We start from the raw sequence: 113,978 nt of genomic DNA on the forward strand, positions 1-113,978 counted from the left end.
TCCCAGCATGGGCATGACGAGCAGTCGCCCCGGACGAGTATCAGTCCCACGATCGAGCGATCACGAACCGGGGAAGATCGGACTTAACGTCCACTTAAAGGATGCTCGCATGATGCTGGCCCACCCCCGGCCGGCAAGCGACCGCGCCGATGTGCCACCACGCGTACCATGTTGGGTGGTTGGCAACATACGTCACGGTGGCTCACACACTCCCTCTGCGCCTGCCCCGGGACCTTGCCGCAACACTGGGAGGGGTGCACGACGCTGGGCGGTAAGAAACGGTCCTCTGACGGAGGACACCATGCCATCAAAGGCTTCGCTTTTCAGTTCGACGCGTCTCTTCTACAAGTTCTGACGAACCCCGGTGTCGCCGTCGAGATCGAGGGTGCACAAGATATCGGCGTTCACACCTTCCATATCCAGGTCAAACACAGAAGTGTTCCCTATAGCCTTTCGCGGATTGCGCCAGCGGTCCAGCAAATGGTGCACCAGTTCTCCGCCGACAATACCGCGAGATTCGCACTCTACGGTCATTTCCCCGACCGAACTCCGGGCGGGACACTGCGACTCAGCAGGGAAGAACTCGAAAGTGCCCTGGGAGAATTTTCCAAGGACTACAGCAATGACATCAAAGAGTGGTTCACGAAATCCTTCGAGGTAATTTTCGCTCCGGACTTCGTTTCACAATTCAGTACAGTCATTAATCACCTGAAGAGAGCACTTCGGGCCCGGAACGAAGCAGAAGCCTTTTGCTGGCATGCTGTCATTCATGGCTACCTGCGTGATGTCATCCTGAAACGGCCACCCGGAGAACGGAGAATCACACTTCGCGATCTGAGGGATCTAGTGCATCAGGCTCGTGCAGCCGTGTTCGAAGCCAGTTACGCTCAGATCTGCGGCCATGAAAAGTACTTGAGACTGCTTCGCGAGCAGTACAAAAGCGCCACCGCACATGTGCCCCCACGAGAGCGACTCCTCATCATCGAATGCGACGATCAGACTCACCCGCTGGATCTGGTTGACGTTGTGGTGTGCCTCCGTCGTCGATACTTCGCCGGCGAGTCACCGGCACCATACGTAAGCTTCCGCGGTCCTGTCGAATTGATCTCACTTAAGCATGCTCTGTGGCAGCAAAGAGAGCACTTTCATGACGGGTTTGACTATGGCGGTGCAGATTTCAGCGTCCAAAGTCTCGTTTCCCCGCCCCTCCCCGGCCATGGAATCAAGCTGGTCGATTACCCGCTACTGGCACAAATGGTCGGTCAGGTGAAAATAAATGAAGTACACGACTTCTACCTCACTGACCCATCCGAGAACCAATTCCGTGACGCCAGGGTTCGACATGTGATCGTGGAGTCACCTTCTGACCTGTGTGAAGTTTTCAAGACTGGGGGAAGCAGTGTCAAGCGCTGAGGTTGTCGGAGTCTACCCCGATCGTATTAAGATCGCCGTCACTGACATTAAGGAGCTGTCCGAGGGGGATCCGCTTAAGGTTGGCTCGTATTTGCGAGTATTCGATAGCGCCGATTGTTCCATCATTGCAATCATTGAAAACTTCTCAATCGAGCTCAAGCCGGTTTCTTCGGGAAATGGATCGGGGCCTTCGGAACACCAGCGGGTGTACATCCTGGAAGCACTTCCGCTCGGATTCCTCGACGCAGATGACAACTTTGAGAGGGGCGGAGGCAGCATTGCCATCCCTCCTAAATCGGTCGAAGTGGCCACACGCAGCGAAGTTCAAAAGGTATACGACACCGTTCCGGATGAAAAGAAGTTCCTGTTTGCTCAACTGGCACACGAACGCCACGTTGATGTCCCAGTTGACGGAGACAAGTTCTTTAACCGGCACCTCGCGATTGTTGGTTCCACTGGATCTGGAAAGTCGCATGCGATGGCTAGGATCATTCAAACTGCAACCAGCATAAGAGATTCCCGCCACGGAGACTACCGGCTCAATAACACACACATCGTAATTTTTGACATTCACTGCGAATATCAGACTGCATTTCCTGACGCGACCTTTCTCAATGTTGATCAGCTCACACTGCCCTTCTGGTTGCTGAATTCGGAGGAGCTCCAAGATCTCCTGATCGAGAGCAGGGAAGAACAATCTCACAACCAAGTCGCCGTCTTGAAGCGCGCGGTGACCGATAGTCGTCGAGCGCACTTTGATGGCGAAGAGAAGCTGAGGGAGCGAATTCACTACGACTCACCTCTAAGGTTTGATTTTGAAGACGTGCTTAGGGCGGTCCGCAACAAAAATGAGGAGATGATTGACGGGGCGCGCGGCCAAAAGCAAGGACAATTGCATGGAAAGCTGGATAATTTCATCACTCGCCTGGAGAATCGCGTTCACGATCGAAGGCTCGACTTCTTGATGGGAAAGAGAGCGCAAGAAACGACGCTTGAGGAGACATTGCGGCAATTTACCGGTTACACGAATGGATCCACATCAAATGTAACCGTAATCGACCTCAGTGGTGTCCCCTTCGAGGTTTTGAGCATCACTGTTTCGCTCATTTCACGACTCCTCTTCGACTATGCCTACTACTACAAGAAGACGCACCCTGAAATGCGAACGGATACCCCGCTTTTGGTGGTGTATGAGGAAGCTCACAAATATGTCCCAAAGGGTGGGCCAGCAAAATATAACGCCGCCCGGACCGCGATTGAAAGAATCGCTAAAGAGGGGCGCAAGTACGGCATCACGGCAGCAATTGTCAGCCAAAGGCCATCGGAAATCTCCGAGACAATCTTTTCTCAGTGCAGCAACTTTCTAGCAATGCGATTGACGAACCCCGAGGATCAGAACTATGTCAAGCGACTAATTCCTGACTCTCTCGGGCCGTTGACTCAGTCACTACCCATGCTTTCCTCAGGTGAGGCACTGCTCATCGGAGATGCCGCTGTAATGCCTTCGCTCGTATGCCTGGAGGAAGCTCTGCCGGTTCCTTCGTCAAGCGACGTGCGATACCTTCAGGAATGGGTGCGCCCTTGGCACGACGTACTGTTCCCGCCGATCGTTGCCGATTGGGAGCACTAAACACTAGGAGATGAGGAGTATCAGCGATCGTCTTCTCTACGGGCCGCAGCCGGGCCGCGCGTGCATAACAATGACTAACCGATCTTGATGTAATGAGTCCACATCAGGAAGAAGGCAGCAGCCAAGAGCGCAAATAGAGCTACCATCAGGATGGTTTGACGAACCTGGCGAATCCGCATGCTTAGCGTTGATGTGTCTCTAATTAGGAGGAAGGCTGCGGCGAACGCGACCGGGACAAGGATGACACTTAGATCTTTGGCGGTTAGTCCATGACTGGGCACCACGAACTTGTCCTTGACAAAATCAGGCGCGTCCGCAGTGATGCGCCTGACTAGCAAGCAGAAGGCAAACAGTGTGATCAGAATTGTGAGATTAAGCATCCATGATTGGATTCTGGTAAGGCGTAGCGGCGCTTCAATATAGAAGCGCTCACGCCGGCACTCCGTAGAATCTTGACGAAGATACAGCTCGAACGTGCGCTCTTCCTCGTCGACTCTGTCCTCGGTAATATCTCTCTTGTTCTCATCGCTAACCCTGGGCCATCCATTCGATGTTTTTAGAAGAACTGATGGGTCGGAAACTCGAATGCTCACGTGGTTGGTCTCCGCGTCGGCAAAAGCCACCATGTGCCATGAGTGTTGCTTGAAGAGCCTCGCCATTGACCCGTGCCGGTCCAGGTCTCGTTCGGGCCGGAAGTAGATCGCTCTCCGGTCCTCTACCGTGATGGCGAAAGATTTATTGAATGGTACCCTGCACCTCACAAAGGTCATCCATCGGTATCCGTAGGCGAAGTATGCGATAAGAAATCGATGCGCTTCAGGAGTGGGCTTTCCATTATTGTATGCCTCCACAACTGCAGTTCGAATGTAGGCCAGAAGGTTGCTAACGTCTTGCATCTCGGGTTGGCGAACATCAGCGTGCTGCCGGAATCTATCGCGCCTGCGTTTCAATTCCTCAATGAAATACGGAATTCCGATAATCGGATGTTCTGTACCGCTGAGGTAATCTGCAATGACGTAATGCCGGGCTACCTTGTTGATTTCTTCAGCTTCATGCTTCCATGATGGAAATGGACGCTCTACATTGAATGGAATGTCCAACTCTTTCGATTGCAGGTATTCCCTTTGAGGCAGGAATTCAGGATATCCCGTGCGGTCATGGTAGCCGATAAGGTCATACTTCCTCACGATGCGCTCATAGGGCTCGGACGGATGGTAAAATAGGAAGGTCAGGAAGTCGATTAGATGCACTGGCTCATGATTGGTCGGCATAAGATCAGCACCTCTAGCCAACTGAATGACATATTTGGCTGCAATTCTTGCACTTTCATCTTTAGATAGGCGATGAACCTGCTTTCCCGCCACGGTGATCCTTAGGTCAAGTAGAGGGATCTTCGGCATTTCCGTGACGGGTAGAATGAGCTCGATTTCGTTGCTACCGTCTAGGGTTAGCGAAGTCATCTCAGACAGCCTGCCTCGCATCCATTCCGCTCGATCTGAATCCTCATGCAGAACTTCTTTGAGCGACCTCACATGGATTTCTCGATGACGTTCAGACCAGAACGCGCTCGACAGTTCGATTCGCTCAATCGCTCGCAGTCGCCACAAAGGCATATCTGTTAGCAGTGCTACCGCGGCGTTATCGAATGAGTCGAATGGCTTCCCCATGACAGCTCCAGTGTTCTAGACGGATGTAATCCCTATTCCAGGTGATCATTATAGGTATGCCTTTTGTGCACCCCTTGGCGGATAGAATTCACCTTAAAGAGTTCTTCGTTCTGTGATTTTCTGACTTGCTTGCCCATGGTCACTCTCGTGCACGCGGGGTTGCCCCGGGTACGGTCGTAGTCGTGTCTGGCGTGCGTCGGGTTGGTCGCCTGTGAGCGTGCGCTGGTTGATCGCGCGCGACTAGGGGAGCTGGTACGGGCATGGCGGTTGACGCTGCTCGCACGGACGAGGGGTTCACGTCGGCTGGGGCTGCGCGGGTGTTACGTGCCGCGTGCCGGACGGCTGGGCTCGACGACAGAGGCGCGGAGCTGATCCGCTTCGGGGAGAACGCGTTGTTCCGGCTGGCCTCGGTGCCGATGGTCGTACGCATCGCGCGGGGCAAGGAGTGGATGTCCACGGCGCGCAAGGAAGTGGCTGTGGCCCGGTGGCTTGCAGTAGAGGGGTTCTCGGCCGCTCGCATCGTGGAGGATGTCGAACAGCCGCTCTTGGTGGACGGGCACCCTGTGACGTTCTGGCATCTGATCGTCGAGGGGGACCGCAAGGCTACATACGGGGAGCTGGGCGGGATCCTGCAAGACCTGCACTCGCTGACCGTTCCCGCCGGCCTCGACCTGCCGTCGTTTGATCCCTTCGGGAAGCAGGAACTGCGGATCGACAAGGCTGCGATCCCGGAGGATGACCGGGCCTTTCTGCGGAAGCGGTGGCGGGAGCTGCGGGACAAGTACGCGGAGCTGCGGTTCGAGTCGCCCAAGGGGCCGGTGCACGGGGATGCGCACGTGCAGAACCTGATGGTGGATGACCAGGGGCGGGTGGTCCTGATCGACTTCGAGGCGTTCTGCTTCGACCATCCTGAGTGGGATCTCATGGTGACGTCCGTGGAGCATCACAGTCTCGGCTGGCAGACCGATGCGCAGTACGCTGATTTCGTCGCCGCGTACGGGCGGGATCTGTACGACTGGCACGGGTACGAGACCCTGCGTGGGCTGCAAGAGTTCGGTATGACGACGTGGCTCATGCAGAACGTGCGGGAGAACGAGGAGACGGCGGCTGAGTACCGGCGGCGTATCGCCGGCCTCCGGGATGATCAGGGGCCTCGGGACTGGCGGCCCTGGTAGCTGTCAGTCGTCCTCGTCCAGGCGGGCGAACGCGTCGTTCACCTTCTCGTTGAAGGCGGCCACGGCCGGCGTCGTCGCGTGTACGCCGATCTCGCGCTGGAAGTCGGTGACGTAGCGCTGGAAGCGTGAGGACTGAAGGGAGTCGCCGCCCTCGACTGCGAGGCTCGCGGTTGTGAGGGCGGCCTCTACCTCGCCGTTGAGTAACTGGCTCTGGGCCAGCACCATGCGGCAGAAGCCGAGGGTTCGGGCGTACTTCGGGTCGGTGCTGTCCACGGCTCGTTGGGCCTGCTCGGCGGCTTCACGTCGCATCTTGAGGTCGCGGAAGCAGTGGCAGAGTTCGCCCATGAGTTCGGCTTCGTCGAAATAGGCGAGCCAGGCTGGGTCCTCGGCGGAGTCGGCGCGCTCGAAGTGTCGTGCGGCCTCGTTCATTGCACGGGTAGCTGCGATGCGGTCGCCCGCGTTGGACAGGGCGCGGGCTTCCATGGCTGCGTAGTTCGCCATGGCGCGTGGGGTGGCTCGTCCCTTGGCGCCCTCGACTGCGGCGCGGGCAAGCTGGATGGCTTGGGCGTGGTTGCCCAAGTAGTTCGCCTGGTGGCTGAGGTTGCCGAGGATGCGGGCCCCGAACATTCGGTCGTCGATGACCTGCGACAGGCGCAGCGTGGATGTGAGGTAGCGGTGGGCAAGTCGGTGGTTGCCGGTGTCGTACGCGGTCCACGCCAGTAGTTGGGAGACCTCGGCTGCGGCACCGAACAGGGCCGTTCCCACCTTCGCGCTGTAGCTCACGCTCAGCAGGGGCAGGACCTCGTAGCGGAAGTAGTGACGTAACGCCCGGTGGCCGTGGCCTCCGCCGTACTTGAAGTCGAGCTGCATGAAGGTAGCGGCGGCGTCCCTGATCGCGCGCACGTCACGCATGCCGACGCGCTGTTGCGCCGGCCGATCGGTCTCGATGCCGTCGGGGCGGGCGATCATCCATGACAGGACCGCTGAGCTGAGGTCGGCGTCCGAGACGATCAGATGGTCCGTCGTAGACGCGTCGGCGCGCTCCTGGGCGAGTCCGTCAAGCACATCTAGGGCCTCTGGGAGCGTGCTGGGGTAGCCGGTTGGCTCCGGTGAGCTTGCCCTGGTGTGGTCGAAGAAGCCGAGATCGCCGGGGGAGACTCGGCGTCCGAGCTTGGCCGAGAGAACGTCGGCCATGATCGCTGCCGTCCCGGGCTTGATGCCGGAGCCGTCGCGCCATCTCTGGATTGCGATGTGAGTTGTCCCGAGATTGATGCCGCGTTTGGCGGCGGCATCCTGCATGCGCTTGGCAAGCCCCTTGTTCGAGACCTGAGCCTCGGTCATGGCTGCGATTAAGTGCGCGTTCGGCTCCCGGTTCATGCTCCCCTGCCAACCCGAGAATGACGGCGAGTGTTCATCCTGTCACAGGAGTTTCACCCAAGGGGGTTCATTGGTGAACCCCCTTGCACCTTGCCGATGTTCACGTGAACCCCCTGGTGAACGCTGCCGGTCTTGCCCGTCTGCCCGTGTACTGGCTTGCGTGATGCAAGCGGTGCCATGAGGGGTCGTACAGGGCCCGGAGAGGGACGTGATGGAGGCAAGAAGAGCTGAACGCCTTGCCCGCGAGGTGGACGCGTTCGACCACTGGTTCGCGGCGTCGAATCCGTCGGAAGGCGGGTACTTCCTGACGGCCTCGCTGTTCGCCGAGTCACCGAACACGGCACGGGTCGCCCGTGACATGACGGCCGTGTTCCTGACGGACGCGGGCGCGGCTGAGTTCGTGGATGACGCCCGGCTGGTCGTGTCCGAACTGGTCGGCAACGTGGTGAACCACGTGGTGCCGGAACGCGGTCTCGCTCGTCCTGGTGGTGCCCGGCGTATCGACATGACGTTCAAGGTCTGGCCCAAGTGGGTGTTCATCGGCGTCGCAGATGAGGACTCCTCGCCCCCGCTCCTGCCGCTCGGAGACGCGTTCTCGCCTGGTCTGGCCGGTGAGCTGTCGGAAGCGGTTCTGCCGGACAACGGCCGTGGCCTGTTCATCGTCCAGCGCCTGGCCTCGTCGGTGTGGTGGCGTCCCGGCGACCTGGGCGGCAAGACCGTCTGGTGCCGATTCGACCGTGACGGCGCTACCACCGAGCGAAAGCCCGACTGATCTCCGGGCCGTCACCCCTGCCACTCCCACGCGATCGGGAGCGGACGACGGCCCGGCGCTGGCTGGAGGTGACCACTCCGGCCAAGAGGCGCGGTCCCTTCTCGGGGCTCTCCCATTCGCTCTGAGGAGGGGCCGCGCTTCACAACCACATACCGAGACCGGGCCACCCCCTATGCCCTGGAAAGCGGAGGGTGACCCGGTTGGGAACACGGCGGTTCCCGGTGCCTGATGGTACCGGGGCCGTCGTGCTGCGTTTCTGCCCTGGTCGAAGGAAGTTGACGATCCGTTACCTAGATCGGGGTCCAAGTGAGCAAGGCAATCGGTATTGGCGAGAACGGGCCGGACGACGGGCCCGGCGTTACGGGGGTCGATCACGGCCTTTGGGTGCGTGGTGTGGACTACATGGCGGGCTGGCGTGTGGCGCGTGCGGCTGCCGATCAGGTGAACCTGGCGCTGCGCGCGGCGGAGTTCGAGCCGTCGCAGTTATGCGCTGTCGCTTCGACGGACGACGTGGGGCACGGGGTAGTTCGTCTGGTGGGCGCGCCCGGTGCGGCCGTTCGACTCGCGGGGCTTCTGACGGGGCTTGTCGACGGTGACGGCGGTCCGCTGTGAGGGGCTTTTCCGCTGGTGAGCGGTGTGCGTGGGCACGTCGTCGGGTGGAGAGACTTTGGGCGGGAGCTGCCATGGGGCGAGTGAACAGGGGGCCTTACGCTGCTCAAGCGAATCGGGCAGGTGGTGCACCTGCCTGCGGTTGTGTCCGATTGGCCCCCTGTTCTTCGAGGCTCGCCCCATGGTGGCTGCCTAAAGTCTCGGAGGCCGGCGACCCCCAGCCACCCGCGCCCCGGCCCTCGACGCCCGGTCGTCCCTTCGACTCCTCGGGCGTGCTGTCGTGTGGGGCGTCCGGCGCTCGGCCGGGACCGGCGGCCACGCCGCACGCCCGGCCGGGGCGGCCGGGCGTCCCGGCGCGCCGCAGGCGCGCCCTTGAGGAAGTGAAGACTGTTTCGACCGATTGCCGTTCGCGGTCATGCCGGGCGGCGTCGGGTGGGTTCCTTGTCGGCGGTGATCCGGTAGGTGAGTTCGGCGCGGTCGGCTGGGATGCGGAGTTCTTCGAGGATCAGGGCCTGGTCGTCAGTGCCGCAGGTCACGCGGGACACGTGCAGGACCGGGGTCGCGTCGGGAAGGCGCAGGGCGGTGCGTTCGTCGGGCAGCGGCATGCGGGCGCGTACCGTCTCGGACCACCACAGCTTGTGCCCGGCCTTCGTCAGCAGCGCATACACCGTCGCCGGTTCGGCGTCCGGTGCCTCGGCGAGAGCGGGCACGGCCTCCGCCGTGACGAACGGGATCAGCATGCGGTGCATCGCCCGCGCTCCGGATGCCGGGTCGGCGAGCAGCCGGTCACAGCCGAACAGCGCGTCCTCCACCTTCAGTTCCAGCTGATGGGCTGTGGCTTCGGTGGCGTGCGTGCGGTAGGTGGCCGGGTCCTCGGTCTGCTGCCAGGCGGCTACGCCGTGCAGCGTGAAGTGCCCGGCCGGCGTTTTGCCGACGGAGCGGGAGATGCCCGCGGCGGGTCCGCGGTCGGAGCGTACGAAGCTGCCCTTGCCGTGCCGGACGTCGATCAGCCCTTCCGACCGCAGGGCGGCGACCGCGTTGCGGACAGTCGGGCGAGAGACCTGGTAACGCTCCATGAGCTGGGCTTCCGAGGGGAGCGGGGCGCCGGGTTCGTACTCGCCGGACAGGATCGCTTCGCGGATGGCCGCGGCCACCTGCTGGTAGAGGGCTCCGGGGCGCTGGATCTCCGACATCTGGGCATCTCCGACGGGTCGGGGTCATAGGCACGTCGCACGCGCGGCGTCACTCGTCAGCATAAGTAGTTGCGCTCTCGCCGTACAGCACTCCATAGTCATAACTCGTAAGGACAAGTGACGTCAGTATCAGTCTGGCGTTCCTGCTGGCCAGGGAGGCCGAAGAAAATGCAGTCCATTCCCGTGGACACGGCGCGACTGGGCGTACTGCGGTGCGCCATCGCTCCGGAAGTGAAGATCAGTAACTCCGAGACACAGGAGGTGAAGAAGGACCGGGACGGCAACCCCGTCTACACGGTGGCCGTGACCGTGCGGCAGGACCGGCGGCGGATCTCCGTCATCGAGATCGCCGTCAGCGGCGAACCGAAGGGCATCGACGAAGGACAGATCGTGAAGGTCACCGGCTTGGTGGCGTTCATGTGGGCCATGGGCGACCGGCACGGCGTCAGCTTCCGCGCCGACGCCATCACCCCCGTACACGCCACCCCGGCAGCGCAGGCCAAGGGCGGTGGTGCGTGATGGGACCGATCGTGCTCGCCTTCGCCCTGGCCGTTCTCGCCTGGATGCTCGTCGTCGGTGACCTGGTGCGCCGGCACCGCCCGGTCTGGCACTGGTACGTCGTCGGCTACCCCATGACCGCCTGGCGGGTGGTGTCCACCTGGCGGCGGGTCTCCGTCCTGAACGACCTTGCAGTGTCCCGGCTCCCGGCCCGGACCCTCGTCGGTCACCTGCTGGTCAAGGGGGACCCGGTACGGCCGGTCGCTCCGCGCTGCTCGTTCCCGCGCGTCACCCCGATGGGGTTGTCCGTGGTGGTGCGGCTGCACGCGGGCCAGACCCCGGCGACGTATCTGAAGGCGGCGGACGCCTTCGTCCACGCGTGGAAGGTGCACGCGGTGCGGGTCACCTCACCGGAACGCGGCCTCGTGCTGCTGACCGCCATGGCTCATGACCCGCTTCAGCGGCCCGGCTTAGCCACGGCCCCGGCCGAACTCCTCTCCGCTCTGATCGGCGCAGTGGAGACCGGTGGGGCGTGGGTGATGAACCTGCGCCTGGTCCCGCACTGGCTGATCACCGGGGCCACCCGCTCGGGCAAGTCCACGCTGCTGGCCCGGCTCATCACCCAACTCGCCACACAGCGCGTCGCCCTGGTAGGCATCGACTGCAAGGGCGGCATGGAACTCGGCCTGTTCACCACACGTCTGACCGCGCTGGCCACCTGTCGTCGTGAGGCCGTGGCCGTGCTCACCGCCCTGGTGGTCGACATGCAGGAGCGGATGAGTGCCTGCCGGTCGGCCGGGGTCCGTTCGATCTGGGAGCTCCCGGACAAGCTCCGCCCCGTGCCGGTCGTGGTGCTGGTCGACGAGATCGCGGAACTGTACCTGGCGGACGGCACTCGCGAGAGCAAGGCGGAAGCCGAGCAGTGCTCCACGCTCCTGCTGCGGCTGGCCCAGCTCGGAGCGGCCCTCGGCATTCACCTGGTCGTGGCCGGCCAACGCGTCGGATCCGACCTTGGTCCCGGCGTCACCGCGCTGCGTGCCCAGCTCGGGGGCCGTATCTGCCACCGGGTCAACGACCCTGGCACGGCGGAAATGACCCTCGGCGACCTCAACAAGGACGCGGTGGCCGTCGCCCAAGCCATCACGGCAGAGGAACGCGGGGTGGCCGTCTGCACCGGCCCGGACGGCGGATGGAGCCGTGCCCGCTCCCACCTCACCCCGACGGATGAGGCCGTGGCCACGGCCCGCAAGTACGGCGCGATGACCCCGGAATTGTCCCTCGTCACCCGCGCGCTTGCCGCGCTGGAAGGAGAGTCGAAGTGATCAGCGAAGGTACGGCGTTCACGTTCGCGGTGATCTTCGGGATCATCACCGTCCTCCTCGTCCGCTCCCGCGACGTGCGCGCCTGGGAAGCCGTCTGCGTCGGCCTGTTCGGCGTCTACCTCGGCCAGACCCCGGTGGTCTTCACCATCCACGGGCTCGTGACCTGGTTCATCAGCGGCTTCTCCCACACCTGAGCAGAGAGGACACCCCGGCCATGCCCATGCCTCGCGTGAGGTGCCCCCACTGCAAGGGGGACGGTGCCCGTAAGACCTGGACCGGACGGATCCGGCGCTGCCGCGTCTGCCGCGGTACCGGCACCATCCGCTGACCCCCCCCCGCCACCACACCCGACGACGCAGGGAGTGATCCCCATGCCCCACCTCGCACCACCCACCTACATCCCTGCCGCTGCGGCGGCCCACTCCGGAAGGCCACCACCATCACCCCGCACTACACCCAGGCTGACAGGCGCGCCGCTCTCGACCGCGCGGCGCGCCTGCGTCAGCTCCCCGAAACCGACCGTGACGCGATCCGCCTCGCACAAGATCCGCAGTTCTCCCGTTGGCTGGAGCAGATCACCGCCACGGGCGGATGCGCTCACCCCATCCACCTCTCCGGCTCCACCACCACCCTGGACCGCGCGACCGGTGAAATCCTCCACCACTACGACACCCGCAACGAACCCGGCGAACGGCTCCTCGTCCGCTGCCGCAACCGCCGCGCCACCATTTGCCCGGCCTGCTCCCGACTCCACGCCGGAGACACCTACCACCTCGTCCGCGCTGGCCTCCTCGGCGGCAAGAACGTTCCCCCAGCTGTCCGATACAGGCCTCGGCTGTTCGTCACCCTCACCGCCCCCTCCTTCGGGCCGGTCCACCGTGCTGGGGGACAGTGCCGCCCCCGCCGCGACGGCGGCACCTGCGAGCATGGACGCTCCCTCGGTTGCGGCACGCTCCACGCCCCGGATCCCCCGATTGTGGGCCAACCGCTCTGCTCCGACTGCTACGACTACACCGGCCACGTCCTCTGGCACGCGCACGCATCCAAGCTGTGGGACCGGTTCGTGATCGACGTGCGGCGGCGGCTCGCCTCCTCCGTCGGCATCGTTCAGTCCCACTTCGCCGACCACGCCCGACTCTCCTTCGCCCGCGTTGCCGAGTATCAGAAGCGGGCGGCCGTCCATGTCCATGCGGTTGTCCGCCTCGACGGACCGGCCGGATCCGCCGACGAACCCCCCGCCTGGGCCACCGTGCAACTCCTCACCGATGCCGTGCGCAAGTCTGCCCGGCGGGTCCTGGTCCGCTCGTCCTACAGCCCTGCAGTTGGTGAACAGGCCTTGCGTTGGGGTGATCAGATCGACGCCCGGCCGCTGCACACCGACAGTGACGGGCCTCGTGACGACGCTGTGGCCGCTTACGTCGCCAAGTACGTGACCAAGGGGGCGAGTGAGACCGGCGCCGGCCTCGACCATCCGCTCACCACCTGGGCTGAAGTCGAGTCGGCACCTGTCAGCGCACACGTCCGCATTCTCATGGGGACGTGTTGGCGTCTTGGCGGCCTCACCGAGTACGCGCCTCTCCGTCTTCGGGCCTGGACCCACACCCTCGGCTACCGCGGCCACATCCTCACCAAATCCCGCGCCTACTCCACCACCTACGCCGCGCTGCGCGCCGAACGCGCCCACCACGTGGGCCACAACGACGCTCCCGATGTGATCACGGAGCGCAACTGGCGTTACGTCGGCTCCGGCCACACCCCCGGCGCGGCCCTCATCGCGGCCGGAGTCGCCGAAGACCTCGCCTCCAACCGAGAAGCCGTCCGCGACGAGCGCAAGGGGGGTGAGCGCGCATGAGGGGCGGCTCGAACCGGCTCCTGACGCCTGCTCAGACTGCCGAGTTCCTGGCCGTGTCCCTGCACACCCTCTACGGCAGTTGGAGGACGTGGGGGCTGACTGGCTACCGCGTTGGCAAGCATCTCCGTTTCCGAGAAAGGGACTTGGAATCTTGGTTAAGCAAACGCGTCGTCAACTAGTGCGTATAGAATATTGGTGCTGAGTAGGTCGAGTGAAGGGGGACCCGGTCATGGGTTCGATCATCAAGCGGTGTGACTGTCCCGTCACGGCATGGGACCGGTGCCCGCATCCCTGGATAACGCGCTGGCGTGAGCCTGGCGGTCGGTCGGGGCGGCAGCGAGAGAAGTCGTTCGAGTCGGGCGCGACCGGCAAGAAGTTAGCTGCCAAGTGGGAGCGCAAGGTCGAACGCGACAAGGACACCGGGTCGTACATCGACCCCGAGCAGTCCAAGCGGACGTTCGCCGACGTCTGGGACGAGTGGCTGAACGCGGGGTCGGACGAGGACCAGTTGGCCCCATCGTCGCGCGCGCAGTACGCGAGCATCTACAAGAACCACTACGCCGAGTTCTTCGGCCCTCGTCCCATCGGTGCCATCACGGCAAGCGACGTCGCCCGGTGGGAAACGCTCCAGAAGGAGAAGGGGTACAAGCCGTACGGCATCCATACGCGGAAGGTCGTCCTGGCCTCGCTCTTCAAGTACGCCTGGACGGCCGAGATCATCCCGCGCAACCCGTGTAAGAAGGCGGAGGCGCGCAAGCGAAAGGGGCCCGCCTACCGTCCGATCGATCCGGCCGAAGTGCCGACGACCGGTGAGGTTGAGGCGATCTTCGACGAGATCCAGCCCTACTACCGCTCAGTGGTCTGGAGTATGGCGGGATGCGGTCTCCGTGTCGGTGAGGCGATGGCGCTGTGCGAGCAGAAGTGGGAGCAGGACACCGGGTTCGTGAAGGTCAACGCCCAGCTCTCCACGTTCGGCGCGAACGAGGGTGCAGGACGCGGAACGGCGATCCGGGATGAGGTGAAGTGGTCCAGGACGGGCCGCAGGGTTCCGGTCCCGGAGATCACTGATGAGGCGTGGCGCGCCCACATCGCCACGTACGGCACCTGGGGCGATGAGGGGTGGTTCTACGAGTCCGAGACGTACGCGAACCGCTTCCCGTCGCGGACGACCTTCACCGACCGGTGGAACAAGGCGACCGAGGATGCGAGGCTGAAGCATCGGGGCCTCACCCCGAAGTCCCTTCGGCACTACTTCGCATCGGTGGCCATCGCGGCCGGCGTCCCGCTCCCGGAGCTTGCGGTGTGGATGGGGCACGCCAGCAGCAAGACGACCGAGCAGGTGTACATCCATCTTCTTCCGGGTGCGGAAGAACGGATCAAGGGCGCCGTGGCGCGGGCCGTCGTCCGTGATCTCTCCGAGTCGCTCAGCCGGATCCGCTCGGCGTAGGGGTGCTGACTCAGATCCCGTCTTTCCTGAACTCTGAGGGAGATCAGGCTCCCTTTCGCCAGCGTTCGCCAGCCGAAACTTTGGGTGCGCTAGGGCGTCGGGCTTGGGACTCACTCGATGATGGAGTGTGAAAAGCTCCTCTGGTTCGGCCAGAGGCCACACGTGAGTGCGGCCGGAGCTCTGGGTGCCACCAGGGCCCCGGCCGGGCGGGTGGGCGTTGAGGTGGGGCCGGCCGATCATGTGCCGGTCGGACCCGCTTCACGCAGGCCGCGACTGTGCCGTCCGGTGCCTCTACCTGTCTGCGCCCGCTCTACCGCGCTAGCTGCGCCACGCATCCTGCAACCGCGGTTACAGCGCCGAGAACAGTAATGAGCACCTGGGCACGGGTAGCCGGGTCGAGCTGCTTACGCCGGCGGGCCCTTTTGGCCTGTTTCATGTTCACCTTCCTTCCTCCGGGAGAGCGTTTCACTGCGAACAGGCGGCACACCATCTGGCGCACCCCGGCGAAGCCTCGCGAATACGATCGGCAACTTTCACCGGGCTACTGTCAACTCGGCCGAGAACCTGTGGGTTTGACGTGAGCGGGCAACCCAACACCCGTCTCTCGGATCTGGGGCCTGACCAGCCGATCCAAGGGCGAACTCGCGAGGCTGGGCACCCAACCAACGCGTCCTCGCCGAATTCACGGGAATGGACCTCATGCTCAACCGACGCGGCTTGGTGGGCGCGGGTGCCACGCTCGCCGCGGGTTCCGCACTCGGCAGCGCCGTGTACGACTGGCTGCACGCCGATCCGGTACTTGAAGGCCGACGCCCCTGATGCCGACAACTCCCCGCACGCCCACCCTGCTGGGATCGACCGCTGCGTGGCAGTCCTCACCGGGGCGCAGGAGATCGAAAAACTGGAGGGCTCGGTGGCGTTCCGGGCCTGGGACGCGGCTTGCGGCGGCGGGCTACAGCGCAAGGCGGCGGTGGGGCAGCTCAACGAGGTGGGCGGCATGCTCGCCTACCACCACCCCGAACATCTCCAGCGGTGCCTGTGGGTCGTCGCCGCCAAGCTCGCCGACCTCGCCAGCTGAATTCCACCCCTGGCAGATCCAGGCGGCGGGTTGAAGGCACGGGCGCTCAGCACAACCTGTGCTGAGCAGGTGCTGAGTTAAGGCGCGATTGCTAGGAAAACCGCCTGGTGATTGCGCCTCTTGACTTTAACGTCGAGTTCTACACCGGCGTGGGCACCACGCTTGAGATGCCCGTCATGCTCGCGCCCGTCCCGAACGTCATCGACTTCTCGGACAAGAAGGTCCTCATCACCGACGACGTCGCCGACACGGGCAAGACCCTCAAGCTGGTCCGCGACTTCTGCCTGGACACCGTCGCCGAGGTACGCAGCGCCGTCATCTACGAGAAGTCGCACTCGCTCGTGAAGTGCGAGTACGTGTGGAAGCGGACCGACGACTGGATCAACTTTCCGTGGAGTGTTCTGCCTGTAGTGCGCAGGTCGGGGGAGCAGATCACTCCGTCCCTGGAAGCGCTCTGACCTGCGAGTATCAACGAAGGCCCCTCGGTTGATCATTGAGGGGCCTTCGCAGGCCTGCTGATGGCTGGACCTGGACCTGGGCCTGGACCTGGGCCTGACGCGGGGCCCGAACGCCGTGCCAGTGCGGCTCGCCTGAGCACGTGAGGTCTCGCCGGGCAGTGCTTCCCGGACACCGGTCGCGGTCTCGGCGACGACCTGGCTCTGCCGTGGTCGCTCTGTCGTAGAGCATGGCCCCGGCGAACCGCGCGAGGGCCACAGCCGCGGCGACACAACGCTGCGGCGGTAGCCGGCCCACCGGCCGCCCGCGGACCGGGTCGGCCGACGCCGCCGTCGTCTCCAGCGACTCACAGCCGGGGGCCGCACCGACAACCGGTCCGCCACCAGCCTTCTTGCTCCGGCCCGCAACGCATTCGGCTTCCGTGACGCCGAAAACGAACCGTGTCACGACGTACCGGGCGGGCCAGGCCATCGAATCTTCTGGATGAGGGCCGGTAGTACTTCAGTAGCAATCGCCGCCTCCCCATTCACTTCCGGAGTACAGGGGACGCCTGGGAAACCATTCCTATCATGGGGTGGATCCCGAAAAGACTCTCACTCCCGTGGCTCGATGCACGCTATTGCCAGACAAGGACCTTTCCATGAGTTCTGTTCGAAGCAATGAATGTCAGTTCTTCAAGGGCCTCACCGCGGGACTCGCTGTGGTCGCCGCTACCTGTGGAATCATCGTCATCGCCCTGACCACGCACAACAGCAGCACGCAAGCCGACGCGCCATGGGACTGCAACCGCGACGGAACGGTTTGCAGCTCCTTCTGATCCGCGAATTCGAAGCGCCCGTCACCGTCTTCGGGTGGACGGGTCTCGGTCACCATTCTCATCAATTACCCATCGGTTGTTCACCCGGGGTTAGGAATGCATATGCGCATCGCGAACGATCAGGTCGCCGTCATCACCGGAGGGGCCAGCGGCATAGGCTACGGCCTCGCCGAAGCCCTCGCCGACCGCGGAGTGCGGCTGGTCATCTCCGACATCCGCGAGGAGGGCCTCGACAAGGCGAAGGCGTCGCTGACCGCCGCCGGCGCCGAGGTCACCGCTGTGGTGGCGGACGTCAGCGACGAGGCCTCGGTGCGCGCGCTCGCCGACCGGACCATCGCCGCGTACGGGCGAGTGGACCTGGTCTGCAACAACGCCGGCGTTGTGTCCCCTCCCGCTCCGCTGTGGGAACAGGAGGCGTGGATCTGGGAGTTGATGATCGGTGTCAAAGTGCTCGGAGTCGTCCACGGCGTCCAGGCCTTCGCGCCCCTGCTCATCGAGCAGGGCACGGGCCACTTCCTCAACACCGCATCCTCGGGAGGCCTCGCTCCCCTGCCCGACCTCACGCCGTACACCACCACCATGCACGCGGTCGTGGGGCTGACCGAGACGCTCGATCAGGAGTTGAAGCGCGTGGCGCCCGCGCTGGGCGCGACCGTGCTCTGTCCGGGGCTCGTCGACACGCCCCTTGGTCAGAACTCCGCAGCGCTCGGCGCCATCGAGTTGCAGGCCGGCGCTGCCGTTTCGATGCAGAACGCCGCCGCACGCTTCGGCGGGAGACTCTCTCCGCGCGAGGTCGCGGAGTCGGCGATCGCCGCCATCGAGGCCGACCGGGTCCATGTCGCCCCCGGCGGCGACGTCCTCGAGCGAGCACAGGCGCGCGTCACAGCCCTGCTCGCCGACATCGCCGAGGGCTGACTCCGCACGTATCTCCGCACGTATCTCTGCCAACTGCCTGCAGGCTCAGTTCCCCGGATCACGACGCCTGTTGACTGTTCCCGGCGGGCTCCGGACTGCTCGAACACCCCGGAAGCAGACGGCGTCCGCGGGACACCGGCGTGCCGTGTGGCGGATGGCGGATGTGCCACAGCGTCGATTGCCAGGCCCATCCGGCCAACGCCATCCGGCCAACGCCATCCGGCCAACGCCATCCGGCCGACGCCATCCCGCCGACGTCATGCGGCCCCGGGCCGACGGCGCCCTGTCGGCCGGCTGGCTCGGTGCGTTGCGCGGCCGGTGCGGGGCCACGGGCGACCGGTCATCCGCTCGATGTGATCCCGCTCCTTCTTGAGGCGACTGAGCCTTTCCTCGGTGATGCGGAACCTGTGCACGAGGCTGCCGCTGGGGTCGACTGTGCGCTCGACCAGGCCGTTCTTGAGGAGAGCGGTCGTCTGGCGGTTGAGGGTGGAGGACGCGAGACCGAACGCCTCGACGAGTTCGGGAATCGACCTGGGGCCTGTGCCTCAAGACGACTGAGCAGGACGTAGGCGCTGCGGTCGAGCCCGGACTGCTTGCCTTCTCCGTCTTCCGTGGCCGGCATGAGCGACGCGGCGCTCGTCCGGACACGGCTCCCATCGCCGTGCACTATGCGCAGCCCTGCACTATGCGCAGCCCCGCATTGTGCGCAGCCCTGCACCAAGCGCAGCCCTTGAGCTTTGCGCCCACTACGCCCATCAGGAGCACGTCATGGAAGCACCGACCCCCGTCGCCGAGGTGAGCGGGCGCGAGCCGGATTCGCCCGAGGCGGACCGGAAGCGAGAGATCGCCAAGCGCGTCTTTCTCTTCCTCATCCCCTTCCTCATGGTCACGATGATGTACGCGACCTACATGGGCACGATGCACTCACCGAAGACCCGGGACATGCCGGTCGCCGTGGTCGGCTCGGGGGCCGTGGCCGAGTCCGTCGTCAGCGAGCTGAAGTCCGTTCAGGACGGCGCCGCCGCTCCCCGACTGGTCACCGACCGCGGGGAGGCGCTCGACCTGCTCAAGGACCGTGACGTCGCCGGTGTACTGCTGATTCCCGCGGACGGCTCCACGGAGGCGACCGTCTACACCGCCCAGGGAGCCGGTGCCTCGCAGGCGGGAACGGTCAAGCAGATCCTGGCCCCGGTGGCGGCGGGCCACGACTGGACGACCAAGACCCAGGACATCGCGCCGCTGCCTCCCGGGGACAGTGCGGGCATCGCCGTGCTGCTCGCCGCGATCGGCATGATCATGGTCGGGTACGTACCGCTGAGCGGGATGATGACGGCGGCGCCCCATCTGCTCGCCCTGCGCAGATTCCTGCCGCTGCTGGCCGGCTGGGCAGCGTTGACCAGCACCGTGACCTGGCTGATCCTGGGGCCGATCGTGGGGGCGGTCGACGGCCACTACCTGGCGTTCGTCGGGATCGGCCTGCTGGCGACGGGCGCCGTGGGCATCGGTCAGCTGCTGTTCGCCAGGTTCCTGGGCGGGCTGGCGCTGCTGCCCGGCATGCTGTTGTGGGTCGTCTTCGGCGTGCCCTCCTCCAACCTCGCCATGCCGATCCACGCGATGCCCGACTTCTTCGGCTTCCTGCACGGCGTGCTGCCGTTGCCGGCCGCGGGTGAGGCACTTCGGTCGGTCATGTACTTCGACGGCCGGGGAGTGGGCAAGCACCTGTTGACACTCGCCGTCTGGCTGGTCGCCGCCCTCGCGCTCGCCCTCCTGATGGAACGCCGCAAGGGGGCCGCCCTCGCGAACGCCCCGGAGTCCGACAACCCTGACGCCCCGCGGCCCGCGATGTCAGGCGGCCCGGTGCGCTCCAAGCGGCTCCGGTACTTCGCGGTGGCCGCCTTCCCGCTGGCCATCCTCACCGTCGTCGTCGGCATGATGAGCGCCTCCCTGCACCAGCCGGAGATTCGCGACATGCCCGTCGTGGTCGTCGGCGCTTCCCAGGAGCAGGCCGAGCAGGCGACCAAGGGTCTTCAGCAGGGCCTGGGCGACCTGGTCTTGCTGACCACCAGCACCTCCCTCGACAAGGCGACCGATCAGATCAGCGAGCGCGACGTCGTCGGCGTGTACGTGCTGCCCACCGCCAAGGGCGGCGAGGCGAAGCTCTACACCTCCTCGGCGGCGGGAGCCGGCCAGCACAACGCACTGCGGGGGATGTTCCAGCAGATCGCCCAGAGCCAGCAGACGCCGCTGGAACTGACCGACGTCAGGCCGCTGAACGCCTCCGACTCCAACGGCAGCAACAGCATGTACGCGGCCATGTCGTGGATCATGTCCGGCTTCGTGATCATGGCGGCGCTGCGCGGCGGCGCACCGGAGATCAGGCGGCTGCGTCAGCTCCTGCCGATGATGGCAGGGTGGGCGGTCGGCATGGCCGTGTGGCTGTGGGTGCTGTTCGACGTCCTGATCGGCGCGATCAACGGCCATGGCTGGGCGATGGTCGGCTTCGGAGCACTGACGATCTTCAGCATCTCGCTGTTCACCGCGGTGTTCACCCGCACCCTCGGCATCGCCGGCGTCGTTCCCGTGCTGGTGATCGCCCTGATGATCGGGGTCCCGGCGTCCGGCGGAGCCATCTCCCTGTACATGGTCCCCGAGGTCTTCCGCGACCTGAACGACGTCCTGCCCCTGCCCGCCGCGGTCGACGTGGTCCGCGCCGCGGTCTACTTCGACGGCGCCGGCATCGGCGGCCACCTGGCGACGATCGTCGGCTGGGGCGCCGTGTGCCTGTTGCTCAACGTGGGAATCGACCGGTGGCTGGCCCGCCGTGAACTCAAGTCCGGCACGGACGAGGACGGCGGCTCCAGCACTCCCGTGGCCGGCCAGAGGACCGAGGGACCTGCTCTGGCCCTGACCGGCGCCGGGGACACCGCCGAACCCTCCCGCCGCGGACGGAGGCGGACCGCGCGCACACGTTCCTGACAGGAGCCGCCGTCCGCCTCCGGGGAGCGGTCCGACGCGGTCCCGTCCCGCCGCCTGTCTTTCTCCGTGTCACGGCGTCATGGCACCTTGCGTGCCGTGACGCCGCTGCGCTCGAAGTCGTAGACGTGGTCGTTGAGGCGGAGGCCGTCGACCGCGCCGATCCACATGAAGTCGGGGCCTTTGCTCACGGCGATCGTGTAGACGGTCGGCCTGGCGTTGCGGGACGTGAACGCGGCCTTCAGGGCGGTGAAGGTGCACGGCGTGGCAAGGGTGCAGCCCGTCACGGTGCCCGTGTTGCCCGTGAGGTACCAGCCGCCGGTCCTCGTGGCGTCGAGGAACGGGCTCCAGCTGTCCGTGACCGGAGACGGGCCCGGCAGCCACACCAGGGAGGAGTACTCCTCGGTGGTGTTCAGGTTCGGGTCGATCTCGAACCTGATGTTCGGCATGTTCCGCACGCCGCCGTAGTCGACGTTCTCGTCCGTCTGGAACACGTGGAAACCGATGCGCCGCAGCCCCAGCAGTGACTTCCCGAAGAAGTCCACCTCGTTGCCGAAGTCGACTCTCTCGATCACCTGCGGGTTCAGCGGGGGATTCAACGACCTGCCCACCACCTCGATGCCGAGGCTTCCCCGCCCGTACGGCGGTCTCGCGGCGGTGCCGGTCACGCCGAACGAGCCGAACGGCCCGTTACGGAGTTCCGCGACGGGGGAGCCGATCGTGTTGCGGGTGATGATGCCCCAGTGGTCCGGGTGGTCTCGGTTGTCGTCCGTGCCGGCGGAGGCTGATCCCGGAAGGAACGCGGCGATGACGGCGACCAGCAGGGCGGCCACGAGCACCGTTCCCCGTCTCACGCCAAAGCGAGCTTTCACGCGTACTCCTAGTACTCCTGAAGGGGAGGTTGAAGAGGTGAGTCACATTATCTGACGCTCTGTAGTCGTTACGGTCCGACATGCGGCATATGTGACGCGTGGCTTGTCACTTCAGGTGACTGGACGCGAAAGGACCCCCGGCGATCCGCCGAGGGTCCTTGAGTCGGTTCCAGGGTCCTGCGTGTGGCCTGCGGGTGCTAGAACGTCCCCAGCTTCACGATCGACAGCAGGGCGATCAGCTGGATGGAGGCCGCGCCCAGCGCCTTCGGCCACGGGAGGTCGTGCGAGCGGGCGACCATCATCGTCAGGAGGGCGCCGGCCGCCACCCACGTCGCCCAGCCCAGCAGCTGGACGAACGACGCGTCGCCGCCGAAGAACATCGCGACGACCAGGCGCGGGGCGTCCGTGAGGGACATGATCAGCATGGAGAGGCCGACCGTCGGCTGCCACGCGCCGTCGCCGCCGAGCTGGCGGGCCAGCGTGTGGGTGACGACGCCCAGCACGAAGGAGCTCAGCACCATCGCCACGGCCGTGGTCAGGACGATCGGGATCGCGTTGGAGAGCGTCGCGTTGATCGCGTCCGTGCGCGCGCCGTCGAAGCCGAAGACCGCGAGCAGGCCGTAGAGGAACGTGACGATGAGGGCGGGGCCCCACATCGTGTAGTCCCGCATCTGCAGAAAGGTCTGCTGGGGGGCGAGGACGACGCCTTTCAGCAGCTCCTTCCAGTGCAGGCGCGGACCGATGGGGCCCGCGGGAGCCGAGCCCGCGTGGTACGTACCACCCTGGTTGTACTGGTCGTACTGGTTGTGGTCGTCGATCGAGAAGGCCTGGGTGTGACCCGGGTTGTTCGCGGCGTACGGGTCGTACGGGGCGCCCGCCGGACCGCCGGCGTTACCGGCGCCACCACCGGCAGGGCCGCCCGGAGCGCCGTACGGGGCGTCGCCGCCGAAGTACTCCGGCTCGTCGCCGTTCTGCCCGCCGTAGCCGCCGCCGTTCGCCTGCGGCCACTGGCCGCCGCCCGAGCCCTGGCCGCCGTACTGCGGCCGCTGCTGCGGGTACGGCTGCTGGGCCGACGGGTAGCCGTACGACGGCCCCGAGGGTCCCGCGGGTCCCGAGGGCCGCGACGGTCCCTGGGGCGCCTGCTGCCCGTACGGAGGGTGTTGCGGTCGCGCTTGCGGGGCCCGGTTGTCCCGGCCGCCGCGTCCGATCCTGAATCCAGCCACGCCTTCGAACGTACCTGTTCCCGCAGAGTGGCGTGCCCGGCCCACCGTTCGCGCACGGCTTTGCTGCCGAGCTGTGACATCCCCTAAGGGGAGTAACGGGTTTGGCGTCAGGGGTTCTTCAGGGGGTTTGGTCAGGGGCTTTCGTCAGGGGAGCGCGACGCCCCCGCGTCCGGGTGGGACACGGGGGCGTCGATACGGCCGTCAGGGTTACCCCCCACCGGCCATGTCACCGGCTGCGCGGGCCACTTCGCCGGCTGCGCGGGCGCTACTTCACCGGCTGCGGCTCCGGCTCGCTCTCGGTGTCCGTCTCGCCCGCCGGGGGCTCGTCGTCGACCGGCGTCTTGACCGACTCCAGGAGGAGCTGGGAGACGTCCACGACCTGGATGGACTCCTTGGCCTTGCCCTCGTTCTTCTTGCCGTTGACCGAGTCGGTCAGCATGACGAGGCAGAAGGGGCAGGCGGTGGAGACGATGTCCGGGTTCAGCGAAAGAGCTTCGTCGACGCGCTCGTTGTTGATGCGCTTGCCGATCCGCTCCTCCATCCACATCCGCGCGCCGCCCGCGCCGCAGCAGAAGCCGCGCTCCTTGTGGCGGTGCATCTCCTCGTTCCTGAGGCCCGGGACGTTCGCGATGATCTCGCGCGGAGGCGTGTAGATCTTGTTGTGGCGGCCCAGGTAGCAGGGGTCGTGGTAGGTGATGATGCCCTCGACCGGGGTGACCGGGATCAGCTTGCCCTCGTCCACCAGGCGCTGGAGCAGCTGGGTGTGGTGGATGACCTCGTAGTCGCCGCCGAGCTGCGGGTACTCGTTGCCGATGGTGTTGAGGCAGTGCGGGCAGGTGGCGACGATCTTCTTCGCCGACTTCGGCTTCTTCGACTCGGGCGTGACGTTGCCCTCGTCGTCCGTCTCCTCGCCGAAGGCCATGTTCAGCGCGGCGACGTTCTCCATGCCGAGCTCCTGGAACAGCGGCTCGTTGCCCAGGCGGCGGGCGGAGTCGCCGGTGCACTTCTCGTCGCCGCCCATGATCGCGAACTTGACGCCCGCGATGTGCAGGAGTTCCGCGAAGGCCTTGGTGGTCTTCTTCGCGCGGTCTTCCAGCGCGCCCGCGCAGCCGACCCAGTACAGGTACTCGACCTCGGTCAGGTCCTCGATGTCCTTGCCGACGACCGGGACCTCGAACTCGACCTCCTTGAGCCACTCCAGGCGCTGCTTCTTGGCCAGGCCCCAGGGGTTGCCCTTCTTCTCCAGGTTCTTGAGCATCGTGCCCGCCTCGGACGGGAACGCGCTCTCGATCATCACCTGGTAGCGGCGCATGTCGACGATGTGGTCGACGTGCTCGATGTCCACCGGGCACTGCTCGACGCAGGCGCCGCAGGTGGTGCAGGACCACAGGACGTCCGGGTCGATGACGCCGTTCTCTTCCGCCGTGCCGATGAGGGGCCGCTCGGCCTCCGCCAGGGCGGCGGCGGGCACCCCGGCCAGCTGCTCCTCGGACGCCTTCTCCTCGCCCTCCGCCGTCTTGCCGCCGCCGGCCAGCAGGTAGGGGGCCTTGGCGTGGGCGTGGTCCCGCAGGGACATGATCAGCAGCTTGGGGGAGAGCGGCTTGCCGGTGTTCCAGGCCGGGCACTGCGACTGGCAGCGGCCGCACTCGGTGCACGTGGAGAAGTCCAGCAGGCCCTTCCAGGAGAACTGCTCGACCTGGGAGACGCCGAAGACGTCGTCGTCGCCGGGGTCGGTGAAGTCGATCGGCTCGCCGCCGGACGTCATCGGCTGGAGGGCGCCCAGGGCGGTGGCGCCGTCCGCGTTGCGCTTGAACCAGATGTTCGGGAACGCCAGGAAACGGTGCCAGGCCACGCCCATGTTGGTGTTGAGCGAGACCACGATCATCCAGACGAACGAGGTGCCGATCTTGATCGTCGCGACCAGGTAGACCAGGTTCTGCAGCGCCGACACGCTCAGGCCCTTGAAGGCCAGGACCAGCGGGTACGAGGCGAAGTAAGACGCCTCGTAGTGGTCCACGTGGTGCAGCGCGCCCTCCAGGCCGCGCAGTGTGTAGATCGCGAGGCCGATGGTGAGGATGACGTACTCGACGAAGTAGGCCTGGCCGGCCTTGGAGCCGGCGAAGCGGGACTTGCGGCCGGCCCGCGAGGGCAGGCTCAGCAGACGGATCACCATCAGGACGGCGATGCCCAGGGTCGTCATCACGCCGATGAACTCGACGTAGAGCTCGAACGGCAGCCAGTCGCCGATGACCGGCAGCGTCCAGTCGGCCTGGAAGAGCTGGCCGAAGGCCTGGGCGAGGGTCGGCGGCAGCGTCAGGAAGCCGACCGCCACGAACCAGTGGGCGAAGCCCACGATGCCCCAGCGGTTCATCCGCGTGTGGCCGAGGAACTCCCGTACCAGCGTCACACTGCGCGCGTAGGGGTTGTCTGTCCGGGTTCCGGCCGGGACCGGCTGGCCCAGTTTGAAGTACCGGACGAACTGACCGATGGCGCGTGCGAGGAGCGCGACGCCGACCACGGTCAGGACCAGCGACACGATGATCGCGGCGAGTTGCATTTCGGGGCTCCTCGGGCCTGCGAGGGGACTTCGGTGGAGATTACTAAGCAGTAACTTATGCAGTCCGTCTGAGAGTACCCCTTATTCTGCGTCGCACTGTAGCGGGGTGCGGAGTGATCTGAGTCGCTGAGGGTTGCCTCAGGAATCCGTCGTAATTGGGCCGTGTTATTCGTACCAAATTGGTACATTTATGACTAATTTATATCCGTGCTCTACGGGATCGTCGCTGCCGCCACCGCCCTGCTCCTCTCCGCCGTCCTCGCCGCGCTGCTGCGCGTGCCCGCTCTGCGCCTCGGGCTGCTCGACCGGCGGCAGCGGCAGCGACGGGTTCCGCTGTTCGGGGGCGCCGCCGTCGTCCTCGCCACCTGTCTCGTCGCGGTCGCCGGGGACTGGACGGGCATCGCCCCGCTCGGGGACGGCATCGAGGTGCTGCTCGCCGCCGGGGGCGCCGTCGCCGCGCTCGGGCTGATCGCGGACGTGTGGCGGCTCAAGGTGCGCTTCCTCGTCCTCGGGACGGCGGTCGCGGCGGCCTTCGTGGTGCCGTACGGCGACACCGGTGTGGCCTCCGGGGTGGCGGGCGTCGGCTGGATCACCTTCGGCGCGCTGGCCTTCAGGGCGCTCGACCACGCCGACGGGGTCGCCGGGACGGTCGGGGTCGTCACCGCCTTCGGAGTGGCCGCGTGTGTCGCCGTCGAGGTGATGGACGGCCTTGTGGTGCTGCTGAGCGTGCTCGCCGCAGCGCTGACCGGGTTCCTCATGCACAACTGGCCTCCCGCGCGCGTGGCGCTCGGCGCGTGCGGGTCGCTCTTCACGGGGTTCCTGCTCGCCGCCGCGGCCGTCGTCGCGCGCGCGGGGCACGATCCGGTCGTCGGCGCGGGGGTGCTGTTCGCGCTCACCGCGGTCGCCGGGGCCGACGTCGTCCTGGTGGCGGCGTCGCGGCGACTGGCCGGACGGCCTCTGCTGCGCGGCGCGCCCGACCATCTCGCCCACCGGCTGCGGCGGCTCGGGCTCACCGCCCAGGGGGTGACCGTGCTGCTCGGCCTCGCGGCCTTCTCGGCGGTGCTCGTCGGGGTGCTGGTGCACGCGGGGTGGGTGGACGTGCGGGCGGTGTGGTGGGTGGCGGGCGTGGCACTCGTCGTGGTGATCGGGCTGCTGCGGGTCTCGGTGTACGGGCCGCCACGCGCGCGTGGCGCTCGCCGACCGCGACCGGGTTCCCGATCCGGCTCCCCGGCCGGCCCCGGGCCCGCCACCCGTTCCGGCGTCGCCACCCGTTCCGGCGTCGCCACCCGTTCCGGCACCGGCGTCCGTTCCGGCGCCGGCGTCCGTTCTTCCGTGCGGTCCGCAGGCCGCTCCGTGGGTCGGTCCGCGGGTCGGTCACCCGACCGGTCCGTGGGTCGCTCCGCCGCCCCTCCCGGCCATCGCTCCGACGCTCGGCGGGCTCCGGTGTATGCGCCTCGGCGTCAACCCGAGTCCGATGACCGTCCCCCTCGGGCCGAGGTTCGGCGGGCCGGGGGATCTGTATCATCGCAGGTCAACACGGGATTGCGTGTAAGGAACGGATAAGAGTTGAGTGGGTACGACTCAGGTCTGTTGACCGAGTGGCGAGCCTCGTGCACACTTGAGTCCGTTCCACTCAAGTCAGCTGGAGGAAGATCACCATGGCACGTGCGGTCGGCATCGACCTGGGCACAACCAACTCCGTCGTCAGCGTTCTGGAGGGCGGCGAGCCCACCGTCATCACCAACGCCGAGGGTGCCAGGACCACGCCGTCCGTCGTCGCCTTCGCGAAGAACGGTGAGGTGCTCGTCGGCGAGGTCGCCAAGCGCCAGGCGGTGACCAACGTGGACCGGACCATCCGTTCCGTGAAGCGTCACATGGGCACCGACTGGAAGATCGAGCTCGACGGGAAGCCCTTCAACCCGCAGCAGATCTCCGCGTTCATCCTGCAGAAGCTCAAGCGGGATGCCGAGGCCTACCTGGGCGAGAAGGTGACCGACGCGGTCATCACCGTCCCGGCCTACTTCAACGACTCCGAGCGTCAGGCGACGAAGGAAGCCGGCGAGATCGCCGGTCTCAACGTCCTGCGCATCGTCAACGAGCCCACCGCGGCCGCGCTCGCGTACGGCCTCGACAAGGACGACCAGACGATCCTCGTCTTCGACCTCGGCGGCGGCACCTTCGACGTGTCCCTCCTGGAGATCGGTGACGGCGTCGTCGAGGTGAAGGCCACGAACGGCGACAACCACCTCGGCGGCGACGACTGGGACCAGCGTGTCGTCGACTACCTGGTGCAGCAGTTCAAGGCCGGCCACGGCGTGGACCTCGCCAAGGACAAGATGGCGCTGCAGCGTCTGCGCGAGGCCGCCGAGAAGGCGAAGATCGAGCTGTCCTCGTCCACCGAGACCTCGATCAACCTCCCCTACATCACGGCGTCCGCCGAGGGCCCGCTGCACCTGGACGAGAAGCTCACCCGCGCCCAGTTCCAGCAGCTGACGGCCGACCTGCTGGAGCGCTGCAAGACGCCGTTCCACAACGTCATCAAGGACGCCGGCATCAACCTCTCCGAGATCGACCACGTCGTTCTCGTCGGCGGTTCGACCCGTATGCCCGCCGTCGCCGAGCTCGTCCGCGAGCTGACCGGCGGCAAGGACGCCAACAAGGGTGTGAACCCGGACGAGGTCGTCGCCATCGGCGCCTCGCTCCAGGCCGGTGTCCTCAAGGGTGAGGTCAAGGACGTCCTGCTCCTCGACGTGACCCCGCTGTCCCTCGGCATCGAGACCAAGGGCGGCATCATGACCAAGCTGATCGAGCGCAACACGACGATCCCGACGAAGCGTTCGGAGATCTTCACGACGGCCGAGGACAACCAGCCGTCGGTGCAGATCCAGGTCTACCAGGGCGAGCGCGAGATCGCGGCCTACAACAAGAAGCTCGGCATGTTCGAGCTGACCGGTCTGCCGCCGGCCCCGCGTGGCGTCCCGCAGATCGAGGTCTCCTTCGACATCGACGCCAACGGCATCATGCACGTGACCGCGAAGGACCTGGGCACGGGCAAGGAGCAGAAGATGACCGTCACCGGCGGCTCCTCGCTGCCGAAGGACGAGGTCGACCGCATGCGCCAGGAGGCCGAGCAGTATGCGGACGAGGACCACCGCCGCCGCGAGGCCGCCGAGGCCCGCAACCAGGGCGAGCAGCTCGTCTACCAGACGGAGAAGTTCCTCAAGGACAACGAGGACAAGGTCCCCGGCGAGGTCAAGACCGAGGTCGAGGCCGCCGTCGAGGAGCTGAAGGCCGCGCTCAAGGGCGAGGACACCGCGGAGATCCGCACGGCCACCGAGAAGGTCGCCGCGGTCTCCCAGAAGGTCGGCCAGGCCATGTACGCCGACGCGGGCGCCCAGGCCGCCGGTGGCGCGTCCGCCGGCGCCGAGGCCCCCAAGGCCGACGACGACGTCGTGGACGCCGAGATCGTGGACGACGAGCGTAAGGACGGTGCCGCGTGACGGAGGAGACCCCGGGCTTCGAGGAGAAGCCCGACGTCCCCTCCGGCGCCACCCCTGACGACGCCGAGCCGAAGGCCGCCCCCTCCTCCGCCTCGGCGGAGGGGGCGGCCCCGGCCGGGGACGCGAACCAGACAGCCGGTCTGGTGGCCCAGCTGGACCAGGTGCGCACCGCGCTCGGCGAGCGCACCGCGGACCTCCAGCGCCTCCAGGCCGAGTACCAGAACTACCGCCGTCGGGTCGAGCGCGACCGGATCGCGGTCAAGGAGATCGCCATCGCGAACCTCCTGACCGAGCTCCTGCCCGTGCTCGACGACATCGGCCGCGCGCGGGAACACGGCGAACTCCTCGGCGGCTTCAAGTCCGTCGCGGAGTCGCTGGAGACCGTGGCCGCCAAGATGGGCCTGCAGCAGTTCGGCAAGGAGGGCGAGCCCTTCGACCCGACGATCCACGAGGCCCTGATGCACTCGTACGCGCCCGACGTCACCGAGACGACGTGCGTGGCGATTCTGCAGCCTGGGTATCGAATCGGCGAGCGAACCATCCGCCCCGCGCGGGTGGCCGTGGCCGAACCGCAGCCCGGCGCGCAGCCCGCGAAGGCCGACGAGGCCGAGACGGCGGCGGCGGACGACAAGGAGAGCGGTGGCCCGGACGAGGGCTGAGCTTGACGCGATCGCCGCGGCGATCGTCGTGACTACGCGAGAGGAGGGACGTCGAGGGTGAGCACCAAGGACTTCATCGAGAAGGACTTCTACAAGGTCCTCGGCGTCCCCAAGGACGCCACCGAGGCCGAGATCAAGAAGGCGTACCGGAAGCTCGCCCGCGAGAACCACCCGGACGCCAACAAGGGCAACGCCAAGGCGGAGGAGCGCTTCAAGGAGATCTCCGAGGCGAACGACATCCTCGGCGACCCCAAGAAGCGCAAGGAGTACGACGAGGCACGCGCCCTCTTCGGCAACGGCGGCTTCCGCCCGGGCCCCGGAGCGGGCGGCGGCTCCTTCAACTTCGACCTGGGCGACCTCTTCGGAGGCGGCGCCCAGACCGGCGGGGCCTCCGGCGGCTTCGGCGGAGGCATCGGGGACGTCTTCGGCGGCCTGTTCAACCGCGGCGGCCCGGGCACGACCCGTACCCAGCCCCGGCGCGGCCAGGACATCGACACCGAGGTCACCCTCACCTTCACGGAGGCCATCGAGGGCGCGACGGTCCCGCTGCGCATGTCCTCGCAGGCCCCCTGCAAGGCGTGTTCCGGCACGGGCGACAAGAACGGCACGCCGCGGGTGTGCCCGACGTGCGTCGGCACCGGCCAGGTCGCGCGGGGCTCGGGCGGCGGCTTCTCCCTCACCGACCCCTGCCCCGACTGCAAGGGCCGCGGTCTGATCGCCGAGCATCCCTGCCTGGACTGCAAGGGCAGCGGGCGCGCCAAGTCCTCCAGGACCATGCAGGTCCGCATCCCGGCCGGGGTGACGGACGGGCAGCGCATCCGCCTGCGCGGCAAGGGTGCACCCGGCGAGCGAGGCGGCCCGTCCGGCGACCTCTACGTCGTCGTACACGTCGACCCCCACCCGGTGTTCGGCCGCAAGGACGACAACCTGACGGTGACCGTGCCGGTGACGTTCACGGAGGCGGCCCTCGGCGGCGAGGTCAGGGTGCCGACGCTCGGTGGACCGTCCCTGACCCTGAAACTGCCGCCCGGCACGCCCAACGGCCGCACCATGCGGGCGCGGGGCAAGGGCGCGGTCCGCAAGGACGGCACCCGCGGCGACCTGCTGGTCACCGTGGAGGTGAGTGTCCCGAAGGACCTGTCGGGGAAGGCTCGTGACGCGCTGGAGGCGTATCGCGAGGCGACCGCGGGCGAGGACCCGCGGGCGGAGCTGTTCGAGGCCGCGAAGGGAGCCTGAGAGTGATGGACGGCCGTCGGCGCAGTGACAATTTTCGTGGGCCGTATGAACTGACCGAGGAGACCCCGGTCTACGTCATCTCGGTAGCGGCCCAGCTCTCCGGCCTGCACCCGCAGACGCTGCGCCAGTACGACCGCCTGGGCCTCGTCTCCCCCGACCGCACCGCCGGCCGGGGCCGACGCTACTCGGCCCGCGACATCGAACTGCTCCGCACGGTGCAGGCGCTGTCCCAGGACGAGGGCATCAACCTGGCCGGCATCAAACGGATCATCGAGCTGGAGAACCAGGTGGCCGCCCTGCAGTCCAGGGTGGCCGAGATGGAGGCCGCGCTGGACGGTGCGGCCGCGGCGATGCAGCAGCGCGAGGCGGCGGTGCACGCGTCGTACCGACGGGACCTGGTGCCGTACCAGGAGGTACAGCAGACCAGCGCGTTGGTGGTGTGGCGTCCGAAGCGGCAGCAGCCGTCGGACTGAGGCGTACCGACTGAGGTGTACAGGTGTACATGGGAAGGGGCCCGGAGTTTCGGGCCCCTTCGCTGTTGTTCACGGGCGGTCAGTCGCCCATGCCGACGGTCGGGGTCGGGGTCGGGGGCTCCTGGCCGGGCGGCTGTTGCTGCGGTTGCCGGGTGGGGGCGGTCGGTCGGGTCGTAGGGCCCTTGGGCATGCCCAGCTGCCAGAGGTGGGAGCCGGGGATGGAGGGGGTGGGGGCCGGGGTGGTCGCCGTCTCCTTGGCTTGGCTCGGTTCCGGGCGGCGCCAGCGTTCCGGGACGGTCGAGTTCCGGCGTACGGCGTTCTCGTCGCCGGCTGCTGCCGCCGCGACGGCGCGGGCGCGCAGGGCGCTCTGGCGGGCGATCGGGGAGAAGCCGGGGGCCGCGTTGCCGGTCTCGGACGGCAGACCGCGCACGCCCATCCGGTTCAGCTCGCCCTGGACTCCCGCCTCCGGGGCGAATATCTCGCGCGGCAGCTGCCAGGAGGCCGCGCCGTCCACGTCGACGCGGTGTTCGTGGCCGTCCACGGCGAAAGTGAGGCCGTAGCCGATGTACTGGTCGTCCCTGTCGAACAGCAGGTCCCCGGAGATCTCGCCGCCCCGGTCGCGCACCTCGTGCGCGAGGTCCTGGAGGGCGGGCGGGAGCGGGTTGGTGCGGCCGAGGCTGGTGACGTAGCCGTCGCCGCGGGCCACGTGCCGCTCCTTGGTGTCCTGGTCGACGTAGGGGACCTGGAAGCGGGTGACGCCCTGGTCGTCCTGGTAGGTCTCGATCGCGCCGACGCGTGCCTCGACGAAGGACAGCCGCTGCTCGCCGTTCTCGCCGTGCCCGTACTTCTCTTGCATCGCCGGGAACTGGACCTGGTGCTGGAGCGCCGGCGGCGGCTTCGAGCCGATGATCGTGACGTGGGCCTCGCGGTTCTGGATCAGGATGATCTCCGCGTTGGCGACGGCGGTGCCGCCGGAACCCACGACGATCCACTCCCTGGCGGCGTGCGCGTCGAAGCGGCTCTCGGCGACCTCGTCGCCCAGCAGCGCCCGCCCCGGCGCGGCCTCACGCGCGCTCTCCCACTTCTGGGTCGAGTCGAGGGCGGTGAAGCAGTTGCCCATGCGGGTGGCGGCATCGGGCTCCAGGCCGGCCGTGAGGGCGTCCTTGAGTGCCGAGGACGCGGGGGAGTTCAGTGCGTCGAGCACGGTACGGGTGTCCGCGCCGCCCCGCTCGGCCTGCGTCAGCCAGGCGCGCATCGCGCCCGCACCGGCGGTCCCCTGCCCCTCCAGCTCCCGGAGCCGGTCGCCGATCAGCCGCACGGCTTCGCCGCGGCTCTCCACGGCGAAGTCGCCGCGCGGCATGCCCGGTACGACCTCCGGAGTCAGACCGGTGGCGATGCTGGGCGTGCCGTCGCAGGCCACCCAGAGGGGAGTCGCGCTCTCCTTGCCGTCGTCGCCCAACGGGCGTACTTCGGCGAGGAGTTCGCCGTTCCGGCCGAGCCGCAGCCGGGCGTGGCCGTTCACCAGGTCCCCCTGGGTGGCCAGTTGGTCCTCCCAGATGCGGACGGCGTGGATGGAGATACGGTGCCGGGGATCCTCGACCGCCGCGTACGGGTCGACGCCCATCCACTGGGCGAGATCCCGGTCCTGGTCGGCGGACTGCACGATGCCGTCGCCGGGGTCCAGGTGCCAGCGGCCCGCGCCGTCGATCAGCAGCGCGTCCGGACTGCGCCCGGTCAGGCTCGCCCCGCCGCCGATCACCACCTGGCGCAGGGGAAGCCGCCCGGCGGCCAGCTGCCCTTCCAGCGCCCGCACGGTGCGGTCGCCGACCTGCGCACGGTACTGCGCCCACTGCGCGGCAGCGGGTTCCAACTGGTCGCGGGGGAGGGGGAGGCCGTTCTGGTCGTAGCCGGGGAGGGGCATGGTGACGTCACGCCGGCCGATGAACGCCTCGACCTGCCGCTGCGCCCGCAGAGCCGCGTCGCGGGACGCCTGGAGGGCGGTGGCGTCGGCGGGGGAGAGGTGTTCTATGGGGTGGGCGAGGTCGTTGACGAGGTTCTCAGCGTCGTAGGAGAGGAATTCCGCGGATGCGAGGAGTCGTATCTGAGCTGCCCTGAATTCAGCGTTGTAGGTGTCCGGCTCCGTGATGGCGCTTGTTGGACGCATACCGCATTGGTCCAGTAGCGCGGAGAGTTCGGCACGTGACTCGGCCCTTTGCTGCTCCGGAAGTTCCGGAGCGGAGGCTCGGTCGGCAAGCCAGTTGAGTTCGCCGATGACACCACGGTCCTGGCTCGACAGCTCACGTCTGTCACCGATTTCGGCCCCTTGGTCCAACAGGCTCTCGCGCACCGGTGCCAGACCTTGGCTGGAGCGGTCGCGTACGGCGATGAGTTCCCCGATCTCATGGGCGAGGACCCGAGTCAGCTGCTCGGTCGGGAGACGGTCGGATATCTGGACGATGTAGTGGTCCGACGTCGTGTTCGCCGCAGTGCCGGCGATCACGCCCGTCTCCATGGGAATGGCGTCCACCAGGAAGTTCGCCGAACTGCCCTGTGCGTCCACCAGGACGAAGCGCAGGTCCTCCGTCTCCAGCCGGTCGAACGAACCGAACCGTTCTCCCAGGACGACGGACGCCACGGCGCTCAGTTCGCGTTCGGCCGTTGCGATCAACCGTGATTGCTGAGCCTGCATCTGTGTGTCGGTGACCGCCCCGTCCACGTGATGTTCCTCCCCCGCCTTCACCTACGAAGTCGTCGAACAGCCCTTAGGATCATGTCATGTTGACAGCACGCTCATCGTCCGAAGCGCACCTGTACATGGACCTTCACGCCTGTGAGTGCGGATCCGGCGACTTCGAGCGCCGACACCGCTTGGAACAGCACGGTGACGACATCGTGGCGGTGTACGAGGGTGTTTGTCGGCAGTGCGGGACGACCCGTCGATTCACCTTTCGCATGGCGGAGGAGAACCCGCCTCCTCCGCCCGCATTCGGCGGTCCGGAACCCTCGAAGATCATCGATCCGGGGGAATTCGCCGATGTCGCCTTCCGGATCTCAGAGTCTGCGGGAGTGGAGCTTCTCAACACGCCTGAGTCGGAGCACCACAAGCTGCGCAATCCCGTCGCCTATGCCGTCGCGGCGTTCGAAGAGATCCCCAAGTTCATTCCGCCGGGCGAGGACGCCGTTCCGGCCGCCGCTTTCACCTCCGAAGCGGGTAAGGCCCGCTATGAGCGTGAACCGCGTAAGTTCGAGCGCAAGATTCTCGAGATGAACATCAAGAGGGCCCGTGCGGTTCTGGCCGGCATCGATGAGGTCAGTGCGCCCTGAGGTGGCGCAGGAGGCCTGTGAGGGTCTCCTGGGTGGTGGCCAGGATGACGTCCGGGGTGTCGCTCTCGCGGAGGCGGATCGTTCCGTCGGGGGTGGGGGCGAGGTAGAGGCAGTTGCTCTCGGGGCCTCCGCTGAACGATGACTTCTGCCAGTCCAGTTCGGGCATACGGGCCTCCTAGAGCGTGTAGAGCAGGTGTTGGATGAGGGCCAGCGAGTCCTTCACCGAATGTGCTTCGGGGGCCAACGATACGTCGACAGGGTGTAGGGCGTTCTCCGTGAGGCGGTCGAAGAGTGCGCTGTATTGGCGAAGTTGGGCGGGTTCGCGCAGGTAGTCGGGGCCCGTCGCCCGATCGTGGATCACGGTGCCGAGCCGTGGGGTGGCGGGGATGGCGTGGACGAAGTTTCCGCTGAGAGCCGCGTAGGCCTGCGCGCTGAACGGATAGACCTGGATGGTCACGTTGGGCAGACGTGCCAACTCGATGAGCCGAACCAACTGCTCGCGCACGACTTGAACGCTGCCGAAACGCATGTGTAGTGCCGCTTCGTGGATCACGGCATGGACGGAGGGCGGGTTCCTGCGGGTGAGGATGTGTTGCCGTTCCATGCGGAACTTCAGGCCGTCCTCGATGTTCTCGAAGCCGAGTTTGGGGCTGCTGAAGATGGCCCTGGCGTAGTCGGCGGTCTGGAAGAGGCCGGGGATGAAGAGTGACTCGTGCATCCGCAGAGCCACCGCATCGGCTTCCAGTTCGGCCAGGTTGAGTGCCGCGGACCCGAGGCGTTTCTTGTACGCACCCCACCACCCCTTGCCGGTCGCCTCGGACATGGACACCAAGGCGTCGATGTAGGGCTCGTCCGTGCAACCGTAGGTCCGGCAGAGCTCCAGCAGCCGCTCGGTCAGGATCGACGTGCGGCCCAGTTCGATGTGGCTCAACTGCGCTCGGCTCATGCTGATGCGCTGGGAGGCTTCGGCCGCGTTCAATCCCGCTTGTTCGCGCAGTTGTTTGAGTTCGAAGCCGAGGCGGCGCTGGCGTTCGCTGATGGTGGTGCGTAGTCCCACGGTTACTCCTTGCTCACTCGCTCAAAGTCTGCACCGCGTGGGGTGGTTGGTCCACTAGATCAGGTGAACAGGTTGAGATGTAGAACCCATAAGCCCTACCGTAGGTGTGGGATCAGTCACGCAAAGAAACCATCCAACTTTCCCTGCCCGTAAGCCGACAGAGCACCCACACCCTGTGGGCGACGCAATCGCTGGGCATGCCAAGGAGCCCCGCCCGCCATGAACCCAGCCCGCCGTGCCGCTCACCGCCCCACTCAACTCACCTGGGACTACAGCCTGTTCGCCCCCGCTGACGTCACCTCGCCGCGCGTGTGCCGGGACTTCGTGCGTGCTGTTCTCTTCACTCACGACCGGGAGTCCCTCGTCATGCCGGCGGCCCTGTGCACCTCGGAGCTCGTCACGAACGTGCACCTGCACACCAAGGGCACCGCCATGCTCCGCATCCGGCTCGCGCCGAGCGGTCTGCGGGTCAGCGTCTTCGATGAGAGTCCTGACCCGCCCGTCGTCACTCGCCCCGCCGCCGGGGCCGTCGCCTGTTGGGGGAGGGGGCTCGCGCTCGTCGAGGAGATGGCGGATCTGTGGGGCGTCGCCGATGAGCGAGCGGGGCGGTATGCGAAGGGGGTGTGGTTCGAGCTGGGCAGGGGCGATAGACCGTTTCTTCGTCGCTCGAACGGGTGAACCGGGTTTGTTTCCCCTGGTCAGCCCAATTGCTCTGTCTACCGTCATGGCGTCGCTTGTGCCCCGAGGAACGTCAAGCCCACACTTGAGGAGGTGATGCCCCCATGACCGCTCTTGCGCACGAGAGGCCCGAGACCATGCCTGAGACCAGGATCGAGCTCGTGTCTACGCCAGAGGACGGCCCCGACCTGGACGAGGTCGTGTGGCGGGCATGGAAGGCCATGGAACTCCCCGAGGGCTACCGCGCTGAGATCATCGAGGGAGCCATCGAGGTGTCGCCCACCGGCCGCTACTCACACAGTCAGATCATCTTCCTGCTCAAGGAGATGTTGGGGGACTTCCTGAAGGGCGGCGATTTCGCCACCCGAAACGACACGAACATCATCCACGAAGGTTCGGCATGGGTACCCGATCTGTTCGTCGTCGCGAGGGACCCCGAGCGCTATGTGACGGATGACGGCATCGGCCTGACCGCCGCCGCGGTGCGGGTCGTCTTCGAAGTCGTCTCACCGGGCAAGCGCAGCCTCGACCGCGACCGTGTGAAAAAGCGCCGCGCGTACGCTCGCGCCGGCATCCCCGTTTACGTCCTCGTCGACGACTACGACGGCCAGGGCGCCGTCACCCTCTTTACCGGGCCGCAGCCCGACAAGGCCGACTGGGAGGACGTCCACCGTGTCCCCTATGGGACGGACGTGACCATTCCCGAGGGCCCCGCCAAGGGTTTCGTCATCGGCGAGGCGATCACCGGGCCCAAGCGGGGCTGAAGGTGAACCTGTTCAGCCAAGCTGTTCCGTCGTCCCGTCCGGGTGGATCAGGAGGCGGATCGCGCCGCCGTAGCGGTTGTCGGTGATCGTGGCCGGGGTGGGGGCTCCGAGTTGTTGGGCGCGTTGCTGGAGGATCGACAGGACCACGTCCTGGATGTCGCCGTAGGGCGGGGCGGTGACCGGGACGCCGTCGATCAGGCCGGCGTTGGGGGAGAAGACGTGCACCTGGGCGTCCGCCGTGGCGGGGGGCGGGGGCGGCGGCGTCGGTTCGGTCATCGGGGGTCTCGGTTCCTTCTCGCTCGGGTCCGGCTCGGGTCCGGCTCAGGCGCTCTTCGCCTCGTCCTGATCGGGGACGTCCGCGGTGACGTCCATGGCGACGTCCACGGTGCGAGCGTACGTGCCCCGGGCGAGGCGTTGCAGGCGGCCCGACTTGACCAGCGCGGACAGGACGTTACTGATCGTTTTCGACGGGTCGCCGTAGATGCCGGGCGGGAGGGCGCGCAGGACGTCGCGGGCGGAGAAAGGGCCGGGAAACGTCGACACCGCTGTTTCCACGGCGGCCCGGATGCTGGGGGCGGAGGTGTGGGCTGGGAGGGCAGTGGAGTGGCGGGCGGCACCTGCGGTGGTTCCCCCGGAAGGGGTCGTCGGGTGCGGGAGGCGTGCCCGGATGCCCTGGAGTGCGGTGCGGATCGGCTCCAGGTGGACCTCGTCGCCGTCCGAGGTCGCGGCCAGCATGGTCGCCACCTTCTCGATGTTGGCGAGGGAGGCGGCCAGTTCGCGCAGCAGCGGTTCCAGGAAGTCGCGGCGCAGGGCCGCCACCGGGTCGGTCGTGGCGAGTTCGACGGAGACCGAGCCGGTCAGGGCTCGGAGGGGGCTGGTGGTCTCTGGGGAGGTCTCGGCGAGGTCGCAGGAGCCTTCACCGTTGCCCTCCGGCGCCATCACATCCAATGCCTCCACCGCCTTGCGTACGGCGCGGAGGTTCTCCGGCAGTTCCGGGGCGATGTCGCCGCCGGGCACGCTCGCCAGCATCGTGACCAGCTGCTCCAGGCTGTCGAGCGTGGGCAGGGCGGAGCGGACCAGGGGGGCCAGCAGAGCCTGTCGTACGGCCTGGGCGGGATCCTCGTACGAGAAGGCGATCCGCTGCCCGGACTCGGCCGCTGCCATGTCCTCGCTCCTGCTTTCCGGGTGTGCGTGCGAGTGGGGATGTCTGTTGCTGTGGGGTGACTGTGCGGCGGTGTGCTCGTGCAACTGCCTCGGTATCGCGGGCAACTGCCGCTGGTAGGAGGCTAGTTGCTCCTGGCGGGCGTCGAAAGCGTCGAGGACCTGCTCCAGTTCGGGCAGGCCTCGCTCGGCGGCGTGCCGGGCGGCCGCGTCGGTGGTGCGGGAGCGCAGCCGGAGCAGTCGGCGGGAGGTGTCGCCCGAGCCGGTGCCGGAGCTCGTGCCGGTGCCGGTGCCGGTTGCGGAGGCGGGGCCGTCCGTGGGGTGGGTGGGCAGGTTGCCGTTCGGGTCGCCGAGGGCGAGGGCGCGGCGGATCCAGCGGCGGTCTTCCAGCGTGGTCGCGGCCGCGTAGCCGTAGGGCTCGGCGTGGGCGACCGCGTCCTGGAGGCATTCCGCCCACAACGGGCAGGAAGCGCACAGGTCGCGGGCGGTGCGCAGCAGGACCAGGTGCTGGTGGCGCTGTTCGGGTGAGGTGTGGGGAGAGCTGTCCGGGATGTCCGTCGACGCCTCCAGCAGCGGGTGCTGGAAGACGTCCGGTCGGCGCTGGCAGGGCAGGGCGGCGTCGGGTATGTGGGCGCCCGCCGCCGATCCTCGTACCGGCCCGCGCGCAGGGCGCGCGTGCAGCACCGTATGGCTGGCCATACGCATGTGTGTTGTCCCCCGTGGTGATCCGTGATCGGAGGGGACTCTAGAACGACCCGTCAACCAGGTGCAACGCATCTGCAAAGCATGTGCCGATCTGGCACAGTGACGAGACGAAAAGTTCACACGAGCCTCAACTGTCCGTCGGGTCAGTGGCTTTGCGCGGCCGCAGGCGGCCAAGTGCCCGGCGGGACCGGGCCGCAACCGCTTTCGCGCTGCTTCCGCGCAGCGCCAGGACGGCGATCACCCCCACGAAGCCGAGCGGTACGCCCGCTTCCGGCAGGAACATGCCGACGACGGACGCGATGACGAGGATCACATCCGCGAGGAGGACGGTGACGCCGCGGCGACCCGGGTGCTCCTTCACCATCCACGCGCCGAGGAGGGCCATGCCGGCGAGGGACCAGTAGCCGAAGGCGGCCTGGCCGGTGACGGTCGCGCTGGTGGACGCGCGGACGGAGTCCCCCACCGCGGAGAAGTAGCCCGTGAACGCGGCGGAGAGGATGGTCGAGCCGAGGCCCAGGAGGAGCTGCGTGCGGCGGCGGAGCAGCCAGACCACCGCGCCGACGAGGATCAGGGCGCAGACCGTGACGAAGCTGGAGCCGCTCTCGGAGGCTATGGCGAAGAGGGTGTAGGCGGCGGCGAGGCCGAAGACGATCCGCGGGAGGAGCTTGACCGCCCAGGGGTCGTTCTCGTCCTGGTGGAGGAGACGGCGGAGTGTCTGGGCCAGGTTCTTGGGCGGCGGGGGCGTGTCTCGCCGCGCGGTCTTGCCTCTCGTGTTCATCCCATCCCCGTGCCTGTGGCTTGTTTTCCGAGAGAGGGCTCGGGCGGGGCCACCGACTCGACGGAGGGGCCGGAGGAATCTGCTTCGAGCTTGACGGGGGTGGGTTTGAATCCCATCTGCCACACGGGCACGGCGGCCGTCGGCTTCTCGGGCTGTGCCGGGGCTTTTGCCGTGAGGGTATTGACCTCTGGGGTCGCCTCCTCCTTCGCGGGGGTGGCGACACTCTGCTTCTCCGTGGCCCGTTGCGTGCGTTCGGCTGTCACCGAGGCGAACTCCGACTCCAAGGCCGTCCTGCGTGCCGTGGGGTCCTGGTCTGGATAGGTCTTGGGGTCGACGTAGTGCGCTTTGGTCGGATCGTTGTACTGAAGCTGCGCACGGGCGGCGTCGGTGCCGACCTCGGCCCGCGTCTCCTTCGGCCACGGCTGCGGAGCCTCGTAGGCGAAGTGGATGTTGTCGAGGCCGACGTCCGTGTTGGTGTGGAGGGTGGGGAGCTCTCGGTTGTAGAGGATCGAGCGGGTGTCGGCGTACTGGGCGAAGACGGCGACGGGGCCCTTGGCCGTGGTGGCGTAGGTCTCGGAGATGGTGCCCCAGCAGTTGCGGGTCCAGTCCTCGGTGAAGCCCTTCTCGGCTCCGCCGAGTGCTTCGAGGACCTCCGGTTCCCAGAGGTACATCGAGTTCAGCCGGCGGCCTGCCTCGGTCGTCTCAAGCGTCCGCGCGGATCCTTGCTGCTGCTCGTTCTGGACGGTCGCCCAGGCTTCGGCGATGTAGCGGTTGTCGAGGAAGTTCTGGTCCCATCGGTTCGTCGGCGCGTCCGGGTGATCGATGCCGAACGACCAGAAGGCGCTGGTGGGGGCCGTTCCCTCCGGGGGCGTCACACCCTGCGGATCCTTGGTCAGAGCCTCGATGTACTCCTTGACCGGCATGCCTTTGGCCGCGGCTTCCGTCCGCAGCCGCCGTGCGATGGCCTGGCGGCCCTTCTCGGATCTGGCGTATGCGGCGCGCGCGGCCTCCTCGTTGGCCAGACGGACGGCGAGGGCCTCTATGTTCTCGGGGATCGGCCGTGTGCTCATGCTGCTCCCATTTCGACCGGACGCGGACTGAACTTCACGGAGAGGTTCGCGGCACCGTCCCAGTCCTGTTGCGCGGTTCCCACCGCGAGGGCCACGCTCAGGACGACGAGCGGGCCGGCGCCTGACGTGGGCAGCCAGTACGCCAGCCGATAGGGGTTCTGCTCCTCGATGCGGATCTCCCGGTCGGCGAACTCCTGGCCGCCGATCACGTCGGGGAAGTCCTCGGCGTCCCAGGCCCCCTCCCACGTCGGTTCTCCCAGCACCGAGCAGGCCGCCGTCAGGTAGAGCGGCCACGTGCGTGCGGCCTCCGCCAGTACGGCGGGGTTGTCGGCGGCGGTCTCGGCTCCGGCTCCCCACACCCAGTGGCTGACGCCTGCCACAGGAGCCCAGCTGCCGCCCGGCGCGTTGAGGACGAACTCTCCCCCGGTGTCGGTCCGTACCTGAAGCACCCGTTCGAAGCTGAGCGGAGTCCATCCGAACTGGGCGCACCACATGTCCAGGCCCTGGCCCGGGAGGGGTGGGCCGGACCATACGGTCGGCCAGTCCACGTCGGTCAGTCCGCGCAGTTCGGTGACCAGTTCCTGTGGGGTGCGGTCCTGGAGTCCTGAAGTGAGGCCCATGATCAGTCTCTCGTCTCGGTCGTCGGCACAGTCGTCACAGCAGCCAGCCGGGGCCGTCGTCCTCGGCGTCGGCCGGTCCGTGGCAGGCGAGGGAGATCGTCGCACTGCCCGGGCCCCAACCCGCTGCCGTACCCGCCGCCAGGTTCGCCTTGAGCACGAACAGCGGTGCTCCCGGCGTACGGAAGGACCACACCGCCAGCCGGTACGGGTCCCGGTGCTCCCCTCGCCACTCCGCGTCCCGCCAGTACCCGCGTCCGGGGGAGTCGGGGAAGCCTGCCGTGTCCCAGTCGCCGGACCAGGTGGGCACGCTCAGCACCGACTGGACGGCGGTGACGTACGCGGGCCACTTGGCGGCGGCGAGCGCCATCAGGGACTCGTTCTCCGCCGCCGCGCCCGCCCGGACCGACCACAGGGCGTGCTCGACGCGGGTCACCGGGCGGGCGGGAGCCACCGAGGCGAGGTGGAGGCGGGCACCCTGGGCCGTACGGACCCACTGGCCCGCCTCGAACCACAGCGGTTGCCAGCCGAACCCCGCGCACCAGTGCGAGCGCTTCTCCTCGTCGTCCGGCACCCCCGCCCACACCGTGGGCCAGTCCACCTCGACGAGCCGCTCCAGTTCCGCGACCAACTGGTCGGGGGTGCGGTCGGCGGTCAGGACGGGCATGGGTGGCTCCTCTGGTGCTGCTTACGGGCAGGGGGCGGGGTCAGACGCGGCCGCTGGGGCCACGCGGGTCCCGGGGCGGCGGGGCCGCTGGAGGAGTCGGGGCCACGGGGGGCGTCTGCTGCCGTGGTGCCGGCGGCGCCTCGGCCGGGGCGGGCCGGGGGCGTGGCGCCGACGGCTGCGACTGCGGCGCGGGAGCCGGGCGGGACTCGGTGGGCGGCGTGGACTGCTGCGGGGCCTGCTTGGCGCCCGAGTCGCTGACCCGGCGGCCGCGCCTGGGGGTGGGGGGCGACTGGGCCTCCTGCTCCTCCGGCGGGTGGTTCCTCGCCTCCTGGGCCTCACGTGCCCCCTCCGCCGACCGGTACGCGGTCTGCCGCTGCTCCCGCTTGGACTGGCCGAGCCAGCCTCGCTTCTGCAGTGCGGCCCGTCCCCGGCCCTTGTTGGCGAACTTGTCCACCGCCCAGGCGCCGCCGCGCAGCGTGCTGCCGGCCGCGCGGCCCGTGCCCTTGGCTGTGGTGCCCGCGACGCGGCCGCTGGCGCGGGCCGAGCCGATGGCGAGGCCCGGGGCCATGGCGGCGGCCTTGTCGAAGGTGGCGTTCGCGCCGTCCCGGATGCCGAGGGCGTCCTCGCCGCCCGCGACCTGCGGGGTGAAGTTCCCGGTGAGGAGCTTCTTCAGCATCATCACGACGGCGACGGTGACCAGCAGCAGCATCAGCAGCTGGGTACCGAGGGCGATCTGCGCGGGCAGGATCATCTGGTACAGCACGAGCAGCACGGTCAGGATGACGCCGAAGCCGGCGCGCAGCACGAAGCTGTGGATGAACGTCTCCAGCCAGCTCTTCAGCAGCTTCTGCTGGGAGGGGTGGATGCCGAGCGTGGCGACCAGCGGCAACAGCATGATCAGGATCAGTGTGACCGCGTGCCACAGGAGGGTGAGCGCGCTCAGTGCGAGGACCATCACGCCGACGATGAAGGCGGCCACGAGGGAGTAGAAGGCGATGCCCACCCGGTCGGTGGCGTTCTTGCCGGCCCAGTCGTTGAAGGCGACCGGGTAGATCGTCTTGTCCGGCACTTTCTCGCCGACGGCGATCTCCATACGGATGCTCTGCCAATCCCCGAACTTGTCTCCGTTCGGCTTGGCGTCCCCGCGTTGGTCGTCGACGTTGGTCCAGGACTGGGTGACCGCTTGGCGCACGCGGAGGTCCCCGCAGCGGGGCGTGCCTTTCTCGCCCCAATAGCAGTCGTATTTGGTGTCACTGCTGAATGTGCAGGTCCCGTCCGTGCCGGAGACCTTTCCGTTGCTGTCTTTCCTGAAGATGCAGTTCGCGCCCACATCGCCGAACTGGCCCATGGCCCAGGGGCGGAAAGCGAGGGTGTCGTACATGGCGCAGCTCGACAACCGCAGGCCCACCTCTCCGGGCAGGCCCTTGCCGTTGTTGGGCAGATCGCAGGGGCTCTGCATCTTGCCCGAGACGCCCGCGAGTACGGTCGAGCTGAGTGCGGAGTTGGCGCTGGCGATCCATTCGTCGGAGCTCTGGACGACCTTGTCGTAGTTGTTGCCGGTGAGGAAGGCCAGCACTGCGATCACGGTCAGGGCGGTCCAGGAGACTCCCGCCCACACTTCACGCATGTCGCCCTTGCGCCACTTGGTGAACACCCAGAGGCCGACCAGAAGGATCATCACCGTGAGGGCGGGCTTCAGGACGTTGTCGCGAAGAGTCGTCACCACGTTGTCGCGGCCGGTGTAGAGGCCGGAGAAGGGACTCGGGTTGGAGGCCATCTCCTTGATGGAGATGGAGAACCGGGTGAGCACCTTGGTGCCGTAGAAGACGGCGTCAGCGATCCCGTTGTTGACGTAGTCCATGACCGCGCAGGAATCGGCTCCGCTGCCCCATGTGCCGTTCTTCTCGGCGGCGTTGCCCTTGCCCTTGAAGGTCATGGACCAGTTCAGGCCTCGCATGCCGTTCAACTCGTACAGGGTGTAGCGCTGGGCTTCGTCCTTCTCCACCTTGAAGACGCCCTTGACCGTGCCCTTCTCGTCGCCGAGGTTGTCGGAGCCGCCGCCGTCCTTCCACTGCACGACGGCGGGCATGATGCCCTCGCCGTTACTGCCCGGCGAGTCCATGTGGTAGCTCTCGTCGCCGGTGAAGTTGCAGGAGAAGTCCGCGTACGCCGAACTGGGCGCGGCCAGGGTGAGGGCGATCAGCGCCAGCACCACGAAGAGGCCGGCACGGGCGGCCACACCGGCTTTCCGTATTCGACGGCTCAGTGCGTTGCGCGGATGCATCTGTATTCCTTCGGGGTACGCGTGGGCAAGGTGACGTGTTCGGTGTGCGGGTTCAGTCGCCGAAGTAGTTGCTCAGTGCACAGCCGTCGACGAGGGCCGGAGACTTCTGGAAACCGCTCGGCGCCGAGAAGTCCGGATCGCAGGTCAGGAACAGGAGCTCGGACTTCTGCAGTTCCTGGATCGCCTGGCTTCCGACCGGTATGACCGCGAAGTCCTGGCCGACCAGGAATTTGTCGTTGTTCGCCTTGGCGGCGGTCTGGAACTTCTTCATGTCCGCCACGGACAGGAGGGCGACGGGGGCGCCGGATCCGTCGCTGCACACGCCCCGCTCCTTGATGCCCCAGGACGGGTCCGCCGCCTCGTCGGCGCCCCACGCGGTCCTGTCGCCGTCGTGGTTGACGTCGTAGTCGGCGCCCGTCTTCAGGTCCAGGCAGGAGGTGTACTTGTTCACGTAGTACGCGATGGACGCCAGATCCGCAGCCTTGGGCAGGCCGCCGCCCGCGTCCTGTCCGGTGCTGCCGGAAGAACTGGCGGCCGGGCTTTCGCTCCCGCTGTTCTCGCCCTTGTCGTCGTTGCTTCCGCACCCCGTGACCGCCGTGAACGCGATGAGGGTGGCGCCGATGGTGAGTGCTTTCCTGAAGCGCATGTCGGCCTACTGGTCCAGGGGGTCGGGAAGGTAGTTGGTCAGTACGCAGCCGCTCGCCTGTGCGTCCTCCGTGACGTACCCCTGGGGAGCCTTGAAACCGGGATCGCAATTCTCCAGCAACATCCCGGCTTCGAGCAGGGTCTTGCTCGTCTGCAAGTTCGTTGGGTCGATGATGAAGTCGGCGCCGACGAAAAATCTTGCCAGGTCCGTCCAACCCTGGTCTTTCGCCAACTCCTCTGCCTGCTTGCGGTAGGTCTCCTGGAACGCCTTCATGTCGCTCGGCAGGTAGATGACCCAGCCGCCGACGTCGGACCGGGTTTCTCCGCAGAAGCCGGACTTTCTGATGCCCCAGACGTCCTTATCGGCTGCCTGGGCCGGGGTGTCGTGTTCGTCCGAGGGGCCGAGGAATCCCTCTGCGGGGGTTCCGTTCGCGCTCTGGTCGTCGGTGAGGTTGTTGCACGGCAGACCGGCGCCGGAGATGAACTCCTGCACGTCTCTCAGCGTCTTGGCGCTGGGCAGGCCCTTGGACGCGGAGTCCGAGCCTGATCCGGAGGCGGCGGAGGAGGTGGCCGAACCCTTGCCGTCCGAGCCGGAGTCGGAGTCGGAGTCGGACCCGCAGCCGGTCAACGCGGTGAGCAGGGCCAGGGAGACGATACCCGTGGTCAGGGGCTTGGTCAGGGGCTTGGACAGGGGCATGGGGACGCGGGCCTCCGGGGACGAGGTGGGTTCGGGCGAGGTCATACGGCGGCCGATTCCTGGGGGGCCGGCTGGGAAGTCGCCGGGTCCTCCTCCGCCTCCTGCAGGAAGGTCCAGTCCCAGACACTCAGTGGGGGGTTGATGCCCTGGCGGGCCGGGCGGGTGGTGCCGTTGGTGTCGGTGGCGGCGAGGATCTCCTTGAAGACCAGGTCGACGGCGACCGTGCCGACCCGCTTGTCGGCGTCGCGCTGGAGGCAGACACCCGTGCGGAGTTCCTGGAGGGCGGCGATGACCTTCGGGTCGTTCTCCGGGCGGCCCAGGAGCGGGGCCACCAGGGAGGCTTCCTGCGCCGACTTCTGCTTGAAGGCGAAGACCGTGTGGATCTGGTTGGCGCCGCCGCTGCGGGCCTCGGAGTCCTCGATCTGGACGAGGTCGATGGCCTGCTGGGTGATCAGGACGGTGACGGCGAGGTAGGAGCGGCCCTGCTTCAGGGCGCGGCGCATCAGGTCGCGGCCGGACTCGGTCGCCGTGACGACGTACGCCTCGTCGACGAAGAGCGCCTTGGGGCGCAGGCCGATCTCACCGGTCACCGGGTTCTTCTCGTAGCCGACGTCGAGCATCTGGCTGCCCAGTTCCACGACCGCCATCAGGGCCGTCGCCGCGAGACGTTCCGCCGGGTTCCAGTTGCGCGGGTCGGAGGCCGCCGGCGACTGGAAGCCGCGCAGGGTGATGACGGTGCGGCGCTTGCGCATGCTGGAGAGGGGCTGCGGGTGCTCGGCGAAGGAGAGCCGGGCGTAGGGGAGCGTCCGCAGCTCGGTGAGGAGCATCTGCGCGAGCTTGAGGTCCTTGATCGCCTCGCGGTCGCCGCTGGCCACCGCGTGGTCGTACGCCGCGACGACCTCGTCCACGACCTGCCACAACGTCGGGCGGGGGACGGCGAGTTCGGCGTCGCGGGCGGTGTAGCCCTGCTCGACGGCCTGGCGGATCGCGGAGTTGTAGCGGCCGATGACGGTCGCCATGCCCTCGATGACGGGGAGGCGGACGCGCTGGTAGTCCTCGTCGCCGAGGAAGCCGCGGAGCATGGACTCGGCGAGGAGGCGGCCGGCGGGGACGTCGCGGGCGATGACCCACGGGTCGAGGACGCCCGCCTGGCCCTTCAGCAGGTCGACGACCTCCGTCTCCGCCCAGAACTCCGGGTTCACGGGCTGGAACCGGCTCTGCGGGGTGCCGAGGAGGCCCTGCTCCGCGTCGCTCGCGAAGGCCGGGTCGTTCACCTGGGAGCCGAAGGCCAGGTAGTAGCACAGCTGGGCGAAGTCGGTCTTCGGGTCGATGACCAGGCAGCGGACGCCCGACTCCGACTCCTCGTAGAACTTCTGCAGGGCCAGGGACGACTTGCCGCCGCCGGACGCGCCGACGATGGCGAGGCCACCGCCGTCGTTGCGGGCCGGGCCCACGTGGAGGGAGTAGTGGACCGGCATCTTGCCCGCCCAGCCGACCAGGTTGCCGACCCAGCCGAGCCGCTTGCCGGACCGCTGCTCGGGGTTGTCGCCCAACTCCGTGCCGGCCGTGGGGAGTCCGGCGCCGAGCTGCTCCACCTCCTGGAGACGGAGATACGGGGCGATCGGCAGCTTGGGCGCGTCGCCCGGCAGCTGGGACTGGAGCAGGCGCCACTGCTGGCGGGTCGGGCGCAGCAGCGTGACCTTCAGGTCCTGCTTGAACTGCATCTCCAGGACACGGCGCCGGCGCTCCAGCTCCTTCACGTCGTGCGCGGAGATCGTGAAGCGGATCTGCGCCTCCATGCCCGGCATCTTGTGCTCTTCGATGTCGTCGACGAGCTCCTGGGCGCGGGTGACCTGGGTGGCCAGCTTGGTGTCGGGGCTGCGGCCGGAGTTGGCCATGTCGTTCATCTCGTCGACGAGGTTGCCGCGGATCTTGTCGGCGCGGTCCTTGAACTTCAGGTACGGGATGAGCGTGAACCGCATGTCGATCTCGACGGGGAAGTCCACGTGCTGGGCGGCGTAGCGCGCCCAGGCCGTCGACTGGCGGAAGCGGGTCTCCGCGGGCCAGTTGGCGGCCACGAGTGTCGTGGTGTAGCTGGTCTGCTGCTCGCCCGTCACCTCGTCGTACTGGTTCAGGACGATGTGCGTCTTGCGGTTCTCGCCGGAGAAGTCGACGACCAGGTCGAACTGGTTGGGGCCCCAGGCGCGCGAGCCGAGCACCGGCTCCGGCGGGACCGGCAGGTCGCCGTGGAGCGGCTTGCGGATCAGCCAGACGAGCTCCTCGCGGCTGAGCGGGGCGCCCTTGAGGCCCTCCAGGCTCTCGTGGACCTCGACGGCCGTCTGCGTCCACTCGGCGAGGACGTGCGGGGAGAGGTACTCGTCCGCGACGCCGGTCGCGGTGGCGGCGGCCTGGTCGGCGGCGCCGCGCACGCCCTGGAGGAGGCCGGGCTCGTCGTACGGCTCGTCGTCCTGGGCCAGGACGCCGGTGCCGCCGCTGGTCCGCTTCAGCGAACCCAGCTTCACCAGCAGGATGTTGCGCTCCCGCTTGGCGCCGATGCGCTCCTGGTACTCGGCCTTGCGCAGGTTGTACGCCTTGTAGTTCTCGGTGGGCTCCCAGGCGATCGCGTTCAGCTCCTCCGCCCAGGTCAGCGCGGTGATCGGCTGGTAGACCTTGCGGTAGTGGCACTCGACGTTGCGGTCGCCGCGGGCCAGGTTGAGCAGACCGCGGGCCGGGCCCTCGGCCATCGCCTGGAGCTCGCCGGCGTTCAGGTACTCGTCGATGGCGTTGGGCAGGACCATGCCCGTCCACACCGAGTCGCCGTGCACGAAGATCATGTCGTCGGCGTAGCGGTAGGGGAGACGGAGGTCCTCGCGGCGGGTGGACGCCGACGAGCCGGACTGCCTGGAGCGGGAGGAGGACGACTGCCTTGAGCCGCCCTGGCCGCCCTGACCGTTCTTCTTGCTCGACGAGGCGGCCATGATCATGGCGACCACGAAGAAGGCGGCCGCCCCGCCCAGAAGGATCAGCATGAACATGGAGGAGTCACCTGCGGTAGTCGACGTGAAGGACGTGAAGGACGTGAAGGAGGACGGGAGGGGTCAGCGGTAGGTGGAGAAGGCGCTGCCGCGGGCGGCGGCGGCCTGGCGCGCGGCGTCGTAGCGGGCCTGCCAGCGCGGCGAGCCGGGGGTGAAGATGATGACCTGCCAGTGCAGCTCTTCGGGCTCCTGGTCGGCGGCGAGGCCCTGCAGGCGCTTGGGCTGGAACCACCAGTCGGTCCACACCACGAGCTGCTGGCTCAGCGTGAGCGCCGAGGGCAGCGGCCGTCCCCAGACGAAGTAGACGGCGAACGGCGGCCCGAAGTAGAGGATCGACGTCCACATCGACATCCCGAGGAACGGCAGGAACGCCGACATCGTGAACAGCGCGATGAGCCAGATCAGCCCGAAGCCGAAGGCCGCGCCCAGTGCGGGCAGCAGCAGGCCCGGCAGCGGGATGTTGCCCCAGTTCCAGATCCGCTTGGGGCGGTTGACCAGATCGGTGTGGTCGTACGCGACCAGCGGCTCCGGCGGTGCCTCCTGGCTCATGTTTGCGAACTCCCCTGGTAGGGACGGCTACTGACGGACCGTCGGGCATGGCCCGGGCGATGGGTCAGTTGCCGCCGCCGATCTGGCTGCCGAGGCCGATCAGTACGCCGGCGAGACCGCCGGCGCCACCGATGATCAGGGCGGCGAGCGCGATCATGCCGAAGCCCTGGAAGGCCTCGCGCATGCCGTCGCCGCGCTTCATCGACATCAGCATGCGGATGCCGAGGATGAGCAGGGCGATGACGGCGACCATGGTCCCCGCGTTGCGGAGGATGGTCTCGATCTCCCCGAACATGTCGTCCAGGGTCGTACCGGCTGCCAGGTACATGGTGATTCCTCTCGGGTGGTGGAGCGGTGTCAGGTGGCGCGGGGGTCGAGGGCGGCGCGGTGCCGGTCAGGACTTGCCGGGCTGCTTGCTCTTGGGCGCCTGGGGGGTCGTCGAGGCGGACGTGGACGGGGAGGCCGGGGCGGACGGCGAGGCACTCCCCGTCGCGGCGCCGCTGTCGGTCTCGTCGCTGTCGGCCCGGCCGCCCTGCTTGTCGAGGACGCCGCCCCGGATGTCCTTGACGAACCAGCCCTGGGCCGTGTTCACGATCGTCATCCGGTACGCGCGACTGACGGCGACGCCCTTCGCGTCGCTCCAGTCGACGACCACGCGCACCTGGACCGCCTGTCCGGCGCTGTAGGCGTACGGGTCGCTGTCCTGGACGCTCGCCGGGACGAGCGCGACGACGGTGCCGACCTGTGGGTTCGTCATGCGCCCGGACAGGCCTGTGGTGGCGGTCAGGGTCGCGTCGGGTGTGATGAACCGGGACATCGCCGTCGCGTCGGAGGCGCCCCAGGCCTCGAAGTAGCCCGGCAGCACCTTCTGCTGGAGCTGCGTGGAGAGCGTGTCGTCCACGACCTCGTCGCGCTGGTCGAGCTCCGGCACGTCCGCACGCGCAGGCAGCGGCATCTGGCCGACGTTGCCGGCGACGCGCATGCCCTCGCCCGTCTTGAGGTTCTGCACGTACACCGGGACGGTGAGCGTGGTGAGCGTGCCGTCGTCCGTCCGGACCTGAACGCCGATGTACCGGCCGTGGTCGCCGTACTCGGGAAGCTTCTCGGCGGTGCCGTCCCATGTGGCGGAGACCGCCTTGCTGGTGCCCTCGCCGCTCCAGCCGCACTCGGGGTCGACGCCGGCGGAGGCGTAGCGGGCGAGGTCGGTCCGGCGGGCGGACGAGGTGTCCGGGGAGAACGTCATGCAGAGCTGCGCGTACTGCTCCGCGAAGGCCGCTGCCTGCTCGGTGGGGAACTCGGTGAGGCGGTAGCGGGTGGCGTCCGCCTCGTCCAGTCCGGCGGTGGTGGCACTGGAGGACTTGCCGACCACGAGTCCCATCACGCCGCAGGAGCCCAGTGCGAACACACACGTGGAGATCAGCAGCGTGGCGCGGAGCGCGACGTGCGTACGGCGTCCGCCGCCGGGGATGCGGCCGCCGGGCTTGGGGACGTCGAAGTCACGGGCGGGCTTCGGGGTGGCCTGGGCCGGGGCGGCGGCAGGGGCGGACGTGGAGTGGGCAGCCGTGGCGGTGCCGGCCGTGGGCGTGGGGTTGCTCGCGGCGGGAGCATGGGGCGCGGGCTGACCAGCCGCGACGGGCGTGGGCGCAGGCGCGGTGGCAGCGGCGGTGGCGGCCGTACCGCCCCTCTTGCGCTGTTCCTTCTCCGCCTTCTTCTGCTCGTAGGCAGCCTTGCGTGCCGCCCGTTCCCGCTCGCGCTTCTCCTTCTTCGACTCGCCCTGGGAGCGCGTTTCACGCGGCGGCAGCGACGGTACGGCGGCCTGGCCGGCCCGGGGCGTGTTGCGCACCCAGGCGGCGGCGACCTGTGCGCGGGCCGCGTCGGAGGGGAGCTGCTGGGGCTGCGGCTGCCGTGGGGCGGTGGGCTGCGGGGCGGGGGCCTGCTGCCCCTGGCTCTGCGCCTGCCACGCCTGTTGCTCTGGCTGCTGGGACGGACCGAAGGACCCGGGCTGCCCGGAAGGCTGGCCTCCGCCGACCGCGCCAGCAGGGCTGTTGTGGTCTGTCATCGAGTCGGTTACTCCAGCGAGTCGGTTCCCCGTCCGCCTGGGCGGGTTCACGACCGCACCGCACGACGGGCCCTGGCCCAGCCAGGTGCGCTGGCAGTGTGACAAAGACCCGTCCCGGGACCGGCGTCGTTTTCCTCGCCGGGAGACGGAGAATTCCCGGCGGGATCTCTTGGGGAATCCCGTCGGGAAAAGTGTCAGGGACACGGCGGGAAGACTCCGCGCCGAACCGGCCCGCCCTGGGCTCACAATGCGCTGGGCACGCCTGCCCGACGTGCCCGGTACCGCCCTCGGTACCGCCCCACCCCACCGCCCCACCCCACCGCCCCACCCCACCGCATCACCCCACCGCATCACCCCTGGACCCGACGGACCCGGCGAAGGACGAGAGTTGACCGACCACAACGGGAACCCGCAGCAGCCGCAGCACCCGCAGCAGCCCGACCCGCGCACCTGGGAGATCCCCCAGCAGGCCCCGCCGGTCCAGCAGGCCGCGCCGGTCCAGCAGCCTCCTGCCCCCGCCGTGGCGTCGGCCCTCCAGGCGCCGCAGGTGTTCCAGGCCGACCGTGCCTGGGTCGACGGTTACGAACCCGGCAACCCCTGGCAGGCCCGCCTGTGCGTGGAGACGCCGTACGGGACCTTCGCCTATCCCCTCACCCCGAACACGATTCCCGAACTTCTCGAGCAGATGGTCCTGGTGGCCCAGGAGCAACAGGGGCTGCCGGTCGGGTTCGACGAGGATCCCGAGCCGCAGCCGGCGGACGACGAGGCCGTCGACGAGGAGCAGCAGGGTTTGACCGCCCGCCTGCAAGGGGGCCGTGCGGCGCGGATGAGCGGCTGGAGCGTCGTCCACGACCTGTGGGAACGCGAGGATCCGACGGCGCGCATCGTGATGGGCGCGATCGTGGTGGTGGTGTTGGTGCTGGGTATCTTCCTGACCTGATCACGCGACCACCGCAGACCGACCGACAGGGGCACGGATGAACGGCACCGAAGAGACCGCGAGGGAACCGGAGTTCTACTTCGCGGACGTCTTCGTCTTCGTCTCCGACTACCTCGCCCAGTTGATCCGCCGCCGCGTCAACGGCTCCACGGCCACCTGGTGCCCGAAGTGGTGGGAGCACCCCGAGGCCGGCGCCCGCCTCTCCGCCCTCTGGCTGGCCTGGGAACACCTGCGCCAGGACCCGGCGCTCGGCATGTCCACCTGGTGGCTGCACCATGCGGATCCTCACCTGCGGGTCCTGATGGACGCCGACTCGGGCCCGTTCGCGGCCTGTTCGCCCAAGGACGGTCACACGGCCTACCCCTTCGAACCGCTGCCGGTGGATCCACGGCCGGAGTGAGCACCAGGCACACCACATCACCGGGGGTTCGGCCGCCCGCCCCTCCCTGAAACCCCGCCCGCTCTTTTCCCGAGAGGCGTCCGCTCCTTTCCCCGTCGGGAAAACCCAAGGCCTCACCTTGCCGCCGCCACCTACCGTGTGCCGGTCACCCGTCGACCGCCGTACCGGCTCAGCACAAGGAAGGCGCGGGAACGTGGAGTTGCCTGCCGAGAACAAGCGCACGGCACTGCTGCCTCTGGTCGTGCTCGGCGCTTTGCTGATTCTCGTGCTGACGGTGTTCACCGTCTTCGACGGAGACGACGGCGATGACGGCGCCGACGCGGCGCCGGCCGCCACCTCCGACGGTCGAAACGGCGCCGACGCGGGCTCGGGGTCTTCGGGATCCGCGGGTTCCGATGCGCCCAGCGGCGGTGCCACCCCCATCGTCCAGCCCTCCGAAGTGGCCGAGGCCCACGCCGTCATGGCGAAGTACATGGCCGGGCTCACCACCTACGACCACACCAGCAAGGCGGCTGCCTGGAGCTCCCCGTTGCTCGGACTCACCACCGGCGACACACAGATGAAGCAGGCGACCGTGCTGCCGTCCGGCAAGGAGTGGGCGACCTGCCAGGCCGAGCAGTGCTCGTCCAAGGGCGCGGCGGTCGTGGAGCGTGACGCGGTGATAGCCGACGACGTGGTGCGCGGCAGCGGCAGGACGATATCCAGTCTGGTGAAGGTGACCACCACGCACACCTCCGGCGGACAGTCCTCGACCGAGGAGAACGAGTGGCTGGTGACCGTCAAGGAAGACGGCGCCCAGTGGGAGGTCTCCGGCTTCGACGTCTTCGGACTCGGCAACGTCGGGTCCTCCGAAGACTCGGGGGAGTGAGCCGCCCGTGGTGGCACCCGCTGTACTCGCGGCCGCGGCGAAGGCCGCGAAGGTCGCCAAGTCCGCCAAGAAGGCGGGCCGGCTCGCGGCCGGGTCCGGAGGCGGCCAGAACGGCGACGGCGGCCAGAAGAAGGACAAGAGCTTCAAGTGGTGGATGATCATCGGCGGTGGTGGCGGGCTGGCCGCCGCGTCGGTGGTCTTTCTCGTCCTGCTGCTCATCGGCAGCATGGTCGGCGGCGTCGGCAACGGCGCGACCAACGCGGCCTGCGGCGACTACGCGGACAACGCCAACGCGGGTAACACCGGTGACGCCGCGGCCACCAACCCGATCATGCCGGCCGGCAAGATGTACATGCCGAGCGCGACCGCCCGCGCCGAGATACCGCCGAAGATGATCCTCGCCGCGATGCGCGCCGCCGCCAACTACGACGGCCTCGACTGGACGCTCATCGCCGGGCAGATGTACCAGGAGACCAAGTTCGGCCAGGACAAGTCGGCCGCACCCGGCGGCAAGAACTCCCTCGGGTACATGGGGATCCTGCAGTTCGGTCCCCCGGCCTGGACGGACTACGGTTCCGACGGCAACGACGACGGCAAGAAGGACCTCTACAACATCGACGACGCGGCCTGGGCGGCCGCCAAGTTCCTGCACGCCAAGAAGGCCGAGACGGAGCCCTTCAAGGCGCTGCAGAACTACTCCGGTTCCACGGCCTCCAACACGATCTACCCGCGGGTCGTCCTCACCCAGGCCGCCCGCTACCGCGGGGTGCTCACCGGTGACAAGGACCTCATCGAGCGCTGGTACGCGCACCTGAAGGAGACGGTCGAGAAGAACCCCGACTTCCCGACCCTCGGACAGCAGTCGGACATCCCGGAGCCGGTGGGCAACGACGCCCAGCCCACCAAGGCCCTCAGCATCCCCTCGTCCCCGGCCCGTTCCTGGTCCACGCCCCCGATGGACGACGACGGCGAGACCACCACCGCCATGGCGCCGGCCGCGTACACCACGGGGGCGGCGAGCACGACGCGCACCGCGAGCGTGACGACCGTCGCCTTCCCCGAGGCGAAGCAGCCCACCGTGGTCGGCGGCAAGGACTGGCAGTGGCCCATGAAGGAGGGCACCTACTCGCTGGGCACGCCCTACCACCAGAACGGCAGCATGTGGAGCCTCGGCTACCACACCGGCCTGGACCTCGTGGCGACGTCAGGCACCCCGATCTACGCCCCGGCCGACGGCAAGGTGGTCCACGCGGGCCCCGGCGGCTCGTACGGCAACGAGACGGAGATCCAGCACGCGGACGGCGTCATCACGCTCTACGCCCACCAGACCTCCATCAAGGTGTCCGTCGGCCAGACCGTCAAGCGCGGTCAGCAGATCGGCACAGTCGGCGCGACCGGTAACGTCACCGGACCCCACCTGCACTGGGAGGTCCGGGTACCTGGCGTCGACAACCCCTTCGTCGCCGGCCAGGACCAGGGCCCCGGCATGGTCGACCCGAAGGCCTGGATGGACGGCCGGGTCACCGCCAACCCCGACTACGGCACGGTCCCCGGCTCCGCGGAGCAGAGCAGGGACGACCAGTACGCCCAGTGCGCTCAGGGCAACGGCGGCGCGGCCGTCGCGCCCGACGGAGCCGGCGCCTCCGGCGTCATCCCCGACTCCGACGACCCGGTGATCCGCGCCGTCCTCGGCTGGGCTCAGCGCGGCATCGGCACCCCGTACGTGTATGGCGCGCCGCGACTGCAGGGCCAGAATCCCACCAGCTTCGACTGTTCGAGCTTCACGCAGTGGGCGTACTACATGGCCAGCGACGGAAAGATCGACATCGGCAGTACGACGTATTCGCAACAGCCCTACCTGAGCAAGTACAAGGTGGACCTGTCCGATGCCCAGCCCGGTGACGTGATCTTCTTCGGGCCGGAGGGCGGCGGCAGGTCGAGCCATGTGGGCCTGGTCTGGGACGCCAAGGGCCACAAGATCATCCACGCTCCGCGTCCCGGCAAGTCGGTCGAGTTCAGCACCTGGGACTACCAGGCCGAGATCACCGGCGTCTACCGCGTCCCGATCCCGCAGGGCACGAACGCGGTCGAGGGCGACGGCACGAGCAACACGACGGGCGCCTGAAGCCGGTGCCCGTCGCCACGCCAGGCACACCAGGCACACCGTATTCACCGCATGGAGCAGGGAAGTTGACGAAACCACCTACCGCCCTCGTCGCCGGGACTCTCCTGGCTCTGGGACTCGTCACCGGCTGTGGTGGAGGGGACGGGCCGACGGGTGCGGACACCACCGGCTCGGCATCCCCCAAGGCGTCGGCCGGCGCGGCGGCGGCGCTCGCCTACCCGGGCGAGCCGATCCCCGGTCTCGCCGCGAAGCCCGCCTGGAGCCTTGCCCAGAAGACCGGCGCTCACCAGTCGTGCGCCGGTGATGCCGCTCGCGCGTCCGACCAGCAGGGCCAGGACGGCGTCTGCACGGTCGGTGACGCCTTCCTCCTGGTCGAGGATCTGTCCGCGCCGGTCGCCGAGGGCGAGTCGGATCCGCAGACGGCGCGCTTCGTCGGTCACCTCTACGATGCGGCGACCGGCAAGGAGCGCAAGGCGTTCACCGTCACGTGCGCTTACGACCCGGCCGTGAGCGATGCACCCGTCCGCGACATGCAGATCCAGGTGGGCGCGTGGAGGGACGGCTCCCCGGCCGTCCTGATCCGCAGCTGCGAGAACACCGCGGCGAGCGGATTGAAGAAAGCCGCCGTCAACACCGTCTACACCATGTACGCGCCCAGCGGCGCGAAGCTGGGAAGCTCCACGTACACCGGCGAGGAGCATGCCGAACTGCCCGTCATCCGGGGTCATGTTCTCCTGCCCGGCGGGGACGACGACCGCACGCTCGCCCCGCTCGGCGGCGGCAAGAACCTGGTGCTTCCCGCGAAGCTCGCGAAGGCCGACGCCATCGGCGCCGGACAGGGCTACACGACCGAGGGCGACGGCAGGAACGAACCCGTGTCGGTGATCGACCGCAGCACGGGCAAGTCCCTGTGGACCACGACGGACCTCACACCGCCCGCGGACGTCGTCGCGCAGAGCAAGGACGGCAAAGAGGCGGATGCCGAGCTGTACCCCCTCCACGGCGACCAGGCGATCCTCGTCTGGTCGGCGAGCGGCTCCAACGACGCGGTGCTCACCACGGTCGACCTGCGTACCGGAGCTCTCCTGGCCGTCGGCCCGCACACCACGGTCAAGGAGTTCAACCAGGTCGCCGTCCCCGTTGTCTCCCCCGACGGCACGACAGCCGTCGTCAACTTCGCCGAGGAAGCGGTGGCCTGGAACACCCGGACCGGTGCAGAGCTGTGGCGGCAGGCGGCCGACGACAAGGACATCCGGCCTCTGGTCGTGACGACCGACGATGTCCTGTTCGCGGAGCTCGGATCCGACCGGGGCGCGCTGGCGATGGGGACCAAGAAGCTGCTCGGCCTGCTCCCGGAGCAGACCAGCCCTCCCACGCAGTTCTCCACCAACGGCTACACGCTCGTCCCTGCCGACAACGGTCTTTTCGCCTTCCTGGCGACCAAGGCCTGACCGCTGCCCGACGAAGCCCCCAGACAGTCTCGAAGTCCAGAGAAGTCCAGAGAAGTCCAGAGAAGTCCAGAAAGGACGGACCCGCGGGTGACCGCAGAACAGAAGAAGAAGCCCCGCGCCGAGGACGACTGGACCTTTGAGATCGTCATCGCCGTCGCGGTCGTGCTCGTCGTCGCCGCCGGCGCCTGGCTGGCGGCGAAGATCGGGGCCGGGTATGCCGACGCGCCCGCGCCGGCCTCCAATCCGCTGACGTTCCTCGTCGACGTGATCAAGGGCGACTACAGCTGGCCGGGTTCGCCCGCCAGTGCCGTCGCCGCCGGGGAGGCCGTGGTCGTCGGGATCCTCGCGCTGGCCGTGTACCGGGTGCGTGAACGCTTCCGGAACAAGCCCGAGGTGGACGGCGCCGCCAAGCACCTCGCGCAGGGCGAGGAGCTCGGCAAGCTGACCATGAAGGGCGCCGCCGCCACCGCCGAGCGCCTCGGCGTGCAGTCGAGCACGCCCGGCGTGTTCATCGGACGGTCCGTCAAGGGGCGGCAGCCGCTGTACGGGTCGTACGAGGACATGCACATCGACATCTGGGGGCCGCGGACCGGTAAGACGACCCGGCGTGCCATCCCCGCCATCCTCGACGGGCCCGGCGCCGTCCTCGTCACCTCCAACAAGCGGGACATCGTGGACGCCACCCGGGGCCCGCGCACCGCGCGCGGACCGGTGTGGGTGTTCGACCCGCAGCAGGTCGCGCAGGAGGAGCCCAGCTGGTGGTGGAACCCGCTGTCGTACGTCACCGACGTCGCCAAGGCCCGCAAGATGGCCGACCACTTCGCCAGCGGCTCGCGTGACGCCAACGCCTCCACCGACGCCTTCTTCGACCCGGCCGGCCAGGACCTCCTCGCCAACCTGCTGCTCGCCGCCGCCTGCGCCAAGGCGCCGATCACACAGATCTACACCTGGCTGTCCAACCCCAAGGACGACGCCCCCGAGCGGATCCTGCGCGGCGCCGGACACGCCATGCCGGCGGACGGGCTGGCCGGCGTTGTCAACGCCCCCGACAAGCAGCGCAGCGGCATCTACGGCGTCGCCCAGCAGATGGCGTCCTGCCTGGTCAACCCCGAGGTCAACCGGTGGGTCACACCGCCCGCCGACGAGTACGCGGGGCAGTTCGACCCGCACGCGTTCGTCCGCGGCGGCGGCACCCTGTACTCGCTCAGCCGGGAGGGGCGCGACTCCGCCGGGCCGCTCGTGACCGCGCTCACCGTCGCCGTCGTCGAGGCCGCCGAGGAGTACGCCACCACCCAGCGCGGCGGCCGTCTCCCGCTGCCCCTCGTCGGCGTCCTCGACGAGGCCGCCAACGTCTGCCGCTGGCGTTCCCTGCCCGACCTGTACTCCCACTACGGCTCGCGCGGCATCATCCTGATGACGATCCTGCAGTCCTGGGCGCAGGGCATCGAGGTGTGGGGCGAGCGCGGCATGGAGAAGCTGTGGTCCGCCGCGAACGTCCGCGTGTACGGCGGCGGCGTCTCCGACACCCGCTTCCTGGGCGATTTGAGCGAACTGGCCGGCGAGTTCGAGCTGCGCGAGTACCAGACCAGCCGGGAGTCGGAGTTCGGCGGCTGGTCCGGCGCCCGCGCGATCAGCGAGTCCACGCGCCGCGAGCGTGTCCTGCAGGTCTCCGACCTCGGCGCCATGCCCCCCGGCCGGGCCCTCGTGCTCGCCTCCGGCACCAAGCCGGTGCTGGTCGAGACGGTCCCGTGGTGGGAGGGCGCGTACGCGGCGGAGGTCCAGGCCTCGCTGAAGAAGTACGACCCCGGGGCGCGCTGAGCCGCCCCCGAACCGGTCGCGATTGCGCTGGTCACACGGGGTCACGGCCGCCGCCACGTTCGTGAACGCCTCCGTGCCGTCCGCCTCCGTGAACGAGACCAGGTAGTAGAGGGTGGTCCCGGCGGGGGCGGTGGCGTCGGTCCAGTAGGAGGTCGTCGCCGGGGACTCGGTCAGGCGGACCCAGTTGTTCGTCGCGCGGTCCCAGCGGTGCACGTGGTAGCCGTCGGCCTCGGTGAAGCGTGCCCCGAAGCAGTAAAGGTCCCCACCACGACACCGCCCGTGCGGACGGCTGAGGCGCTCAGGTCGCAGGCCGTGACCTCGGGCGCCGGGGTGGTGGGGTGGGGCCGAGGTCGGGTTCGGTGACCTCGACCGTGGCGACGGGCTCGCTCCACTCGTCGCTGCGGAAGGTCGCGACGTTGTCGTAGCGGTCCACGGCGACGACGACGAAGCGCCGGCCGGGGCGATGGTCGGCCGGCCGCTGACGACGGCGGACTCGGAGTGGTTCCAGGCGGCGTCGTGCCCGACGACCTTGTAGTCGTAGGACCGTCCGTACAGCGCGCGGGTGTCCCTCCAGGCACTGTCGGCGGTCTCCGGGTACTCGGTCCACTCGGTCCACTCGGTCCCCGAGGTCTCCTTGCGGAGGACCGAGAAGGCGACGACGTCCACCGGGGCCGTCCAGGACAGGTCGTTGGAGTCCGCGGTGGGCGTGACCGGCAGGACCGGCGCGGCGGGCGCGGTGAGGCCCGGCGTCGGGACCGGGCCGAGGGCTGCGGCGCCGGCCGACTCGTTGCCCGCCTTGTCGTAAGCGCGGAGCTGGTAGAGGTACGACTGTCCGGTCGACGGCGGGACGTCGGTGAACGTGCGGAGCGTGGTCGCCCCGATCCGGGTCCAGGCGGCATCGTTCCACGAGCGTCGGCAGACGCGGTAACCGGCGAGGTCCATCTCCTTGTTGGCGGCCCAGCGCAGGCCCGCGGCCTCGCCCCCGCCGGCGTGCGGGGCGTGGTCCCAGGCGGCGCCGGTCGGCGCCAGCGGCCTCACCTTGTCCACGGTCGCCGAAGTCCGGGGCGTGTAGCCGAACCTGACGTTCGCGGCGCCCGTCCAGTTGACGTAGTCGACGCGGAGGGTGTGCTTGCCGGACGGGACGGGCACGTTGACGGTCTGACTCGCCGTCGCCGCCCGTTCTTGTCTCCCGGGCACGTCCACGACCGCTTCCACGGCCGCTTCCGCGACGGAGCCTCCGACAGGTCTTCGCAAGGTCTTCGCATCGTCTCCATGTGTCTGCGTCCGATAAACGGAGTGTGATGTTGCTCCTTCGTTAACCGGTTCCGCTTGACGCCGATGGTCGCCGCCGCGTTGTCTTTTGAGACACCTGGGTCACCATGTCGCACCCTCGTGTGCCCGGAATCGCACCGAACGCACCTGAAGTGAGCCCCGAATGCGTCGTATCGCCATAGCCGTGGTCGCCTCCACGATGTCCCTCTCGCTCGCCGGGTGCGGGATGCTGGGAGCCTCGGAGAGCAGCGACAGCGCGACACCGACTCGGAGCAACGACATCACGGTGGGCGTGCTGATGCCGGAGACGACGAACACCCGGTACGCGGAGTTCGACTACCCCATCATCAAGAAGACGGTCGCCGAGCTCACGCAGAACAAGGGCAAGACCGAGTACGCGAACGCCGCCGGGGAAACCAAGACGCAGAACACCCAGATGCAGAAGATGATCGACGACAAGGTCGACATCATCCTCCTCGACGCCGTCGACGCGAAGGTGATCGCGCCCATGGTGCAGAAGGCCAAGGACGCGAAGATCCCCGTCATCGCCTACGACCGCCTCGCCCAGGGCCCGATCGACGCGTACGTCTCCTTCGACAACGAGCTCGTCGGCGAGGTGCAGGGCCGTAGCCTCGCGGAGGCCATCAACAACCCCAGCACCGCGGACAAGATCGTCATGGTGAACGGCTCGCCCACCGACCCGAACGCAGGCCAGTTCAAGGCGGGCGCGCTCAACGAGCTCAACGGCCGGGTGACGATCGCGAAGTCGTACGACACCGACAAGTGGAGCCCGAAGCTCGCCCAGGCCGAGATGACGAAGGCGATCGAGGCGCTCGGCAAGAACAACATCGCCGGTGTCTACTCCGCCAACGACGCCATGGCCGGCGGCATCGTCAAGGCCTTCGAGGCGGCGGGCATGAGCGACGGCGACCTGCCCCCGATCACCGGTCAGGACGCGGAGCTGCCGGCCGTGCAGCGGATCATCACCGGCGAGCAGTACATGAGCGTCTACAAGCCGTACCCGGCGATGGCCGCGGCCGCCGCCCAGGCAGCCGTCGCCAAGGTCCAGGGCCGTGAGCTCCAGTTCGAGGCCCTCACCCGCGACAAGGTCGACAGCCCCACCACCAAGGACATTCCGGCCAAGCTGCAGACCGTGGTCGCGCTGACGAAGAGCAACATCAAGACGACCGTCATCGCCGACGGCATCTACACGGTCGCCCAGATCTGCACCGCCAAGTACAAGGCCGCCTGCGACGCCCTGAAGCTGAACTGAGGTCGCCGGGCCCGATCCCCGGGCCCGATCCCCGGACCCGACCCCTGGGTCCGTTGGCCTACCAGCCCATCAGCGGCTTCATGGTGATGAGGACCCCGCCCGGCGTGAACGGCGCCGGGCTGGTGTTCATGTAGCCGGCCGCATCGCGGTCGCCCGAGACGCGCAGACCGTTCACCTTCGCGTCGCGCGGGACGTCGTACCAGAGCTCGACCTCGATCAGGTCGTGCCCGCCGATCTTCACGCTGTCGTGCTGCCGCCGTACGGCCATGGCGAAGGTGTCGGGCTGACCCGGACGGCCGGGGACGCCCGCCAGCCGCTGGCTCTTCGCCACGTACGTGTGGAACTCCGGGTCCTGGTTGTCCACCCGCAGTCGCGCCCAGCAGAACTGCCCGTCGGGCTGTCCCTCGCTGTGCGACCCGGATACCGCGTTCAGCCCGCAGCGCAGGAACAGCAGGGTGAAGGTGAGATGCCCGTCCTTGTAGGGGCGGGAGGCCGCCTGCGCGGCAGTGGAAGTGGCAGGGGCGGAGGGCGAGTTCGGGGCGGCGGACGGCTCTCCCCTCCCGCCCTCGCCCGCGCAGCCCCCTGCCCCCGCCGCCGCGCACAACGCCACCGCCCCCACGGTCAGCGCCCGTACCCGGTTCCTCGCCATACCGGGATTGTGCGGCCCCCGCCCCCGAAACGGGAGCCCCCCGGCACCGCATCCCGCGAGCCCGGCCGGACTCCCCCGTGGCCCGGCCGGGTTGGTTCCGCCTCCCCCGAGTGGGGAGCACCCGGGGGAACGCGGAAGTCAACGATGCACCGTCGCAAAGGCCCGGCACCACCGTCAGCTTGTTGCAGTGCGAGGGGAGGAGGCCGGGAGAAACTCACGCAGACGGGTGGTTTTCTACGGCCTCGGCCGGACAAGCCGTGTTGCGGACCCGGTCCGGGCCGCGCATAGTTGCGCTCCGGAAGCGGCGTGGGCGGGGGTGGATGGGCGATGGCCGGGCACGGGACGGAGGAACATCCACACGGTGCCGACCGACTGTGCGACGCCGGGGATCGCGTGTATTCCCGGGCCGTACGGCGCGGTCGGGTGGCCCGGACCGACGCCGAGCCGGTCCCGTGCCTCCTCGAACTGGCCCTCCTCCACCCCGACCCCGACGACATGGACTGGCTGGTCCCGACCTCCCCGCAGGAGGTCATGACCCGGCTGCTGCACGGACTCTACGACGAGGTCAGCGCGAGCCGGCGGCGGATGGGCGCGGCGGTCGCCGCCTTCGAGTGGTACGCGGGCCTGGGCGGTCCGGCGCGGGGCGCGACGGCCGGGGAGGGCGCGGCGATCCGGGTCCTCGACGGCTCCTCCCGGATCCAGGCCGCCCTGGACGCGGCGACCGAGGCGTGTACGACCGAGGTCCTCACGGTGCAGCCCGGCGGCATCCGGCGTGAGCACGAACTGTCGGAGGGCCTGCACCGGGCCCTGGAGCTGCGCGGCCGGGGCGTGCGCATGCGCGACCTCTACAACCACGTGGCCCGGCACGGCCAGGGCCTGCTCACCTACCTGGAGCTGATGGGCGACGCGGTGGAGGCCCGCACCCTGGACGAGGTCATCGACCGGCTGATCCTCTTCGACCGCACGGTCGCCTTCATCCCGGCGAACACCGACCGCACGATGGCCCTGGAGCTGCGCCACCCGGCCCTGATCTCCTACCTGGTGACGGTGTTCGAGCGGCTGTGGCGGCTGGCGATCCCGCTCACCGCCCCGCTCCCCGAGACCCGCATCGAGGGCATCTCCCACCGCGAGCAGTCCATCGCCGCCCTGCTGGCGGAGGGCCACCAGGACGCCGTCATCGCCGAGCGCCTGGGCATCAGCGTCCGCACCTGCCGCGCCCACATCGCCCGCCTCTCGGAGACCCTGGGCGCCGCCAGCCGCACCCAACTCGGCGTCCGCATAGCCCAGGTCGGCCTGGACCGCCCGTCGGACGCGACGGGGACGGGGGACGGGACGACGGCGGGGACGGGGGCGGGGGCGGTCAGTGTCCCGGCTCCGGCTCCTGCGCCGGCCCCTTCCCCGGCTCCTGCGCCGGCCCCTGCTCCCGCCCCCGGTGCTGTTCCCGGTCAAGGATCCCCGACTGGCCGATGAGGTAGCCGAGTTGGGCGCGGCTCTCGCTGCCGAGGGTGGCGGCGAGCTTGGCGATGTGGACGCGGGCCGTGCGGACGTTCATGCCGAGGCGGTCGGCGATGACGGCGTCGGTGTGGCCCTCGACCAGGAGCGCGGCGATGGCCTGCTGACGGGGCGTCACGCCGCCCAGGGACGGCCGTCGGACGGCCTGGGGGTACATGGGGGTGGCGAGCCGCCAGAGGCGGTCGAAGGTGGTGGTGAAGTACGTGAGGAGGGCGGGGTGGCGGACCTCCAGGGCCAGCAGGCCGTCCTCGCCGGCGGGGATGAAGGCGACCGTGCCGTCGATGGCGATGAGCCGGTCGGTGACCTCGTCCAGGGTGCGGGCCTCCGCGGCGCCGCGGAGCTGCTCGTAGCGGGACAGGACGAGCGGCTGGTGGCGCTGGGTGTGCTGGTAGAGGGTGCGGATGCGGCAGCCCCGGTCCAGCAGCGCCTGGTCGCGGGCCATGGCGACGGCCTGGGCCGTCTCAGCGCGCGGCCCGCTGTAGTGCACGTGGGGCTGGATGCAGAGCACTTCGTCGGTCGCCTCGGCCATCGCCTCGGTGATGGCCGCGTTGATCCGCTCCGTGCCGCTGAGGATCCGCAGCGAGGCGGGGTCCGTGGGGGGAGTGTGGCTGCCGGTGACGCGCATGAGCGGCTCGAAGAGCGCCGCCAGTCGTTCCTCGCGGCGGCGTTCCTCGGCGATGCGGGTGCCGGAGGCGCGCAGCAGCCGGTGCAGGGCGAGGGCCGGGGGGACGGGTTCGAGCTGGGCGAGGTCGTCGACGACCGGGTGCAGCAGGCCGAAGGAGAGCAGGCACGGGGCCGCCGTCTCGGCCGCCTCGGTCTTGACGCGTCCGTCGCGCAGGGCCTGCTCGTAGAGCTTCGCTCCCGCGGCGCACAGGTTCTCCACGCCGTGGTGGGGGTGCGGCGGCACGCTCACTGCGGTCTGCCTCCTGTCCGTGAGTCCGTGAGTCCGTGAGTCCGTGAGTCCGTGCGTTCGTGCGTTCGTGCGTTCGTGCGTTCGTGCGTTCGTGCGTCCCTGGGTCCGCCCGTAGGTCCGCCGTGAGGGCCGGCGGGAGGTCCTTCGGGCGGGTGTCAGGGTTCCTGTCTGAGGATGCCCGACTGGGCAATGAGGAAGCCGAGTTGGGCACGGCTGCCGCTGCCCAGGGCGGTGGCGAGTTTGGCGATGTGGGCACGGCAGGTGCGGACGTTCATGCCGAGCCGGCGGGCTATCGCCTCGTCGACGTGCCCCTCGACGAGGAGCTTGGCGATGGAGTGCTGGATGTCCGTGATGCCGTCCGGCGCGGTCTCGTACGGGGCGCCGGTGGCCAGGGGTACGGCGCGGCCCCACATGAACTCGAAGACCTTGATCAGGTAGCGGACGAGCCCCGGGTGCCGGAGTTCGAGGGCGACCTGCCCGTCGTCGCGGGTCGGGATGAACGCCACGGTCTCGTCGCAGATGATCAGCCGCTCCACGAGTTCGTCGATGGTGCGGTACTCGACCTTGCCGTCGGTGAACTGGGAGACGTAGGCCAGGGTCTCGGGGCTGTAGCGGGCCGTGTGCTGGTAGAGGGTCCGGATGCGGCAGCCGCGTTCGATCAGCGGCCTGTCGCGCTCAAGGCCTTGGACGAGGGTGTGCTCCAGGCGGCGGCGGCTCGGCTGGACGGTGAGCATCTCGGTCTGGCACTGGGAGGTGGCCAGATCGAGCGCCGCGTTGATCCGGTCGATGCCCTCCAGCACCGTGATCGAATGCGTGGTCGGCGTCGGCTGGGCGCTGAGGGTCATGAACGGCTCGAAAGCGTCGGCGAGGTCCACCGACAGCCGTCTGCGCTGGGTGATTTCGCGTTCGATCGGGTTCAGCAGCTGGGACAGGGCGATCGACGGGGGCACCGGGCGCAGCCAGTTCGCGTCGTCGGGGTCGGCATGAAGCAGGGCGAACTCCATCAAACACGGAGCGGGCTCCACGTCCGCACGGGCTATGCGTCCCGTCCGAAGTGCGTTCCCATAGAGACGGCGACCTTCCTCGCACAGCTCAGTCGGCGCATGAGGATGTGTCTGCTTTGTCTCATTTTTCGTCAAATCTCCACCCCCCAGGGTCCTGAACGTGCAGGAACATGATGCATCGATTGTGTGGCCATGACGTGCCCGAATGGGCCATCGTCGTAGTCGACGGGGGAGAGGTGACCTTCAAATGAGGACGAAGCCGACTATGCATAAGAGAATGCTTCGCTCGGCGCTTGCCGCCGCCTTCTCCGCCGCCCTGGCCTTCGGAGCGCTGAGCGGCCTTGCGGGGACGACGGGCGACACGGCGCGCGACAGTACGTGGAGCCCGGGTGTGGACACCGTCGTCGTGGCCGGCGACAGCACCTGGGTCGCCCCCAGCGACAGCACGTGGGTGGTGACCGCGGCGGACGCGCCGCGTGACAGCACCTGGGTCGCTCCTGGCGACAGCACCTGGGTCGCTCCCGGCGACAGCACGTGGGTCGCCGAGTCATGACCACTCCACCCGACGACCGCTCCTTCCGCCGCGAGATGGCCACCGCCTACCGCTCCGGCTGGCACTTCATCGACCTGGTCACCGCCATCCCCCACAGTGGTGACTCGTTGATGGTGACGGTCTTCGGTGAGCCGGTCGTCGTGACGCGCGACGAGGACGAGGACGTACGGGCCTACCGGTGCCTGCGCAAGCCCCGGGGAGCGCCGCAGCCCGTGCGGTGCGCCATCCGGTACGGAATGATTTTTGTGAACCTGGACCAGCGGGACCACAGGCTCGTCGAGTCCGAGGCTCCGCCCCTGAAGACCACCTCAGCCACCCCCCGCAGTGCCTGACGCGATTCCCCCGTCGTAAAAGATCGCTCAGGCGCTTCCCCCCGCAGCGGCGTCACCGTGACCTGAACACGGTGACGCCGCTGCAGTTTGCGGGGATATTTCGGGTTATGCGCCCGCTTGAGCGTTGGCCGGAAAACGACGTCGCCACGCAACAGCACGGAACCGGAATCCGGTCACCCACGTCCCCGCCCACACCCCCGGCCCGCCGCCGACCCGCCCCCAATCGGCTCCTGGCCCCGCCCCCCGGCGCGCCCCCCGGCGCGCCCCTGGCCCGCCGCCTGCCCGCCCCCGGCCCGCTTCTGGCTCGCCCTCGGCCCGCCTCCGGCCCGCTCCTGGACAGGCCCCGGCTCGTCCCTGGTTCTCCCTCGGTCCGCCACCGGCCCGTTCCTGGCCCGCCCCGGCTCCTTCCTGGCCCCTTCGGTCCGCTCCCGGTCCGGTCCTGGCCCGGCCCTGGCCTTGCCGGGGGCCGCTCCCGGCCCGGCCTCGGTCCGCTCCCGGCCCGCCCCCCGGCTCATCCCTGGCTCCCCGGCCCGCTCCTGGCCCGCCGTAGGCCCGCTCCTGGCTCGCCGCCGGCCCGCTCCTGGCTCGCCGTCGGCCCGCTCCTGGCTCGCTCCCGGCTCGCCCCTGGCCCGCCCCTGGCCCGCCCTCGGCTCGTCTCTGGCCCGCCCCCGGCTCGTCTCTGGCCCGCCCCCGGCTCGTCTCTGGCCCCCCTCGGCTCGCCGCCGGCCCGCTCCTGGCCCGCGCCCGGCTCGCCCCTGGCCCGCTCCTGGCCCGCGCCCGGCTCGCTCCTGGCCCGCCCTCGGCTCGCCCCTGGCCCCCTCGGCCCGCTGCTGGCCCGCCCCCGGCGTGTTCCTGACTCCCCCTCGGCCCGCCCCCGGCCCTCCCCGGCCCGCTCCCGGCCCGCTCCCGGTCCGCCCCCGGCGCGCCCCTGGCTCCCCCTCGGCCCGCTGTCGTCTCTGCCGTCAGTGGGTCGTCAGCGCCGCCGTCAGCGTCGTCAGCGTCGTCGTCGGCCTCGTTGTCAGCCCTGGCCCATCGCCCGGGTCAGTTCGATTTCGATCACCACGCGCGCGGGGTTCGGGCTCGGCGTGCGCCCGTACCGCTGCGCGTACCGCCGCTCCGCCTCCGCCACCTGCTCCGGCTCGGCACGGACCCGCGCGCGCCCCTCCAGCGTGGCCCAGCGCCGTCCGTCCACCTGGCACACCGCGACCCGGGCGCCGGCTGGGCCCGCCGCCAGCACGTTGCCCACCTTGGTGCTGGTCTTGTTCGTGATGACCCGAGCGAGGCGGGCCTCGGGGTCGTATGTCACTCCGACCGGAACCACGTGCGGACTGCCGTCCGGGCGTGGTGTGGTCAGCGTGCACAGATGCCGTTCGCGCCAGAAGGCGAGATACGGCGCGTCGGGGGAGCCCGGGTCCTGGGGGTATGCGGCCATGGCCTGGAAACTACTGCTTCCCGGCTCCCCATCCCCACCTTGAGCGGAATAGACTCAACTTTGTGTACGCTGACTGAGTCAGTGACGGGTAGCGCTGACGCAAGGAGGAGACAGCGAACGTGGACGCCGAGCTGACCAACCGGAGCCGGGACGCGATCAACGCGGCCGGCAGCAGGGCCGTGTCCGAGGGACACGCCGACCTCACCCCCGCCCACCTGCTGCTCGCGCTGCTCCAGGGGCAGGACAACGAGAACATCGTCGACCTTCTGGCCGCCGTGGACGCCGACCAGGCCGCCGTGCGCGCCGGGGCGGAGAAGGCCCTCGGCTCGCTGCCCAGCGTGACCGGCTCCACCGTCGCGCCCCCGCAGCCGAACCGCGAGCTGCTCGCCGTCATCGCCGACGCGCAGAGCCGGGCCCGCGATCTCGGCGACGAGTACCTGTCCACCGAGCACCTGCTCCTCGGCATCGCCGCCAAGGGCGGCCAGGCCGGTGACGTGCTCACCCAGCAGGGCGCGACCGCGAAGAAGCTGCAGGACGCCTTCCAGCAGGCCCGCGGCGGGCGCCGGGTGACCAGCGCCGACCCCGAGGGCCAGTACAAGGCCCTGGAGAAGTTCGGCACGGACTTCACCGCCGCCGCCCGCGAGGGCAAGCTCGACCCCGTCATCGGGCGGGACCAGGAGATCCGGCGGGTCGTGCAGGTCCTGTCCCGCCGTACGAAGAACAACCCCGTCCTGATCGGCGAGCCCGGCGTCGGCAAGACCGCCGTCGTCGAGGGGCTGGCCCAGCGGATCGTGAAGGGCGACGTCCCGGAGTCGCTGAAGAACAAGCGGCTCGTGGCGCTCGACCTCGGCGCGATGGTGGCCGGCGCCAAGTACCGGGGCGAGTTCGAGGAGCGGCTGAAGACCGTCCTGGCCGAGATCAAGGACTCCGACGGCCAGATCATCACCTTCATCGACGAGCTGCACACGGTCGTCGGCGCGGGCGCCGGCGGCGACTCGGCGATGGACGCCGGCAACATGCTCAAGCCGATGCTCGCGCGCGGTGAGCTGCGCATGGTCGGCGCGACGACGCTCGACGAGTACCGGGAGCGGATCGAGAAGGACCCGGCGCTGGAGCGCCGCTTCCAGCAGGTGCTGGTGGCGGAGCCGACCGTCGAGGACACCATCGCCATCCTGCGCGGTCTCAAGGGCCGCTACGAGGCCCACCACAAGGTCCAGATCGCCGACAGCGCCCTGGTGGCCGCCGCGACGCTCTCCGACCGCTACATCACCTCGCGTTTCCTCCCCGACAAGGCCATCGACCTGGTCGACGAGGCCGCCTCCCGCCTCCGCATGGAGATCGACTCGTCCCCCGTCGAGATCGACGAGCTCCAGCGGTCCGTGGACCGGCTGAAGATGGAGGAGCTGGCGCTCGTCAAGGAGACCGACGCCGCCTCCCGCGAGCGCCTGGAGAAGCTGCGCCGCGACCTCGCCGACAAGGAGGAGGAGCTGCGCGGCCTCAACGCCAAGTGGGAGAAGGAGAAGCAGTCCCTCAACCGGGTCGGCGAGCTGAAGGAGAAGCTCGACGACCTGCGCGGCCAGGCCGAGCGCGCGCAGCGCGACGGCGACTTCGACACCGCCAGCAAGCTGCTGTACGGCGAGATCCCGACCCTGGAGCGCGACCTGGAGGCCGCGTCCGAGGCCGAGGAGGAGGCCGCGAAGGACACCATGGTCAAGGAGGAGGTCGGCTCGGACGACATCGCCGACGTCGTCGCCTCCTGGACCGGCATCCCGGCCGGCCGCCTCCTGGAGGGCGAGACGCAGAAGCTGCTGCGCATGGAGGAGGAGCTGGGCCGCCGCCTCATCGGCCAGACGGAGGCCGTCCGGGCGGTGTCGGACGCCGTACGCCGCTCCCGCGCGGGCATCTCCGACCCGGACCGCCCCACCGGCTCGTTCCTCTTCCTCGGCCCGACGGGCGTCGGCAAGACCGAGCTCGCGAAGGCCCTCGCCGACTTCCTCTTCGACGACGAGCGGGCCATGATCCGCATCGACATGTCGGAGTACGGCGAGAAGCACAGCGTCGCCCGCCTCGTCGGCGCGCCCCCCGGCTACGTCGGCTACGAGGAGGGCGGCCAGCTCACGGAGGCGGTCCGCAGGCGCCCGTACAGCGTGGTCCTGCTGGACGAGGTGGAGAAGGCGCACCCGGAGGTCTTCGACGTCCTGCTCCAGGTCCTGGACGACGGCCGGCTCACCGACGGCCAGGGCCGCACGGTCGACTTCCGCAACACGATCCTGGTGCTGACGTCGAACCTGGGCAGCCAGTATCTGGTCGACCCCGTGTCGACGGAGGCCGAGAAGAAGGAGCAGGTCCTGGAGGTGGTCCGGGTGTCCTTCAAGCCGGAGTTCCTCAACCGGCTCGACGACCTGGTCGTCTTCTCGGCGCTGAACAAGGAGGAGCTCGGCCGGATCGCCCGCCTCCAGATCGACCGCCTCGCGAAGCGGCTGGCGGAGCGCCGCCTCACCCTGGAGATCACCGACGCGGCCCTCGCCTGGCTCGCCGACGAGGGCAACGACCCGGCCTACGGCGCCCGCCCCCTGCGCCGCCTGGTCCAGACGGCCATCGGCGACCGCCTCGCCAAGGAGATCCTGGCCGGCGAGGTCAAGGACGGCGACACGGTCCGCGTGGACGCGTTCGGAGAGGGCCTGATCGTGGGCCCGACGACGGGCAAGACGCTGTAGTCCGCCCGGTCCGCCCGGTCCGCCCGGTCCGCCCGGTCCGCCCGGTCCGCCCGGTCCGCCCGGTCCGCCGACCGCTCACGTCGTGAACGCCGAGTACCGCACCCGCGCGGTCTCGGCGTTCTCGTACGTCACGTCCACGTCGACGTAGTAGGCGTAGACGCCGGGATGCCCGGTGACGTCTGCCTGGAAGCAGTAGTCCGAGCCGTGGAGGCAGGTCCCGGCGGCTGGGCCGCCCGGCGCGGGCGCCTCGGGATAGGTGTCCGTCAGCCAGGCGCCCACACCGTCGCGCGGCATGCGGAACTCGGCCAGGTAGCGGACGTCCTGCCACGACTGCACCGAGCACTCCGTGTCGTACGCCCCCGGCGGCAGCTTCGCCCCGCCGAACGCCAGCGCCTCGGCGCACGACGCCTTTTCCGGCCCTCCGCCGAACGGGTAGTCCGAGGTCTCCGCCTTCACGACGAACACGACCAGCCAGACAAGGACCAGCGCCGGCAGCACGGCGACCGCCGCGAACAGGCTCCACCGGGTCCTCCCCCGCCCAGCCGTGCCGCCTCGTAGCCGTGCCATGGCGTCTCCCACCCGTCCACCCGTCCGTCACCGACCGGCCAGATCATGTCAGCCGACGGCTGACAGGCCCCGGCGGGGCTTGCCACCCCCCTCCCCGCATGGGGGAGGATGGCGGGATCCGTACGAAGGGAAAAACACGGTGAGCATCGACCCGTCCTCGATTCCGAACTTCGGGGGCCAGCCCGAGCCGCAGCCCCAGGGTGGACCGGCGGGCCCCGTCGTCCCGGATCAGGATCTCGTGAAGCAGCTCCTCGACCAGATGGAGCTGAAGTACGTCGTCGACGACGAGGGTGACCTCGCGGCGCCGTGGGAGGAGTTCCGTACGTACTTCATGTTCCGCGGCGAGGGCGACCAGCAGGTCTACTCGGTGCGGACGTTCTACGACCGGCCCCACAAGATCGACGACAAGGTGCAGCTGCTGGAGTCGATCGACGACTGGAACCGGCGCACCCTGTGGCCCAAGGTCTACACCCACACTCACGACGACGGCACCGTCCGCCTCATCGGCGAGGCGCAGCTGCTGGTCGGCGCCGGCGTGAACATCGAGCTGTTCGTCTCCTCGACGGTGAGCTGGGTGCGCGCGGCGATCGAGTTCGACAAGTGGCTGGTGGAGCAGCTGGGCCTCGAACAGGAGATCGACGCATCTGAGGAGAAGTCCGACGAAGGCGACGAGAGCGCCGAGTAGGTCCGCGACCTCCTGTGCGCCAGACGGGCGCCCGTCCACAGCCTGTGGGCGGGCGCCCGCTTCCGTGCAGCCTGTCTCAGCCGCCTCGCCTGGCTGTCTGTACCAGGGTGACCTGTGAGAACGTCGGGGGAGTTCCGCAGCATCAGGTAGCTGGCGTCGAGATCGGCACTTCCGCCCATACCGTCTTGCCCACGGGGCGGCGAGGCGCCGACCCCCAGCGCACGGCCAGGGCGTCCACCAGGAGCAGGCCTCGACCGGACTCGCCCTCCGGATACGAGGACGGCGGGGCCGTGGGCGGCCACTTCGCGGAGGCGGCGTCCGCGACCTCGACGCGCACCAGGCCCGCAGCCGCGTCGAGAACGAGTCGGAGACCGAAGGCGCGTCCGGCGACCCGGCCGTGCCGCACGGCGTTCGCGGCCAGCTCGCCGACGACGAGGGCGACCGTGCACGACGCGTCGGACGCCGACGGGCAGCCCCACCCCTCCATGTGTCGGACGGCGAGGCGTCGGGCGAGCTGCGCGCCTCGCGGAGATGAGGCGAACTGCGCGGAGAACGAAGGCAGTTCACGTGCTTCGTCGAGCGCGACGGTCTCCGCCGCGAGGGTCGCGGCGCTCCGCCGTGGCTCGTCTTCCGGGGTGGTCGTTCCTGTCGCCACGGCTGGTCCGTCCTTGTCTGTCGGGCTGAGGCATCCCGTGACGTAAGCGATTCGTCACGTTCCGTGCTCAAGGGTCGTCCGATCGCCCTACGCTCGACAGGTGACACAGCCTTACTTTTCAGCCCGTAAGGAACGGAAGTGACGCTTTGGCCAACGGAATTGACCCCAGTGTGTCGATGGCAGCGCTGTTCGGCACGCGGGTGCGCAGGCTCCGCACGGCGGCCGGACTGACCCAGGCCGAACTCGGCGACAGGACCCACGTGGTGAGCACGCGGATCACACAGATCGAGCGGGCGTCCGGGGCGAAGCCGACGCTGGCACTGGCACGAGCGCTGGATGCGGCCCTCGGCGCGGACGAGTTGCTGGTCGACCTGTGGCCGTACGTGTACCGGGAGGCGTTTCCGGACTGGTCGCGGAGGTTCATGGAGTACTCGGAGCGGGCGGTGGCCATTCGCGAGTACGCGGCTCACGTGGTGCCGGGCCTGTTGCAGACCAAGCAATACGCGAAGGCCGTTCTGAGCGTCGGCCTGACGCTCAGCAGTGATGAGCAATTGGAAGAACGACTCGCAGTCCGCATGACACGGCAGGAACGGCTCGGTTCGCCCGACCGGCCGGACTTGTGGGTGGTGCTCGACGAAGCTGTTCTCAGACGTCCGATCGGCGGGTGCGACGTGATGCGCGCGCAGTTGGAGCTGCTGCTCTATGTGGCGGCGGAGCACGACATCACTGTCCAGGTGCTCCCGTTCGACCAGGGCGAGCACGACGCGATGGGCGGTTCCCTGACAGTGCTGACACTGCCGGATGGCTCTGAAGTCGCCTACACGGAGGGTGCTCACCACGGCCAACTCATTGAGGATCCAGCCGAAGTCAGCCGTTTCACGGTGACCTACGATCGGCTACGGGCGAATGCCCTGCCCCCGCTCATGTCGCTCGACATGATCCGATCCGCGATGGAGGGCTACAACCGTGGAGCGAATGTCCCGTCCCGATCTGAGCGTCGTCGCCTGGCGCAAGAGCAGCTACAGCAATCAGGAGGGCGGCAACTGCGTGGAGGTGGCCGACGGGTTCCGGGCCGTCGTCCCGGTCCGTGACAGCAAGGTCCCGCACGGTCCGGCGCTGTGCTTCGAAGCCGCCTCCTGGACCGCCTTCATAGGCGAGCTGAAGGCCTGACGCCGCCCTCCGGTTTCCAGGTCTTCCGGGCTCACCGGGCCCTTGTCCGCGAGGGTCCGGCGGGCCGCTGACCTCCTGAAAGAACCGGGGGAAAGAACTTCCCGCCCACCCACCCTCCCCGGCCGCGAAGCCCGCGTCACCCGTCCGAGTGACCAGCTTGCAGGCGCGGGATGCGGACGGTTACGTTCGCCGCGACAACCGCAAACAGATACGGCCCCCGGCCGGGACGGGCATCCCGAACGAGGGCCTCACCGATCGAGAAGGAACCACTTCCCGATGGCTGACCCGCAGTCTAACGCGCCCTCGCGCGCCCGCGCCGGAGGTCCGACCTCCGGCGTGATCCACGTCCGCATTCGCCTCACGGCCGATTTCACGGTGATCTCCAATGCCCTCGCCCAGCGACGCGGCAGCGCGGTCATGGTCGGCGTCGCGGCGTACATCTCCTCCCTCCCCGACGGCTCCTCCGTGACCATCGCCGCTCTGTGCGAGCACTTCAGCGAGGGGGAGATCCTCATCTCGCGGGCGCTCAGGGAACTCGAAGCGGCCGGCTACCTGGAGCGCCGCCGCGAGCGAACGCAGACCGGGCAGGTCCGTACCCGGACGTACTTCTACGACATCCCAGGCGGCGAGCCGGATCCGAACGGGCCTCCCGAGCCGTCCAAGCCGCGTCGACCCCGGAAGCAGCCCGCCGCTGCGGCGGCCCGGCCAGCGCCAGCGGTCGTGCGGGAAACCGTGCAGCCGCCCGTACAGCCCGAGCCCGAGACACCGATCCCGCTTGCCGACGCCGACGCCGATTCCCGGGCCGTCGCCGTGCTCGCCGCTCTGCGCCGGGTCGACTCCCGCCTTGTCCTGTCCGAGCAGTAGGCCGCCCGCCTCGCCCCGGCCGTCACCCGGTGGCTGGAGGCAGGGCTCCTGCCCACGCAGATCACGGACCACCTGACCGCACGGCTCCCGGACCATTTCCTGACCCGCCCGGCCGGCATCCTCGCCTACCGGCTCAAGGAGACTCCCCTTCCCGTGCCTGTGATGGCCCGAAGCGCAGAACCCCCGGTACGCCCGGCGGTCGTGCCGATGCGGAACTGCGACGGCTGCGACCGGGGATTCCGCACGGCGGAACCCGGCCGTTGCCGCGACTGCCGGTCCCGGGACCAACTCCGTGCGGCCGGCTGAGCCGATGACCGCCTGAGGCTATGGACTGAGGTCCAGGGTGCGCACCGGCTGTCCCTTCCACGTGTGCGGCTTGGTCGTCGCGATCACCCCACCATCCGGCCGGTCGGGGCTGGGCTGGGCTGCATGGAGAGTGTGAGCGTCGGCCCATGTGGTGGCGCGCGCCACCGACAGGGCGGCAGGCAGGTCCAGGTCGACGATCGCGATGCCGGGCAGGGCGGCGATGTGCTCCGCGGCGCCTGGTCTGGTCCGGTCGGCCTCGACCAGGGCGCACACAGTGGCGTACAGGAACCAGCCCGGCTCTGCGTGAGCGCGATGGATCAGGCGGGAGGCCAGGACATTGCCCTTCCCGGCGGCCACCATCGCGCTCTCATCGAGGAACACGTGCACATCACGGGTCACATGGCACCCGCTTCGGCCATGCGACGGTCCAGCTCTGCGTCCAGCTCGGACTGCTCGTCCTGGTCGGGGTCGTAGCCGTTCCACTCCCGCAGCACCGCCCGTGCCTTGTCCGCCCGCTCTGCTCGCTCGGCCGGCGTGAGCAGCGTCTCGGCGAGTCGAGCCAAGTAGGCGCGCAGGGACAGTCCTTCTCCCGCCGCTATCTCGGCAAGCCGGTCGCGGGCATCGGCGGGGATACGGATGTTGGCGTCCGACATCATGCAGACTTCCTGTCACTCACTCCGACGGGTACGGGTACGTACCCGTACCTGAGAAGCCACTCTAGCCTGCCCGTGCGTTGAGCGGGTGCCCGTCCACAGCCTGTGGATGGGTGCCGCTTCCCTGCCGCTTGGGCTCAGCCCGTCAGTGCCTTCAGGCGGGTCACCGCCTCCTCCAGCACGCTTGCCCGCTTGCAGAACGCGAAGCGTACGAACGGGGCGCCCGCCTCGCGGTGGTCGTAGAAGACCGCGTTGGGGATGGCGACCACGCCCGCGCGTTCGGGCAGGGCCCGGGAGAAGGCGAAGCCGTCGCTCTCGCCGAGGGGGCGGATGTCGGTGGTGATGAAGTAGGTGCCGGCCGGGCGGAAGACCGCGAAACCGGCGTCCGCGAGCCCCGCCGCCAGCAGGTCCCGCTTGGCGCGCATGTCCGCGCGGAAGCCGTCGAAGTAGCTGTCGGGGAGGGCGAGGGCTTCCGCGACCGCGTACTGGAACGGGCCGGACGACACGTACGTCAGGAACTGCTTGGCCGAGCGCACCGCCGTGACCAGGCCGGGCGCGGCCGTGACCCAGGCGACGCCTCGTTCGTACACTCATTCACATGGCACGCAACAGGCCCGCCAGGGGCAACACCAGCACCGCCGTCCCCGGTGAGCCGGCGGCGATCTACTGCCGCATATCCCAGGCGGACGATGACGATCAGACCGGCGTCGACCGTCAGGAGCGCATCTGCCGCGAGATCGCCGACCGGCGTGGCTTCGTCATCGATCCCGCCCACGTCTTCGTGGACAACAGCCGCTCGGCCTGGAGTCGCAAGCGGAAGCGGCCCGGCTGGGACCGTCTGCTGGAGGACGCCCGGAATCGCGGCTTCCGGCACATCATCGCCTATCACCCCGACCGGCTCATGAGGCAGCCCCGGGACCTGGAGGAGCTGCTCCAGGTCTCCGACGACCACGCCATCACGCTCCACGGCGAGGCGAACCGGCGGGACCTCTCCGACCCCGACGACCGCTTCATCCTCCGTATCGAGGTCGCGCACGCCTGCCGCTCCTCGGACGACACCTCACGGCGGCTGAAGTCCGCGATGCAGGACCGGGCGCGGGAAGGCAAGCCGCAGGGCGGTGTGAGGCGGTTCGGCTACGCCACGGGCGGGATGACTATCGTCGAGGAGGAGGCCGAGATCGTCCGGGAGGTCTTCGACCGCTACCTCAAGGGCGAGGGGGCGGCACCCATCGCGAAGGACCTGCACAGCCGGGGCATCCACACGGCCGGCGGCAAAGCGTGGAACAGCGGTACTGTCCGTGCGCTGCTCGACTCCCGGCACGTCGCCGGAATCCGCATGCACCAGGGCGAGGAGGTCGGCCCCGGCACCTGGCCCGCGATCATCGACGCGGGCGTGTGGGCGGAGGCGCGGACGCGGCGCGAGTACCGGTCGGCGGTGCACAGGGAGGCGCTCAGCCGGCCGCCGCAGCGCTACTACCTGCTGCGCGGCCTGGTGATGTGCGGGCGGTGCGGCACCCTGATGTCCGGCACCGCCAAGGGCACGGGGCCGGTCTACCAGTGCAACCGCAGGGGCCGGAACGACGAGAAGAAGTGCACCCGGTCGATCATGGCCCAGACGCTGGAGGACTTCGTCGCCGACGCCGCGGTCGAGCTGCTCGGCAAGCTGCGCGTCGACGGCCGACTCGCCAGCAGCAACCTCTCGGAGAGCGTGACCGAGGAGCTGGAGGACGACCAGCGGCAGCTCGGAGAACTGAACCAGATGTGGACCGCGAAGGAGATCTCCACGGCGGAGTACCGCAAGATGCGCAAGGAGATCACCGACCGGATCGCCAAGGCTCAGCGCAAGGTCGTCGTCCGGCCGATGGTGCTCCTCGACGGCCTTACGGGAGCTGGCGCGCGGGCCGCCTGGGACGCCGAGGACATGACGGATGAGCGGCGCAACGCGGTGCTGCGGTTCCTGTTCTCCGGGGTGGTCATCGACGAGCCGAAGAAGTTCGGCCGGTTCATGGACTGGGACCGGATCAGCATCGAGCAGAACCCGCTGTAGCGGGGCGAGGCCGGTGGAATTCGCCCTGCCGACCGAGGCGATGAAGGGCGCAACATAGCCGACGATCGCCGGTTAGCCTAACCGGCGATTCTCCGGAGCATGGACCTCCCCAGCCAACCCGCCGGCCCTCACCACACACCGGTGGGTCGCCGACCGAACGCCGCCCTGAGGACGTCCATGCCCCAACGCCAGACCGAACCCGCCGTCATCCAGCCCGTCATCGCCCCCGAAGGAGCCCGCGCCGTCCGTCAGAAGGTGGACTCGGCGAGGGACGCCGCTCTCCAGCGCGTATGCGCGGGGTTCGCGACGACGATCAGCCCACGGAGCGCCGCGCGGCTCGCGGACCTGCTCTCTACCTCGACCTATGTCCAGGCAGCCTGACCGGAGCCGGAGGAACGGTCCCGCCTCGTCGCGGGTCCGAGGACGGCCGGCACTACCTCGCAGGGCGGCCCTGCAGCCGCTAGCAACTGGCATCAGCGCACCGTCTGGCAGTTCGGATACGCAGCCAAGGCCGCGTTCGCCGTGAGCTGTGTGGTTTCTCGGCCGAACGCTGGATCTTCGCGTGCGGGTGTGGCTGTCTTGGTGTTCCGCCTGGAGCGCTGGCCCGCAGAAACAGAAACCCCAGCGCGCCCTGGGCCAAGGAATCACCTGTGGCCGGGTCTCATCCCCCCGCGCCCTCGTGGCCCTTACCGACACGTCGGCACCGGAGACCGTGCCCCACCCTCACCCTGTGCACCGCCCGAAGAGGGCCCGTCGCACCCGCCTGCCCTGATGAAGGAGCCGCCACCCGATGAGCTACGACGCCCGCGAATGGGTGTGGGACCACAGCAACAGCAAGGGCACTGCCCGCATGGTCCTCGCCCTGATCGCCGACCGGTGCCGCGATCGCCGCTGCATCGCGTACGCGTCCGTGCCAACCCTCATGAAGCGCTCGAACGCCTCCCGTACGGCCGTGCGCGACGCCCTCACGAAGCTGATCGCCAGCGGGGAGCTGACGCAGCTCGCGGGCCGCAAAGGGCCGCGCGGAGAGACGTACTACCACCTCCCGATCGCCGCCTCCTTCCTCGCCGACCAAGCAAACGAGGGGGACCGGAATTCGGCCCCACCGGGGGGTCGGATTCCGCCCCTCGGAAGGCCGGATTCCGACCCTGCCGACGCCTTCGAAGGGGAGCGGGATAACGGCCCGGAGGAACGGATTCCGCCCCCTGGGGGGACCAAATTCCAGCCCTCCGGGGGCACGGATTCCGACCCCCAGAACGGTAGTGAACCGAAGGTGAACGGTAAGAGCAGCAGCTCTGCCTCCCTCCTCACCGCCGCCCAGTGGGAGATCGACGACGCCACCTGGGCCTGGCTGCGGCACGACGGGCACCTCGCCCGACTCGGCGAGCACGGCCTACGGGCGGCCGACGAGAAGTGGCGCACCTACCGGGCGACGTGGGCGCTCCGCCCAGCCGCCGCGTGGGGCGCCGACTGGCGCACATGGATCGCTCGGGAACGCACTCCCACCCCGGAACGGCCGAACCTGCGCGCCCTGCCCGGCGGAGCCGCCCCACTTGCAGGCGGCATGACCCGCGCCGAAGCACACACCGCCGCCCTCCTCGCCGCCCTCGACGAACCGACAGGAATGGAGTAACCCGCCCCCTTGGAACGCCGCGAAGTCGCCGCCGTCCTCGCCTACATCGGCCGCCTGGACCCTCGCACGATCCGTACCGACCCAGGCGAGGCCCGCGACCAACTCGCCCAGTGGCACGAACTGCTCCACGACGTCCCCTTCGCCACGGACTACGGCTGGGATGTCCGCGAGGCGATTCGGGCGCACGTCCTCGACTCGCCCTACCCGATCCTGCCCGTGGACGTCGCCCGCGCGTGGCGCACGTACCGCCGCGACCATATCGACCGGCACACCGACCCCGCGCCGGCCGCCGACCCCGACGACCCGACCGCATGGCGGGCCGAACTGCTCGGCACCCGGCAGGCCGTAGCCACCGGAAAGGCTGCGCCCTCAACGCACCGACAGCTCACCAACGGTGGCCCGCACCCCGACGTGGAAGCCCGCGTGCGCGCCATCGGATCGTGCGTCCCACCGACAATCCGCGCCGCGCTCGCCCCCTACCGTCCGGCCCGTGCCGCACGCGAGGCCGCCGTCGCCGCAGGGCTCCCGGACGCCCTTGGCGTCCGGTGCCCGTGGTGCCGTGCCCGCGAGGGCGAACCCTGCCGCAGTCGAAGCGTGGGCCCCGACGGCCGCGCCCGAGGCAATGCGCCCCGCACCACGCCCCACCCGACGCGCCTCGACCTCGCCGCCGCGGAAATCACCCGACAGGGAGCTGCGTGACCTACCCCTTCGAACGCTCGTCCCTGCTCGCGATCGACGCGCCGTTCCTCGTCGTCGCCGTGCTCGCTGGATGGCTGCTGCGCCGACGCACCCGGAAGCCCGGTGTCGGGCAGCGGCGTGGCACCGCCGCCATCCCGGTTGCCGCTGTCGCCGCGATCGGCTGCACCGCTTACAGCGCGGACACCAGCTGGCGCTTCGCCGCCGACTACCTCGACATGGGCAGCACCGTCGAGCGTGCCGCGATGTTCGCCGCCGCCGAGCTCGGCCTGTTCGCCACCGCCCTGCTCGCCCGGCAGAACCTCAACGGCCCGAAGCAGGCGCCCGGCCTGCCCGGCACGCTCACCTGGGTGATCACCGGCGTGCAGATCCTGCCCGCCTATGCCGAGTCCGGGCTGGTGGGCGGAACCGTGCGGGCCTTCGTCGGCCCGGTTTTGGCGGCGATGCTATGGCACCTGGCCATGGGCATCGAACTGCGCCACCGCAGCCCACACGCCGACTCACGCAGCCTGGCGGCTGTCCTCGCCCGACAGATGCGGGAACGACTGCTGGCCCGTCTGGGGATTGTCGACCGAGATGCGGACGCCGCCCGGATCATCCGCGAGCGCGCTCTCGACCGGGCCGTCACCCTGATCCTCCGGGCAGAGGCCATGACGCCCGAACGGCGTGCCAAGGGGCGAGGCCGGCGACTCACCTGCCGTCTGCACCAAGCACTGGAGCAGGCCGACGTCGACCGTGACGAACGCCAGGACGAGCTGCTGCTGCGCAAGCTCGCCACTCGGCAACAGGCGCTCGCCCTGGCCTCCATTCCGCTGCCCCGGCGTTGGCCCGCCCTCGCCACGGGCACGACGGGCGGCTCCCCGCCTGCCCGACCGCGCACCACAGCGACGAAGCGGGCAGCGACGCCGGGCCGCCCGCCCGAGGGCGATGCGGGCGATGACACCACCGATCGGGCTGCCCGCCCGGAACCCGGAAACCGCCCGCACAGATCCGCCCGCACCACTACGAGCCCGGAGGCGATACCGGGCGGGGAACCGCCGGATGCCGATCCGGGCAAGGCCGGGAGGGCGAAGCCGAATCGCCCGGGCCACAAGCCGCGGGCGACACGGGACCTCCTCACCGAATACGCCCATCGCATCCTCGGCGAGACCGGACGCCTCTCCCGCGACCTGCTGGAGGACACCGTGCGCCAGGACGGCTACAGCGTCGCCAGCGACACCGCCGGCGAGGTCGTCCGCACCGTCAAGGCCGAGCTGAAGGCCGCTCGCGCCGGTCACCCCCACTGAACCCGCTCCACCCACAGCGCCAAAGGAGAGCCGCTCAATGCACGACACACGCCACGGACTTCCCACCGGCCAAACGGAGATGACATCCACAGCCCCAAACGGCACAGCAAGTTGTACCGGGAGCAATGCTCCCGGAATTCCCGCCCCAGGGGTGGTGGGAGCAGCCCTGCGCCAGGGGGCACCGGACCGTCAGGCGGCGACCGAGGGCGGACCGCAGCCAGGAGGGAAGCAGGCGGAGCCCCTCGCGAAGAGACGTCAGCGCACGCGTCAGCCAAAAGAGCGCAAGCGCCTGAAGCAGCCCAGCTGCCGCATGAACGACGCCGAGTTCAAACGCCTCACCGACGCAGCCGCCAACTGCGAGATGACCAACGCCTCCTTTCTCGCCTACGCCGCCGACAAGGCCGCCCGCGACCTGACCCGCACCGCCGCCGAGATCGCCACCGAACGGGAAGTCATCGACGAACTGTTCGCCGCCCGTCGGCACCTGGGCCGCATCCACGGCCTGTTCAACCAGGTCGCCAAGGCCCTCAACTCCGGTGCCGACGCACCCCACCTCGACGCCGCCGCCGAGGCAGTCCGAAGCGCCGCCCGACGCATGGAGGACGCCGCCGACGCCCTGCTCGCCCACCGCGACGGTGGTGCCGCTGAGTGATCCCCAGCATCCACGAGCGCGGCAGCAGGACGATCGGCCTCATCAACTACCTCTACGGGCCCGGCACCCACGAGGAGCACATCGACCCCCACTTGGTGGCCGCCTTCGATCCGCTCGCCCCTGACCCCGGCCGCGACCCGAAGGCCACCTACGAGCAGCTTCAGCGGCTGCTTGACCAGCCCGTCAACGCCCTGCCCACCAGCCGGCGCCCCAAGAACCATGTCTGGCATCTGTCCGTGCGGGCTGCCCCGGAGGACCCGGTCCTGTCCGACGAGGACTGGGCCGCGATCGCCCGCCGCATGGTCGCCGTCACCGGCATCGCCCCCGACGGCGACGAGCAGGCATGCCGTTGGGCGGCCGTCCGCCACGCCGACGACCACATCCACATCATCGCCACCCTGGTCCGCGACGACGGCCGCCGGCCCCGCCTGCACAACGAGGCCCGCCGCGCCCAGGCCGAATGCCGCCGCATCGAAGCCGACTACAACCTGCGCCGAGTCGCGCCCGGGGACGGCACCGCCGCCAAGCGTCCTACCAGTGCCGAACGCCACAAGGCGGAGCGCCAGGGCCGCGAACGCCCCGCGCGAGAAGAGCTGCACGAGACCGTCCGCCAAGCGGTGGCCGGCGCCGCGAGCGAGGCGGAGTTCTTCGCCCGGCTCAAGGCCGCCGGGCTCCTGATCTACCAGCGCGTCGCGCCGTCCGGGGACCTGCTCGGCTACAAGGTTGCCCTGCCCGGCGACGTGAACGACGACGGCGAGCCCATCTACTACGCAGGCTCCACGCTGTCCCCCGACCTCTCCCTGCCCCGCATCCGCGAACGCTTCCCCACCACCCACGACGTTCACCAGGACGAGCAGGAAGCAGCCACACACCAGCCGACCGCCCGCTCGCGCGCAGATGTGTCGGCACCGGCCGCCGCCCGGCGCTCGGCGACCCGAGCCGCCTGGACCGCTCTGGTCACCCTCGGCCAGGACGGCGGCGGCGCTGCGGCGGCCCACATCGCCGCCACCGGCGAGATCCTGGACACCATCGCCCAGACCAGCGCAGCGCACACTCGCCAGCAGCTCCGCGACGCGGCCTGGGCGTTCGAGCGAGCCACCCGCTCCCACACCCGTGCCGAGTACTGGCATGCCCAGGCCCTGCGCCAAGCCGCTCGCGACCTCCGCTACAGCGGCCCGGCGCTGGGCCGCGGGGAGGACGACGCGACCACGGCGATGCTGATCGACACTCTGTTCTTCCTCGCCACCGCCGCCGCTCACTGGCACGCCCAGCGCCACCACGCCCAGCAGGCCGAGGCCGCCCGCCAGGCCGCAGCCCACCTGCGCGCCGCCTACGCTGCCGCAGCCGAGGAGCCCATGGCCCGCCTGCACGCCCAGGGGCTGCGCCTGGTCCAGCCCGTACGCGACTGGGCCGCCGCCCTCCTCCACGCCACAACACCCGAGATCGCCGAGGCGGTAGTGAACGAACCGGGCTGGCCCGCCTTGGCCGCCACCCTCACTCACGCCTACCAGGCCGGCCACAACCCCAAGGAGCTGCTGACCGAAGCCGTCACCCACCGCGAACTGGACACCGCCGGGTCGGTCAGCGACGTCCTCGTCTGGCGCCTGCGCCGCATCGCCGACCTGCCCGCCGACGCGGCCGAAACACCTCCTACTCGGCCCGCGCGCCACGGCACACCGGCCTCGTCTCGCGGCACCGCTCGGGTCCCCGGTCAAGGAGGCGCACCGCAGGGACACCGCAGGTAATCCCGCTGCGGAGGCGCCTTTCGGTCATTGTTCGACCTGTGCGCCTCCGCGCGCGTCTTGTGCGGGTTTGCGGTATGGCGGTGCTTCCTGTGTCCGAGGACGATGCCCCTCTGTGTCCGCCGCTGATCGTCGTGGCCGGCCGCCAGGAGACACGGGGGTGGGAACTTGTCATACGCGGAGCACCAGTCGGTGTTCTCGGCACCCGCGGTGCCATTGGGAACGGCGGCCAATGGCGGGGAGATGATCAGGCACGGGGCCTACACCGAGGGCATCACGCGCCGGTTGAGCGCCGCCGCCTTCGCCCGTACGGACTGGCTGGCCGTGCTCCGTGCCGTACTGGCGCAGCTGTGGAAGAACCTGAAGGCCGCCGTACGGAAGCGTCTGCGATGGTTCTTCCCCGCCAAGGAGGCCGAGAAGGCTGCTGGTTCGTCGGAGCCGAAGCCGCCAGAGGTGGTGCTGGGTGAGGACTACGCGGTCTGGGTCCGCCGTCGGATCAAGAAGTCGGCGCGGCCGGTCCCGGTCTACGGCTTCCATCAGGAGCCGGTGGTGCACGCGTGCGATCGTGCCATCCAGCACATGCGAAGCCGCCGAGTGGCCACCGTGGCCGTGGTCGCGGTCGTTGTCTGGCAGGCCATCGCCGGCGCCCTCACTGCCGGCTGGGCGGTCATCGTTCTGTTGGCCGGGTTGTGGGGCGTCTACCTGGCGGAGCGCTACTTGGCCCAGCTGCGGCTCAACGCCCTGCTGGCCGGAGAACTGCAGGCCCCTCCCGCCGCGGTGCAGGCCCACGCCCTGCCGTACCTCCACGAACGTCGGGCAAACGGCGATCGACACCGGTTCCTCGGGGCGGGTCTACAGGCATGGCAAGAGGCCGTCATCGGCATCGACGTCGAGCCCGCCCCCGAGGGCCAGGACGACGAAGACGACAACACGGGAACGCTTCCGGGCCTCGGCTCGTCGGCGCAAAGGCCAGGTCAGCCCGACATGGCCGAGGTGGCCAAGGCAGTCCTGGACGCGCTGGCGAAGCACAACAAGCCGGTGGCCCGAAAGCCACTGAAGCACTTCACTGCCGGCCAGCTCCACGCCCACATCGCGCGCCGCCTGGACGATCCGGCCCCCTCCCATCACAGCGATCATCCGAAACTGCGCGTGGAGGTCATCGGGATCGCCGGCATCCACCACAAGCGCTGGGACCAGATCGACGACGACGCCTGGCGCAGCCTGCACACCCTCGCCGTGGACAACATCGGCAACAAGCCCGCCGAGGAGGTCGCCCGCCGCTACATCTGGGCGCGGGTCACCGCCTGGTATGGCGACCTCGTCGCCGCCATACTCGTCCACTTCGCCTACCAGGGCGGCTTCCTGCGCGTCACCGTCCGCCCGCACGTCATGGGACCCCTCAACCCGAAGGTCGCCGGGCTCACGTCCGCAGATCCGCGCAGCCTGAAGTGGTTCGGCCGCACCACGTTCAACGCCCTCGGCGACATCTACGTCGGACTCGACCGGCTCATACGCCGCAAGGCCCGCAAGCGCCCCGAGCTCGACCCGGGCAGCGGACCGGTCAGCCTCCGCGAGGTCTACAGCCTCCGCTGGCTGGAGGACATGCACATGCACGATGACGCCCGCTACTACGTGCAGATGATGCAACGCCGGGTCTTCGACTCCACCGAGATCTTCCTGCGCGACCACAACGTGGACATCGCCGCCTACCGCCAACAGTCCACCGCCATCTACAACTTCGGCGTCATGAACGGCGGCACCATGACCGGCGCAGTCCAGTCCACGCCTTTCTCCGTCAACCCCTCTATGACGAACTGACCCATCAAACCCGCCAGGAGCCCCCACGTGCCCATCCGTCGTCAGCCCGACCCGAGTCCGAACGGCCCCAACTTCGGCATCATCAACACCGGCCACATGACCGGCCCCGCCCAAGCCGCGCCGTTCTCCCAGAACGCCTCCCAGACCAACAACATCACCAACGAAGCCGTCGACAAGGCCCGCGACAGCATCGACGACCTGCGACGGCGGCTGGAAGAACTGCGCGGCCGGTACCCCGAGGTGGACAGCGCCCTGCGCGACCTCGACATGATTGCCCCGCGGCTGGACGAACCAGAACGCGACCCCGGCACCCTGCGCTACATGCTCCAGAACCTCGTCGAACGCTGCGGCGGAATCCCCGGCGTCCTCGCCGCAGCCCAGATCGTCCAGTCCACGGTCACAGCCCTGCTACCCGGATCTTGAGACTCCTACATCACCAGAGTGACCCAGTTCGAACCGACAGCCGTCCTGCTGATGTACTTCTGGGCAGCCGAGGGCGTGTCTCTGCCAGTGAGAGGGCGGTACGGAGGCGCACATCCGTCGTCGACGCAGGCTCGACATTCATCGGTGCCCCCCTGCCAAGGCAGAGGGGCACCCCTCATACGTCTGACCTGCTGCCACTCGGGGAGGTCGGCGACGAGCCGCACAACAGCGGATCCCCTGGGGCAGGGGCTGTCAGTCGCGGTGGACGATAGTGAGCCGCCCCTCAGCGCTCTCGGGCACAGTGCGGCGAGGCACCGGGACCGGGGAGGCGAGTGAGGACGCGAACGCGGCGACCAGGTCATGGGGGACGCTGGCGCTGAAGCTGGCACACCACAGGTACGGGGCGCCGGGAACGGGGTCCGCCCACGCCTGCCAGCCCACCAGGTCAGGACGCGGGTCGGCGTCCTCGATGAGCGGCGGCAGTATCTCCAGAGAGACGCAGGCGGAGAACCCGGGGTCTGCGGCAGTGGTGCGGGGGCGGTCTATGTCACGGATCCAACCCCGGGCACTCAGCGCGTCGAGGACCGTCTCGGGCCCTTCGAAGCCGACGTCGGGTGCCTCACGGGCGTCGATCGCCACGAGGAGGTCTGCAAGCGCCTCGTAGGAGACGCCCGTGGTGAAGTACGCGTTCCACTCCGGCATCGTGGAGGCGGAATGGCCGCGGGCGCTCAGCTGCCAGGCAACGGGCAGACCGCCCAGCTCGAATGGGTAAGCCGCGAGGATCCACTCGGCCCCACGCAGCCCATCCGGGCTTACATACAGAAGGGTGTCACGGGAGGTGGGCCACATACGCCAGCCGAGGTCGGACAGGGTGTCGCCGATCCGCTCGGCGAGCACACCGTCGTCACCGGCCAGATGACGCGGGGTGACCCAGTACACCGGGTCCGGCAAGTTCGGTCGGGATCGGTCGCTGAAGTGGTGCGGGAGCAGGGGCGCCTCCATGGGCTCGTGGGGTAGAACACTGGCCGTCCAGGATCATCGGCATCAACTCGCTGACCAGGTCTTCCGGCAAGGTGTTGCAGGTTGGCATAACTGCGCAGCCGCGCACCAGTCGTTTCGGGATCTTTCCTGTCTGCCTGTGGCGAAATTGTGTCCGCTGTCATCCAATCGAGGCGTTTGATAGCGAAGCCGGTTGTTCTGGCTTCTTCGCCAAGAACCTAGTCGTGTGTGGTGGCGCGACGGGAGTGCTGGGTGGCCCTACCCGCCATGCGGACGCTGCCGCATTCGAAGCAGATGTATTTCTCACAAGTCTTGTCGTCCGCGATGAAAGCCCGGACGAATGACACTTTGCTTCCGCAGTCGCCGCAGTTCCTCGCGCCGAAGAAGTCGTCTTCACCAAAGATCATCCAGGCGTATTCGCTGGCGGCCTGGGCGCGGTCTGTCCACTCTTGCAGACAGAAGCGGCATGTCAGGAGGGCGTCGTTGATGACGAGCGCCCCCTCTCGGTCGCCACCGACGACGAGAGCCCACTGTCGGCAGTCCGGGCACGTAACGGTGCGTTTGGTCAGGGGTGCAAGCTCGCCAGACAATTGGTTCATTCGCCTCTTGACCAAGGTCTCAATTCCGCTGAGTTTCATCCGAAGGACGTTCATGGTCTCTGCGACGCCCCGCCCTTCGGATGACAGTACGGGATGCAACTGCCGGCTGATGAAAGTCAGCAGGAACCCGAGAACCTCGGCGGCTTGCGCCTCCACGGCATAGGCGTTGGCCGTGTGACCGTAGTGCGTGAGTGCGTTCCGTGTGTCTGCCAGCCCGCGTATGGCTTTCTGCTCATCCTCGGAGATCGTCACCTGAGCGATTTTCTCCAGACGATGGATCGTGGCGGCTATATTGCAGCTTTCGAACCTGCCTGTCTCGAAGACAGCGCGATCGGCACTGCCCGGTTCTTTGAAGACGAGGCTCCAGTGTTCGCGGACCAAGCGGGCTTTGAGGAGCACCTCGGTCGCGGCCTGGAGGTGGAGGACAGCGTACTTAAGATCGCGGTCGCTAGGCGGCGAGGAGCCTTCGGTCAGATTCTTCACGGCGCTGACGAGGTAGTCCATGCCGTTCCGTACCGGGGTGAAGTTCATGTCCGGTCGGGGGTTGGGCCGTCGCGGCTTGGTCTGTGTAACGGTGGCGCTTTCGGGGGGACGGGTGGGGCGTCGAGGCGTGGCGGGGGTGGAGTGCAGCTCCAGTGCGTCGATGCCCTGCTCTTCGGCGTCCATGACAGCAACCCTATCCACCGTGGCCCGCCCCCCATGGGTCGCTTCGCGCAGAGCGGTCCATGCCTCCGGTGGGACCGTTGACAGCGTTGTAGGCGACGGGGGTCAAGCGGACCGGGAGTCGGTGCCACGACGTTGCCTAGAGACGATACAAATAGCGGATAGACGGACAGGCTTACCGAAAGAAGCGAACCGCGCCCACGCAGCTCCGGTGTTTGATCGCCGACGGCTTTCGTGGTGCGCCCCGTGGCTCAGACGCGCCCTTGACCAAGGTCTACGAGGACTGTTCCGTTAAGGAAGTTGGGGCGTTCTACTCGGGGGTTGCCATCGTGACCAGGTCGGTTGGCAGTGCGTGGTGTCTCATCAGCGGCATCAGGGGGGAATCGGCCGTTCCCTCGGCTGCTGGGGCCTCCGCATGAGACTCCGGCGCGGGATCGCGATCGCCGTCGTCGCCGGAGGCGGCGCTGTGACCACAATGCTGGTCGGGCTCGTCACGAACGCCGTGTCCGATGAGTCGCGGTGGCCCGGCTGGCTGGGGTGGTTACAGGAGCATGCCTGGTTCTCGTTCGTCGTGTTGGGCGTGACGATGGCGGGGATGACGGCTCTGCTCGCCGGGCTTTCCGAGTCGCGGCCTCCCACCCCACCGGGGCGACCGGAGGATGGAGCGGGGCCACCGGGGGCCGCCCAGGTGCTGCGTTCCTTGCCGCGCGACACCGCCGCGTTCACCGACCGTGCCACGGAGCTGGAGCGGCTGGTGGGCTCGGTGCGGGCTTCACAGGAGCACGGCGAGGGGCTGCCCGTTCACGTGATCGACGGCATGCCCGGCGTCGGGAAGACCACCTTCGCCGTGCACGCCGGCCATCTGCTCTCCGAGCGGTTCCCCGACGGGCAGCTCTTCGTGAACCTCAACGGGCACACGCCGGGGCGTACTCCGGTACAGGCTGGCGAGGCGCTCGCCTCACTTCTCACAGCCGCTGGAGTGCCGACGCAGCAGATTCCCGTCGGTGACGACGTCGGAGCGGTCACGGAGGCCCGGGCCGCCATGTGGCGGAGCAGGCTCGCGGACAAGAAGGCGCTGCTGATTCTCGACAACGCGGCCAGCTACCGGCAGCTGGAGCCGCTACTCCCCGGTGGGAACGGGTGCTTGGTGTTGGTGACCAGCCGCAAGCGGCTGGTGGCGAACGAGGAGGTGGTCATGTCGGTGGACGCACTGCCGCCGGATCACGCGGTCGAACTCTTCGTCCGGCTCAGTGGGCGACCGGCCGGCGCTCTCGGCCGGGATGTAGTGGACGAGTTGGTTCGGCTGTGCGGGTGCCTGCCGCTGGGGGTGTCGCTGCTCGCGGCACGGCTGCGGCACCATCCGTCCTGGACCGCCGAGGACCTGCGCGGGCGGCTGGTGGCGGCACGGGACCGCCTGGGAGAGCTGCGCGCCGGGGAACGCGCCGTCACCGCGACCTTCGATCTCTCCTACCGGGATCTCGTGCCGGAGCGGCAGCGCTTCTTCCGGCAGCTCGGCTTCTTTCCGGGCACCGATCTCGACCCGCACGTCGGTGCGGCTCTTGGTGACGTTTCCGTCGTGGCGGCCCGTCTGCACGTCGAGGCGCTCTACGACAACCACCTGATCGACGAGCAACCGGGGAGTCGCTACCGGCTGCACGATCTCTTGCGCGACTACGCTCGCGGTCTCGCTGCCGAGGGAGACAGCATGGACCACGTACAGGCCGTCCGGCGTGTGTGCACCTACTATCTGGCCGCTCTCGCCGTCACTAACGGGCACATCGTGCGCAGCGGAGCCACGGTGCCCCCGGCGCCGGACGACACCTCGCGGGTGGAGACCCCGGCCCTGGAGTCGCGGACGGACGCCCTGAGCTGGCTGGAGACCGAGCGGGCCAACATCCTGGCCTGCGTCCGGCAGGCGAACGGCCTCGCCCTGTACGACCTCGTGGTCCGTCTCGCCGCGGCCATGGCGCCCTTTCTGCGCCAGGCCGGCCCCTGGGACCAGGCTGTCGGACTCCACCGGACCGCCGCCGAGGCCGCCCGGCACACCGGCGACCAGCGTGCCCAGGGCGACGCTCTCGCCGAACTCGGTGTCGTGCGCCGCTTCATGGCTGCCTACCCACAGGCGATCGAGACCCTGAACGACGCCGTGACGGCGTACGAAGCGGTCGACGACCGGCGCGGCAAGGCTGACGCACTCAACCAGCTCGGCATCGTCTGGTACCTGACCGCAGACAACGAGGACGCGGCCCGCGCCCAGACCGAGGCCCTCGCCCTCTACCGTGAGCTGGGGAACCGGCTCGGACAGGCGAACGCGCTCGCGGATCTCGGCATGACACACCGGCAGTTGAGCCGGTTTGACGCGGCAGTAGAGGCGCAGAGCGAGGCACTGGCGATCTACCGGGAACTCGGTGACCGGTACGGGGAGGCGAACTCCCTGCGGGACCTGGGTGTCGCGCACTGCCTCATGGGCGCGTACGACCTGGCCGCGCGGCATCACCAGGAAGCGTTCGATATCTACCTGGGGCTGGATGACCGTGTGCACCAGGCTTACGCGCTGAACGAGTTGGGCGTCGTCCGACGGCTGACCGGGGACAGCGAGGGAGCGCGGACGGCACACAGCCAGGCCCTGACGCACTTCACCGAGCTCGGTGAACGGTTCGGCCGCGCGACCAGCGTCCGCCAGCTTGGCGTCGTGGAGCGTGTGACCGGGGATACGACAGAGGCGATCCGGCTTCTGGAGGAGGCCCTGGGCGCCTACCGTGAGCTCGGCAGCCGCGGGGGTGAGGCCGCCTCGCTGAGCGAGCTGGGCGTGGCGCGCGGCATCGTCGGTGAGCGCGAGGGCGCAGGCGAGGCGTTCCAACGCAGCTTGGAGATCCTGCGGGGTCTGGGCGACCGGTGCGGCGAGGCGGAGGTACTGAACCACTGGGGGATGCTGCTGTTCACCTCCGGTGAATCGGCGGCCGCTCGCGGGCACTTCGACCAGGCACTCACGCTAGCCCGGGACATCCGCTGCCCGCTGGAGGAGGCTCGGGCGCTGGAGGGCATCGGCCGCTGCGACTGGACGGTTGACGGGCCTGGTCACGGCGTGGGCTCGCTGCGAGCCGCCGTGACCGTATACCGGCGGTTGGGAGTGAGCGCGGTCGTGGACGACATCGAACGGCTGCTGGTACCGCGGTCCGGTTGACGCCGACCATGTGGCCGAATTCCCTGTGCCAGGTGGGCGGTTGAGGATGCTACGTTTCCGGCTGATCTGTCGCTTCGGCCCCGTCGCACCGTGCCGCCTCCGGCACGTTCCTCACGAGGAGCGTTGAATGCCGTCACCCGCGTCCGTCACCGAGCCACGCACCATCACGCCCGCCGGCCCGGCGTCCGCGGAGCCGACGGCGGCCGGCACCGCCGTCCTGGACCGTGTGGCCGCCCGTGTCCGCCAGCGGCTGGAGGCCGAGGAGGGCGCTACGGGCCGGGTCGGTGACGGCACCCACGCGGCCTCGCTCATCTGGCCCTGGCCGCTGTAAGCACATCCGCTCGATGACAGAACCCGAAGGCCCCGTTCCTTTCCGGACGTTCATCCTCAAGGTCGCCAACCGCTGCAACATCGACTGCGACTACTGCTTCGTCTTCAACTCCAAGGACCAGGCGGCGCGGCGCCTGCCCGCCCGAATGGACCTCGCCGTGGCCCAGGCTGCGGCCCTGCGAATCGGTGAACACGCCTCCGCACACCGCCTTCGGACCATCCACGTCGTACTGCACGGCGGGGAGCCGCTTCTCATCGGCGTCGGGCACATGGCCGGTCTGCTGGAGGCCGTCCGGGACGCCGCGCCAGCCGGGACCCGGGTCCTCTTCGAGCTCCAGACCAACGGGACTCTTCTGTCCGATGCCTGGCTGGACCTCTTCGAACGGTACGAAGTTGCCGTCGGCGTCAGCCTCGACGGACCGCCACCTGCGAATGACCGGCACCGGCTGACCCACGCTGGGCGGTCGAGCGCGGCCTCAGCCGTGCGCGGCATCGAACTCCTTCGGTCGCGGCCACACCTGTTCGCGGGGCTGCTCGCCGTCGTGGACCTGGCCAACGACCCCGTGGAGGTCCACGACTACCTGGCGGCGTTCGACCCACCCGTGATCGACTTCGGCCTGCCGCACGCGACCCACAACGAACCGCCGCACCGCTCCGACCAGAGCATGCCCGAGTACGGGCTGTGGATGAGCACGGTGTACGACGCCTGGCTCGCCCGGCCGGAGTACCGGCACAGTGTCCGGATGCTGGAGGACATCGTGGCCCTCAGCTCTGGCGTGCGCGGCTCGGTGGAGACGCTCGGCCTGGCCCCGCCGACGAGCGTTGTGATCGAGTCCGACGGCTCCATCGAGGCGGTGGACACCCTGCGGTCGGTCGAGGAGGGCGCCACCTGGCTCGGGCTCGACGTCCTCCGCCACTCCTTCGACCAAGCTCTGGCGCATCCGAAGCTGCTGCACCGGCAGCACGGCAAGGAAGCGCTCGCCGAGCAGTGCCGCGCCTGCCCACTTGTGGACGTGTGCGGCGGTGGCTACCTCCCGCACCGCTTCAGCGAAGCCCAGGGCTACCGGAACCCCTCCGTCTACTGCGCGGACCTGGAGTACCTCATCCGACACGTTCAGGGCTCCCTGCGGCGGCACGGCTGGAACCCGTATGCGCAGGCCGCCTCGCCGCCGTAGACGCGTGTGCCGTACCGCCAGGAGGGGTTCACGCGTTGGAACCAACGAGTGCAGCAGCGACCGAAGCAATCGAGGAAGGACAGGAGGCGCCGATGACCGTGACAATCCGTCCCGCGGAGAAGCGGGATGTCCCGGCCGTGGCCGAGCTGATCGAGGAGATCGAGCGGTTCTACGGGGCGACCGAGGCAGATATCCAGCCGATTGAGGAGCGCCGCCTCCAGGTGGAAGAAGCCCTCTTCGGCGTGCCACCGCTGGCGTCCGCCCTGCTCGTCGAGGACGAGACCGGGGACATCGTCGGACTCGCCGCCTATTCCTTCCTCTGGCCGGCCGCCGGCTCCTCGCACTCCCTGTTCCTGAAGGAGCTCTACGTCCGCGACACTCTGCGTCGGCAGGGCATCGGTGCCCGCCTTATGGACGAACTCCGCGCCCTGGCCGCCGCGCGCCCCGGGTGCAGCCGGGTGGAATGGATGGCTGACCGCGACAACCCAGGCGCACGGGCCTTCTACGAGTCGCGCGGGTTCACCGAGTCCGACGGGAAGATCGTCTACCGGGTCGACTCCGGCACCGCGTGAGGGTGAGTGGGACTGTGAAAGTGGAGCGCTGCGAGGAGTGCGGCAGCCAGATCGTCATCGGGCTTGGGTGCGACTGCCCGCCGGGTTCGTCCGCTTCGGCGGCCCCTCGTTCGGTGAAGACGTCCGTGAAGAGGGAGTGGCGTGCTCATCCGGATGACACGATCTTGATCTCCCCAGGGCAGTGCGCGCACCTGCCCGGCTGGTGCGACCACATGACCGAGGACGACGTACGGCCCCCGCGGTGGGGGTGGATCCCGGATCCTCCCCACGGGCTCTGGGAGCGGTTGAGCAGTGCCTTTCCGGCGACTGCGACTGCGGGCAATCCGAAGCGGATGGCCGTGCGGCGGTGCACCACCTGTGAGGCGAACCTCGCCCAGGGCTGACCCCCGCCCTCCAGCACCACTCTGCTTCCGCTTCGGTGGGCGCGACCGTACCGGCCGACGGCCGCGCCCGCCTGCGTCAGTAGGCGATGACGAGCCGCACGGAGGGCCGGTCGATCACGGCTCCGTCGGGGAGGTCGTTGTCCGGTGTGTCCGCAGGGTAGGCGGTGATCGAGGGTTCGACGGTTCTGGCCGGGCTCCAGGCGTGGATCTGTGCGCAGATCCGTTCAGCGAGATCGGCGCCGGCCGGGCCGTAGCCGACGGCTCCGAGTCGGTACCGGGGTTCGGTGCCCGGGTCTTCGGCGGTGCGCTCCAGGGTGAGGTACGCGATCGAGTCGCCCTCGACAAGGGCGGGGCTCAGGGCGGGCGAGGCAGGGCGGTGAAGGCCGGCCTCCATCGCCGCAGGTTTCGCTGTAATACGGCACGTCGCTCGCTCTGTGGCGCTCAGGCGAAGCCAGACGCCATCGAAGGACTCGACGGGGCCGACCGTCGCGTCGGTCCAGACGACCGATTTCGGCCGGGTGAGGGCGTCGCGCAGGAGTTCCGGGACGATGGGCTGGTCCTCGTCCCAGTAGAGCCTGACGAACCGGTCGTCGTCGATGTAGTCGTTCCGCTCTCCGTCCTGGCCGATCACCGGGAGGAAGCCACACATCTTCACGGAGTCGGACGTCATCCGGTCCTTCTCGCGTCGGAGCGCCACGGACCGCGACAGCCCGCGCCATCGCAGCGGTACCACGAGGCGTCCGCCGACGGCGAGCTGGTCCCACCAGGTTCCGGGAAGGTCCCACATACCGACGGCGGCGATCATGCGGTCGTAGGGGCTGAACTCGTCGGCGCCGAGGGCACCGTCCCTGGTGACCACGCGAACGTCGTCGCATCGGTTCGCGTCCAGCATCCGGCGGGCGTAGGCCGTCACGTCGGGGTCGATGTCGCACGTGGTGACGTGTCCCGACGGTCCGGCGAGGTGTTTGAGCAGGGCGGCGTTGTAGCCGGTGCCAGCGCCGATCTCGAAGACGTTGTCGCCTTCACGGACTGCGAGTTGGACCAGCATGAAGTGCACAACGTCGGGCTGGGAGGCGCAGCTCAGCGGGAGTGCGTCCTCGTCGGGGTTCTCCTTAATCGTCACGCTCTTGTTGGCGTACGCCTCCTGGAGGGGCGCGTCGGGAAGGAAGGCGTGGCGCGGTACGGTCCGCATGGCGGTCTCGACGCGTGCGTCGCGGAGGCCGGAGGGGTCCTGTTTCAGGATGGCGTCGACCAGGCGGTTTCGCAGGTCCTCGGCGGAGGCGCCGGTGTCCGTGTTCATCGCGTCCTTTCGGAAGGTGCCTGGCCGTGCGTACGGCGAGGGCAGAGCGTACTCATTTGCTCTGGTGTGCGGGTGTGGTTCACGACGTCATCCCGCAAGGAGCAGGCAGTGGTCCCAGGGAGCCGAGACCGCCGTGTTGACGGGGGTGGTGAGACGGACCAGGTGGATGCCTGCCGTGCCGTCCATGAGACCGGCTCCGTGCGGTAGTCCGCTCTGGTCCAGGTGCTCGTCGAGCCGGGCGTGCAGGTGGGGCAGCCGCGCCGCGAGTTCGTCGTCGATGGCGTCGGCGGAGGCACGGGAGACGGTCTGTATGAGCCCCGCCCAGCCGTGGCAGAGGGATGCGTCAGTGAGCTGGGCGAGCTGCCGGTCGTCGGCCAGGCATCCGGCGAGGGCCTGTTCGGCCTGGCGTTGCCGGTCCCGGTCGCCGAGGGCGATGCCGGCGAGTTGTTGGGCGCGGGCGATGCCGGGGGCGCCGTAGCACCAGGACGGGCGTGTCGGTCCTGGGCTCTGGAGCTTGCCACGTCGGTGTTCGTCTCGGGTGATCAGGCCCGGCCACCAGGTGTCCGAGCCGGTGCCGGTGCGCCAGTGGTCGAGCCAGTCGCAGATCCGGGTGATGGCTTGCGTCTGTCCTGGCACCGTGTGGCCGTGGCGCAGGGCCGTGGCCAGCAGCGCGAGCGGTCCGGCGATGCCGTGGGCGAGGCCGAGGTTGCCGTGTCCGCCGGGCCATCTTGGCGATGGGCGCAGATCGGGGCTGTCGCTGGTCCACCAGCCGGGCAGGGGTCGCGCGTCGATGGTGATCGGTTCGGTCAGTCGCACCAGGTAGGCGAGGGTGCCTCGCAGCTCCGTCTTGTGGCCGCGGTGCAGGTGGTACGCGCCCAGTCCGGTCAGTCCGCTGATGAGGTCGTACTCGCCCAGGGTGGGCAGCGCGCAGCGGTCGATGCGGGCGTGTGCCTGCCCGAGGCGGTGGCGCGTGACGTCGGCAACGTGTCTGTCCAGGGTCGCCAGGGCGCGTGCGGCGGTGTTCGTGTGCGAGAAGCTGAGGACGTAGGCGACGGCAGCGGCGCCCTCGTACAGTCCGCATGCTTCGGGGGCGGCCTGGATCGGGCCCTTGACCATGGCGGCGGCCCATGGCCGGAGCGCGTCCCGGTCTTCTTCGCCGGCGCGGGCCCTGACGGCATGCAGCAGGGCGACTCCCGCCGCGCCGGAGTACAGCGACTGTCCCCAGCCGAGCCTGGTAGGTGTCGGCAGTGCGTCGTTGTTCATCAGCGGCTCTCCCCCGGCCAGGCGGCCCACGCGACGGCGGACTGACGCGCCAGGTGCCGGCAGATCCTCTCGTCCTCCCGGTCCAGGCCGCGCAGGCGGTTGTGGTGCATGTGGAGGAGAGACTCCAGGACGGAGTCGAGGTCCATGCTCTCGGCGATGCGCTCGCGGTACAGCGCCAGGGCCACGGCGCGGCGGTGCCACGCCTGGGCGAGCGCGTCGCCCCAGCCGCGAGCGCGAGGCGTCGTGCGGCGAACGAGGTCGATGGCCTGGTCGCTGACGCCTCGCTCGACATGGGCGGGAAGCGTGGGGCGGTTCGTCAGCCATCGCATGCCCTCGTCGGGGCCGAGCAGGGCGCAGGCGATGTCCACCATGCCGACCGCGGCCAGCGCGCGTCCGTCGATGGGGTCGGCTCCCAGGCCCTGCAGGGCGGCGAGGGCGTAGGCCGAGTCGGCCGTGAACACCGCCTCGGCACTGCGCAGGGCGGCGCTTGGGCCGTAGCGGCCGGTCTCCGGGGTGTACGTGTCGAACACGAGCCTGCTGGTGAGACCCTCATGGCGTAGTCCGGTGGCCCATCGGGCGACCAGCTCGGTGCAGGCGGTGTGCTGCCCGGGGCTGCGGGTGCGGATGCGCAGGCGCATGTGGTCGAGGTCGTGCGGGGTGCGGTAGCGGACGAACCACCATTCGGGTGCGTCCGGGAGCTGGGCCACGAGCCGTGCGAGGTGGGTGCCGATCAGCTCCTCGAACTGGTCGGTGTGGGTGTAGATCTTGGCGTTCAGCCAGGGTGCCTGCGCCGCCCCCGGTACGGGCCCGAGGGTGCTGTTGGTGAGCACGGGGAGGAAGCCGGAGAGCGGGTCGGGGACCGGCGGGCGGGTGCTGGTCATGGGCAGGGCGATCTCGTGGACGTGGCCGCCGATCCACCCGTAGCTCTCCTCGGGCGGAGCCTCGGTGAGCACGGCCTGGCCTTCCCGGTCCAGGTGGGCGCGCAGGACGGCAACGTGGGCCGGCACATCGAGCTGCAGCCGCCGTGTCCGGTCGTCCTCCCGCAGCTCGACGGCGCCGTGGCAGTGCCACCGCTTCCGCCACCGGCCGAGGGCGTCCGTCCACTCCCGCATGTCCGCGCCACGGCCTGGAAGGGCTTCGGCGGTCAGGTGCCAGCGGCTGGGAGAGAGGATCGCGCGCCCGTAGCGCACGCGCGGCAGGAAGGGCAGCCGTGCACCCTGTGGCCCCCAGTCGAAGCCGGTCCAGGAGGGGCCGAAGGCGCGGGTCAGGTGGGCGAGGAACCGGGCCAGGGGCGGGGGTTGCTTGTCCAGGGCCATGGCGTGGAAGACCTGCGGGTCCACCACGCGGCGGCGGGAGACGCTGACCAGGTAGAGGCGGGTGTGCGTGGCCGTGACCGCGAGGTCATCGACGTCGATGAGCGTCGGATCGGTGTCGTCGGGGCTGCGGTGCTCACCCAACGGGATCACGTGCGGGAGATACGCGGGGACTCGGGCGACGTTCTCCGTGTGCGGGTACAACGGCGGGAAGGACAACTGCGCGGTCAGCGCGTTCTCGACGCCCGCGGGGACTTGGCGGTAGACCTCGTCCAGTCCCGTGCCGGTGGCGACCGGAGTGAACCGGGAGGTGAGCGTTCCCGCGGAGCGTGCCGGTGTCACCGTAAGCGTGAAGTTCCCGCGTTCCAGAGCGGACAGGCTGTCGGCGTGCAGGCGAGCGCACATCTCCACGTGGGGCGGTGCCGCCTGCCCGGTTGGCTCCTCGTCGGCCAGGTGGTCGATCAGGTCGTCGGTGAGGACGATCTCCCCGCTGCCGTCGGCCAGTGCCTGCCAGGCCAGTGCCAGCAGCCGCTCGTCACGCTCCGAGAGCGCCGGTGGCGGCGCGGTCATGCGACTGCCGGGGTACTCGGCCGGGTAGCCGAGCCCGGCCGCCGGGTCGACGACCTCCTTGACCGGCACGAGCGTGCCGGTGCTGTACCGCTCCCAGAACGCGACCTGGTACTCCTTCCACACGCCCTGGCCCGTCGGCCGACGCGTCAACCGCAGCAGCACATCGACCGCCCTCTCCATCTCCTGCGCGACGCTCTCGGGGATGCGCGCCTCCGCGTCCAGCAGCAGATCGACAGCCAGAGGGCTTCGGCCCGCGTCGGAGAGCCGACGCAACTGCGCTGTCAACGCCTGCCGTTGCGGCTCCTGGCGGTTCGCAGGCAGTCGGTTGTGCTCGTGTACGGCGCGTTGCACCGCTTCGAGCTCGTGCAGAACCTGTGCGACTTCGGGGACCGCGTCCGCGTCAGCGCCGTGCAGTCGCTCGATCAGGTGGGAAAGCGGATCGCTGTCGGTCATCGGCGCCCGCAGGCTGGTGACGAGGAACTTCTCGCGTACCAACGCGCCGAGCAGTGCGCCGATGGCCTTCGGCTCGGTTCGAGGGAAGGAGGCGGCCAACTGCTCGGCGAGGGCAGCGAAGCGGACCGGCCGACGCGCGAGGCCCTCGATCACACGGACCACGCTGGTGCGCCGGACGGTGGCGCCCATCGGTCCGCCGTGCGGGACGTGCAGGCGTCCGCCGCGACGCACGGCCAAGTTGTTCAGGACCACGTCCAGGCGCTCCAACACGTCGGGGCACCCCTCCAGACGGACGATGACCTCGTCCAGCCACTCGGTGTCTACCCGTGCCACGGCCCGGTGCGCGTCTCCCCACCTCGTGTACGGCGTGGCGCCCACGCTGACCGGGGCCACCCCTGCGAAGAGGCCGAACGGAGTCGGTCGCCCGGCGGCGCGCAGCACGTAGCGGACGGTGGCCATGGCGGCGCGCCGGACCTGCTTGGGGCGTGCCGACTGTCCGGCGCAGATCGCGTCGACGCGCGTGGCGAGATCGCCACTCGCCTGCCGGACCGCGTCGGCGAACCGCACGTCGGCCCACACCTGCTTCAGCCACCTGCCACACGCCTCCGTGTCGGACGGATCGGGCCACCATCCCGGGAGATCCGTCAACGGCATCGCGGCGGCCCGGAGCAGGGCCACGCCCGTGTGCTGGTAGAGCTTTCCGTCGCTTCCCATTTCCAGTGCCTCCGCCATCAGTGCTGTGAACAGGCGGGGTCGGGAGCGGCAGCGCCCCCGACCCCGTGCGCGAGCGCCGTCAGACGGCGCTCGCGCAGGACGAGGCGCAGGACGGCTTGCACCCGTCACCGGTGCCGCACGCCTTGGGAAGCAGGTCGGCGTCGACCTCCGTGACGATGGTCAGGTCGATGTCGAACGGGTCGGCGGACACTTCGAGGACGGCCGTCGCAGTGGACGCCTCGGTGGTGGTCGTCGTGATCGGGCTGAGCGTGGTGACGGTCATGGCACTTCCTCTTCTGTCGGAAGGATCCGAACGGTTCGTCGTGCTGCCCGGCCGGCGCATGGCATCGCCGCGCGGCCAGGTCCTGCGTTCGCACCCTGCGGTGCGACCCCTCTCCGGACTGACCGGATTCCGTGGGGGAAATGGATTCGGAGCATCCGGAGAGGGGAGCCGAGGACACGGGCCGGAGCTACAGGAGCTGGCCCGTGTAGAGCATGGTCAAAGTGGTGCCGATCACCAAGACGGGCAGGAACAGCACCTGGAAGGTGCCGAAGCCGAACCGACCGACGTACGTCGCCGGATGCCGCAGCACCCATCCGACCTGGCCGAGCAGCTGCCGGAGAAATCCCTGCCGCATGGTGATCATCACGCCGCCGACCGCCGTAGGTCCGTGGAGTCGGCGGCCTCACCGAGCGACGCGGGCAGGCAGGCGTACAACACCAGGCGTGTGCCCGGGGGCACCTCGTGTGGTGCGGTCTGCCTCGCACTGCCGCTCATTCCGCGTTACCTCCAGCCGGGTGAGTCGAGACGCCAAGGGTCCGGCGCCTCGACGAAGAGCCTCGTCGGGGGCAGTCGGCGGCGGTACGCCGTCAGCACGCCGTTCGTCCGCCGTCCGGCGGCGCGCGAGGAGGCGGAGCCGCGGCGTACCGCCGCGGCTCAGGCGTAGCGAGGCTGATCGGTCCAGTGCCAAGCGGAAACGAGAAGCGGCGATGGACGCGGTGGACGACGAGCGCCTCTGCAGGCGGACGCCAGTACGGCGTCATTGGGTGAAGCTGGCCGATTGCACCGAGCCTTCGAGGCTCGCGCGCAGACATGTACGAGAGTTCCTGGAGGGGCGTGCCGCTCCGGAGCGGGTCGACGACGCCGTTCTGATCGCCTCGGAGCTCGTGGGCAACGCGCTCAGGCACACAGCCGGTGGACCGGACTGCATGTGTGTGGAGGTCTTCCGGGACATGGCGGTACTACGAGTCCATGACGCGGGACGGGATGTCTCCAGGGTCCGGGCACGCTCCGCGGAGGAGTCGGTGGATGAGTTGACGGGCAGTGGTCTCGGACTGCTGCTCGTCGGGGAGTTGGCCTCCGCGTGGTCCGTCCGGCCGACCGCGATCGGCAAGGAAGTGGTCGTAATTCTCGCCCTGGACGCCAGCGGGCTATCCGAGCGTGACGTTCCTCCGCACATCCCAGCGGTACGTCCGCCCCTCACGGCGGAGCTCCACCAACTGGACGGCGGACACGGAGAGTTCGACAGCCGGTAGAGCGCGAAGCCCTGAGACCGCCTCCACAACGGGCACGGCGGGGCGCCGACGGTTGTTGTACGCGAGGCTCAGGTGCGGCCGGAAGGCGGACGTCGGCTTCTTCGGGGCCAGACCGACGCTGCTCCCCGCCTTTGCCAGCGCATGGTGCAGCAGAAGCAGGGGTTCCCACGGGCCGAGGGACAGCCGGACGGCACCGCGGGAGCCGGCCAGCGGCATTGCGCGTACGGAGAACGCGGAGGGCAACAGCGCCTCGGCGTCCCGCGCCAGGCTGTCCAGCTGACCGGAGGTGACGACGCCGGGCGTTCCGACTCGGGCGAGGGTGATGTGCAGTCCGTCCTCCGGCACCGGATCGAGGCCGAGGGGCGCCAGCTCCTCCTGGCAGTGTCCAGCGAGAGTCGCGAGCCGCTGATCATCCGGGAAGGTCAGCATCCAGTAGTACGCCCGGCTGCCGTCCGACCAGCCGGGGCGTGCCCAGTGGTCGGTCATCTCGTCGAGTGCGCTGAACGCCGCCCAGTCGTGGGCCGCGGTGACAGCCGGATCGTGCGTGTCGGCGGGGGGCTCGGCGGGGAACGCGGCGGGATCGGCGCTGAGCAGGGGCACGCGACGTACTCCTTCGGCTTCACACTGCCCCGGAGTACGACGACACCGACGGCGGCTACGACGCGGATGACGCCATGGCCAGGGCCGCTGGCTGCGAGCTCCAGGTCCGGAACTCGTCGCCATAATCGCGTACCGCCGGGTGATCACGCCACGGCCCGGCCTGCTCATGCAGGTCACGGGAGCGTTGGTAGACGGAGCTGATCGGTGTGTCTCCGCACAGCCGTAGGGCCTCACGGCCCAGCGCCATCGCGTGGTCGATGTCGGGCGTGCGCTGCTGCAGCAGCGCGGTGGCGACGTCGAGGCGTACGAGCGAACGGCTCCAGGAGGAGGTCGAGTGCTCCACCAGGTCGTCGATGCGCTCGGCGTCGCGCAGTACCTGGGCCGTGTTGCGCAGCGCCACGTGTGACGTGACGGCGTTGGCCAGCGTCCTGGCCCGTCCGTACGGCTCGAAGGAGATGCAGGAGGTCAGCCCGACGGGTACCTCGTGGAGGTCGGAGAGGCGGAGTGCCTGCCCGATGGTCTGCTCGACGGCACGCCGGTCGCCGGTCTTGCCGAGGGCCCGGGCCCGGCCGTTGGCGAGCAGGCGGATGGACTGGGCGTGGCGCGGAGCTCGCTCGACGGCCGCGGCCGCGCAGGCGTCCGCCTCGTCGTACCGGCCGGCGTAGTAGAGGCTGAAGGACAGGGTGCCGCACGCCCAGAGGTCGGTGTCCAGGTCGCCGATCTCACGGCTGAGTTCCCGGGCTTCGGTGCAGTACGCCTCCGAGAGCGCGAAGTCGCCCGTGTTCACCGCCATGTAACCGAGCAGGCCGGAGGCGCGGGCGGCGACGCGGAAGAGTTCCCGGCGCGTGCGTGGGGGCTGGCGGCCGTCGAGGAGGGTGTGGGCGAGCTGCCGCACCTGGCGGGCCTGGGGACGGAGGAGGTACGGCCCGTCCTGTTCGTACCGGCTGGCGATTCCCTCCAGCGAGGAGTCGAGGAAGGCGAGCGTCGCGTCGTCGGCGTTGCTGGCCGTGAGCTGCCGGGTCCGGGTGACGATGTCCAGTGGGTTCTCGTCGTCCTCGCGTGGCGGAGGCGCACTCGTCGCCTGCTGGCCCGTGCTCGACTCCCCGTCGCGGTCGTGCGCGGAGTCGTCGTACGCCGTGGAGAACAGCTCGGACACGGGTCTGCCCAGCATGTGCTCCAGAACCCGGCAGGCGTCAGGACGGGGCAGAGTCAACAACTCCCCGCCGTACCAGCGGTCGAACTGACGTGGAGAGACCTGGAGGGACGCCAGGCGGGGGTCTCGGTCGAGCTCTGCCAGCCGGGCGGCGGCCCGCTCGTACTGGGCTGCGAAAGCCTCGTGCGTCGTCAGGTGCCGTTGCTGGAGCAGCCGCCGGAGCAGCGTTGTCCGTGGCATGGCCCACCCTCCTGGTGCGGCGTGCAGGACCGACGCGGAGGCGCGTGCCGGTAGCGAGGTCGTGGCCATGCTCGCCCATCGGTCGGCTGCGGCGCATGCCCGTACGAACGCGCGCCGTGACTCCTGACAGCATGCCGACGCAACCACCAACTAGGCAATATGTCTGGTGAAGTTGACCCGTATGGGTTGTAGAGGTGTCGCCGGTACGGAGAGACTTCCGGCATGGCCTTGAAGAGAAGCCTGGTCCCGCAGTCGGTGTACCGGCGACAGCTCGCGGCACGGCTGAAGGAACTGCGTGACGCGACCGGCCTCACCCTCACCGAGGTCGCCGACCAACTGGAGGTCAACCAGGGGTCGCTGAGCCGGATCGAGAACGGCGAACGCGGCACGACACCGGTCCTCGTCCGGGCACTGCTGGACCTGTACGGCGTCGATGACGAGGACCGGCGCGCCGACGTGCTCGACCTCGTGCGAGCGGACAAGGAACAGCAGAAGCCCTGGTGGCGGAAGTACTCGACGGTGCTCACCCCGACGCGCTACGACGGGTACCTCGCGCTGGAGGCCGGGGCGACGCACCTCGCCAGCTACCAGCCGATGCTCGTGCCGGGGCTGCTCCAGACCGAGGACTACGCGCGTGCCGTGATCTCCCAGATGAGGAAGGACCTGTCCCCGCCGCAGGTCGAGTCCCTGGTCAGGGTCCGCATGGAGCGGCAGAACAGCCGCCTGGGCGGTGAGACCCCCGCCAGACTCTGGGCGATCCTCGACGAAGCCGTGCTGCGCAGGACGGTCGGCTCCGTTGAGGTGATGCGAGACCAGATGCGGAAGCTGGTGGAGGTGAGCGAGCGGCCGAACGTCACTGTGCAGCTGCTGCCGTTCTCGCTCGGCGCGCATCCGGGGCTGTACGGCCCGTTCGTCATCCTGACCTTTCCGGACCCCACGCCGGACCTGGTGTGGCTGGAGAACCCCAAGAACTCCGTGTATCTGGAGTCTGCGGAGGACGTGGCCAACTACACGGACACCTTTGATCAGTTGAGGAACAGCGCCCTCGACCCGTCGGAGACCCGCGCCCGCATCGCACGCATCAGCAAGGAGCTCGAAGAGTGAGCACGTCCAGCATGACCGTCCCGCACGATGTCACGACAGTTTCGTACGACGTCGATGTCGCGCAGGCGCGGTGGCAGAAGAGCTCGTACAGCGGGGGCGCGAACGACTGCGTGGAAGTCGCTGCACTGGGCGACCACGCCGCAGTGCGCGATTCCAAGGACATCAGCCGCAGGCCGTTGCTCTTCTCGAAGCCGGCGATGCGCGCGCTGGTCAGCGAGATCGCCAGCGGGGCAATCGGTGAGCATCGGGGCTGAGTAGAGAGCTGGGGCGTGAGGAGAGAGTCCTGACAGTCGTCGTCGTGGGCGCAGGAGCCTCGGGCCTCACGACCGGCATGGCGCTGATAGAAGCCGGGCTCTCCCCGCGGCTGGTGGCCGAGGAGATTCCCGTGCGCACGTCGCCCGCGGCCCGCGCGATGTGAGGGCCGTTGGGTTCCCGCACCGCTCGGAACGGGCCGGGCCTCGGGGCCGCGAACACGTCGACGGCGCGATGACATTGAGGAAGCTAAGTGGTCTGCGTCGACCCCTCCCGCTGCGCTCTGCGCCGCGCGTCGTTCCTTCATGCTGCCAATGTGATCAATCTAGACCGATGGCGCCTACGGCTGCGCCGAGCCCAGGGCGGCATCCTTGTCCCGGCCGGCCCAGCCGTTGTGGGTGCGCCAGAGGAGGTGGACACCGTAGACCGCGAGCAGAGTTTCGGCGGACCAGTCCTCGGCCGGCGGCTCGGTGAGGACCAGGTAAAGACGGTCGGCGGGGGCGGCCAGGGTGTGGTTGATCTCCAGGAGGCGGGCGGCACCCGAGCGGAGGTCGGTGTAGGCGGAGTGACCGGCGCCGAGGATCTCGTACAGGAAGTCGCCATCTTCGGCCGTGCGGCTGACATCTACGACTTGGGATGACGTCGCCTGTTCGTCGGCCTCGAACAAAGCCGACATCAGGGCGTGGCGCACCGCTTCGTGCTTCTTGCACGTGCGGTCGGCGGCCGCGGTGGTCTCCAGCGTGTACAGAAGATTCGTCGCGGACGGTGTCGTTACGGCGGTGTCCTCGGCGGGTGCCATGGGCTCGGCTGCTTCCTGCTCGGGCTGCGGTGCGGAGGGTGTGGGTGCGGTCTCGGTTGTTGGCTCGGTCAAGGTGGTCATGCGGTGCTGAAGCGTCTCCCGGGCCTGGGCCAAAGAAGGGGACCAGCCCGTTCGCGCGAGGTTCTCGCGGAGACGACTCACGTCCAGGCTGTCGTCCTTGAGGGCGCGATTGGTTTCAGCGGCGAGGTCACGCAAGAGGTTCAGACGCTGTCTGTCGGGTGAGCCGAGCACCCGTCTTACGTCCACCCAGTCCGCCTGGTCGCGGCGGAGTACTCGGTTGGCCATGCCCTTGAGCTCGGAGAGCCGTTCACGGGAGTTCTCCGGTGGGGCGACGCCGTCGGCGGTCAGTTCGTCGAACACGCCGAGCGCCGCCAGGTAGCGCTCGGCCATCTTCGCCGAGATGGGCTGGCGTCCACGCTGGTCCGTCGTGAGCAGGCAGTGGTTCCTCTCCTGCGCGAAGACCCAGCAGTCCAGCTTCTCGCCGGGGCGGGGCGGAGTCGATCCGTGGCGGACGGTCAGGATCAGCGGGACCTTGACCGGCGGGGAGAGCGCTTTGACCTTGTAGCGGCCGCCTGTACCCCGGTCGAGGACGCGGACACGAATGTCGGTGCCGATCTCGGGGACGTCAGCGGCCGCCATCGACGGCTCGGTGGGGGTGGTTCCAGGCCCGGGAGTATCGGTGGTGTCCATGAGGGCATCCGGGAGCGGGGAGGTGTGCAGGACGGTCAGGCTCTGGGTGCTTCGGGTGAGGGCGACGTAGAGCTGGCGCAGCCCAGCCGGTCCGCGGTCGGCGATGGTGGCGGGTTCGACGACGAGGACATGGTCGTACTCCATGCCCTTCGCGTCGGCGGCGGCGAGAACGGACACGGTGGCACGGTGCTCTTCGGTGAGGCCGGCGGTCTGGTCGAGATGACGATTGATCTCGTCGAGCCAGCCGGAGTCGTCGGGGACGATGACGGCCACGCGGCGCAGGGTATGTCCGTCGCTGGTGCCGACGAGCCGGGTCGTCTGAGCGACGGTCTCGTCGAGCAGCGTCCACGGTTCGGCTGCCAGGGTCCGGACGCTGTCGGCGCCCGCTTCGCGCACCGCCCGCGGGTAGGGGAGCGAGGGGGAGATCGTGCGAGCCAGAGGTGCGACGAACTCCATGATTTCCGCCGGTACGCGGTAACTGGTGTTCAGTTCGGCGACGTGCCAGTCGCCGTGGTCGGACAGCAGAGTGCCGAGGCGGTCCCAGTCGGCGTAGGCATGCGGACCCGTGGCCTGGGCGAGATCGCCGAGTACGGTCATGGAGCCGTTGACCGCGATGCGTCGGCGCAGTGAGCGTGCCTGCATGGGGGTCAGGTCCTGGGCCTCGTCGATGACGATGTGCCCGTAGCGTTGTGGAGTCTCTCCGGTGATGAGGTAGCGCAGCTCTTCCAGGCAGACGCGGTCGTCGAGGGTCCAGAGGTCGGCGTCCGCCGTGGCTGCCCTCGGACGGTGAAGGGCTGCCTGCTCCTCCGGATCGAGGACGCCGTCGGCGCAGGTACGCAGGAGTTCGGGGGAGTCGTAGAGGCTTCGCAGAGCTTCCCTGTCACCGGGCGACTGCCAGACGCGTTCGATCAGCCGCTCCACCTGGCGGTGGCGTTCCAGGTCCCGGCGGATCGTGTCTCCTTGGCTGCGGCGTGGGGCCAGAGCGACGAGTTCCTGCAGCAGACGGTCCACGAGCAGACTGCGGAAGCGGTTGCGGCGCTCCCGGTAGGAGCCGTCGCCCTCGCGTGCCTCCTGGAGAAGGACGAGAACCTCGGAACGCGGGATACGCAGAGTGGTACTGCCAGCCGTGACCGCGAGTTCGGGCTTGGCGTCCTTGTACGTGGGCGTAGTGGTGAATTCGTCGATCGCGTCGGGGCGACACTCGTGTTCCACGCGTCGGCGCAGGACGGCGGCCATGCGGTCGTCGGACTTGACCAGTCGCGCGCGTGGGGTGTCGGTGCCGAGGACATCGCCGTCCCAGAGGCGGTTCATCTGAACGGCGTTGATGTTCCGGGTGCCGAGGGTCGGGAGGACCTGGCCGACGTAGTCGAGGAAGCGCTCGTGCGGGCCGATGACCAGGAGATCCTGCGCCTTGAAGTGGTCGTTGTTGACGAGCCACGTCACGCGGTGCAGGCCGACCGCGGACTTTCCGGTGCCCGGGCCGCCCTGCACGACAAGGATGTCGGTGGGAGAACCGGTGACGAGATCCATCTGATCGCGGCGGATGGTCTCGACGATGTCCCGCATGCTGCCACTGCGGGAGCGCTGGAGCTCTCGCAGGAGGAAGTCATCGAGCGGCTGTTGTCTCTGCCGATGGAGCTGGGCGACATCGGACGGGGTAGGAGCCAGCGGGACCGCCGGCGGCTCGGACGCCGCGACCTTGGAATCGTCCTGGACCCCCGCTTCGGGCTCGGTGCCATCGATGACAGACGGCGTGGTGGGAGAAACGACGGAGACTTCATCGACGTACGCTTCGACGACGTTCTTCGCGCAGCGCAACTGTCTCCGCAGGAGCACTTCACCTGGCGCCTCGGGCAGGGTCTTCGCCCACTTCTCCGCCACCGGGGCGGTCCACAGCACTACAACGGTCTCGCGGGTCTCGACGTCGGAAACAGCACGGCGGCCGATGTAGAAGGTGTCCGACTCTTCGCCCGGCTGGATATTGACGCGGCTGACGACCAGCGACGCGTCCCCGAGACCGGCGTATTCTGCGGCCTTCTCCTCGGCGTCCTTCCGGTTGGCGACGCTGTCCTTGCCGCTGGCGGAGGCCGCGGCGATCGAGCCACCGCTCAGTTCGGCCAGTCGCTTCTCATAGCAGTCGTAGGCGCGGTCCACCGCCTTCTGCTCTTCGGCGATGATCTCGTCGCGCATGGTGGTGCTCATGTACGTCCCCTCCCCCTGCGGCGCCCCAAGACACACCGCGCGCCGGGAATATGCCCGGCCCCGGCAAAAGACTTATCAGAAGCGTGGGCCGGCTGTGAATATTCGGTCAACGAGGCAATTCCCGTACCAGTTCGCTGACTTCTGCACGCCATGAGTGGACCTGGTCTCGGGTAGGGCCGATCTCATACTGGTGGTAGTGGCACCCGAGGCAGAGGTGCGACCAGACGGCGTTGGCCCTGCGGGCGGTGGTCGCGGCGGTGTAGCAGCGCAGGCAGAGCATCTTCGCTCGCGTGGTGATGTCGGCCAGTCCCGGCATAGCGGCGTCGAGAGTGCGGTCGACCGCGATCTCCAGGGCGGTCCGCAGCGCGAGGGAGGCTCCACGGTGCCGGCCGGCCGCCGAGGCTTCGACGCTGGGGTCGTAGAGCAACTGGTCGGCTGTCAGCAGCAGCTCGTCGATCGAAGTACTTGCGACGCCGGTCACTTTGCCACCTCCGTCTTGCGCACCTTCTGCGCGAGCTCACTGATCTCGGTCACGAAGCGGTGCGCGTCGGCGATGCGGGTTCCCGTTGCGTGGGCACCGCTCTGACACTGCTTGAGGAGGTCCACCGCACGCGGGCCGCAACGGGTGCGGAGCTCTCGGTAGACATCGCCGGTGCGGCCGATGTCACCGAAGAAGGCCAGCGCGGCCATCTTCATGAGCTTGTCCGCGTCGGCCATGGCGGACTGCAGATCGTGCTCGGAGCCCCCGGAGCGGAGGTGCTGCACCCAGGCCGCCTCGACGAAGGCGTTCTCCAGCGCGATCCGGCACAGTGCGGGAAGCACGTGGGTACGGGCCGCCTCCGGAAGACTCTCGGTACTGGCGAGAGCCCTGGCATCCGCGATCGCCTGGCGGACCGGATCGGTCACCGCCTTGACGTTCACCTTGGACGCCTTGCCCCGCTCGACCTCGAAGACCGTGACCGGCAGCTCCTGGGTCGTGAAAGCGCGCTGAAGCCGGGTGTCGTGGGTGAACACGACCACCTGCCGGTGCTCGCCGAGCTCGTGCAGGACCTGGGCGAGCCCGTTGACCTTGGCCGGGTCCATGGACTGCACGGGGTCATCGATGACGACGAAGCCGAACGGGCTGTCGGCGGTGGCCGCCCGGGGCAGGAACAAGGACAGCGCGAGAGAGTGCTGCTCTCCCTGGCTCATGACGCTCAGCGCCGAAGCCTCCTCCCCGTCGACGGTGACGTCCATGACAAGCTTGCGGACGTTGGCCCTCTCGCTGCCCTGAAGGCTCACCGACTGGAGGTCGATGTCGCTCTCCTGGCGAAGCTTCTCCCAGATCCGCTGGGAGTGACCGGTGAAGCCCTCCATACGCCTCTCCCGCAGCTCCGCGGCGAGCGTCTTGACCCAGGTGCGGGCCTTCCTGACAAGGCCGAGCCGGGGCTCGGCGTCCGCCGCGGTGCGGGCCTTCTCCGTCCAGCTCGCCAGGCGCGTGACGAGCTGGCGCCACCGTTCGTCCCGCTTCTCCAGCTCGCGGACCGCGTTGTCCTTCACGGCGGCGCAGGCGTCGGCCAGGATCAAGGCGGTGTCGTGGAAGCGCTGCACGAGCTGAGCCGGATCGCTGATCGCACGGCAGGCAAGCCATTCGTTCCAGGGATCGGTCAGGGCGGCCGGGATCCGCTGAGGCGTCTCGATGAGGTTCTGAGCCGCTCGTGCCGCCGACCGCAGTTCGCTGCGCGCGTCCTCGGCGGTCTTCGCCTCCTGCCGGAGCAGGGTGATCTGGGCACCGGCGTCGGCGGCCCACGCGGCGTCGAGGACCCGTTCCGTGCCGCAGACCGGGCAGGACCCTTCGTCGGGATGACGGTTGCTGTGGGCCAGGGCCTTCTCCAGCAGGCCGGCGCGCTGCAACGCGTCCTCGGCCCCGGTCAGGCGCGCGTCCTCGACTCCGGCGAGTGCCTCGCGCAGCCGGTCAACCGCTGCTCCGACCTGCTCCAGGTCAGGTCCCCGCATGTCGACCGCGGCACGCAGTTCGGCGAGGAGACCGTCATCGTCGGAGGGCAGGCCCGCCACGAGTCCGTCCAGCGCCTCGAAGTCAGGCCGGCCCTTCGTCTCAATGGCGAGGAGCGCCTGGACTGCACGCTCGTCGTCCTCGAGTGCGTACAGCGCGGCCGTGATTTCCGGCAGCTCGTTCTTCGCCGCCTTGACCGTGTCGCCCAGCGCCTTCTCCTGCAGCCCAAGGTGGTTGTACGCGGCGCTCAGGTGCCCGAGTCCGAGGATCGTCGCGATGGAGTCATACATCTGAGAGGGCTTGCCGCTGATCATGCGGCCGAGGTCGACGTACGACAGAAAGGGACGGTAGTCCGTCAGGGCCTGCTTCCACGCCGCCTGGTCGAGGGGGACTGCGCCGTGTCCCGGACGCCGGAACGTGCCCACGCAGTCGGTGATGTCGCGGCCGGTCCAGGCGCGAGTGAGCGTGCTCCGGCCGGAGTCGCCCTCGACCGTCAGCTTGACCTCGATCTCCGTCTTGGCACCATCGTGCAGGTTGCGCCAGTTGCTGGTGCGCGTCGCATCCTGCCCGAGCCAACGCATGTTCGTGCCGGTGAACGCCGTCTCGATAGCTTCGGCGATGCTGGACTTCCCCGAGCCGTTGCGGCCCACGACGAGCGTGACACCCGGGCGGGGGCTGAGGTTCAGCCAGGCCCGGGGGCCGATGCCGCGGAAACCTTCCACAGAGACGGAGTCGAGGAAGATCCGGCCCATGGGCGAGTTCCCCGGGGTGTGCGCGCTGCCGAGTGCCTCGGTCAGGAGCGCCTTCACGGGTTCATCGAGGGGTGCGGCAGCCAGACGCGCCTCCACCAGGTCTGCGAGCGGCACGGACTCGGCGGCAGGGGCCTGTGGGGCGGGGGACGCGGAAGGTGACTCGACAGGCTCGTTCTGTTCCGAACTGGTCATGGGAATGCTCCTTGATCCGGTACTTGACTGGGAAGTGACGCAACAGCTGTGCTGCGGGGGCGCCGGGTTATCCGCTTGCGTCGGTTCCGATGAACTCGACACCCAGAGATGTCGGGGATGACGAAGTCGACAGGGGTGGCCGTCGATCGCCGATGGCGTGTGCGCGTCGCACGTACGCCGGTGGGCGGTTTCCCGTCAGCGGTCAGCCGCCGAGGGTGTACTCGAGGCCGTCAGCTCGACGGGCGGCCTCCGTCCGCGAGAGAGCGCCGTGACGGGACACCTCTCAGGCAGCCAGGGAGGGAGACTCCTCGACGTCAGCCGACCTTCTGCCAGTCCTGGCAGCCGCTGGTCTTGAAGTACTCGCCCTTGTTGACGGTGACGCGGCCCTGCCCCTGGATGTTGTCGTTGGCGATGATCGCGTCGAACTCGCCGGAGGCGTTCTTCAGGCGCGCCCAGTAGCAGTTGGGGATGACGCTGTCCTTCTCCGGGCCGGAGGTCCGGTAGGTGCCGGCCTGGATGTCCTCGCCCACGAGGTACTGGCCTTCGCCCGAGAAGCTGCTCGGGGGGCCGGACTTCTTCACCGGCTTCGGCTTGGCGGTGACCGTCGCCTTGACCGTCTCGGTGACAGTCACGGCCGGCTTCGGTTCGCCCGCGGCGACCTTGGTGACCGTGACGGCCGGGGCGGGACTCGAGGAGCCCGCCGTAGCGCCAGACTCTCCGCCGCCACCGATCGCGGCACCGAAGATCAGCGCGACGAGCGCCGTCGCGCCGTGGGTGAGCCAGACCTTGCGCCGCGAAGGCGTGCGCCCGGCGGGCGGCAGGTCCGGCACGGGCGGCTGGGTGAAGGTGTGCAGCGTCGGCTGCGGAGGCACCGTTGCCCAGCCGGGGCCAGCGCCCGTGCCTTCCGACGGCTGGTGGGCGGGCGGCATCGAGGACATGTCAGCCATGGGGAGACCTCCGGATCGCGACTGCGGCGAGCACCGGGTGTCGGTGCGCCGAACGAGCACCAGAGTGAGACCGGAAGGCTCGAAAATCCGTTGGAGATGCTGATAACCGGGGTTATCAGCTTTTCCTCTCCTGCCCTTTTCCCCTTCGCTGTAGGGTTCTGCCTGCCTCGTCGCCCGCTGATCGGCCGACCAGGATGCCCGAACAGGACCGGTACGGAAGGGGGAGTGGAGCGAGTGACCAGCACACGCGAAGGGGCCGTGTCGCCCATCGTGCCCGAGCCGTCGGTCTGGCGGATCACGTATGCGGAAATCGCCACCCTTGCCCAGGTGCGTCGGCCCGTCCCCACCACCTGGAGCCGTAGGCACCCCGACTTTCCCGCTCCCGTCGCCCACGAGGAAGGGCGGCCCCTGTTCGACGCCCGCGCGGTCGTCGACTGGCTGACGACGACGGGCCGCGGCAACGCCGATCCCCGCCACCTGCGGGCCGAACTGGCCCTGTACACCCTGGCCGCCTGGCGGACGCCGGCCCTTTCCGCCTCCGTTCTGGTGGGGGCGCTGACCGCGCTGATCTGCCTGCGCCAACAACTTGACGTTCCTCTCTCGGGCCAGAGCTGGGACGTGGTCCTCACTCAGGCCGACGAGCTCGATCCCGAGGACACGTACATGTCGGCCGAGTTGAAGGCCGTCCCGGAGCCGTACCGCCTCGGTCCCGAGCTGGCCGCGTTGGCCGACGAGCTGACCGAGGCCGCCTACAGCCCCGCCGAGGCTTTCGACTGGGTCCTGGAGGCCCGCCGCCGCCTCGGCTCCCACGACCTGGCCGCCGACGAGCCCACCTCGGCCGTGGTACGCGTCCTCGCTGCCCTGTCCGGCGTCGATACCCTCGACGAAGGCTCTGTCGTCGCCACCCCGCACGCGCGCTCCGGCGACCTGCTCGCCGCCCTGCACGCCCGGGCCGCCGAGGACTCCGGCCACACCTACCTCGCCGCCGACCCCGACCCGGTGCGGGCCCGCATGGTCCGCCGCCGGATGCTCGTCCGAGGCGTGAACGAGTTCGACCTCGGCGTCACCGAAGGGGAGGACCTGCCCGTCGACGACTGGGGATATCCCCATCTGCTGGTCTCTGTCCTTCCCTACGAGTCGGGTGAGAACCGCAGCCCACAGGTCGTCCTGGAACAGGTACAGGCACTCACCGACTACCTCGACGAAGGCTCGACAGCCGTCGTTCTCGGCCCCGCCGACGTGCTCGTCCGTCCGTTCCCCCGGCACAGCGAGGCCGACCGCCTGCGCCGGTCCTTCCTCCGGGACGGTTTACTCAAGGCCGCGGTGAGCCTGCCCGACGGCGTGTTCCCCTACCGTCCCGGCTACCGCACCGCCCTCTGGGTGCTGGCCCGCACCTCGGCGGAACACCGCACGGGCCTGGTCCTCCTCGCCGACTACTCCGCGCAGCCGCTCACCGACACGGTCCTTGACGTGCTCGCCGAGGACATCGCCATCTGGCGCGCCGCCCCCTGGCGCGGCGACCGCCGCCACGAACCCCGCCACGCGGTGATCGTCCCAGCGAAGGACCTCGACGACCGGCCGGGCGCCGCCTTCACCACCCAGCACCGCCCGCCCATGGCCCGCTACACCCGGGGCGTCATCGAGCGTCCGGTCCGCATCAGCGACCTGGAGCAGCGCCTGACGGAGCTGCACGAGCAGGCCCGGCAGCGCGCCGACCTG

At 69.0% G+C, this 113,978-nt stretch carries 99 protein-coding genes and 4 pseudogenes (1 of these 103 running past the window's edge); 57 read left to right on the forward strand and 46 right to left on the reverse strand.

The window, feature by feature from the left end; all coding sequences use genetic code 11:
• Positions 1-234 precede the first annotated feature (234 nt).
• Both ACIBAF_RS25715 and ACIBAF_RS25720 read left to right on the forward strand, forming a co-directional pair.
• On the forward strand, positions 235-1,413 hold the full coding sequence (locus tag ACIBAF_RS25715; RefSeq protein ID WP_399466018.1) for a hypothetical protein: 1,179 nt from the start codon (positions 235-237) through the stop codon (positions 1,411-1,413).
• The gene (locus tag ACIBAF_RS25720) at positions 1,400-3,043 is read left to right on the forward strand and encodes an ATP-binding protein (protein WP_399466020.1); all 1,644 of its coding nucleotides are present in this window, start codon (positions 1,400-1,402) and stop codon (positions 3,041-3,043) included. The genes ACIBAF_RS25715 and ACIBAF_RS25720 overlap by 14 nt, the downstream gene beginning before the upstream one ends.
• Positions 3,044-3,117: 74 nt before the next feature.
• On the opposite strand, the gene ACIBAF_RS25725 is transcribed toward ACIBAF_RS25720, so the two are convergent.
• Entirely contained in the window at positions 3,118-4,710 is a 1,593-nt protein-coding gene (locus ACIBAF_RS25725) for a hypothetical protein (protein ID WP_399466021.1), read from the reverse strand.
• Positions 4,711-4,970: 260 nt separating this feature from the next.
• Between ACIBAF_RS25725 and ACIBAF_RS25730 the strand changes: the two genes are divergently transcribed.
• Positions 4,971-5,885 (forward strand): aminoglycoside phosphotransferase family protein, encoded by a 915-nt coding sequence (locus ACIBAF_RS25730; protein ID WP_399466022.1) that lies wholly within the window; start codon positions 4,971-4,973, stop codon positions 5,883-5,885.
• 3 nt (positions 5,886-5,888) lie between these two features.
• On the opposite strand, the gene ACIBAF_RS25735 is transcribed toward ACIBAF_RS25730, so the two are convergent.
• Positions 5,889-7,262 carry a sporulation protein gene (locus ACIBAF_RS25735; RefSeq protein ID WP_399466024.1) on the reverse strand — a complete coding sequence of 458 codons (1,374 nt, stop codon included), beginning with the start codon at positions 7,260-7,262 and terminating at the stop codon, positions 5,889-5,891.
• A gap of 211 nt (positions 7,263-7,473) precedes the next feature.
• Between ACIBAF_RS25735 and ACIBAF_RS25740 the strand changes: the two genes are divergently transcribed.
• Positions 7,474-8,034 (forward strand): ATP-binding protein, encoded by a 561-nt coding sequence (locus ACIBAF_RS25740; protein WP_399466025.1) that lies wholly within the window; start codon positions 7,474-7,476, stop codon positions 8,032-8,034.
• 306 nt (positions 8,035-8,340) lie between these two features.
• Positions 8,341-8,646, forward strand: coding sequence for a hypothetical protein (locus tag ACIBAF_RS25745; RefSeq protein WP_399466027.1), 306 nt, complete (start codon positions 8,341-8,343; stop codon positions 8,644-8,646).
• A gap of 410 nt (positions 8,647-9,056) precedes the next feature.
• On the opposite strand, the gene ACIBAF_RS25750 is transcribed toward ACIBAF_RS25745, so the two are convergent.
• Positions 9,057-9,836: a GntR family transcriptional regulator gene (locus ACIBAF_RS25750; RefSeq protein ID WP_399466029.1), complete on the reverse strand. Its 780-nt coding sequence runs from the start codon at positions 9,834-9,836 to the stop codon at positions 9,057-9,059.
• A gap of 168 nt (positions 9,837-10,004) precedes the next feature.
• Here ACIBAF_RS25750 and ACIBAF_RS25755 point away from each other — a divergent pair, with 168 nt between their 5' ends.
• The 10 genes and pseudogenes from ACIBAF_RS25755 (at position 10,005) to ACIBAF_RS25800 (ending at position 18,221) form a co-directional block, all read left to right on the forward strand.
• Complete coding sequence (locus ACIBAF_RS25755; protein ID WP_399466031.1) at positions 10,005-10,355, forward strand: hypothetical protein; 351 nt, start codon at positions 10,005-10,007, stop codon at positions 10,353-10,355.
• On the forward strand, positions 10,355-11,656 hold the full coding sequence (locus ACIBAF_RS25760) for an FtsK/SpoIIIE domain-containing protein (RefSeq protein WP_399466033.1): 1,302 nt from the start codon (positions 10,355-10,357) through the stop codon (positions 11,654-11,656). The genes ACIBAF_RS25755 and ACIBAF_RS25760 overlap by 1 nt, the downstream gene beginning before the upstream one ends.
• On the forward strand, positions 11,653-11,850 hold the full coding sequence (locus tag ACIBAF_RS25765) for a hypothetical protein (protein WP_020130201.1): 198 nt from the start codon (positions 11,653-11,655) through the stop codon (positions 11,848-11,850). Before ACIBAF_RS25760 ends, ACIBAF_RS25765 begins: the two co-directional genes overlap by 4 nt.
• Before the next feature lie 302 nt (positions 11,851-12,152).
• Positions 12,153-13,508, forward strand: coding sequence for a replication initiator (locus tag ACIBAF_RS25770; protein ID WP_399466211.1), 1,356 nt, complete (start codon positions 12,153-12,155; stop codon positions 13,506-13,508).
• A complete protein-coding gene (locus ACIBAF_RS25775; protein WP_399466035.1) occupies positions 13,505-13,687 on the forward strand; it encodes a helix-turn-helix domain-containing protein in 183 nt (60 codons plus the stop codon). The genes ACIBAF_RS25770 and ACIBAF_RS25775 overlap by 4 nt, the downstream gene beginning before the upstream one ends.
• Positions 13,688-13,737: 50 nt before the next feature.
• Complete coding sequence (locus ACIBAF_RS25780; RefSeq protein ID WP_399466036.1) at positions 13,738-14,955, forward strand: tyrosine-type recombinase/integrase; 1,218 nt, start codon at positions 13,738-13,740, stop codon at positions 14,953-14,955.
• Positions 14,956-15,624: 669 nt separating this feature from the next.
• A pseudogene (locus tag ACIBAF_RS25785) lies at positions 15,625-16,027 on the forward strand (hypothetical protein); the annotation flags it as partial.
• A gap of 134 nt (positions 16,028-16,161) precedes the next feature.
• A pseudogene (locus ACIBAF_RS25790) lies at positions 16,162-16,491 on the forward strand (phosphoribosyltransferase); the annotation flags it as partial.
• A gap of 638 nt (positions 16,492-17,129) precedes the next feature.
• Positions 17,130-17,306 carry a hypothetical protein gene (locus ACIBAF_RS25795; protein ID WP_399466038.1) on the forward strand — a complete coding sequence of 59 codons (177 nt, stop codon included), beginning with the start codon at positions 17,130-17,132 and terminating at the stop codon, positions 17,304-17,306.
• Positions 17,307-17,408: 102 nt separating this feature from the next.
• Positions 17,409-18,221, forward strand: a complete 813-nt coding sequence (locus tag ACIBAF_RS25800) for an SDR family NAD(P)-dependent oxidoreductase (RefSeq protein WP_399466040.1) — start codon at positions 17,409-17,411, stop codon at positions 18,219-18,221.
• A gap of 257 nt (positions 18,222-18,478) precedes the next feature.
• On the opposite strand, the gene ACIBAF_RS25805 is transcribed toward ACIBAF_RS25800, so the two are convergent.
• Positions 18,479-18,748 (reverse strand): hypothetical protein, encoded by a 270-nt coding sequence (locus tag ACIBAF_RS25805; RefSeq protein ID WP_399466213.1) that lies wholly within the window; start codon positions 18,746-18,748, stop codon positions 18,479-18,481.
• Positions 18,749-18,989: 241 nt separating this feature from the next.
• Here ACIBAF_RS25805 and ACIBAF_RS25810 point away from each other — a divergent pair, with 241 nt between their 5' ends.
• On the forward strand, positions 18,990-21,197 hold the full coding sequence (locus ACIBAF_RS25810; RefSeq protein WP_399466042.1) for an ABC transporter permease: 2,208 nt from the start codon (positions 18,990-18,992) through the stop codon (positions 21,195-21,197).
• Between the two features lie 77 nt (positions 21,198-21,274).
• Here the strand turns inward: ACIBAF_RS25810 and ACIBAF_RS25815 are convergent, their stop codons facing one another.
• The 3 genes from ACIBAF_RS25815 to ACIBAF_RS25825 all read right to left on the reverse strand — a co-directional run bounded on the left by ACIBAF_RS25815 (position 21,275) and on the right by ACIBAF_RS25825 (position 25,846).
• Entirely contained in the window at positions 21,275-22,048 is a 774-nt protein-coding gene (locus ACIBAF_RS25815; protein WP_399466044.1) for a hypothetical protein, read from the reverse strand.
• Between the two features lie 215 nt (positions 22,049-22,263).
• On the reverse strand, positions 22,264-23,289 hold the full coding sequence (locus ACIBAF_RS25820; protein WP_399466045.1) for a Yip1 family protein: 1,026 nt from the start codon (positions 23,287-23,289) through the stop codon (positions 22,264-22,266).
• 265 nt (positions 23,290-23,554) lie between these two features.
• Positions 23,555-25,846: a (Fe-S)-binding protein gene (locus ACIBAF_RS25825; RefSeq protein WP_399466047.1), complete on the reverse strand. Its 2,292-nt coding sequence runs from the start codon at positions 25,844-25,846 to the stop codon at positions 23,555-23,557.
• Between the two features lie 207 nt (positions 25,847-26,053).
• On the opposite strand from ACIBAF_RS25825, the gene ACIBAF_RS25830 reads away from it, so the two are divergent.
• The 5 genes from ACIBAF_RS25830 (at position 26,054) to ACIBAF_RS25850 (ending at position 31,714) form a co-directional block, all read left to right on the forward strand.
• Entirely contained in the window at positions 26,054-27,409 is a 1,356-nt protein-coding gene (locus ACIBAF_RS25830) for an undecaprenyl/decaprenyl-phosphate alpha-N-acetylglucosaminyl 1-phosphate transferase (RefSeq protein WP_399466048.1), read from the forward strand.
• 95 nt (positions 27,410-27,504) lie between these two features.
• Positions 27,505-29,346 (forward strand): molecular chaperone DnaK, encoded by a 1,842-nt coding sequence (dnaK, locus tag ACIBAF_RS25835; RefSeq protein WP_399466050.1) that lies wholly within the window; start codon positions 27,505-27,507, stop codon positions 29,344-29,346.
• Positions 29,343-30,005, forward strand: coding sequence for a nucleotide exchange factor GrpE (grpE, locus tag ACIBAF_RS25840; RefSeq protein WP_399466052.1), 663 nt, complete (start codon positions 29,343-29,345; stop codon positions 30,003-30,005). Before dnaK ends, grpE begins: the two co-directional genes overlap by 4 nt.
• Before the next feature lie 57 nt (positions 30,006-30,062).
• The gene (gene dnaJ / locus ACIBAF_RS25845) at positions 30,063-31,241 is read left to right on the forward strand and encodes a molecular chaperone DnaJ (RefSeq protein WP_399466053.1); all 1,179 of its coding nucleotides are present in this window, start codon (positions 30,063-30,065) and stop codon (positions 31,239-31,241) included.
• A 5-nt stretch (positions 31,242-31,246) separates the two neighbouring features.
• Positions 31,247-31,714, forward strand: a complete 468-nt coding sequence (locus ACIBAF_RS25850; RefSeq protein WP_399320088.1) for a heat shock protein transcriptional repressor HspR — start codon at positions 31,247-31,249, stop codon at positions 31,712-31,714.
• Between the two features lie 79 nt (positions 31,715-31,793).
• Here ACIBAF_RS25850 and ACIBAF_RS25855 read toward each other — a convergent pair whose 3' ends face one another.
• Positions 31,794-34,430, reverse strand: a complete 2,637-nt coding sequence (locus ACIBAF_RS25855) for a hypothetical protein (RefSeq protein WP_399466055.1) — start codon at positions 34,428-34,430, stop codon at positions 31,794-31,796.
• 59 nt (positions 34,431-34,489) lie between these two features.
• Between ACIBAF_RS25855 and ACIBAF_RS25860 the strand changes: the two genes are divergently transcribed.
• Positions 34,490-35,038 (forward strand): hypothetical protein, encoded by a 549-nt coding sequence (locus ACIBAF_RS25860; RefSeq protein WP_399466057.1) that lies wholly within the window; start codon positions 34,490-34,492, stop codon positions 35,036-35,038.
• Here the strand turns inward: ACIBAF_RS25860 and ACIBAF_RS25865 are convergent.
• The gene (locus tag ACIBAF_RS25865; protein ID WP_399466059.1) at positions 35,025-35,204 is read right to left on the reverse strand and encodes a DUF397 domain-containing protein; all 180 of its coding nucleotides are present in this window, start codon (positions 35,202-35,204) and stop codon (positions 35,025-35,027) included. The genes ACIBAF_RS25860 and ACIBAF_RS25865 overlap by 14 nt on opposite strands.
• Positions 35,205-35,213: 9 nt before the next feature.
• The gene (locus tag ACIBAF_RS25870) at positions 35,214-36,095 is read right to left on the reverse strand and encodes a helix-turn-helix domain-containing protein (RefSeq protein WP_399466061.1); all 882 of its coding nucleotides are present in this window, start codon (positions 36,093-36,095) and stop codon (positions 35,214-35,216) included.
• A gap of 219 nt (positions 36,096-36,314) precedes the next feature.
• Here ACIBAF_RS25870 and ACIBAF_RS25875 point away from each other — a divergent pair, with 219 nt between their 5' ends.
• Both ACIBAF_RS25875 and ACIBAF_RS25880 read left to right on the forward strand, forming a co-directional pair.
• Entirely contained in the window at positions 36,315-36,773 is a 459-nt protein-coding gene (locus tag ACIBAF_RS25875) for an ATP-binding protein (RefSeq protein WP_399466063.1), read from the forward strand.
• Between the two features lie 104 nt (positions 36,774-36,877).
• On the forward strand, positions 36,878-37,537 hold the full coding sequence (locus tag ACIBAF_RS25880) for a Uma2 family endonuclease (RefSeq protein ID WP_399466065.1): 660 nt from the start codon (positions 36,878-36,880) through the stop codon (positions 37,535-37,537).
• A gap of 12 nt (positions 37,538-37,549) precedes the next feature.
• Here the strand turns inward: ACIBAF_RS25880 and ACIBAF_RS25885 are convergent, their stop codons facing one another.
• From ACIBAF_RS25885 to ACIBAF_RS25945, 13 genes are all read right to left on the reverse strand, one after another.
• The gene (locus ACIBAF_RS25885; protein ID WP_079660937.1) at positions 37,550-37,813 is read right to left on the reverse strand and encodes a hypothetical protein; all 264 of its coding nucleotides are present in this window, start codon (positions 37,811-37,813) and stop codon (positions 37,550-37,552) included.
• Between the two features lie 45 nt (positions 37,814-37,858).
• Complete coding sequence (locus tag ACIBAF_RS25890) at positions 37,859-39,397, reverse strand: WhiB family transcriptional regulator (protein WP_399466068.1); 1,539 nt, start codon at positions 39,395-39,397, stop codon at positions 37,859-37,861.
• Between the two features lie 133 nt (positions 39,398-39,530).
• Complete coding sequence (locus tag ACIBAF_RS25895; protein ID WP_399466070.1) at positions 39,531-40,181, reverse strand: hypothetical protein; 651 nt, start codon at positions 40,179-40,181, stop codon at positions 39,531-39,533.
• A complete protein-coding gene (locus ACIBAF_RS25900) occupies positions 40,178-41,251 on the reverse strand; it encodes a hypothetical protein (RefSeq protein WP_399466072.1) in 1,074 nt (357 codons plus the stop codon). The genes ACIBAF_RS25895 and ACIBAF_RS25900 overlap by 4 nt, the downstream gene beginning before the upstream one ends.
• Entirely contained in the window at positions 41,248-41,871 is a 624-nt protein-coding gene (locus tag ACIBAF_RS25905) for a hypothetical protein (RefSeq protein WP_399466073.1), read from the reverse strand. Before ACIBAF_RS25905 ends, ACIBAF_RS25900 begins: the two co-directional genes overlap by 4 nt.
• Positions 41,872-41,905: 34 nt before the next feature.
• Complete coding sequence (locus tag ACIBAF_RS25910) at positions 41,906-42,535, reverse strand: hypothetical protein (RefSeq protein ID WP_399466074.1); 630 nt, start codon at positions 42,533-42,535, stop codon at positions 41,906-41,908.
• Positions 42,536-42,575: 40 nt separating this feature from the next.
• Positions 42,576-44,774: a hypothetical protein gene (locus tag ACIBAF_RS25915; RefSeq protein WP_399466076.1), complete on the reverse strand. Its 2,199-nt coding sequence runs from the start codon at positions 44,772-44,774 to the stop codon at positions 42,576-42,578.
• 97 nt (positions 44,775-44,871) lie between these two features.
• Complete coding sequence (locus ACIBAF_RS25920) at positions 44,872-45,465, reverse strand: hypothetical protein (protein WP_399466078.1); 594 nt, start codon at positions 45,463-45,465, stop codon at positions 44,872-44,874.
• Positions 45,466-45,471: 6 nt separating this feature from the next.
• The gene (locus tag ACIBAF_RS25925) at positions 45,472-46,206 is read right to left on the reverse strand and encodes a hypothetical protein (protein WP_399466079.1); all 735 of its coding nucleotides are present in this window, start codon (positions 46,204-46,206) and stop codon (positions 45,472-45,474) included.
• Positions 46,203-49,196, reverse strand: a complete 2,994-nt coding sequence (locus tag ACIBAF_RS25930; protein WP_399466081.1) for an ATP-binding protein — start codon at positions 49,194-49,196, stop codon at positions 46,203-46,205. Before ACIBAF_RS25930 ends, ACIBAF_RS25925 begins: the two co-directional genes overlap by 4 nt.
• A 63-nt stretch (positions 49,197-49,259) precedes the next feature.
• Entirely contained in the window at positions 49,260-49,745 is a 486-nt protein-coding gene (locus tag ACIBAF_RS25935) for a hypothetical protein (protein WP_399466082.1), read from the reverse strand.
• A 64-nt stretch (positions 49,746-49,809) separates the two neighbouring features.
• Positions 49,810-50,073: a hypothetical protein gene (locus tag ACIBAF_RS25940; RefSeq protein ID WP_399466084.1), complete on the reverse strand. Its 264-nt coding sequence runs from the start codon at positions 50,071-50,073 to the stop codon at positions 49,810-49,812.
• 66 nt (positions 50,074-50,139) lie between these two features.
• Positions 50,140-51,804, reverse strand: a complete 1,665-nt coding sequence (locus ACIBAF_RS25945; RefSeq protein WP_399466085.1) for a conjugal transfer protein — start codon at positions 51,802-51,804, stop codon at positions 50,140-50,142.
• 388 nt (positions 51,805-52,192) lie between these two features.
• On the opposite strand from ACIBAF_RS25945, the gene ACIBAF_RS25950 reads away from it, so the two are divergent.
• The 6 genes from ACIBAF_RS25950 to ACIBAF_RS25975 all read left to right on the forward strand — a co-directional run bounded on the left by ACIBAF_RS25950 (position 52,193) and on the right by ACIBAF_RS25975 (position 59,406).
• The gene (locus ACIBAF_RS25950) at positions 52,193-52,744 is read left to right on the forward strand and encodes a hypothetical protein (protein ID WP_399466087.1); all 552 of its coding nucleotides are present in this window, start codon (positions 52,193-52,195) and stop codon (positions 52,742-52,744) included.
• Positions 52,745-52,781: 37 nt separating this feature from the next.
• Positions 52,782-53,144, forward strand: a complete 363-nt coding sequence (locus ACIBAF_RS25955; RefSeq protein WP_399466088.1) for a DUF4913 domain-containing protein — start codon at positions 52,782-52,784, stop codon at positions 53,142-53,144.
• A 193-nt stretch (positions 53,145-53,337) separates the two neighbouring features.
• Positions 53,338-54,012 (forward strand): hypothetical protein, encoded by a 675-nt coding sequence (locus ACIBAF_RS25960; protein WP_399466090.1) that lies wholly within the window; start codon positions 53,338-53,340, stop codon positions 54,010-54,012.
• 7 nt (positions 54,013-54,019) lie between these two features.
• Positions 54,020-56,137, forward strand: coding sequence for a peptidoglycan DD-metalloendopeptidase family protein (locus ACIBAF_RS25965; protein WP_399466091.1), 2,118 nt, complete (start codon positions 54,020-54,022; stop codon positions 56,135-56,137).
• Between the two features lie 65 nt (positions 56,138-56,202).
• Positions 56,203-57,588, forward strand: a complete 1,386-nt coding sequence (locus tag ACIBAF_RS25970; protein ID WP_399466092.1) for a PQQ-binding-like beta-propeller repeat protein — start codon at positions 56,203-56,205, stop codon at positions 57,586-57,588.
• 87 nt (positions 57,589-57,675) lie between these two features.
• Entirely contained in the window at positions 57,676-59,406 is a 1,731-nt protein-coding gene (locus tag ACIBAF_RS25975) for a type IV secretory system conjugative DNA transfer family protein (protein ID WP_399466093.1), read from the forward strand.
• 298 nt (positions 59,407-59,704) lie between these two features.
• On the opposite strand, the gene ACIBAF_RS25980 is transcribed toward ACIBAF_RS25975, so the two are convergent.
• On the reverse strand, positions 59,705-59,839 hold the full coding sequence (locus ACIBAF_RS25980; protein WP_399466094.1) for a hypothetical protein: 135 nt from the start codon (positions 59,837-59,839) through the stop codon (positions 59,705-59,707).
• A 129-nt stretch (positions 59,840-59,968) separates the two neighbouring features.
• On the opposite strand from ACIBAF_RS25980, the gene ACIBAF_RS25985 reads away from it, so the two are divergent.
• The gene (locus ACIBAF_RS25985; protein ID WP_399466095.1) at positions 59,969-60,211 is read left to right on the forward strand and encodes a hypothetical protein; all 243 of its coding nucleotides are present in this window, start codon (positions 59,969-59,971) and stop codon (positions 60,209-60,211) included.
• 630 nt (positions 60,212-60,841) lie between these two features.
• Entirely contained in the window at positions 60,842-61,951 is a 1,110-nt protein-coding gene (locus tag ACIBAF_RS25990) for a sugar ABC transporter substrate-binding protein (RefSeq protein WP_399466096.1), read from the forward strand.
• Positions 61,952-62,009: 58 nt separating this feature from the next.
• On the opposite strand, the gene ACIBAF_RS25995 is transcribed toward ACIBAF_RS25990, so the two are convergent.
• A complete protein-coding gene (locus tag ACIBAF_RS25995) occupies positions 62,010-62,600 on the reverse strand; it encodes a hypothetical protein (RefSeq protein ID WP_399466098.1) in 591 nt (196 codons plus the stop codon).
• Positions 62,601-62,927: 327 nt separating this feature from the next.
• Between ACIBAF_RS25995 and ACIBAF_RS26000 the strand changes: the two genes are divergently transcribed.
• Positions 62,928-64,070 (forward strand): LuxR C-terminal-related transcriptional regulator, encoded by a 1,143-nt coding sequence (locus tag ACIBAF_RS26000; protein WP_399466100.1) that lies wholly within the window; start codon positions 62,928-62,930, stop codon positions 64,068-64,070.
• On the opposite strand, the gene ACIBAF_RS26005 is transcribed toward ACIBAF_RS26000, so the two are convergent.
• Entirely contained in the window at positions 63,961-65,025 is a 1,065-nt protein-coding gene (locus ACIBAF_RS26005; RefSeq protein ID WP_399466101.1) for a helix-turn-helix transcriptional regulator, read from the reverse strand. The two genes, ACIBAF_RS26000 and ACIBAF_RS26005, sit on opposite strands and share 110 nt — an antisense overlap.
• A 155-nt stretch (positions 65,026-65,180) precedes the next feature.
• On the reverse strand, positions 65,181-66,029 hold the full coding sequence (locus ACIBAF_RS26010; protein ID WP_399466214.1) for a helix-turn-helix transcriptional regulator: 849 nt from the start codon (positions 66,027-66,029) through the stop codon (positions 65,181-65,183).
• Between the two features lie 277 nt (positions 66,030-66,306).
• Here ACIBAF_RS26010 and ACIBAF_RS26015 point away from each other — a divergent pair, with 277 nt between their 5' ends.
• Both ACIBAF_RS26015 and ACIBAF_RS26020 read left to right on the forward strand, forming a co-directional pair.
• Positions 66,307-66,582 carry a hypothetical protein gene (locus tag ACIBAF_RS26015; RefSeq protein WP_399466103.1) on the forward strand — a complete coding sequence of 92 codons (276 nt, stop codon included), beginning with the start codon at positions 66,307-66,309 and terminating at the stop codon, positions 66,580-66,582.
• Positions 66,579-66,914 carry a hypothetical protein gene (locus ACIBAF_RS26020; RefSeq protein ID WP_399466104.1) on the forward strand — a complete coding sequence of 112 codons (336 nt, stop codon included), beginning with the start codon at positions 66,579-66,581 and terminating at the stop codon, positions 66,912-66,914. Before ACIBAF_RS26015 ends, ACIBAF_RS26020 begins: the two co-directional genes overlap by 4 nt.
• A 1,018-nt stretch (positions 66,915-67,932) precedes the next feature.
• On the opposite strand, the gene ACIBAF_RS26025 is transcribed toward ACIBAF_RS26020, so the two are convergent.
• On the reverse strand, positions 67,933-68,346 hold the full coding sequence (locus tag ACIBAF_RS26025; RefSeq protein ID WP_399466105.1) for a pyridoxamine 5'-phosphate oxidase family protein: 414 nt from the start codon (positions 68,344-68,346) through the stop codon (positions 67,933-67,935).
• Positions 68,347-68,465: 119 nt separating this feature from the next.
• Here ACIBAF_RS26025 and clpB point away from each other — a divergent pair, with 119 nt between their 5' ends.
• A complete protein-coding gene (clpB, locus tag ACIBAF_RS26030; protein WP_399466106.1) occupies positions 68,466-71,063 on the forward strand; it encodes an ATP-dependent chaperone ClpB in 2,598 nt (865 codons plus the stop codon).
• 75 nt (positions 71,064-71,138) lie between these two features.
• Here the strand turns inward: clpB and ACIBAF_RS26035 are convergent, their stop codons facing one another.
• Entirely contained in the window at positions 71,139-71,630 is a 492-nt protein-coding gene (locus tag ACIBAF_RS26035) for a hypothetical protein (protein ID WP_399466108.1), read from the reverse strand.
• A 139-nt stretch (positions 71,631-71,769) separates the two neighbouring features.
• On the opposite strand from ACIBAF_RS26035, the gene ACIBAF_RS26040 reads away from it, so the two are divergent.
• Positions 71,770-72,315: a YbjN domain-containing protein gene (locus ACIBAF_RS26040; protein WP_399466110.1), complete on the forward strand. Its 546-nt coding sequence runs from the start codon at positions 71,770-71,772 to the stop codon at positions 72,313-72,315.
• Between the two features lie 142 nt (positions 72,316-72,457).
• Here ACIBAF_RS26040 and ACIBAF_RS26045 read toward each other — a convergent pair whose 3' ends face one another.
• Entirely contained in the window at positions 72,458-72,970 is a 513-nt protein-coding gene (locus tag ACIBAF_RS26045; protein ID WP_399466112.1) for an ATP-binding protein, read from the reverse strand.
• 176 nt (positions 72,971-73,146) lie between these two features.
• On the opposite strand from ACIBAF_RS26045, the gene ACIBAF_RS26050 reads away from it, so the two are divergent.
• From ACIBAF_RS26050 to ACIBAF_RS26060, 3 genes and pseudogenes are all read left to right on the forward strand, one after another.
• Positions 73,147-74,061: a helix-turn-helix domain-containing protein gene (locus ACIBAF_RS26050; RefSeq protein WP_399466114.1), complete on the forward strand. Its 915-nt coding sequence runs from the start codon at positions 73,147-73,149 to the stop codon at positions 74,059-74,061.
• Entirely contained in the window at positions 74,024-74,140 is a 117-nt protein-coding gene (locus ACIBAF_RS26055; protein ID WP_399466216.1) for a DUF397 domain-containing protein, read from the forward strand. The genes ACIBAF_RS26050 and ACIBAF_RS26055 overlap by 38 nt, the downstream gene beginning before the upstream one ends.
• A 276-nt stretch (positions 74,141-74,416) precedes the next feature.
• Positions 74,417-75,310: pseudogene (locus ACIBAF_RS26060) on the forward strand (hypothetical protein).
• An 18-nt stretch (positions 75,311-75,328) separates the two neighbouring features.
• On the opposite strand, the gene ACIBAF_RS26065 reads toward ACIBAF_RS26060, so the two are convergent.
• From ACIBAF_RS26065 to ACIBAF_RS26075, 3 genes and pseudogenes are all read right to left on the reverse strand, one after another.
• Positions 75,329-75,670, reverse strand: a complete 342-nt coding sequence (locus ACIBAF_RS26065; protein WP_399466217.1) for a hypothetical protein — start codon at positions 75,668-75,670, stop codon at positions 75,329-75,331.
• Positions 75,671-75,705: 35 nt separating this feature from the next.
• Positions 75,706-75,963, reverse strand: a complete 258-nt coding sequence (locus tag ACIBAF_RS26070) for a hypothetical protein (RefSeq protein ID WP_399466219.1) — start codon at positions 75,961-75,963, stop codon at positions 75,706-75,708.
• 137 nt (positions 75,964-76,100) lie between these two features.
• Positions 76,101-76,538 (reverse strand): annotated as a pseudogene (locus tag ACIBAF_RS26075) (aminotransferase class I/II-fold pyridoxal phosphate-dependent enzyme); the annotation flags it as partial.
• Positions 76,539-76,561: 23 nt separating this feature from the next.
• Between ACIBAF_RS26075 and ACIBAF_RS26080 the strand changes: the two are divergent.
• From ACIBAF_RS26080 to ACIBAF_RS26120, 9 genes are all read left to right on the forward strand, one after another.
• Positions 76,562-78,010, forward strand: a complete 1,449-nt coding sequence (locus ACIBAF_RS26080; RefSeq protein ID WP_399466116.1) for a recombinase family protein — start codon at positions 76,562-76,564, stop codon at positions 78,008-78,010.
• Between the two features lie 177 nt (positions 78,011-78,187).
• Positions 78,188-78,391, forward strand: a complete 204-nt coding sequence (locus ACIBAF_RS26085) for a hypothetical protein (protein WP_399466117.1) — start codon at positions 78,188-78,190, stop codon at positions 78,389-78,391.
• A gap of 409 nt (positions 78,392-78,800) precedes the next feature.
• The gene (locus tag ACIBAF_RS26090) at positions 78,801-79,643 is read left to right on the forward strand and encodes a helix-turn-helix domain-containing protein (protein WP_399466118.1); all 843 of its coding nucleotides are present in this window, start codon (positions 78,801-78,803) and stop codon (positions 79,641-79,643) included.
• A gap of 9 nt (positions 79,644-79,652) precedes the next feature.
• Positions 79,653-80,342: a hypothetical protein gene (locus ACIBAF_RS26095; RefSeq protein WP_399466121.1), complete on the forward strand. Its 690-nt coding sequence runs from the start codon at positions 79,653-79,655 to the stop codon at positions 80,340-80,342.
• Positions 80,339-81,625, forward strand: coding sequence for a hypothetical protein (locus tag ACIBAF_RS26100; RefSeq protein ID WP_399466122.1), 1,287 nt, complete (start codon positions 80,339-80,341; stop codon positions 81,623-81,625). The genes ACIBAF_RS26095 and ACIBAF_RS26100 overlap by 4 nt, the downstream gene beginning before the upstream one ends.
• A gap of 310 nt (positions 81,626-81,935) precedes the next feature.
• Positions 81,936-82,277, forward strand: a complete 342-nt coding sequence (locus ACIBAF_RS26105) for a plasmid mobilization relaxosome protein MobC (RefSeq protein WP_399466123.1) — start codon at positions 81,936-81,938, stop codon at positions 82,275-82,277.
• Positions 82,274-84,022: a relaxase/mobilization nuclease domain-containing protein gene (locus tag ACIBAF_RS26110; RefSeq protein WP_399466124.1), complete on the forward strand. Its 1,749-nt coding sequence runs from the start codon at positions 82,274-82,276 to the stop codon at positions 84,020-84,022. The genes ACIBAF_RS26105 and ACIBAF_RS26110 overlap by 4 nt, the downstream gene beginning before the upstream one ends.
• Positions 84,023-84,262: 240 nt before the next feature.
• Entirely contained in the window at positions 84,263-85,837 is a 1,575-nt protein-coding gene (locus tag ACIBAF_RS26115; RefSeq protein ID WP_399466126.1) for a hypothetical protein, read from the forward strand.
• A gap of 27 nt (positions 85,838-85,864) precedes the next feature.
• Complete coding sequence (locus tag ACIBAF_RS26120) at positions 85,865-86,260, forward strand: hypothetical protein (RefSeq protein WP_381171774.1); 396 nt, start codon at positions 85,865-85,867, stop codon at positions 86,258-86,260.
• A 252-nt stretch (positions 86,261-86,512) separates the two neighbouring features.
• Here ACIBAF_RS26120 and ACIBAF_RS26125 read toward each other — a convergent pair whose 3' ends face one another.
• Positions 86,513-87,262, reverse strand: a complete 750-nt coding sequence (locus tag ACIBAF_RS26125) for a DUF317 domain-containing protein (protein ID WP_399466127.1) — start codon at positions 87,260-87,262, stop codon at positions 86,513-86,515.
• Positions 87,263-87,477: 215 nt separating this feature from the next.
• Positions 87,478-88,524 carry a hypothetical protein gene (locus ACIBAF_RS26130; RefSeq protein WP_399466128.1) on the reverse strand — a complete coding sequence of 349 codons (1,047 nt, stop codon included), beginning with the start codon at positions 88,522-88,524 and terminating at the stop codon, positions 87,478-87,480.
• A 412-nt stretch (positions 88,525-88,936) separates the two neighbouring features.
• Here ACIBAF_RS26130 and haaT point away from each other — a divergent pair, with 412 nt between their 5' ends.
• From haaT to haaN, 4 genes are all read left to right on the forward strand, one after another.
• On the forward strand, positions 88,937-91,705 hold the full coding sequence (gene haaT / locus ACIBAF_RS26135; protein WP_399466129.1) for a cyclophane-containing RiPP biosynthesis TPR protein HaaT: 2,769 nt from the start codon (positions 88,937-88,939) through the stop codon (positions 91,703-91,705).
• Between the two features lie 127 nt (positions 91,706-91,832).
• Positions 91,833-92,036: a HaaA family cyclophane-containing RiPP peptide gene (haaA, locus tag ACIBAF_RS26140; RefSeq protein ID WP_399466131.1), complete on the forward strand. Its 204-nt coding sequence runs from the start codon at positions 91,833-91,835 to the stop codon at positions 92,034-92,036.
• 13 nt (positions 92,037-92,049) lie between these two features.
• Entirely contained in the window at positions 92,050-93,210 is a 1,161-nt protein-coding gene (locus ACIBAF_RS26145; protein ID WP_399466133.1) for an FxsB family cyclophane-forming radical SAM/SPASM peptide maturase, read from the forward strand.
• A gap of 92 nt (positions 93,211-93,302) precedes the next feature.
• Entirely contained in the window at positions 93,303-93,782 is a 480-nt protein-coding gene (gene haaN, locus ACIBAF_RS26150) for a cyclophane-containing RiPP N-acetyltransferase HaaN (RefSeq protein WP_399466135.1), read from the forward strand.
• Between the two features lie 459 nt (positions 93,783-94,241).
• Here the strand turns inward: haaN and fxlM are convergent, their stop codons facing one another.
• From fxlM to ACIBAF_RS26175, 5 genes are all read right to left on the reverse strand, one after another.
• Positions 94,242-95,465 (reverse strand): methyltransferase, FxLD system, encoded by a 1,224-nt coding sequence (fxlM, locus tag ACIBAF_RS26155; RefSeq protein WP_399466137.1) that lies wholly within the window; start codon positions 95,463-95,465, stop codon positions 94,242-94,244.
• Positions 95,466-95,552: 87 nt separating this feature from the next.
• The gene (locus ACIBAF_RS26160) at positions 95,553-96,728 is read right to left on the reverse strand and encodes a lanthionine synthetase C family protein (protein WP_399466139.1); all 1,176 of its coding nucleotides are present in this window, start codon (positions 96,726-96,728) and stop codon (positions 95,553-95,555) included.
• On the reverse strand, positions 96,728-99,778 hold the full coding sequence (locus ACIBAF_RS26165) for a lantibiotic dehydratase (protein ID WP_399466141.1): 3,051 nt from the start codon (positions 99,776-99,778) through the stop codon (positions 96,728-96,730). Before ACIBAF_RS26165 ends, ACIBAF_RS26160 begins: the two co-directional genes overlap by 1 nt.
• Before the next feature lie 79 nt (positions 99,779-99,857).
• Positions 99,858-100,061 (reverse strand): FxLD family lanthipeptide, encoded by a 204-nt coding sequence (locus tag ACIBAF_RS26170; RefSeq protein WP_399466144.1) that lies wholly within the window; start codon positions 100,059-100,061, stop codon positions 99,858-99,860.
• A 187-nt stretch (positions 100,062-100,248) separates the two neighbouring features.
• Positions 100,249-100,416 (reverse strand): hypothetical protein, encoded by a 168-nt coding sequence (locus ACIBAF_RS26175; RefSeq protein WP_399466145.1) that lies wholly within the window; start codon positions 100,414-100,416, stop codon positions 100,249-100,251.
• Positions 100,417-100,768: 352 nt separating this feature from the next.
• Between ACIBAF_RS26175 and ACIBAF_RS26180 the strand changes: the two genes are divergently transcribed.
• Complete coding sequence (locus tag ACIBAF_RS26180) at positions 100,769-101,314, forward strand: ATP-binding protein (RefSeq protein ID WP_399466147.1); 546 nt, start codon at positions 100,769-100,771, stop codon at positions 101,312-101,314.
• Here the strand turns inward: ACIBAF_RS26180 and ACIBAF_RS26185 are convergent.
• Both ACIBAF_RS26185 and ACIBAF_RS26190 read right to left on the reverse strand, forming a co-directional pair.
• Positions 101,210-101,914: a 2'-5' RNA ligase family protein gene (locus ACIBAF_RS26185; protein ID WP_399466149.1), complete on the reverse strand. Its 705-nt coding sequence runs from the start codon at positions 101,912-101,914 to the stop codon at positions 101,210-101,212. The two genes, ACIBAF_RS26180 and ACIBAF_RS26185, sit on opposite strands and share 105 nt — an antisense overlap.
• Before the next feature lie 55 nt (positions 101,915-101,969).
• Positions 101,970-103,307, reverse strand: a complete 1,338-nt coding sequence (locus tag ACIBAF_RS26190) for a hypothetical protein (protein WP_399466151.1) — start codon at positions 103,305-103,307, stop codon at positions 101,970-101,972.
• A gap of 222 nt (positions 103,308-103,529) precedes the next feature.
• Here ACIBAF_RS26190 and ACIBAF_RS26195 point away from each other — a divergent pair, with 222 nt between their 5' ends.
• Together ACIBAF_RS26195 and ACIBAF_RS26200 are read left to right on the forward strand one after the other, a co-directional pair.
• Complete coding sequence (locus ACIBAF_RS26195) at positions 103,530-104,411, forward strand: Scr1 family TA system antitoxin-like transcriptional regulator (RefSeq protein WP_399466153.1); 882 nt, start codon at positions 103,530-103,532, stop codon at positions 104,409-104,411.
• Positions 104,408-104,665 (forward strand): DUF397 domain-containing protein, encoded by a 258-nt coding sequence (locus tag ACIBAF_RS26200; RefSeq protein WP_334578361.1) that lies wholly within the window; start codon positions 104,408-104,410, stop codon positions 104,663-104,665. Before ACIBAF_RS26195 ends, ACIBAF_RS26200 begins: the two co-directional genes overlap by 4 nt.
• 338 nt (positions 104,666-105,003) lie before the next feature.
• Here ACIBAF_RS26200 and ACIBAF_RS26205 read toward each other — a convergent pair whose 3' ends face one another.
• From ACIBAF_RS26205 to ACIBAF_RS26220, 4 genes are all read right to left on the reverse strand, one after another.
• Entirely contained in the window at positions 105,004-108,375 is a 3,372-nt protein-coding gene (locus ACIBAF_RS26205) for a HelD family protein (protein WP_399466155.1), read from the reverse strand.
• A 106-nt stretch (positions 108,376-108,481) separates the two neighbouring features.
• Complete coding sequence (locus tag ACIBAF_RS26210) at positions 108,482-108,856, reverse strand: hypothetical protein (RefSeq protein ID WP_399466157.1); 375 nt, start codon at positions 108,854-108,856, stop codon at positions 108,482-108,484.
• The gene (locus tag ACIBAF_RS26215) at positions 108,853-111,312 is read right to left on the reverse strand and encodes an AAA family ATPase (RefSeq protein ID WP_399466159.1); all 2,460 of its coding nucleotides are present in this window, start codon (positions 111,310-111,312) and stop codon (positions 108,853-108,855) included. The genes ACIBAF_RS26210 and ACIBAF_RS26215 overlap by 4 nt, the downstream gene beginning before the upstream one ends.
• Positions 111,313-111,626: 314 nt before the next feature.
• On the reverse strand, positions 111,627-112,259 hold the full coding sequence (locus ACIBAF_RS26220) for a hypothetical protein (RefSeq protein WP_399466160.1): 633 nt from the start codon (positions 112,257-112,259) through the stop codon (positions 111,627-111,629).
• 234 nt (positions 112,260-112,493) lie between these two features.
• Between ACIBAF_RS26220 and ACIBAF_RS26225 the strand changes: the two genes are divergently transcribed.
• Positions 112,494-113,978, forward strand: partial view of a hypothetical protein gene (locus ACIBAF_RS26225; RefSeq protein ID WP_399466162.1) — the 5' portion only. 657 nt of this gene lie beyond the right edge of the window; 1,485 of the gene's 2,142 nt are visible here — the first part of the coding sequence; its start codon is at positions 112,494-112,496; the stop codon falls past the right edge of the window.

The organism is Streptomyces sp. NPDC051677 (assembly GCF_044453465.1).
In the GTDB taxonomy this organism is placed as follows: Bacteria; Actinomycetota; Actinomycetes; order Streptomycetales; family Streptomycetaceae; genus Streptomyces.

What these genes read in the sequence shown, in the direction of transcription:
- ACIBAF_RS25725 (WP_399466021.1), bottom strand. Translation starts at nt 4,710, where the DNA reads ATGGGGAAGCCATTCGACTCATTCGATAACGCCGCGGTAGCACTGCTA.
- ACIBAF_RS25730 (WP_399466022.1), top strand. Translation starts at nt 4,971, where the DNA reads ATGGCGGTTGACGCTGCTCGCACGGACGAGGGGTTCACGTCGGCTGGG.
- ACIBAF_RS25735 (WP_399466024.1), bottom strand. Translation starts at nt 7,262, where the DNA reads ATGAACCGGGAGCCGAACGCGCACTTAATCGCAGCCATGACCGAGGCT.
- ACIBAF_RS25740 (WP_399466025.1), top strand. Translation starts at nt 7,474, where the DNA reads ATGGAGGCAAGAAGAGCTGAACGCCTTGCCCGCGAGGTGGACGCGTTC.
- ACIBAF_RS25750 (WP_399466029.1), bottom strand. Translation starts at nt 9,836, where the DNA reads ATGTCGGAGATCCAGCGCCCCGGAGCCCTCTACCAGCAGGTGGCCGCG.
- ACIBAF_RS25755 (WP_399466031.1), top strand. Translation starts at nt 10,005, where the DNA reads ATGCAGTCCATTCCCGTGGACACGGCGCGACTGGGCGTACTGCGGTGC.
- ACIBAF_RS25760 (WP_399466033.1), top strand. Translation starts at nt 10,355, where the DNA reads ATGGGACCGATCGTGCTCGCCTTCGCCCTGGCCGTTCTCGCCTGGATG.
- ACIBAF_RS25775 (WP_399466035.1), top strand. Translation starts at nt 13,505, where the DNA reads ATGAGGGGCGGCTCGAACCGGCTCCTGACGCCTGCTCAGACTGCCGAG.
- ACIBAF_RS25780 (WP_399466036.1), top strand. Translation starts at nt 13,738, where the DNA reads ATGGGTTCGATCATCAAGCGGTGTGACTGTCCCGTCACGGCATGGGAC.
- ACIBAF_RS25795 (WP_399466038.1), top strand. Translation starts at nt 17,130, where the DNA reads ATGAGTTCTGTTCGAAGCAATGAATGTCAGTTCTTCAAGGGCCTCACC.
- ACIBAF_RS25800 (WP_399466040.1), top strand. Translation starts at nt 17,409, where the DNA reads ATGCGCATCGCGAACGATCAGGTCGCCGTCATCACCGGAGGGGCCAGC.
- ACIBAF_RS25810 (WP_399466042.1), top strand. Translation starts at nt 18,990, where the DNA reads ATGGAAGCACCGACCCCCGTCGCCGAGGTGAGCGGGCGCGAGCCGGAT.
- ACIBAF_RS25825 (WP_399466047.1), bottom strand. Translation starts at nt 25,846, where the DNA reads ATGCAACTCGCCGCGATCATCGTGTCGCTGGTCCTGACCGTGGTCGGC.
- dnaK (WP_399466050.1), top strand. Translation starts at nt 27,505, where the DNA reads ATGGCACGTGCGGTCGGCATCGACCTGGGCACAACCAACTCCGTCGTC.
- ACIBAF_RS25850 (WP_399320088.1), top strand. Translation starts at nt 31,247, where the DNA reads ATGGACGGCCGTCGGCGCAGTGACAATTTTCGTGGGCCGTATGAACTG.
- ACIBAF_RS25860 (WP_399466057.1), top strand. Translation starts at nt 34,490, where the DNA reads ATGTTGACAGCACGCTCATCGTCCGAAGCGCACCTGTACATGGACCTT.
- ACIBAF_RS25865 (WP_399466059.1), bottom strand. Translation starts at nt 35,204, where the DNA reads ATGCCCGAACTGGACTGGCAGAAGTCATCGTTCAGCGGAGGCCCCGAG.
- ACIBAF_RS25875 (WP_399466063.1), top strand. Translation starts at nt 36,315, where the DNA reads ATGAACCCAGCCCGCCGTGCCGCTCACCGCCCCACTCAACTCACCTGG.
- ACIBAF_RS25880 (WP_399466065.1), top strand. Translation starts at nt 36,878, where the DNA reads ATGACCGCTCTTGCGCACGAGAGGCCCGAGACCATGCCTGAGACCAGG.
- ACIBAF_RS25885 (WP_079660937.1), bottom strand. Translation starts at nt 37,813, where the DNA reads ATGACCGAACCGACGCCGCCGCCCCCGCCCCCCGCCACGGCGGACGCC.
- ACIBAF_RS25890 (WP_399466068.1), bottom strand. Translation starts at nt 39,397, where the DNA reads ATGGCCAGCCATACGGTGCTGCACGCGCGCCCTGCGCGCGGGCCGGTA.
- ACIBAF_RS25895 (WP_399466070.1), bottom strand. Translation starts at nt 40,181, where the DNA reads ATGAACACGAGAGGCAAGACCGCGCGGCGAGACACGCCCCCGCCGCCC.
- ACIBAF_RS25900 (WP_399466072.1), bottom strand. Translation starts at nt 41,251, where the DNA reads ATGAGCACACGGCCGATCCCCGAGAACATAGAGGCCCTCGCCGTCCGT.
- ACIBAF_RS25905 (WP_399466073.1), bottom strand. Translation starts at nt 41,871, where the DNA reads ATGGGCCTCACTTCAGGACTCCAGGACCGCACCCCACAGGAACTGGTC.
- ACIBAF_RS25910 (WP_399466074.1), bottom strand. Translation starts at nt 42,535, where the DNA reads ATGCCCGTCCTGACCGCCGACCGCACCCCCGACCAGTTGGTCGCGGAA.
- ACIBAF_RS25920 (WP_399466078.1), bottom strand. Translation starts at nt 45,465, where the DNA reads ATGCGCTTCAGGAAAGCACTCACCATCGGCGCCACCCTCATCGCGTTC.
- ACIBAF_RS25925 (WP_399466079.1), bottom strand. Translation starts at nt 46,206, where the DNA reads ATGACCTCGCCCGAACCCACCTCGTCCCCGGAGGCCCGCGTCCCCATG.
- ACIBAF_RS25930 (WP_399466081.1), bottom strand. Translation starts at nt 49,196, where the DNA reads ATGTTCATGCTGATCCTTCTGGGCGGGGCGGCCGCCTTCTTCGTGGTC.
- ACIBAF_RS25935 (WP_399466082.1), bottom strand. Translation starts at nt 49,745, where the DNA reads ATGAGCCAGGAGGCACCGCCGGAGCCGCTGGTCGCGTACGACCACACC.
- ACIBAF_RS25940 (WP_399466084.1), bottom strand. Translation starts at nt 50,073, where the DNA reads ATGTACCTGGCAGCCGGTACGACCCTGGACGACATGTTCGGGGAGATC.
- ACIBAF_RS25945 (WP_399466085.1), bottom strand. Translation starts at nt 51,804, where the DNA reads ATGACAGACCACAACAGCCCTGCTGGCGCGGTCGGCGGAGGCCAGCCT.
- ACIBAF_RS25955 (WP_399466088.1), top strand. Translation starts at nt 52,782, where the DNA reads ATGAACGGCACCGAAGAGACCGCGAGGGAACCGGAGTTCTACTTCGCG.
- ACIBAF_RS25990 (WP_399466096.1), top strand. Translation starts at nt 60,842, where the DNA reads ATGCGTCGTATCGCCATAGCCGTGGTCGCCTCCACGATGTCCCTCTCG.
- ACIBAF_RS25995 (WP_399466098.1), bottom strand. Translation starts at nt 62,600, where the DNA reads ATGGCGAGGAACCGGGTACGGGCGCTGACCGTGGGGGCGGTGGCGTTG.
- ACIBAF_RS26000 (WP_399466100.1), top strand. Translation starts at nt 62,928, where the DNA reads ATGGCCGGGCACGGGACGGAGGAACATCCACACGGTGCCGACCGACTG.
- ACIBAF_RS26010 (WP_399466214.1), bottom strand. Translation starts at nt 66,029, where the DNA reads ATGGAGTTCGCCCTGCTTCATGCCGACCCCGACGACGCGAACTGGCTG.
- ACIBAF_RS26015 (WP_399466103.1), top strand. Translation starts at nt 66,307, where the DNA reads ATGCTTCGCTCGGCGCTTGCCGCCGCCTTCTCCGCCGCCCTGGCCTTC.
- ACIBAF_RS26020 (WP_399466104.1), top strand. Translation starts at nt 66,579, where the DNA reads ATGACCACTCCACCCGACGACCGCTCCTTCCGCCGCGAGATGGCCACC.
- ACIBAF_RS26025 (WP_399466105.1), bottom strand. Translation starts at nt 68,346, where the DNA reads ATGGCCGCATACCCCCAGGACCCGGGCTCCCCCGACGCGCCGTATCTC.
- ACIBAF_RS26035 (WP_399466108.1), bottom strand. Translation starts at nt 71,630, where the DNA reads ATGGCACGGCTACGAGGCGGCACGGCTGGGCGGGGGAGGACCCGGTGG.
- ACIBAF_RS26050 (WP_399466114.1), top strand. Translation starts at nt 73,147, where the DNA reads ATGGCAGCGCTGTTCGGCACGCGGGTGCGCAGGCTCCGCACGGCGGCC.
- ACIBAF_RS26065 (WP_399466217.1), bottom strand. Translation starts at nt 75,670, where the DNA reads ATGGTGGCCGCCGGGAAGGGCAATGTCCTGGCCTCCCGCCTGATCCAT.
- ACIBAF_RS26070 (WP_399466219.1), bottom strand. Translation starts at nt 75,963, where the DNA reads ATGTCGGACGCCAACATCCGTATCCCCGCCGATGCCCGCGACCGGCTT.
- ACIBAF_RS26080 (WP_399466116.1), top strand. Translation starts at nt 76,562, where the DNA reads ATGGCACGCAACAGGCCCGCCAGGGGCAACACCAGCACCGCCGTCCCC.
- ACIBAF_RS26085 (WP_399466117.1), top strand. Translation starts at nt 78,188, where the DNA reads ATGCCCCAACGCCAGACCGAACCCGCCGTCATCCAGCCCGTCATCGCC.
- ACIBAF_RS26090 (WP_399466118.1), top strand. Translation starts at nt 78,801, where the DNA reads ATGAGCTACGACGCCCGCGAATGGGTGTGGGACCACAGCAACAGCAAG.
- ACIBAF_RS26105 (WP_399466123.1), top strand. Translation starts at nt 81,936, where the DNA reads ATGAACGACGCCGAGTTCAAACGCCTCACCGACGCAGCCGCCAACTGC.
- ACIBAF_RS26115 (WP_399466126.1), top strand. Translation starts at nt 84,263, where the DNA reads ATGATCAGGCACGGGGCCTACACCGAGGGCATCACGCGCCGGTTGAGC.
- ACIBAF_RS26125 (WP_399466127.1), bottom strand. Translation starts at nt 87,262, where the DNA reads ATGGAGGCGCCCCTGCTCCCGCACCACTTCAGCGACCGATCCCGACCG.
- ACIBAF_RS26130 (WP_399466128.1), bottom strand. Translation starts at nt 88,524, where the DNA reads ATGGACGCCGAAGAGCAGGGCATCGACGCACTGGAGCTGCACTCCACC.
- haaT (WP_399466129.1), top strand. Translation starts at nt 88,937, where the DNA reads ATGAGACTCCGGCGCGGGATCGCGATCGCCGTCGTCGCCGGAGGCGGC.
- haaA (WP_399466131.1), top strand. Translation starts at nt 91,833, where the DNA reads ATGCCGTCACCCGCGTCCGTCACCGAGCCACGCACCATCACGCCCGCC.
- ACIBAF_RS26145 (WP_399466133.1), top strand. Translation starts at nt 92,050, where the DNA reads ATGACAGAACCCGAAGGCCCCGTTCCTTTCCGGACGTTCATCCTCAAG.
- haaN (WP_399466135.1), top strand. Translation starts at nt 93,303, where the DNA reads ATGACCGTGACAATCCGTCCCGCGGAGAAGCGGGATGTCCCGGCCGTG.
- fxlM (WP_399466137.1), bottom strand. Translation starts at nt 95,465, where the DNA reads ATGAACACGGACACCGGCGCCTCCGCCGAGGACCTGCGAAACCGCCTG.
- ACIBAF_RS26160 (WP_399466139.1), bottom strand. Translation starts at nt 96,728, where the DNA reads ATGAACAACGACGCACTGCCGACACCTACCAGGCTCGGCTGGGGACAG.
- ACIBAF_RS26165 (WP_399466141.1), bottom strand. Translation starts at nt 99,778, where the DNA reads ATGGGAAGCGACGGAAAGCTCTACCAGCACACGGGCGTGGCCCTGCTC.
- ACIBAF_RS26170 (WP_399466144.1), bottom strand. Translation starts at nt 100,061, where the DNA reads ATGACCGTCACCACGCTCAGCCCGATCACGACGACCACCACCGAGGCG.
- ACIBAF_RS26175 (WP_399466145.1), bottom strand. Translation starts at nt 100,416, where the DNA reads ATGCGGCAGGGATTTCTCCGGCAGCTGCTCGGCCAGGTCGGATGGGTG.
- ACIBAF_RS26180 (WP_399466147.1), top strand. Translation starts at nt 100,769, where the DNA reads ATGGACGCGGTGGACGACGAGCGCCTCTGCAGGCGGACGCCAGTACGG.
- ACIBAF_RS26190 (WP_399466151.1), bottom strand. Translation starts at nt 103,307, where the DNA reads ATGCCACGGACAACGCTGCTCCGGCGGCTGCTCCAGCAACGGCACCTG.
- ACIBAF_RS26195 (WP_399466153.1), top strand. Translation starts at nt 103,530, where the DNA reads ATGGCCTTGAAGAGAAGCCTGGTCCCGCAGTCGGTGTACCGGCGACAG.
- ACIBAF_RS26205 (WP_399466155.1), bottom strand. Translation starts at nt 108,375, where the DNA reads ATGAGCACCACCATGCGCGACGAGATCATCGCCGAAGAGCAGAAGGCG.
- ACIBAF_RS26215 (WP_399466159.1), bottom strand. Translation starts at nt 111,312, where the DNA reads ATGACCAGTTCGGAACAGAACGAGCCTGTCGAGTCACCTTCCGCGTCC.
- ACIBAF_RS26220 (WP_399466160.1), bottom strand. Translation starts at nt 112,259, where the DNA reads ATGGCTGACATGTCCTCGATGCCGCCCGCCCACCAGCCGTCGGAAGGC.